Origin of the sequence: Mucilaginibacter lappiensis, from assembly GCF_050433765.1 — a bacterium.
Taxonomy (GTDB): Bacteria; Bacteroidota; Bacteroidia; order Sphingobacteriales; family Sphingobacteriaceae; genus Mucilaginibacter; species Mucilaginibacter lappiensis_A.
In genome coordinates this window covers 1211102-1326444 of sequence record NZ_JBNPWP010000001.1, presented here as the reverse complement: position 1 = coordinate 1326444, position 115343 = coordinate 1211102, and the positions used below count along the sequence as shown (strand labels likewise).

88 protein-coding genes, 1 tRNA gene, 1 other RNA gene and 2 pseudogenes (2 of these 92 running past the window's edge) are annotated in these 115343 nt (G+C 43.8%); 43 read left to right on the top strand and 49 right to left on the bottom strand.

Going from position 1 to position 115343, the window contains the following annotated elements:
- Positions 1-740, top strand: the 3' end of a protein-coding gene (locus M2273_RS05165) for an ATP-binding protein (protein ID WP_429393840.1). The gene continues 1048 nt to the left of window position 1, outside the view; the window shows 740 of its 1788 coding nt (coding positions 1049-1788); the start codon falls outside the window, past its left edge; its stop codon occupies positions 738-740.
- Between the two features lie 335 nt (positions 741-1075).
- Positions 1076-1465 carry a response regulator gene (locus tag M2273_RS05160; protein WP_429393838.1) on the top strand — a complete coding sequence of 130 codons (390 nt, stop codon included), beginning with the start codon at positions 1076-1078 and terminating at the stop codon, positions 1463-1465.
- Positions 1466-1581: 116 nt separating this feature from the next.
- Here the strand turns inward: M2273_RS05160 and M2273_RS05155 are convergent, their stop codons facing one another.
- A complete protein-coding gene (locus M2273_RS05155; protein ID WP_429393835.1) occupies positions 1582-2403 on the bottom strand; it encodes a universal stress protein in 822 nt (273 codons plus the stop codon).
- Positions 2404-2708: 305 nt separating this feature from the next.
- Here M2273_RS05155 and M2273_RS05150 point away from each other — a divergent pair, with 305 nt between their 5' ends.
- The 8 genes from M2273_RS05150 (at position 2709) to M2273_RS05115 (ending at position 15935) form a co-directional block, all read left to right on the top strand.
- Complete coding sequence (locus tag M2273_RS05150) at positions 2709-3521, top strand: SDR family oxidoreductase (protein WP_429393832.1); 813 nt, start codon at positions 2709-2711, stop codon at positions 3519-3521.
- A 64-nt stretch (positions 3522-3585) separates the two neighbouring features.
- A complete protein-coding gene (locus M2273_RS05145) occupies positions 3586-4488 on the top strand; it encodes a helix-turn-helix domain-containing protein (RefSeq protein ID WP_429393829.1) in 903 nt (300 codons plus the stop codon).
- A gap of 502 nt (positions 4489-4990) precedes the next feature.
- A complete protein-coding gene (locus M2273_RS05140) occupies positions 4991-5587 on the top strand; it encodes an RNA polymerase sigma factor (protein ID WP_429393826.1) in 597 nt (198 codons plus the stop codon).
- A 53-nt stretch (positions 5588-5640) separates the two neighbouring features.
- Positions 5641-6837 (top strand): FecR family protein, encoded by a 1197-nt coding sequence (locus tag M2273_RS05135; RefSeq protein WP_429393824.1) that lies wholly within the window; start codon positions 5641-5643, stop codon positions 6835-6837.
- A 195-nt stretch (positions 6838-7032) separates the two neighbouring features.
- Complete coding sequence (locus tag M2273_RS05130) at positions 7033-10398, top strand: TonB-dependent receptor (protein ID WP_429393822.1); 3366 nt, start codon at positions 7033-7035, stop codon at positions 10396-10398.
- A gap of 21 nt (positions 10399-10419) precedes the next feature.
- On the top strand, positions 10420-12228 hold the full coding sequence (locus tag M2273_RS05125) for a RagB/SusD family nutrient uptake outer membrane protein (RefSeq protein WP_429393820.1): 1809 nt from the start codon (positions 10420-10422) through the stop codon (positions 12226-12228).
- 165 nt (positions 12229-12393) lie between these two features.
- Positions 12394-14706, top strand: coding sequence for a glycoside hydrolase family 3 N-terminal domain-containing protein (locus tag M2273_RS05120; protein ID WP_429393817.1), 2313 nt, complete (start codon positions 12394-12396; stop codon positions 14704-14706).
- A 587-nt stretch (positions 14707-15293) separates the two neighbouring features.
- Positions 15294-15935, top strand: a complete 642-nt coding sequence (locus tag M2273_RS05115; protein WP_429393815.1) for an RNA polymerase sigma factor — start codon at positions 15294-15296, stop codon at positions 15933-15935.
- A gap of 119 nt (positions 15936-16054) precedes the next feature.
- On the opposite strand, the gene M2273_RS05110 is transcribed toward M2273_RS05115, so the two are convergent.
- The 11 genes from M2273_RS05110 to serC all read right to left on the bottom strand — a co-directional run bounded on the left by M2273_RS05110 (position 16055) and on the right by serC (position 32612).
- Positions 16055-18850 (bottom strand): M16 family metallopeptidase, encoded by a 2796-nt coding sequence (locus tag M2273_RS05110; RefSeq protein WP_429393814.1) that lies wholly within the window; start codon positions 18848-18850, stop codon positions 16055-16057.
- Positions 18851-18863: 13 nt separating this feature from the next.
- Entirely contained in the window at positions 18864-20012 is a 1149-nt protein-coding gene (locus M2273_RS05105; RefSeq protein WP_429393811.1) for a redoxin domain-containing protein, read from the bottom strand.
- A gap of 39 nt (positions 20013-20051) precedes the next feature.
- The gene (locus M2273_RS05100; protein WP_429393808.1) at positions 20052-20573 is read right to left on the bottom strand and encodes a hypothetical protein; all 522 of its coding nucleotides are present in this window, start codon (positions 20571-20573) and stop codon (positions 20052-20054) included.
- Between the two features lie 8 nt (positions 20574-20581).
- Complete coding sequence (locus M2273_RS05095; protein ID WP_429393805.1) at positions 20582-21760, bottom strand: redoxin domain-containing protein; 1179 nt, start codon at positions 21758-21760, stop codon at positions 20582-20584.
- A 95-nt stretch (positions 21761-21855) separates the two neighbouring features.
- A complete protein-coding gene (locus tag M2273_RS05090; protein WP_429393803.1) occupies positions 21856-23298 on the bottom strand; it encodes a RagB/SusD family nutrient uptake outer membrane protein in 1443 nt (480 codons plus the stop codon).
- A gap of 12 nt (positions 23299-23310) precedes the next feature.
- Positions 23311-26583 (bottom strand): SusC/RagA family TonB-linked outer membrane protein, encoded by a 3273-nt coding sequence (locus tag M2273_RS05085; RefSeq protein WP_429393801.1) that lies wholly within the window; start codon positions 26581-26583, stop codon positions 23311-23313.
- A gap of 227 nt (positions 26584-26810) precedes the next feature.
- Positions 26811-27926 carry a FecR family protein gene (locus M2273_RS05080; RefSeq protein WP_429393798.1) on the bottom strand — a complete coding sequence of 372 codons (1116 nt, stop codon included), beginning with the start codon at positions 27924-27926 and terminating at the stop codon, positions 26811-26813.
- A 442-nt stretch (positions 27927-28368) separates the two neighbouring features.
- Positions 28369-29220, bottom strand: coding sequence for a sigma-70 family RNA polymerase sigma factor (locus tag M2273_RS05075; protein ID WP_429393796.1), 852 nt, complete (start codon positions 29218-29220; stop codon positions 28369-28371).
- A gap of 2 nt (positions 29221-29222) precedes the next feature.
- Positions 29223-30248: an NAD-dependent epimerase/dehydratase family protein gene (locus tag M2273_RS05070; RefSeq protein WP_429393794.1), complete on the bottom strand. Its 1026-nt coding sequence runs from the start codon at positions 30246-30248 to the stop codon at positions 29223-29225.
- Between the two features lie 9 nt (positions 30249-30257).
- Positions 30258-31508 (bottom strand): DUF1015 family protein, encoded by a 1251-nt coding sequence (locus M2273_RS05065; RefSeq protein ID WP_429393792.1) that lies wholly within the window; start codon positions 31506-31508, stop codon positions 30258-30260.
- Between the two features lie 9 nt (positions 31509-31517).
- Positions 31518-32612: a 3-phosphoserine/phosphohydroxythreonine transaminase gene (gene serC / locus M2273_RS05060; RefSeq protein ID WP_429393789.1), complete on the bottom strand. Its 1095-nt coding sequence runs from the start codon at positions 32610-32612 to the stop codon at positions 31518-31520.
- A gap of 349 nt (positions 32613-32961) precedes the next feature.
- On the opposite strand from serC, the pseudogene M2273_RS05055 reads away from it, so the two are divergent.
- From M2273_RS05055 to M2273_RS05030, 6 genes and pseudogenes are all read left to right on the top strand, one after another.
- A pseudogene (locus tag M2273_RS05055) lies at positions 32962-33165 on the top strand (class 1 fructose-bisphosphatase); the annotation flags it as partial.
- A 94-nt stretch (positions 33166-33259) separates the two neighbouring features.
- A complete protein-coding gene (locus tag M2273_RS05050; protein ID WP_429393787.1) occupies positions 33260-33733 on the top strand; it encodes an Lrp/AsnC family transcriptional regulator in 474 nt (157 codons plus the stop codon).
- 602 nt (positions 33734-34335) lie between these two features.
- A complete protein-coding gene (locus tag M2273_RS05045) occupies positions 34336-37422 on the top strand; it encodes an amidohydrolase family protein (RefSeq protein ID WP_429393785.1) in 3087 nt (1028 codons plus the stop codon).
- A gap of 19 nt (positions 37423-37441) precedes the next feature.
- Positions 37442-38755 carry an amidohydrolase family protein gene (locus M2273_RS05040; protein ID WP_429393783.1) on the top strand — a complete coding sequence of 438 codons (1314 nt, stop codon included), beginning with the start codon at positions 37442-37444 and terminating at the stop codon, positions 38753-38755.
- Positions 38756-38843: 88 nt separating this feature from the next.
- Positions 38844-42023: a SusC/RagA family TonB-linked outer membrane protein gene (locus M2273_RS05035; RefSeq protein ID WP_429393781.1), complete on the top strand. Its 3180-nt coding sequence runs from the start codon at positions 38844-38846 to the stop codon at positions 42021-42023.
- Between the two features lie 17 nt (positions 42024-42040).
- On the top strand, positions 42041-43486 hold the full coding sequence (locus M2273_RS05030) for a RagB/SusD family nutrient uptake outer membrane protein (RefSeq protein WP_429393778.1): 1446 nt from the start codon (positions 42041-42043) through the stop codon (positions 43484-43486).
- 268 nt (positions 43487-43754) lie between these two features.
- On the opposite strand, the gene ssrA is transcribed toward M2273_RS05030, so the two are convergent.
- The 3 genes from ssrA to M2273_RS05015 form a co-directional block, all read right to left on the bottom strand.
- Positions 43755-44123, bottom strand: a transfer-messenger RNA (tmRNA) gene (ssrA, locus tag M2273_RS05025).
- A 75-nt stretch (positions 44124-44198) separates the two neighbouring features.
- A complete protein-coding gene (locus M2273_RS05020; RefSeq protein WP_429393777.1) occupies positions 44199-45431 on the bottom strand; it encodes a pyridoxal phosphate-dependent aminotransferase in 1233 nt (410 codons plus the stop codon).
- A 139-nt stretch (positions 45432-45570) separates the two neighbouring features.
- On the bottom strand, positions 45571-45969 hold the full coding sequence (locus M2273_RS05015) for a DUF1573 domain-containing protein (protein ID WP_429393775.1): 399 nt from the start codon (positions 45967-45969) through the stop codon (positions 45571-45573).
- Between the two features lie 134 nt (positions 45970-46103).
- Here M2273_RS05015 and M2273_RS05010 point away from each other — a divergent pair, with 134 nt between their 5' ends.
- The 3 genes from M2273_RS05010 to M2273_RS05000 all read left to right on the top strand — a co-directional run bounded on the left by M2273_RS05010 (position 46104) and on the right by M2273_RS05000 (position 50254).
- Positions 46104-48536 carry an alpha-ketoacid dehydrogenase subunit alpha/beta gene (locus M2273_RS05010; RefSeq protein WP_429393773.1) on the top strand — a complete coding sequence of 811 codons (2433 nt, stop codon included), beginning with the start codon at positions 46104-46106 and terminating at the stop codon, positions 48534-48536.
- Positions 48537-48668: 132 nt separating this feature from the next.
- Positions 48669-49250: a nitroreductase family protein gene (locus M2273_RS05005; RefSeq protein WP_429393770.1), complete on the top strand. Its 582-nt coding sequence runs from the start codon at positions 48669-48671 to the stop codon at positions 49248-49250.
- A 218-nt stretch (positions 49251-49468) separates the two neighbouring features.
- A complete protein-coding gene (locus M2273_RS05000) occupies positions 49469-50254 on the top strand; it encodes a murein L,D-transpeptidase catalytic domain family protein (RefSeq protein ID WP_429393768.1) in 786 nt (261 codons plus the stop codon).
- Between the two features lie 16 nt (positions 50255-50270).
- On the opposite strand, the gene M2273_RS04995 is transcribed toward M2273_RS05000, so the two are convergent.
- Positions 50271-51860 carry a L,D-transpeptidase family protein gene (locus tag M2273_RS04995; protein WP_429393765.1) on the bottom strand — a complete coding sequence of 530 codons (1590 nt, stop codon included), beginning with the start codon at positions 51858-51860 and terminating at the stop codon, positions 50271-50273.
- A gap of 203 nt (positions 51861-52063) precedes the next feature.
- Here M2273_RS04995 and M2273_RS04990 point away from each other — a divergent pair, with 203 nt between their 5' ends.
- Entirely contained in the window at positions 52064-52585 is a 522-nt protein-coding gene (locus M2273_RS04990; RefSeq protein WP_429393762.1) for a DinB family protein, read from the top strand.
- Here the strand turns inward: M2273_RS04990 and M2273_RS04985 are convergent.
- From M2273_RS04985 to M2273_RS04935, 11 genes are all read right to left on the bottom strand, one after another.
- A complete protein-coding gene (locus M2273_RS04985; RefSeq protein WP_429393760.1) occupies positions 52582-53208 on the bottom strand; it encodes an HAD family hydrolase in 627 nt (208 codons plus the stop codon). The two genes, M2273_RS04990 and M2273_RS04985, sit on opposite strands and share 4 nt — an antisense overlap.
- Before the next feature lies 1 nt (position 53209).
- Positions 53210-54448: an MFS transporter gene (locus M2273_RS04980; protein ID WP_429393757.1), complete on the bottom strand. Its 1239-nt coding sequence runs from the start codon at positions 54446-54448 to the stop codon at positions 53210-53212.
- 131 nt (positions 54449-54579) lie between these two features.
- Positions 54580-55674, bottom strand: coding sequence for a chorismate synthase (gene aroC / locus M2273_RS04975; RefSeq protein ID WP_429393754.1), 1095 nt, complete (start codon positions 55672-55674; stop codon positions 54580-54582).
- Between the two features lie 139 nt (positions 55675-55813).
- Positions 55814-57127, bottom strand: a complete 1314-nt coding sequence (aroA, locus tag M2273_RS04970; protein ID WP_429393751.1) for a 3-phosphoshikimate 1-carboxyvinyltransferase — start codon at positions 57125-57127, stop codon at positions 55814-55816.
- 7 nt (positions 57128-57134) lie between these two features.
- Entirely contained in the window at positions 57135-58262 is a 1128-nt protein-coding gene (locus tag M2273_RS04965; protein ID WP_429393749.1) for a chorismate mutase, read from the bottom strand.
- 92 nt (positions 58263-58354) lie between these two features.
- Positions 58355-59254, bottom strand: a complete 900-nt coding sequence (locus M2273_RS04960; RefSeq protein WP_429393746.1) for a prephenate dehydratase — start codon at positions 59252-59254, stop codon at positions 58355-58357.
- Positions 59255-59927: 673 nt separating this feature from the next.
- Positions 59928-60371: a hypothetical protein gene (locus M2273_RS04955; RefSeq protein WP_429393743.1), complete on the bottom strand. Its 444-nt coding sequence runs from the start codon at positions 60369-60371 to the stop codon at positions 59928-59930.
- A gap of 439 nt (positions 60372-60810) precedes the next feature.
- The gene (locus M2273_RS04950; RefSeq protein ID WP_429393741.1) at positions 60811-61485 is read right to left on the bottom strand and encodes a hypothetical protein; all 675 of its coding nucleotides are present in this window, start codon (positions 61483-61485) and stop codon (positions 60811-60813) included.
- A 525-nt stretch (positions 61486-62010) separates the two neighbouring features.
- Positions 62011-62934 (bottom strand): sterol desaturase family protein, encoded by a 924-nt coding sequence (locus tag M2273_RS04945; RefSeq protein WP_429393738.1) that lies wholly within the window; start codon positions 62932-62934, stop codon positions 62011-62013.
- 1 nt (position 62935) lies between these two features.
- Positions 62936-63994 (bottom strand): 3-dehydroquinate synthase, encoded by a 1059-nt coding sequence (gene aroB, locus M2273_RS04940; RefSeq protein ID WP_429393735.1) that lies wholly within the window; start codon positions 63992-63994, stop codon positions 62936-62938.
- A 2-nt stretch (positions 63995-63996) separates the two neighbouring features.
- The gene (locus M2273_RS04935) at positions 63997-64203 is read right to left on the bottom strand and encodes an RNA-binding S4 domain-containing protein (protein WP_429393732.1); all 207 of its coding nucleotides are present in this window, start codon (positions 64201-64203) and stop codon (positions 63997-63999) included.
- 58 nt (positions 64204-64261) lie between these two features.
- Between M2273_RS04935 and M2273_RS04930 the strand changes: the two genes are divergently transcribed.
- The gene (locus tag M2273_RS04930; protein WP_429393729.1) at positions 64262-65461 is read left to right on the top strand and encodes a proline dehydrogenase family protein; all 1200 of its coding nucleotides are present in this window, start codon (positions 64262-64264) and stop codon (positions 65459-65461) included.
- Positions 65462-65507: 46 nt separating this feature from the next.
- Here M2273_RS04930 and M2273_RS04925 read toward each other — a convergent pair whose 3' ends face one another.
- A complete protein-coding gene (locus tag M2273_RS04925; RefSeq protein WP_429393726.1) occupies positions 65508-66137 on the bottom strand; it encodes an HAD family hydrolase in 630 nt (209 codons plus the stop codon).
- A gap of 66 nt (positions 66138-66203) precedes the next feature.
- On the opposite strand from M2273_RS04925, the gene M2273_RS04920 reads away from it, so the two are divergent.
- Positions 66204-66277: transfer RNA gene (locus M2273_RS04920), tRNA-Ile, on the top strand.
- A gap of 759 nt (positions 66278-67036) precedes the next feature.
- On the opposite strand, the gene M2273_RS04915 is transcribed toward M2273_RS04920, so the two are convergent.
- The 3 genes from M2273_RS04915 to M2273_RS04905 form a co-directional block, all read right to left on the bottom strand.
- The gene (locus M2273_RS04915; protein ID WP_429393723.1) at positions 67037-67795 is read right to left on the bottom strand and encodes an SDR family NAD(P)-dependent oxidoreductase; all 759 of its coding nucleotides are present in this window, start codon (positions 67793-67795) and stop codon (positions 67037-67039) included.
- A gap of 33 nt (positions 67796-67828) precedes the next feature.
- Positions 67829-68452: an NADPH-dependent F420 reductase gene (locus M2273_RS04910; protein WP_429393721.1), complete on the bottom strand. Its 624-nt coding sequence runs from the start codon at positions 68450-68452 to the stop codon at positions 67829-67831.
- A 61-nt stretch (positions 68453-68513) separates the two neighbouring features.
- A complete protein-coding gene (locus M2273_RS04905) occupies positions 68514-69266 on the bottom strand; it encodes an SDR family NAD(P)-dependent oxidoreductase (RefSeq protein WP_429393718.1) in 753 nt (250 codons plus the stop codon).
- 110 nt (positions 69267-69376) lie between these two features.
- Here M2273_RS04905 and M2273_RS04900 point away from each other — a divergent pair, with 110 nt between their 5' ends.
- Entirely contained in the window at positions 69377-69739 is a 363-nt protein-coding gene (locus tag M2273_RS04900) for a winged helix-turn-helix transcriptional regulator (RefSeq protein WP_429393715.1), read from the top strand.
- Positions 69740-69795: 56 nt separating this feature from the next.
- Here the strand turns inward: M2273_RS04900 and M2273_RS04895 are convergent, their stop codons facing one another.
- The 5 genes from M2273_RS04895 to M2273_RS04875 form a co-directional block, all read right to left on the bottom strand.
- Positions 69796-70563 (bottom strand): LytR/AlgR family response regulator transcription factor, encoded by a 768-nt coding sequence (locus M2273_RS04895; RefSeq protein ID WP_429393712.1) that lies wholly within the window; start codon positions 70561-70563, stop codon positions 69796-69798.
- Positions 70547-71710 carry a sensor histidine kinase gene (locus tag M2273_RS04890; protein WP_429393709.1) on the bottom strand — a complete coding sequence of 388 codons (1164 nt, stop codon included), beginning with the start codon at positions 71708-71710 and terminating at the stop codon, positions 70547-70549. The genes M2273_RS04895 and M2273_RS04890 overlap by 17 nt, the downstream gene beginning before the upstream one ends.
- A 47-nt stretch (positions 71711-71757) precedes the next feature.
- Positions 71758-72129 carry a TSUP family transporter gene (locus tag M2273_RS04885; RefSeq protein ID WP_429393706.1) on the bottom strand — a complete coding sequence of 124 codons (372 nt, stop codon included), beginning with the start codon at positions 72127-72129 and terminating at the stop codon, positions 71758-71760.
- Positions 72130-72136: 7 nt separating this feature from the next.
- Positions 72137-73387 carry a rhodanese-like domain-containing protein gene (locus M2273_RS04880; protein WP_429393703.1) on the bottom strand — a complete coding sequence of 417 codons (1251 nt, stop codon included), beginning with the start codon at positions 73385-73387 and terminating at the stop codon, positions 72137-72139.
- A 430-nt stretch (positions 73388-73817) separates the two neighbouring features.
- Positions 73818-77237: an FtsX-like permease family protein gene (locus tag M2273_RS04875; protein WP_429393700.1), complete on the bottom strand. Its 3420-nt coding sequence runs from the start codon at positions 77235-77237 to the stop codon at positions 73818-73820.
- Positions 77238-78083: 846 nt separating this feature from the next.
- On the opposite strand from M2273_RS04875, the gene M2273_RS04870 reads away from it, so the two are divergent.
- Positions 78084-81647 carry an ABC transporter permease gene (locus M2273_RS04870; RefSeq protein ID WP_429393698.1) on the top strand — a complete coding sequence of 1188 codons (3564 nt, stop codon included), beginning with the start codon at positions 78084-78086 and terminating at the stop codon, positions 81645-81647.
- A gap of 558 nt (positions 81648-82205) precedes the next feature.
- Here M2273_RS04870 and M2273_RS04865 read toward each other — a convergent pair.
- From M2273_RS04865 to M2273_RS04825, 9 genes are all read right to left on the bottom strand, one after another.
- Positions 82206-83693, bottom strand: a complete 1488-nt coding sequence (locus tag M2273_RS04865; protein WP_429393695.1) for an alpha/beta hydrolase-fold protein — start codon at positions 83691-83693, stop codon at positions 82206-82208.
- 153 nt (positions 83694-83846) lie between these two features.
- Positions 83847-87482 (bottom strand): ABC transporter permease, encoded by a 3636-nt coding sequence (locus tag M2273_RS04860; protein WP_429393692.1) that lies wholly within the window; start codon positions 87480-87482, stop codon positions 83847-83849.
- A gap of 421 nt (positions 87483-87903) precedes the next feature.
- The gene (locus tag M2273_RS04855; RefSeq protein WP_429393690.1) at positions 87904-88314 is read right to left on the bottom strand and encodes a hypothetical protein; all 411 of its coding nucleotides are present in this window, start codon (positions 88312-88314) and stop codon (positions 87904-87906) included.
- A gap of 29 nt (positions 88315-88343) precedes the next feature.
- Positions 88344-90737 carry an ABC transporter permease gene (locus tag M2273_RS04850; protein ID WP_429393687.1) on the bottom strand — a complete coding sequence of 798 codons (2394 nt, stop codon included), beginning with the start codon at positions 90735-90737 and terminating at the stop codon, positions 88344-88346.
- Between the two features lie 95 nt (positions 90738-90832).
- Positions 90833-91966 carry a M56 family metallopeptidase gene (locus M2273_RS04845; RefSeq protein WP_429393684.1) on the bottom strand — a complete coding sequence of 378 codons (1134 nt, stop codon included), beginning with the start codon at positions 91964-91966 and terminating at the stop codon, positions 90833-90835.
- The gene (locus tag M2273_RS04840) at positions 91967-92383 is read right to left on the bottom strand and encodes a BlaI/MecI/CopY family transcriptional regulator (RefSeq protein ID WP_429393682.1); all 417 of its coding nucleotides are present in this window, start codon (positions 92381-92383) and stop codon (positions 91967-91969) included. It lies immediately after the preceding gene.
- 72 nt (positions 92384-92455) lie between these two features.
- The gene (locus tag M2273_RS04835) at positions 92456-92716 is read right to left on the bottom strand and encodes an alpha/beta fold hydrolase (protein ID WP_429393680.1); all 261 of its coding nucleotides are present in this window, start codon (positions 92714-92716) and stop codon (positions 92456-92458) included.
- Positions 92717-92882: 166 nt separating this feature from the next.
- A complete protein-coding gene (locus M2273_RS04830; protein ID WP_429393678.1) occupies positions 92883-93134 on the bottom strand; it encodes an alpha/beta fold hydrolase in 252 nt (83 codons plus the stop codon).
- 110 nt (positions 93135-93244) lie between these two features.
- Positions 93245-94207, bottom strand: a complete 963-nt coding sequence (locus M2273_RS04825; RefSeq protein ID WP_429393675.1) for a GlxA family transcriptional regulator — start codon at positions 94205-94207, stop codon at positions 93245-93247.
- 94 nt (positions 94208-94301) lie between these two features.
- Between M2273_RS04825 and M2273_RS04820 the strand changes: the two genes are divergently transcribed.
- The 6 genes and pseudogenes from M2273_RS04820 (at position 94302) to M2273_RS04795 (ending at position 97332) form a co-directional block, all read left to right on the top strand.
- Entirely contained in the window at positions 94302-95045 is a 744-nt protein-coding gene (locus M2273_RS04820; RefSeq protein ID WP_429393673.1) for an isocitrate lyase/PEP mutase family protein, read from the top strand.
- A gap of 1 nt (position 95046) precedes the next feature.
- On the top strand, positions 95047-95652 hold the full coding sequence (locus tag M2273_RS04815) for a DinB family protein (protein ID WP_429393671.1): 606 nt from the start codon (positions 95047-95049) through the stop codon (positions 95650-95652).
- Positions 95653-95751: 99 nt separating this feature from the next.
- Complete coding sequence (locus M2273_RS04810; protein ID WP_429393669.1) at positions 95752-96195, top strand: Crp/Fnr family transcriptional regulator; 444 nt, start codon at positions 95752-95754, stop codon at positions 96193-96195.
- Between the two features lie 193 nt (positions 96196-96388).
- Positions 96389-96622 (top strand): annotated as a pseudogene (locus M2273_RS04805) ((4Fe-4S)-binding protein).
- Between the two features lie 60 nt (positions 96623-96682).
- The gene (locus M2273_RS04800; RefSeq protein WP_429393666.1) at positions 96683-96856 is read left to right on the top strand and encodes a hypothetical protein; all 174 of its coding nucleotides are present in this window, start codon (positions 96683-96685) and stop codon (positions 96854-96856) included.
- Between the two features lie 251 nt (positions 96857-97107).
- On the top strand, positions 97108-97332 hold the full coding sequence (locus M2273_RS04795) for an alpha/beta fold hydrolase (protein WP_429393663.1): 225 nt from the start codon (positions 97108-97110) through the stop codon (positions 97330-97332).
- 424 nt (positions 97333-97756) lie between these two features.
- Here the strand turns inward: M2273_RS04795 and M2273_RS04790 are convergent, their stop codons facing one another.
- Entirely contained in the window at positions 97757-98500 is a 744-nt protein-coding gene (locus tag M2273_RS04790; protein WP_429393660.1) for an SDR family NAD(P)-dependent oxidoreductase, read from the bottom strand.
- A 103-nt stretch (positions 98501-98603) separates the two neighbouring features.
- On the opposite strand from M2273_RS04790, the gene M2273_RS04785 reads away from it, so the two are divergent.
- Entirely contained in the window at positions 98604-98987 is a 384-nt protein-coding gene (locus M2273_RS04785; RefSeq protein WP_429393658.1) for a winged helix-turn-helix transcriptional regulator, read from the top strand.
- Positions 98988-99454: 467 nt separating this feature from the next.
- On the top strand, positions 99455-102925 hold the full coding sequence (locus M2273_RS04780; protein ID WP_429393655.1) for an ABC transporter permease: 3471 nt from the start codon (positions 99455-99457) through the stop codon (positions 102923-102925).
- A 556-nt stretch (positions 102926-103481) separates the two neighbouring features.
- Here M2273_RS04780 and M2273_RS04775 read toward each other — a convergent pair.
- On the bottom strand, positions 103482-104714 hold the full coding sequence (locus M2273_RS04775; RefSeq protein WP_429393653.1) for a phospholipase D-like domain-containing protein: 1233 nt from the start codon (positions 104712-104714) through the stop codon (positions 103482-103484).
- Positions 104715-104998: 284 nt separating this feature from the next.
- Here M2273_RS04775 and M2273_RS04770 point away from each other — a divergent pair, with 284 nt between their 5' ends.
- From M2273_RS04770 to M2273_RS04755, 4 genes are all read left to right on the top strand, one after another.
- Positions 104999-105253, top strand: a complete 255-nt coding sequence (locus tag M2273_RS04770) for a hypothetical protein (protein ID WP_429393650.1) — start codon at positions 104999-105001, stop codon at positions 105251-105253.
- A 29-nt stretch (positions 105254-105282) separates the two neighbouring features.
- Positions 105283-106140 carry a helix-turn-helix domain-containing protein gene (locus M2273_RS04765; RefSeq protein ID WP_429393647.1) on the top strand — a complete coding sequence of 286 codons (858 nt, stop codon included), beginning with the start codon at positions 105283-105285 and terminating at the stop codon, positions 106138-106140.
- A 76-nt stretch (positions 106141-106216) separates the two neighbouring features.
- On the top strand, positions 106217-106915 hold the full coding sequence (locus M2273_RS04760; protein WP_429393645.1) for a hypothetical protein: 699 nt from the start codon (positions 106217-106219) through the stop codon (positions 106913-106915).
- Between the two features lie 150 nt (positions 106916-107065).
- The gene (locus M2273_RS04755) at positions 107066-107674 is read left to right on the top strand and encodes an FMN-dependent NADH-azoreductase (protein WP_429393642.1); all 609 of its coding nucleotides are present in this window, start codon (positions 107066-107068) and stop codon (positions 107672-107674) included.
- A gap of 127 nt (positions 107675-107801) precedes the next feature.
- On the opposite strand, the gene M2273_RS04750 is transcribed toward M2273_RS04755, so the two are convergent.
- Entirely contained in the window at positions 107802-108029 is a 228-nt protein-coding gene (locus M2273_RS04750; protein WP_429393640.1) for an FAD-dependent monooxygenase, read from the bottom strand.
- Positions 108030-108649: 620 nt separating this feature from the next.
- On the opposite strand from M2273_RS04750, the gene M2273_RS04745 reads away from it, so the two are divergent.
- The 7 genes from M2273_RS04745 (at position 108650) to M2273_RS04715 (ending at position 114963) form a co-directional block, all read left to right on the top strand.
- On the top strand, positions 108650-109552 hold the full coding sequence (locus M2273_RS04745; RefSeq protein WP_429393637.1) for a helix-turn-helix domain-containing protein: 903 nt from the start codon (positions 108650-108652) through the stop codon (positions 109550-109552).
- Between the two features lie 12 nt (positions 109553-109564).
- Complete coding sequence (locus tag M2273_RS04740) at positions 109565-110332, top strand: ABC transporter ATP-binding protein (protein ID WP_429393634.1); 768 nt, start codon at positions 109565-109567, stop codon at positions 110330-110332.
- Between the two features lies 1 nt (position 110333).
- Entirely contained in the window at positions 110334-111113 is a 780-nt protein-coding gene (locus tag M2273_RS04735; RefSeq protein ID WP_429393632.1) for an ABC transporter permease, read from the top strand.
- Between the two features lie 122 nt (positions 111114-111235).
- On the top strand, positions 111236-112039 hold the full coding sequence (locus M2273_RS04730; protein ID WP_429393629.1) for a helix-turn-helix domain-containing protein: 804 nt from the start codon (positions 111236-111238) through the stop codon (positions 112037-112039).
- Positions 112040-112116: 77 nt separating this feature from the next.
- Positions 112117-112602: a GNAT family N-acetyltransferase gene (locus M2273_RS04725; RefSeq protein WP_429393627.1), complete on the top strand. Its 486-nt coding sequence runs from the start codon at positions 112117-112119 to the stop codon at positions 112600-112602.
- A gap of 107 nt (positions 112603-112709) precedes the next feature.
- Complete coding sequence (locus M2273_RS04720) at positions 112710-114272, top strand: M20/M25/M40 family metallo-hydrolase (RefSeq protein WP_429393624.1); 1563 nt, start codon at positions 112710-112712, stop codon at positions 114270-114272.
- Positions 114273-114357: 85 nt separating this feature from the next.
- Positions 114358-114963 (top strand): hypothetical protein, encoded by a 606-nt coding sequence (locus M2273_RS04715; RefSeq protein WP_429393621.1) that lies wholly within the window; start codon positions 114358-114360, stop codon positions 114961-114963.
- 371 nt (positions 114964-115334) lie between these two features.
- On the opposite strand, the gene M2273_RS04710 is transcribed toward M2273_RS04715, so the two are convergent.
- Positions 115335-115343: the 3' end of an alpha/beta fold hydrolase gene (locus M2273_RS04710; protein ID WP_429393619.1), read on the bottom strand. The gene runs 708 nt beyond the window's last position; the window shows 9 of its 717 coding nt (coding positions 709-717); its start codon lies off the right edge, out of view; its stop codon occupies positions 115335-115337.

The window sequence follows — 115343 nt, the reverse complement described above, 5'->3', positions numbered from 1 at the left end:
CCGAGTTTAAAGAACTGGATGAAGCCAAAACCAATTTTATAGCAACCATCTCGCACGAACTGAAGACGCCAATTTCTTCCATAAAAATGAGCCTTAAACTGCTTAAGGATGCGCGCATTGGTACTGTTAATCCGCAACAACTTGAACTGGTGGAACACATCAGCGATGATAGTGACCGATTGTTAAAAATAACCAGTGAACTGCTTGATCTTTCGCAGGTAGAAACAGGTAATATCCAGTTGAACTTTGTATTGTCCGATCCGTTGGAAATTGTAAACTATTCATTAAACACCGTTAAGTTCCAGGCTGAACAAAAGGGGATCAGCCTTCAAGTCAGCACGCCGGGCAATCTTCCCAAAGTGTTGGTGGATGTAGAAAAGACGGCCTGGGTATTGGTTAATTTTGTTTCTAATGCCCTTCGGTACAGCGCCGAAAAATCAAAAGTGATCATTGGGGTGTTAGAAAAAAATAAGGAGGTAATTTTTCATGTTCAGGATTTTGGTAAAGGGATAGATGAACAATATCAAAAACGTTTGTTTGAGCGCTATTTCCAGGTACCAACAGATGGGCAGAATAAATCAGGTTCAGGGTTGGGCCTGGCCATTTCTAAAAATTTTATCGAAGCCCAGCAAGGAAAAATTTGGGTGGAAAGCGCCATTGGCGAAGGTAGTAGCTTTTATTTTTCGCTGCCATCGTACCAGGAAAATAAAGGGATCCCGGATAAGGGAAAAAAGGCTTGAGTGGTTTACCAAAGGCCATGGAAATTAGGTATCTGCGAACAGGCCTGCATACTGTTTATTAAAATGATTTTTTGAGTCTCTCATTTTGAAATTGATTTAATTGCCTTTATGAGACGCGATATTCTGAAAAGGCAGTTCCTACAGTTTAAACCCGCGTTTTCTGTTCAATCATGACTTTTGGCATTACAATAGCTAATTCCCCTTAACCGGAACGGATAACCGCGGTTCGCAGCTGCTGCGATACTGACTTTAGTCATTCCGGGCATTGAAACCGTATTATTCACCGGCTGTTATCGACCTGGCTTTAGGAAAATAGCAGCCTTAATTTTATATATATGAATATACAACCCACCGTGTTACTGATAGATGACGAAAGAAGATCAGGGGGCTGGTTAGGACGGATTGTGCGTTTGGCCGGTTATATTTGTTACCAGGTTGAAAGCGGATTAGAAGCGCTTATTTTACTTGAAAAAGAAAAAATACAAGTAGTTATGAGTGATGTAGACCTACCTGACATGGACTTCGCAGATTTTGTCAAAACGGTCAAGATAAAAAAGCCCTATGTGGAAGTAATCCTCCTGACCAATCATGGCAATATCCATGACGCCATCAGAGCCATTAAAAGTGGAGCGTCTGATTCTCTTATTAAGGGAAAGGATAATGTGGATATTCCGGGACCCTTGACCACGCTATTCTGTACTCCAGGTTCATTCGTTTGTGTATGACGACTCAATAAACAGCCAGTGAATGTAAGATTATTACCATGGTCAAAGTGTTCCAGACCCCTTGGTTTGCAATTCCGGAACGGGCTGGTCAACGGTCCCGGAATGTCCAATTCTGCTTATGCAGGAATTGAAAATAAGGGAATATTCAGGCCAGAGGCCATGATGCGTGTTTTGCTGCGATGTACCATGGATCCCCAAAATCCGTGCTGTTCGGGCACCATAATTAACAGGTCAGCTCCTACGCTCTTGATCTCATTGGCAATTCCCTCGATGATCGAATCTGACTTGACATTTTTATAGTAATAATCAATACCTTCAAGACCATCGTCAATGCGATTTAATGCCGCTGTATCAGCCCCCATTTCTTTCAATTCCTCTACGGTTTCGTTAATTAAAAGCACTTCTACTTCGGCATGAGTAATTAAAGCCACATTTTTGACCTGTGCCAATATTTGTTCAGATACTCCATTTAGTACATCACACGCAAAAAGTACCTTTTTGGGAACATTGAATTTTACATTCGCAGGAACAGCCAACACCGGATATTTTAGCTTTTTGATAATAGATGTCGTGGTATTTCCTAAAAGTTCCTGTTCAAGCGACTTTTCTTCCATTCCCATCACGATCATCTCCGGTTGGTATTCAGCAACTACTTCCTTAATGGCGTTATCGATAAAGGAAAAAGTGGCCCTGGCGAGTACTTCAATTCCATATTCATCAGCGAGTAATAAAGCCTTTGATTCCAGGAGTACTCTGTTTTCATCTATTAATTGCTCAACCAGGTCAGCCGCAAGACGCGCATTTTCGACATGCACAGAAATGGTAAAGTCGTTTAACAGGATTAATTTATAATTATTTTGACGGGCTATACCTGCGGCATAATTAACTGCGTTTTCTGCCAGCTCTGTATAATTGGTAGCGGCCAATATGGTTTTCATAATATAAAAATTGAATTATCAGGGTTGAAAATATAAAGGTTAAAATTACCGGCAATTACTAAAACAATTGTTGGTACAGCGTAATAATAAGCTTAGGTTGAAAAGTCCCGGCAGCCGCGTTGGGGACTTTTCTATTTATTCAGACTTCCAAAATGAAACAAAAGGGGTAAGACTTTTTTCTTGAAACGATTATTCTTCGGTAGTTGGGATGATGATCCCCGAAATGTATAAGTGATCAGTAGAAAAGTATAAATCAGCCATCTCTCTTAGCCTGACCTTTGTTTCAGCAATTAAATATAAAATAAATGAAAAAGACAGTATTAATAACCGGCGCTTCATCAGGTTTTGGAAAAGAGGCCGTTAAATTATTTCATAAAAACAACTGGAACGTGATAGCTACCATGCGTTCACCAGAAAAAGAAACAGAGTTATCGGCACTTGACCAGGTTTTGGTAACCAAATTAGATGTAACCGACAAAGCCAGCATACAAAACGCCGTGAAAGCCGGAATCGAAAAGTTTGGCCAGATTGATGTATTGGTGAACAACGCGGGTTATGGTGCATTTGGTGCCTTAGAAGCCGCTACCGAAGCGGAGATCAAACAACAGTTCGATGTTAATTTCTTTGGGCTCATCGAGGTAACAAAAGCCTTATTACCGGTTATGCGTGAACAAAGATCGGGCGTTATTATCAATGTTTCTTCTATAGGCGGTAAGGTTACCTTCCCATTCTCGTCACTTTACCATGCTACTAAATTCGCGGTAGAAGGTTTAACAGAATCTATACAATACGAACTCAACCCTTTGGGTATCCGGTTAAAAATTGTTGAACCAGGCGGCTATAAAACCGAGTTCGCAGGTCGTTCGATAGCCATTTTCGGCGTTGGCGAATCAGGCGATTACCAGGCTCCGTTTGATAAATTTATTAGCGCGATAGAGCACTGGCCGATGTCTGAAAACATTGGCGAGGTGGCCGAAGCTATTTACGAGGCCGCTACCGACGGTACCGAAAAATTGCGTTACCCCGTAGGTCATGACGCTGGGCCAATAATTGAGGCAAGGCATCAAATGGACGATGTGGGTTTCAAAAAAATGATAGTGGGCCAAATGGGCATTTAAATATCATTGGCTGCCCACATTGGGCAGCCTTTCTTTTTTTTACAGTAACTTTATCAATAAAAACATGGCCGATAAATACATTGAAGTCAAATCAATCAGCGATCTGCACAGGATGGTACAATACATCCCACCCAGGCATCCCCTGGTGAGTGTGATAGATCATTGCGACTTTTATGCCAAACGGCCCAAAGAGGATGCACTTTACCGGTTCGGGTTTTATATCATTTCGTGTAAAAAGTTTGACGGATTGTTAAAGTACGGCAAGGGACATTATGATTTTAATGAGGGTTCCCTGATGTTTACCGCTCCCGACCAGGTTCTCGGCCCCGGACCCGATGTTCAAGTGGAAGAAGGCTGGGCGCTGTTCATCCATCCCGACCTGATCCATGGTACCGACCTGGGCAAAAAGATACACCAGTATTCGTTTTTTAATTATGAGATAAACGAGGCGTTGCACATTTCGGAAGAGGAAAAACTGATCATTAAAGATTGTGTGGCCAAAATCGAAAAAGAGTATGCGCAAAACATCGATAAGCATTCACAGGGCCTTATCGTTAGCAATATTGAATTGCTGTTGAATTATTGCAACCGATTTTATGACCGGCAGTTTTATACCAGGGCAAAGGTTAATTCGGATGTGGTACAGCAGTTTGAAAAATTATTAAAAGATTATTTTTCTCAAAACAACCTCATAGAAACCGGCCTGCCCAACGTGGGTTATTTTGCCTCCAGGCTCAACCTGTCGCCTAACTATCTGTCTGACCTGTTGGGTAAATTCACGGGTAAAACCACACAGGAACATATCCACCTGGAACTGATAGATAAAGCGAAAACCATGCTGTGGGGTACCAATCAGTCCATCAGCGAAATTGCTTACGGACTTGGGTTTGAGCACCCATCGCACTTTACGAAAATATTTAAAACAAAAACAGGGAAATCGCCGAGTGAGTACAGGTTATTAAACTAAAATTATGTTTGTTGAGGCTTATGGAAAGGACTGTTAGAAAAACCGATAGCATTGAACACTCTTCGCCAATTTAACCAGAGGTTCTTGATACTCCTTTTCTTTCTTTGGTCCCTGACTGTCTTAATAGGCTTATGTATCTTCCTGTTGTTGGTTTCGACTTGCCAATACTATGTGTAATATCACTTGCATTTACTCCAGGCTTACTAACCATCACTTAAGCACTCCTTCTAATTCCAGCTTTACTATAGAATTCAAAGCCATAGAGAATATTGAGCCTGACAAGGATTTTATTTACAACAAAATGTAGGGTGCTTGACAATACTAAAAATGTACTATTTTTAGTATTGCAAGTAATTTTCTATGTTTGTATCATTGCTTTGTGCCAATTTAACCATTAAATAGTTTATTATATTAAGATTTATTTAAACAATTGAGTGACTTAGAATTAAATCGCAATCGATTGCGAAGCGGCGCTTAGTATAGATACCCCTGTTTTAATTTAATGAAAGTGCTTCTTAATGAACCCGAATTGATTAATCGCATCGCCATTGGCGACAGGGAAGCATTTGCGCAATTTTACACAGCATATCTGAAAAATATTTACAAGTATGTTTATAGTATTTGCTATGTAAAGGAAACCAGCGAGGAAATTGTACAGGAGCTTTTTTTAAAGGTTTGGGAAAACCGCGAAAGCCTCGTTAAAGTAAAATCTACAAAAGCTTATTTATACCAGTCGGCAAAGAATCTTTTGTTTGACTATATCCGCCGTTTGCAGCTGGAAAGCAAGATACTGGACGTAGTAGAATTAAAAGCTTTGATAGGAGAAAATTACACAGACAATCATTTTTCCTATAAAGAGTATTATCAAATGGCCCAACATGCGATTGATTTGCTGCCCGAAAAAAGGAAACAGATATTTAAACTGCGTTTAAATGATGACCTTACCCTTGACGAGATTGCTTTAAAACTTCATATCTCCAAATCGGTTGTAAAAAAGCAATTATATGCCGGCGTTAGCTTTGTGCGCAAATACCTTTATAAACACGGCGAAATTATAGCTGTGTTCCTGTACCTTACCATTTCTTCACGGGTAAATTAAAAATATTTTCACACAGAGGGGGTTTTCCGGAGTTGGCATTCGTCTTAATAGATATGAGCCAATCGATACCTGATCAATTTTTCGAGAACCTTAAAAATCGCCAGCAGAATGAAAACGATCATCTGCGGCTTACAGAGTGGTTTAAAACCGCTTCAGAAGCCGAGATCGAAGAAGTTTTAAACAAGTATAGCTGGTATTTCCAGGATGAGCCGGATGAACGTTATCCCGAAAACGGGCATCTGGTTAAGCTGATCGAGAACAAGATCAATGAAGCCGGGTATTCACCGGCATCGGATAAAATATTTCCCAGGGGAAAAAACTTCCGGCTTTTTGCAAGAAGAGCAACTGCAGCCGCGGCTATGCTGTGCGCGGTAGGCTTACTTTATTTCCTTTTTAAAGGCAGGAAGCAGCCACAATTTTCGGCTCAAATCACTTATACATCCAAAATAGTTCCTGGTGGTAATAAAGCTACACTTACGCTGGGCAATGGCAATACCATTGTGCTTGATTCGGCCCATAATGGTATGCTGGCCAGCCAGGGTGGCGTACATATTTACAAATCAAAAAATGGTCAGCTTGTTTATGATGTTTCAAAATACAAGGCTCAGGCAACTGATGAACTGGCCTACAATACCATAAGCACACCACGTGGGGGGCAATACCAGGTTGTGCTGCCCGATGGCAGTAAAGTATGGCTTAATGCAGCTTCATCTTTAAAATTTCCAGCCCGTTTTATCGGTAAGCAACGTACGGTAATGCTGGAAGGTGAGGCGTATTTTGAAGTTGCTAAAGATAAAACGCATCCATTTAAAGTAAGTGTAAATACCATGGAGGTAGAGGTGCTGGGTACCCATTTTAACATCATGGGATACAAGGATGAGGACGCTACTGCAACTACGCTGCTTGAAGGTTCAGTAAAAATAACCAAAGGTAATGCTGCACAAACGATAGTTCCGGGGCAGCAAGCCATGGTAAAACAAAGTATCACTGTAAAAAATGTAGATGTTAATGAAGCTGTTGAATGGAAAAACGGCAACTTCAATTTTGCTCATGAAAAGCTGCCAGGAATTATGCGCAAAATAGCTCGCTGGTATGATGTGGACATTGATTATGAGGCCAAAACTACAACGGCGACCTTTGTAGGTACCATACCCCGTTCGCAAAACATCACCGAAGTTTTAAAATACCTCGAATTAACCGGATTAGTACACTTTAAGATAACAGAAAGGAGAATTACCGCCATGCCTTAACATTTACTTTAAGGTGGTTTTTCTATAGAAACCAGGAAGCGCAACGAACGCTTTCCTGGCTGAGCCTGGGATAAACCGCTAACAATTGTACGACCAATCTTTAACCAAAATTTAACCCAAACATTCAAATGTATGAAATTTTATTTTCAAACGGGATGCATGCGCCCTGTCCGCATTCCTAAACTTTTGCTGGTAATGAAACTTACCCTTGTTTTATTGATCACCATTTTTTTACAAGTTTCGCAGGCCAGTTATGGTCAGCGCATCACCTATAAAGGCACCAATGTTCCTGTGGAAAAGCTTTTTCAGGTTATACAAGCACAAACTTTTTTCAAGGTGTTGTATGCCGATGAAATGATCAATGGTTTAGGCAATACCGATCTGAACCTTAAAAATGCCAGTATTGATGACGCCCTCAAGGCCTGCTTTAAGGATAAGCCATTAACTTATACTATTACCAACAATGTCATTGTTATTAAATACAAACCGGCTCCGCCTGTTGAAAAGGAGCAGTTGAAACCTGTTACAATTACGGGTAATGTAACCGACGATAAGAAACTACCGCTACCCGGTGTAACTGTCTTATTGAAAGGAACAAATACGACTGCTGTTACCGATATTAATGGTAATTATAAAATCACGGTACCTGATAATAAAGGAACCCTGGTATTTAGTTTTATCGGTTTTGAAAGCAGCGAGGTGGTGCTGGGTGAAAACAACGTGATTAATGTTCAGTTAAATGGAAGTAATCAAAACTTAAATGAGGTTGTAGTAGTAGGTTACGGAACCCAGCGTAAAACATCATTAACCTCATCTGTTTCAACTGTTAAAGGTGCCGAGTTAGTTAAAGCGCCTGTTCCTAATATTACTTCGTCTTTAGCAGGCCGGGTTGCGGGTATATCTGCCCGTCCAAATGGTGGTGTACCCGGACAGGATAACCCGGATATACACGTTAGAGGCATCGGAACAATTGGTAATAATAGCGGTGCGCTTATCGTAATTGATGGAATTGTTCGCCCTAATATTAGCGAGATTGATCAAAACCAGATAGAGTCTGTATCGGTGTTAAAAGATGCTGCTGCTGTCGCGCCTTATGGTTTGGGGGGAGCTAATGGTGTTATATTGATCACTACCAAACATGGTAAAACAGGAGCTCCAACACTTTCTTTGGGGGCCTATTATGGTTTTTTACGCCCTACGTTTCCGCCTAATATGTTAAATGCAAAAGATTATATGACGCTTAAAAATGAGGCGGATATAAACTCAGGGTTGGCGCCGGAGTTTGCAACAGACCTGATCAGTAATTATAATAACCTTCACGCGCAAAATCCGGATAAATATCCGAACAGCAATGCCGAACGCGAACTCATTAAATTAAACAAACCACAACAAAGCTACAATTTACAGTTATCTGGCGGGACCGACAGGGTACAGTATTATTTGGGATTGAATTTCTTAAGGCAAGATGGTATTTATGATCCCTTGTCTTATAATCGCTATAACTATAACGCCATGGTTGATATTAATGCGACATCTACTACTAAAATTAGTGTTTCATTAAACAACTCTATCGAGCAAAATCAAACCGGGCCAAATCCACAGGGAATTTCTTATATACCTACCGCACCTATTTATTATAGCAATGGCCTTTGGGGGCAATCGGGAGGTTACTCACCAGCCGCGGATCTGGCGAGTGGGAGTTACAATAAGATAAACAAAAACACAGCCTTAAACTCCATATCCATTGAACAGCAATTACCCTTTATAAAGGGTTTAAGTATTAAGGGTGTATTCAGCTATGATCCATCTACAGAGGAGCATAAAGACTGGACACGACCCGATTATTATTACATATATGATGGCTCTACCACGCCTGTTACCTATACCAAAAACCTGCTGGGCGATGGAGTTACCACGCTTTCACAATATTTTGGCAAAAGCCAGAATTTTACTTACCAGGGATATTTGAACTATCACCGCACATTTGGTGATCATGAGATAACCGGTTTAATAGTTGCTGAAGCTCGCAGAGGTATCGGTAGCAACTTTCAAGCGTCAAGAAGAGGTTTTAGTGTCGATGTGGATGAATTGAATCTGGGTACATCAGATAAATCGAACTTTGATAATGGAGGTTCATCGAGTACCAGTAGTCAGTTAGGATACGTTTACCGCTTAAATTATGCTTATAAACAAAAGTATTTAATTGAAGCAACCGGCAGGTATGATGGGTTTTATGATTTTGCACCCGGACATAGATGGGCATTTTTTCCTGCATTTTCAGCTGCCTGGCGTTTGTCTGAAGAATCGTTCATTAAAGACAATTTATCTTTTATAGATAACCTGAAGCTGAGAGGTTCATTCGGGAAGTCTGGAAATCTTCCCGATAGGGATTCTCATTATCAATATCTTACAAAGTATAATTTGTATGGCAATGCCTATGCTTTTGGTGCAGGAAACCTTGTGCAGGGGGCTTATATACCGTTAGAGTCTAATCCTCAAATTACATGGGAAAAAGCTAACAAATCTGATATTGGCCTTGATGGATCCTTATGGCATGGAAAGTTAACTTTTGAGGCAGATTACTTTTATGAAAAAAGATCAGATATGTTGGTTAACCCTATAACCACTGTTCCTGTGGAGTATGGGTTAGCCTTGCCGCAAACAAACGCCGGTATTATGAGCAATCATGGTATTGAGTTTGTGCTTGGTACAAACAACAAATTCAGGAATGGTTTGCAGTTGGGCGTATCGGGTAATTTTAGTTTCGCCAGGAATAAGCTTTTACAGGTTTTTGAGTCTGATGCCACAAAGAATAATCCCAATCGCAGTCGAACCGGCAGGGAATTTGGTACTCCATTTGGCTATAAAGCGCTGGGCTTATTTAAAACATCAGATGATAAAAACGGCGACGGGGTGATTGACAATAAAGATGGTTATAACATTACCCAGTTTGGCGCTATTCATCCCGGCGATGTGAAATATGCTGATATAAACGGAGATGGAAAAATTGATGATAATGATGAAACCGTTGTTGGTTATCCTACCACGCCTGAAATAACTTACGGCTTAAACCTGAATGCTTCATGGAAAGGTTTTGATGTAACCTTATTTTTTCAGGGTGCTGCCAACGCAAGCCTGAATATACAGGGATATCAAAATGTTCCTTTCAGGATCAATAATACCAACACATCTTATGAGTATTTTGATAACCGCTGGACCCCCGATCATCAGGATGCTAAATATCCAAAAGCATATGCTTCAAAAAACACCAATAATACTACCAATCCAATTAATGGCGATGGTTTTGGTGCATTTTCATCCTCTATATGGATGGCTAATACCAGCTTTTTGCGGTTAAAAACTGCTGTTATCGGTTACACCATTCCTGCCGCTATTACCAAAAAGTTCAGTATCCAAAATTTGCGTTTTTATGTTACGGGGCAAAACATATTCACCGTAAGCCCACTCAAGTTTATGGATCCTGAAACAGGCTATACCAATCGTGAAGAAGCTTATCCGCTTCAAAAAACTTTCATTTTTGGACTAAACGTAACTTTTTAACAAAACACTGGAATCAAAGTCATGAAAAATTTTAATAAATATAGTATTTACTACAGCTGGCTTTTATTGGCTGTATTGGTGCTGCCAATGGCGGCCTGTAAAAAGTACCTTGATAATGTACCAAAAGACTCTGTAGCCGGCGATGTGCAATGGAGCAATGAAACCACCGCCGATCTGTTTTTAAACGATATATACGGCCAGATAAATAATCAGGGCGATACTCCAGACCCCCTGGACAGTTATACTGATGATAATGACGGTGGCCCATATTGGAAATCGTGGCGTTGGAGACAAGGTATTATTGGCCCCGGTGTTGAAGACGGAACCCCGCAAGAAAATGATGGCAATGCATCTAATTATGAGGAGTGGAACAAGGTTTATTCCAAGATCAGGAAGTGTAATACTTTTATTCAGCAGGTTAATGCTCACCCGTCTAACTTATCAGAAGCTTATCGGAACAAAAGGATAGATGAGGTACGTTTCCTGCGAGCGTTTTTTTACAGCTATTTATGGATGCATGTTGGGGGGCTACCTATTATAACAGTACCACAAGACAGAAACACAGATAGTCAGGCCGAACTATTTAAAGCCCGAAGCACTTTTGGCGACACATTTAACTTTATTGATGCCCAGTTAGATTCTGTAGTTACCAACAATTACCTTGCAAAAAAATATAATGCAGGTGAGGCGGACGCAGGACGTGTTACAATAGGTGCGGCGCTGGCTCTAAAAGGCTGGATAGAATTATATGCTGCGAGTCCTGCCTTTAATACGGCAACGCCGGTTACGGGTTCCGATCCTAACAAGTTTTTCAGCTTTGGCAACACTGATGCAGCCCGTTATACCAAAGCTGCAGCAACCAACAAAAAATTTATTGACGAGCTTGGCGGTACCTATACACTATACCCGGATATGACTACTTTCTGGAAAGAAACCAACGAGTACAACACCGAAGTGATCTTTGACAAGCAGTCTGTGGCCAATACCACAGGTAGCGCATTTAATCTTTTTGGTGGTCCGGTATATATACAAGGGCAGTATTTTACCTGGGGTAACTACGATCCGACTCAAGAATTGGTTGATCAGTTCAGGATGGATAATGGTTTACCTATAACCGATCCAAAATCAGGTTACGATCCACAGCATCCATACCTGCACCGTGAAAAGCGTTTTTACGATTGGATTGTGTACGATGGTGCTCCTTATAAGCAAAACTGGATGACCAGTACCGATACCATTTTTACCAGGATTAATAAAGTTCATCCATCTCTAAATGAGATCGATTTTGGCTCATCGGATGTTTCTAATACTGCTTATTATTTCAAAAAGCGTCTTAATCCTGATATAAGGCCGGCCGGGGGAAGTACCGATGGTATAAATTATGTATACTTTCGGTATGCCGAGGTGCTTTTGAACTATGCCGAGGCACAGAACGAAGCAGGCGGCCCCAATGCAGATGTTTACGCTGCTATTGATAAGATCAGAACAAGAAGCCAGCTGCCTACGCTTGAAGCTACTTATGGTGGCCAAATTTTAAGCCAGGAGCAAATGCGTGCCGTTATCCGTAATGAAAGAAGGGTAGAACTTTGTTTTGAGAACAAAAGGTATTATGATATCATCCGCTGGCGTATAGCCGAAAGTGTAATGAATGTTGATAGGCACGGTATGAAAATTACCAACACGTCACCGGCTGATAATAAAGGTATTTGGAAATATGAGCCGGTATTACTTGGGCACCCCCACGTATTTACACCCAAAATGTATTTGAATCCTATACCTCAACAGGTAATTGACAGGAATTCCAATATCAAACAAAACCCTAATTATTAGGACAAACAAGATATTCATGAGGTTTGACTTTTGACGTTTTATTTATTGAAATAATTGTTCTGAAAGGTCAGGGTGCCAAATTGAAACGACCGGTACGGATAGAAGTCTGTACCGGTCATATCGTAAAACATGGATAATAAATCCGTAATATTTAATTTAAATCGAATGCACTACAAAAAATCTTTCTTCCTGTTAATCTATGCTGTAGTATTAGGCCTTAATGCTCAGGCACAAGTTTATAAAGACCCCAAGGTACCGGTACAGAAACGGGTAGCAGACCTCTTAAAGCGAATGACACTGGAAGAAAAAGTAGGCCAGATGAGCATGTCGTCACTCTCAGGTGCAAAAAACAGTAAAATTGCCTACGGTGTTTTGGAAAGCCCCTTTACTAATGTAAAGGATGTTGCCATAAAATCTGCCGCTGCAAAAAAATATAGCCGTGAACAAACCCGGTTGGGTATTCCGCCCATACAAATTGGCGAATGTTTACACGGGCAATTAGCAGCAGGGGCAACCACTTTTCCGCAAGCTATAGCGCAGGGCAGCACCTGGAACCCGGCACTTATAGAGCAAATGGGGCAGGCTATTGCTACCGAGGCATCCACATCAGGGGTTGATGAAGCACTTTCTCCCTTGTTTGACCTCATCAGGGACGCCAGATACGGCAGGGTGGAAGAGTGTTTTTCGGAAGACCCATACCTGGTTGGTCAGCTTGGTTCTGCCTTTGTAAGGGGCATGCAGGGCGATCCGGTGCAAACCCGTAACAGTTTTGCCTTTGATAAAGTGATGTGTACCGGAAAGCACTTCGCAGCCTACAGCAAGCCCATAGCAGGCATTAATTTGGCACCGGCCGAAATTGGTGAACGCGAGCTGCGTTCTATGTTCCTGGCACCTTTCCGTGATGTTGTGCAGGATGCAAACATTGCAGCCATTATGCCGTCATACAATGAAATAGATGGTATTCCTGCTCACAGTAATGAGTTTTTATTAAAGCAAGTGTTGAGACAAGAGTGGGGATTTAAGGGGTACGTATTCTCTGACTATGGAGGTCTTAGTCAGCTGTACGATTTTCATAAAATAGCCAAAGACGCATCAGAAGCCGCCTTGCTGGGAATAAAAGCAGGTGTTGACCTGGAGGCGGCACGCCCCGACGTGTATACCCATTTGGTTGAGTTGGTTAAAGCCGGTAAGATCAAAGAATCGCAGATTGATACCGCGGTAGCCCGTATCCTTACCCTTAAATTTAAGGCCGGCTTATTTGAAAAACCCCTGGCTGATACCGCACGCATAAAAGACAGGGTACATACCCCGGAGCATATTAAACTATCTCAGCAAATAGCGGAAGAATCAATAGTTTTATTGAAAAACAATGATAACCTTTTGCCGCTTAATATCAGTAAGCTAAAATCCATAGCCGTGATAGGCCCCAATGCCAATAAGGTACAATACGGTGATTATAGCTTTACCAGGGATAACTTATCGGGAGTAAACGTATTGGAAGGTATAAAACAATTTGCCGGGAACAACATTAAAGTAAACTACGCCAAAGGGTGCGAACTTACCGGCCTTGACAAGAGCGGGTTTGACGAAGCCGTAAAAACTGCTGAGGAAAGCGATGCCGTGGTAGTGGTATTAGGAACAACCAGTGTTGTGTTCTCTGGCGTTGGTTGGAATGGCCAGGCACCAGGTAACGAACCCAATGATCCGTTCACCTGTGGCGAGGGGTATGATGTTACTGATATTAACCCACAGGGTGTTCAACGCGAATTGTTGCAGGCCATATATAAAACTGGTAAACCCGTTATACTGGTATTGGAAAATGGCCGTCCGTGGAGCATAAGCTGGGAAAAGGAAAACATTCCGGCCATTTTAGAAGCCTGGTACCCGGGCGAAAAAGGCGGTACAGCTGTTGCCAATATCCTGTTTGGTAAAGTAAATCCATCGGGCAGGCTTAATATGAGTGTACCGCAGTCTACAGGGCATATTCCGGTATTTTACAATTATGTAAACTCATCAAGAGGCAATAACCGTGAGCCAGGAACCATTGAAAAACCAGGACGTGATTACGTGTTTTCGTCAACAGATCCATTGTTTGCGTTTGGTTTCGGGTTAAGTTATACTTCGTTTGATTATAGTAATCTTAAGGTATCAAAAACGGAGTTCAGCAAAAATGAGCAGATAACGGTTTCTGTAGATGTAAAAAACACAGGTAACATGCCTGGTAAAGAAGTAGTACAATTATACCTGGGTAACAAGGTAAATTCTGTAAGTACCCCGGTAATGGCATTAAAGCGTTTCAGCAAAATAGCCATTGAACCCGGACAGGTTAAAACAGTAAGTTTTACTATCAATGCTAAAGATATAGCAATATGGAACCGCCAAATGAAACAGGTTACTGAACCAGGCACATTTGATGTAATGATTGCCAAAGCCGCCAATAATGTGGTGTTGAAAAAACAATTGGAATATAAGGAGTGAGGTCTCAGCATATTCAACAATGGTGTTTGGCCTTTTCATTGAAGGGGATAATTCCTATATCCGGGGTTTAATTCATCAAGCCACATAAAATTTGATTCACACTTTTCAAAATACGCTTAATCATGCTGTTTGATCAATTAATAGCTGCAAATACTTAATAGAAATAGTTTGAGACTGGAGGTTTTGCGATAACTTTTAACTTATAAAATTTACCCGTTGACTTGGGCTTATTTAAAACCTTTTAACGGATCTTCCCCAATATTTGCAATTCGCCTCAAATCTTCTACCAAATGTTTCAAAATGTACACAGGTTCAGGAGCCATAATGGACAAGCACGAAGAATCGGTCGCTTGTCCTTCTTTTTTGCCGTTTAACTTGTTGTTAACCAAGGTAAATATAACCGAAAAACTCACTCATTTTAGCAGTTCGATGTTCAATTCTTCAAAAAACGCTGCTGATAGTAAATTATGCTCTCCAATACGACTTTGACATTAAAAGTGAGTATAAAATGGCAGAATGTTCCATTTTATATGTTTAGGAATGCTGAATAAACGGACCCGTTTGAAAAAAATATCAAAAGCCATCATTTGTTGATAATTAACAATGGTTTAACAAAATATTTAGCTATTTTTAGCATTGTTGATTATGCCATGGATGATATAAGTGCTTTTCCTGATCATTCTTTGTCCGAATTGCTGAAATCGGGTAGTCATGAAGCTTATAATGAAATTTACAAACGTTATTTCGGCTTAATGTTTATTGACGCGTGCAAACGGACGGCCAGCACGGAAGATGCCCAGGACATCATTCAGGAAACATTCATTAATCTCTGGAATCGGCGGGAATACCTTGATCCGGAGAAAAGTATCGCCGGTTACCTTTATGCTGCCATGCGTAACAAAGTCATCGACTGGTTTACGCATCAGGAAGTAAACTCCAGGCATATTAATTCCTTCAAATCATTCTATGAAACCGGCACTTGCCTTACGGATCATGCTATTCGTGAAAAACAGCTGGCCTCCATCATTGAGCGAGAAATTGATGCCTTGCCTCCGCGAATGAGAGAGATATTTATTTTAAGCCGTAGGGCTAATCTCAGCCATAAACAAATTGCCCAGCAGCTTGATCTTTCTGAGCTTACCGTTAAAACCCAGGTAAAGCATGCGCTTAAAATACTGCGTACGCGCCTTGGTTTGGTGATGTTTATAGTAATGCTCATAGGCCGCTGACCAGCAACAGCAAAAGAACAGTACTTTTAATTTTTTGATGGACCAGATTTGTCTGCAAATAAAAATAGCGCTGTTTGCACAGCGCTATCCGGTTAAAGCAGGTGGTATGAAAGTATCTTTTATTCTGCGGTTTTTTCAGGCAGCAGTTGGAAGGTGATCATGTTATTGCCTGACAGAAATACCTGTGCGGCTTGCTTTAATGATACCGCATCTATTTTTTGCAGGAGTTTATCCGTATCCAGCGCCTGCAGCACATTTTCGTTATTTTCATACTGACCCAGCAGGTAGTTCATCCAGAAACCGTTGTCCTTTAAAGCCAGCTCTACATTTTTTTCATACTGGGCTTTAAATTTTTGCACGTCGTCCGCATCCGGACCTTTCTCCTTTAAGGTTTTCATTTCCTGCTCTACCATGGTTACCAGGTGATCTGCATTTTGTGGCGCGCAGCCAAAGGCCACGGTAAGGGCAAAGCGGTTATGCGGATATTTGTTGTAGCTGGTTTGTACCTGCGGGCTGTACACCTCGCCTTCGGCTTCACGTAGCTGCTGCAATACTTTGATCTGCAATACGTCGCCCAGGGCTTTTAACTGCAGGTTGGCAAGCGGGCTGTACGTATAATCTCCGCTGAACACCAACTGTACAGTAGCCTTATTCTCAGTGCCTTTGTATACCCTTTTTACTATATGTCCGGCAGGGATGTGAATACCGGTATCCCGGGGTTTTATATGCTGATGGGTAGCAGGCAATGAGCCTAAATAACGCTCCAGCAATGGGGTAATGGTTTCTGGTTTAAAGTTGCCAACAAAAACAAATGTGAATCCTGAGGCATCAGCAAAACGTTCCTTATAAATAGCATAGGCTCGTTGCACTGTGATCTTACCAATACGGTCTGTAGTTGGAGGAGCCGAGCGATAATTGTAGTTACCCATTATATAGCTAACGGTATCTGCAAATACATTAGCCGGACTGGCATAACGATTTGTTAAACCGGCAATGGCATTATTGATGGTGTTTTTAAACATCAGCGTATCCTTACGCGGTGCGGTAAACTGCAAATAGGTGAGTTGCAGGGCAGCTTCTAAATCCTGAGGTGCTGCGCCAGCCCTGATGGTTGATGCGCGACCTATAATGTTAGCCGACGATGATGCCACCTTGCCGGTAAAAAGGTTGTTGAGTTGCACCATACTAAAATTACCCAGGCCCATCCTGTTCATGATACCGCCGGCGTTTGACGCGACATCGTAATCGGTACCCTCATATAACGATGTACCACCGGGGGCAAATGCGCCGTAGATGATCTGGTCATTTTTAAAATCGGTGGGCTTGAGGATCACTGTTACACCGTTACTGAAGGTTAGTTTAGTGATATTAAGCTGCGCGATCTCCTGTTTGCTGACCACTTTACCAGCTTTTGGTTTTACAGAGAGCAGTGGTTTGTTTATCTCATCTTCTTTAAAGGGCTGGATATCTTCCTTGCTTACATTGGCTATCCAGCTTTGCACCATTGCTGAATCAGGCAGGGAGGCTCTGTCTTTTTCAGGGGCAGATACCAGTACATCCACATCTTTGGATGATAAATATTCGTTCATCAGGGTATTGATATCAGCCAGGGTAATGGCATTGATATGGTTGTTGGTAAACCGATATTCCCAGGCAATACCCGGCGATGCCTCATTATTTAAAAATAAACGCTGATATTCCTTTACATAACTGGTTGAAGGGGTTTTACCTTGTTCATTTACGCTGTTTTGAAGGCCACGCAAATAACTTTGTTTGATGCGGTCAAACTCGCTTTGTGTAAAGCCGTAACGTTTAATTCGCTCCATAACGCGCCAGGTTTGTGCAAAGCTTTGCTCCAACCTGCCTTCTTTAGCTGATACGCTGAAGCTCAGCATGTCCACATTTTTTAATACCCCGCCAATGCCCGCACTCATACCGGTAAAGGCCGGGTTGCTTTCGCGGCTTAATTCAGCCAGCTTGCGATTACCGAGCAACTGATTAAACAGATTTTGTTTGATGGAGGTGATATAATCCTGCTCGGTTTTCAATTCAGGAGCCTGATGTTTCATCATGATCTCCAGATCGGTTGATGTTTCTTCTTTGTCAGTGACGATCATGAACTGGCTTTTGCCGGTCAGTGGTACATGATATGGTGTGCGCACCCTTTCGTTTGGAGGATTTTTGAGGTCGGCAAATCTTTCTTTAACGAGTTTTTCGGCTTCATTTACATCCACATCACCTACAATGATCAACGCCTGCAGGTCAGGGCGATACCAGTCATGATGAAAACGTTTAATCACTTCAGGTTTAAATTTGGTTAACACTTCGTCGGTACCTATGGGCAGCCTGTCGGCATAGCGGGCATGGTTCAGCAGCATGGGCAGGTATTGCCTTGACATACGGTCTTTGGCACCTTTGCCCAGCCTTTCTTCCTCTAATACTACGCCTCGTTCCTTTTCAATTTCGGTGGGATCTAAAGTGGCTTCCTGCGCCCAGTCGCGCATAATGCGGATGCCGTTACCAAACATAGCATGGTTATCGGTAGGGATGGGTAACTGGTAAACAGTTTCGTCAAAACTGGTATAGGCATTCAGGTCGGCACCAAAGCGAACACCGGCTTTCTGCAGGTAATCAACCAGGTCATTCTTTGGAAAGTTTTTGGTGCCATTAAAGTTCATGTGCTCCATAAAGTGAGCCAGGCCCTGCTGATCATCATCTTCCAGCACAGAGCCTACCTTATTAACAAGGTATAATTCTACACGTTTCCTGGGTTCATTATTATGACGAATGTAATAAGTAAAGCCATTGGCCAATTTCCCGGTGCGCACAGCCAGATCTAAGGGGATGGATTGCGCTAAGGCAGCGTATCCGGCAAAGCCGATTGCGGTGGTTAGTATCAGTTTTTTAATATCCATGGGGAGGGGTAGTTTAATTATTTAATATTTTGCCGAGTTGCTTTTCCAGATCTCCCTCGCGCAGGCTCCGGGCGATGATCTTACCATCGGGAGCTATCAGGAAGTTTTGCGGGATACCGCTTACACCATATAAGGCTACTACGCTGTTGGTTTCATGATCAAGATCAGCAACGTGTGCCCATGCGGTTAAGTGGTCATGGCTGATGGCATTATGCCAGGCTTTCTCGCGTGAACGGGTATCCAGCGAAACACTCAGTATCTCAAATCCATTTTGGTGGTATTGTTTGTATGCTGCCACTAAATGCGGGTTATCGGCACGGCAGGGGCTGCACCAACTGGCCCACAGATCAAGCAATACGTATTTGCCTTTATAGTCAGATAGTTTTACGGCATGCCCGGCGGTGTCCAGCAGGGTAAAATCTGTGGCCTGGCTGCCGACCGCTCCCTTGGTATTAAAGGTGATGGCATCTGTTATTCTTTTGTTAAACTGCCGTCCATCTTCACTTTCTTTAATATTGGAGGGCAGCATATCAAAATAAGGTTTCAACTTCTGGCCGTCAATACTATGACCGGTTCCTGCTAATTTCTGAAGCGCAAAAAATGCCGCCGGAGATTTAGCATGTTGTTTGATAAAACCACCGTATACTTTATCCGTAAAATCCTGCTCAAAAGCATATTGCCGGGCGTAGGCATCGTTGGCTGCAACGGTATCCTTTTGTTTCAGCAACTGGTAAGCCTTAGTTTTGAGTGCCTGGTTTTTATCTTCGTAAGGTTTGGCTGTTGAGGTTAATGTCTTATAGTCGTTATACCCGGCAGAGCCGCTTATGATGATGTCATGAAATTTTTTGATATGCGTTACTGTTGATATCCCCGGTGAAAGGAACAATAACGCTATGCCATCCGGTTGTATTTGCTTAACCGTCCTCATGTTGTAAGTCATCAACACGGTTTGCTGGCCTACTTCTAAATACCCTTTCAGGTTGTAGGAATGGTTGGTTACTTTGGCGCTGTCAATAACTTGTTTGAAGCCCAGCATATGCACAACATAAACCATTGGTACGTCAATACTATCCAGCTTTCCCCTGATCTCAAAGTTGGTTTTGTTTTGGGCCAGGCCCATAAAAGGGGCCGCCATAAGCAGCACCCCCAATAGTTTTTTCATGATAGTTTCCGATTATTTATTATGCATCAATGAGTAATGTTAATTGCTCTTTTGTTTATCATAAACCAGTTTTCCAGATATTTCCGATTCGCCGAATTTGAGTTTATAATCAATCGTAAAGGTTTGCAGATCTGGCGAAATGGTATAAGTTTTTACGCTCGGCGGCATTATACCTTTGGGGTTGTCCAAAGTTATAGTAACAGCATGGTCATTGACCCATTGAGTGGATAACTCACTCCTGGAAATAGTGGGGATCTCATTGATAACCGTGTTATTGGTTAATTGAGAAGGTTTTCCGTCAAGCCTGATAGTAGCCTTAGTGCTTTCGGTTGAATCTCCACTCTTGATATCGATCTCATCAGCTGTTTGATCAATGGTGAGTACCTGAACTTTTTTAGCACTGGCCGCGGTTAGGCGACCAAAGTCACTTTTACTTTCGTTTAAATGCCATGCACCTGCAAAATTCGCTTTTTTGGTTTGTGCCGTAGCGCCGTGGTTTATCAGGAAAAGGCTGGTCGCTAATATTATGGCTGTTAAGCTATGTTTCATGAGGGTTTTCATTATGGATGTTATTTAAAGATGGAAGCTAATTTGGTATGCAGATCTTCGCCGCGCAGGTTGGTAGCAATAACAACACCGTTAGGGTCGATCAGGAAGTTTTGCGGAATAGAACCTACGCCGTACAGTTGTGCCGCCTGGTTTTTCCAGCCCCTGAGGTCGGATATCTGTGTCCATGGCAGCGCATCGCTTGCGATAGCCTTGAGCCAGCTGGTTTTGGCCGATTCTGAATCAAGAGAAACACCTAATACGGTAAAGCCTTTGTCTTTGTACTTGTTGTAGGCCTTTAAAACGTTAGGGTTTTCCTGGCGGCATGGTAAGCACCAGCTGGCCCAAAAATCAACCAATACGTATTTACCTTTAAATGATGACAGGCTAACAGGTTTATCATGAATGTCATTTTCTGTAAACTCAGGCGCTTTACTGCCCACAGGTATCTTGCCTGCTTCTACTTTTTGTTTAGCCAGCGCGGCTTTCAGCATCGAGTCGCGCATTACCGGTATGTGCGCAATGGCTAAGCCTAATTTGTCGGTTTTAACATGGTTAGGCAGCTGTTGCATCAGCGTATCCTGGGCAGTGCCACCAACATAGCCAGATAACAGCAGCGCGTAGGTAGTAAAAGGGCTTACCCGGTTATTCGGGTTATTTCTAACAAACGTGTACATATCAATTAAACCCTTTGAGCCTAATAACCTGGATCTTTTCAGTACATCTGCTTGCAGTGCTTCGTTTGTTTTGTACGCTTCACTGGCTGCTATTTGTTTGAGCGCTTCTTTTTCCTTTACAACACCGCTGCTTATTTCAATTACCTGATTTTGAGCTGCTGCGGCCGAGCCAGACAGTGTGAACTTTTTAAGCGTACCATCAGAAACGATGTTGAGTTCGCCCTTGTCAAGATACAACGTGAGATCATTTGCCGGATTGGTTTTAGTTGCAGTGCTAATAGTTACTGCTATAGCTTCATCAACAGTGAGCTCCCCTTTAAACTGGTACTCATTATTTTTTACTTCGGTGCTATCGATATGCTTTTTTAATGTTCCGGATAAAAGTTCCGTCAGGTACAGTTTTGTGGGCACCGGAGATATGTTTTGTAGCTTACCATTAATAATAAATGGCTGGGTTTGTGCCATGCTTTGTAAACTTGCTATGCACAAGCTTGTGGTAAACAGAGCGATGATCTTTGTTTTCATGATGAGTTTTGTTATTAAAAAATGGATGGATTGATAAAATCAGCAGAACCTGATCCGATCCTGCTGAAGAGACATTATGATAATAGGGGTGTACGTTAATTATATCCCGGATTTTGTTTCAGGTTTGCATCAGCCCGGATGTCATCAGGGGGGATAGGCATCAATTGCTCGAAGCTGCTCCAGGTACCGCCTTTTTGTGGCGTTACCACGCTCATAACCGCATCAAGCTTGTTGGTGCGTTTCAGATCAAACCATCGGTGTCCCCATTCGCTAAAAAGTTCCACCTGGCGCTCATGTGCAACAGCATCAAGTATATCTGATTGTGAGGCTGCTGTAGTATTGGCCAGGCTTGCTCTTGCACGGACGATATTAATATCAGCAACGGCGCCAGACAAATTGTTCTGCTGAGCACGCGCTTCGGCCCGTATCAGGTACTGTTCGGCAAAGCGCATCACTATCGGATACTCGGTAACGGCAATGGTTGAACTCAATGACGCAACCTTGTATTTATTGGCATAATAATAAGTGGTTACCGGCGCGGTGGTGGTGGTGAATGTACCAACCCAGTTTGTTAAACGGGCATCTCCGGTCTCAAAAGCGTTTACCAGATTATTATTTAGCGGTAACTGGGTTGATAATGTATAACTTGCATTAACAATCAGGTAGTTGGCATCAATAGTGTTTAAGTAAAGTTGCGAAACCGGTTGCAATGCCCATAAGGTTTCCTTGCTGGCCCTTAAAAAAACCTGGTTCAGATTGCCTACCAGCGTGTAATTAGCATTGCCGATCACGGAGCTGGCCTGGGTTTCGGCATTTTTCCAATCTTTAAGATATAAATAAACCCTTGCCAGCATGGCGCTTGCCACCTGTTTGTTTGGCCTTATTCTATCTGTAACCGTATTGCCAGAGGCGTCTACGTACACATTATCGGCCAGTGCTCCCTGTGCGTCAGTCAAATCCTGTACTATCTGCTTGTAAATGGCATCGGGAGTACTATTAGGAAGAACATTATTAACGGTATAGTCATCACTGGTTGTTAATGGGGGGGTACCATAAAGATTTACCGCGTAAAAATAAATATAGGCACGTAAAAACTTCACCTCGCCTAAAAGCTGTTTTTTTACCCCATCGGTAATGGCCGAAGAGCCGGAAATGCCATTGATGGCCGTGTTACAGAAAAAAAGCTCTTTATAAAACTCACTCCAGAAAGGAGGTGGGCTGATGGGGGCATAGCTGTTTAAGTAAAATGTGCCTAATGAGGAGTTATTGGAGCTGATGTTTATCAATTCATCTGCTGCTAAACCCATAGTTAAACTTATACCGGCGCTGCCCTGGAAAAATGAGCCGGCAGACATTCTTGTATATATACCTGATACTACCGACTGTGCAGCACTGTTTGACGAGAATGCATTGCTGCTATTTGCCGCAACAAGCGAGGGGCCTACTTGTATGGCCTTTTTGCAGGAGCTGCCCAATAGGCCCAAAATGGCCAGCACGCTCATATATACTGCTATGGAATATATCTTTCTAATTTTCATGGTTTCTTATTTTTAAAGTGATGCTTGTATACCAAAAGTTATAGTCCGTAGCGGCGACATTTTTAGATAACTTTGAGTTTCAGGGTCCGAAAAATTGTAACCGCTGATGGTGGCCAGGTTTTCACCGAGTGCATAAACTCTCAGACTACGTAGGTGGCATTTCTTAGCTATCTCGTTATCGAACTGGTAACTGAGCGATGCGTTTTGTAACCTGATGTAAGAGGCGTCGCTGTAATATGCATCTAAAAACATGCTTCTGGCGTTCAATGCATTGAAGAGTGTTGTGCCAAAGGTGCTACCGAGTTTGCCAAACTTAGCCACATCACCCGGTTTTTGCCAATGATCTAAAATGGCTGTTGGATAGTTGGTATTAGGAAGTCCGGGCAGAAAACTGGTAGAAAGGATCTGTCCGAAAGGGCTTCGTCCGGTTTGTTTTATGCCGCGGAAAAGGAAACTGAGTGAAAAGCCCTTGAAGCTGATGGTGTTGGAAACGGAACCAAAGTAACCAGGATCGGTGTTTATCATTTTGGTTTGATCGGAACCTGAACTTGATGGTGCGGAAACAATTTTGCCGTCTTTATCATAAAACTGGTAAAGGCCGGTTTGCGGATCGACACCGGCATAGCGGTTAACAAAAAAAGTACCAACAGATTGGCTGATTTGTTGCTGAGCGAGCCCAGTGGCATTCGGGAAGGCCAATAATTTGTTACGCTGCCTGCTAATCATAAACGAGGTTGTCCATACAAAGCTCCCCGACTGGATATTAGTAGTGCTGAGCGTGATGTCGAACCCTTTATTTTGAACCTTAGCATCAATATTTTGATTTATCGCAGTAAAGCCAGTAGTTGAAGATAGTGGTACAGATGATAATACATCAGTTGTACGGTTTCTGAAGAAGTTACCCTGTAAGCCGATCCTTCCTTTCAAAAACTGGAGCTCAATACCGATATTTGCTTTAGCGGTACTTTCCCAACTCAGATACGGATTAGGCAGATTAGTTGGTATTATGCCTGGTACACCCTGGTAAGCGTTGGTTGACGATACAGCCGAAAAGTTTTCCAGATACAAATAAGTTCCTATCTGGTCGTTACCGGAAGTGCCGTAGCTTCCTTTTATCTTACCAAAACTGAGGAATGGTATGGCGTTTTTAATGAAGTTTTCTGAACTGAATACCCACCCGGCACCGGTTGCATAAAAGAAATGGAACTGACGATTCTGGCCAAATTTACTTGAGCCATCATACCTGCCAGAAAGATCAACTATATATTTGCCTTCCCAGTTATAATTGGCGCGGCCGTAAAGAGCGCTGTATTTGTAATTATAGGCGTTATAACCCTGCCCTAAAGCAACAATACTGCTGCCTGCAGCAATGTTGTTGATTAGCAGATCATTGCTATAACCTAATGCCTGCAATTGGGTAGCATCAACCATTTGCTTTTGTATACTTCCGCCAATCAAGACGTCAAGCGTACCTTTGCTTATACTGTGGTTATATTCAAGCTGCGGCTCTATACTCCAGAAGCTTTTATTGTTCCAGCTATAATTGGCTGAGCCCTTGACCCCCAGGGCTACGAGAGTTGGCAGAACAGAGGCCAGGGGAGTAGCCAGAAACTCATTAAGGGATTGTTTGTTGTAGCCTACAGTTGCCTGTACCTTTAAACCTTTAGCCAATAAATAACTGGCAACCATACTGCTGGTTAAATTTGATAAAGAAGTTCTTGCAAGGGCTTTGGCTGATAATAAAGGGTTACCAAATGTATTGTTTTGAAAGTTCAGTGATCCGTCAGCGTTATAAAGTGTCGGTGCATCCGGTGCAAGGTTGGCGTTACTGGTCAAGTCGACCGATGGAATGTTATTAAAGTCATAAGTATATCCACCGGTGAACTGCATATTAAATTTGTTATTATTGCTGGTAGAGTTCAAGCTGAAGTGCAATGAAGATGTTTGGTCTGATCCACCAATTAACTGTTGAACATTTGTTGAACGCCTGAAGTTACCGCTGACCAGATAGGAAACATTATTACCGCCTCCGGATATACTGGCCTGGGCATTGGTATTATAGCCGGTACCTTTTAAAAACATTTTTGACCAGTCGGTATAACGGGTGGTGTCCCAGGTGCCGTTTATGTCATAATCGGTAGGTAGTATAGCCGCATTATCATTTTTCTTGGCTTCATTGCGCATTTGCAGATATTGCTGTGTGTTTAGCAGTTGAGGGGTGGCAATCGCCTGGCTTATACCGCTGAAAACATTTACATCAATTCTTGTATTGCCTGCTTTACCTTTTTTTGTAGTGATCAATATAACGCCATTGGCACCTCTTGAACCATAAATGGATGTAGCATCAGCATCTTTTAAAACGTTAATACTTTCTATATCCAAAGGATTAATTAAACTTAATGCATCATAAGCCTGGTTATTTGATCCTAAAAAGTTAGACTTCTGAGATGAATAGCCGCCGCCATTATAAGGGATACCATCTATAACATAAAGCGGGGCCGAACTTGTGGTTAAACCATTTTGTCCTCTGATAACCACATTGTAGGTGCTTCCGGCCTGTCCCGTAGATTGACTGATGACCATGCCGGGAACAGTACCCTGTAGTACAGACAAGACGTTGCCTACCGGGTATTTCTCAATTTCCTTGGCTGTAACGGTGGTTTGGTCGCCCACGTTAAGCCTTTTGGTTGTTTGGCCGTAGGCTATCACCTGTATTTCATCCAATTTGCTGATATCTTCTTTAAGCTGTATCGTAAATGGCGATTTAAGGTCTTCAATACGCATCTCCTGTGTTTGATAGCCTACATAAGAAAATACCAGAACCACATTTTTGGAATTAACTAAAGCGTTGAACCGGCCTTCGGCATTTGTCACCCAGCCGGTTATAACGGTTGACCCTTTTACTTTTACCGTAACGCCCGGTAATGCAAAGCCGTTTTGGCCGGTGACCTTTCCTGATATGAAAATAAGTTCACTACGTTGTGCCGTAGTTTCTTTAAGGCGTACCACTATGGTATTGTCAATAACTTTATAATTAAGCGGTTTATTGGCCAATAATTTCTCCATTACTTCTGTAATGTTGGCGTCGTTAATCTCGATATTGAAACTTGGAAAAGTACGCAGCACGTCAGGATCATACACGAAAGTGTAGCCACTCTGTTGTTCAATAGTTTTGAAAAGCTTCTCGTACGATATGTTTTTTGCCTTGAGGGTGATGCGCTGCGCAAAAGTGGCAGCGCTTACCTGCATGATACAAAGCAGAATTCCTAAAGTGGTCAATCTCATAACCAGGAAAAATTTGTGAAGTCCTTTCTTATCATATAAGAAAGGACTTAAAGTAAAATTTTGCATACTTTTGTATGGTTTGGGTTTGTAAGTACCTTGTTTAGTTCAAAATAAATTATGGTTAACCCAAACTATCAGCCGGGAAGTGTGTCACCACTCTCCGGTTTTTTTTGGGCCAACAAAAGGGGACGGAAGCCTGGCAACCGCTTTGATTTAAGAGGTGGTAATTATTTTACGATAATCCTCCTTCCTTCAATTTTAAAGTCGATACCTGCGTATTCTAATATGGATAAAGCCTTTGACGCGTCGGTGTATTTAGAGAATGAACCGGAAAGCCGTTTGGCGGGTATTTTTCCCTGGTACACCACGTCTACGTCATACCAGCGCGCAATCTGGCGCATAACGGTATGTATATCGGAATAGTCAAAATAAAACTTGCCGTTTTTCCAGGCAATAACTTCTGCGCTGTTAAAATTATTGGTTACGTTGATAGTTGAGCTGTTTGTATTATCAACCGCTTGTTCTCCCGGTTTTAGCATGGCTGATTTTGCATCTCTTCTGACTTTTACAGCGCCTTCAAACAATGTTGTTTTTATAACGGGCTCATCATCATAAGCATTGATATTAAAGTGGGTACCCAGCACCTCAACCGTTTGGCCGCGGGTAATTACTTTAAAAGGTTTGTGCTGATCATGTGATACCTCAAAGTAAACCTCGCCGGTTACCTGAACCGTTCTGTCATGACCGGTAAACGCTGTTGGATAGGTTATGGATGATGCCGCGTTTAACCAAACATTGGTACCATCGGCCAGTATCAGGTGATATTCGCCCCCACGTGGGGTGGCTGTAGTATTGTACACCGGGACAGATGGTTCGTTATCGTTTCTGTTATAAACAATTTGTCCCTCGGCTGTTTTGCTGACGGCCACATTACCTTGTTGTGCTATTTTGCCGTTTGAGGCGCCCGTTAAAATAATGCGCTGGCCGTTACCCAAAGTTAGTATGGCTTTATTACTACCCGGAGGAAGATCATTTTGTTTAGCTGTTGAAACCGTGTTTTCTGAATTTGGTGATGACTGATGGAAAGCTAAATACGCCGCGACAGAAACACATAAAAGAATGGTGGCCGCAATAGAAAGATAAAACCTTCTGCCCGCAATGCGTGCGGGTTTAGGAAGATTCGCTCTAACTGCGGTATAAGCAGCTTCAATTTCTTCCGGGGATGGTACTGTATTGTTATTAAGGCTATTAAGATACCAGCTTTCAACCCAGGCAGTTTCTTCCTGATCACATTTTCCTTCGATATACTTTTTTAGCAGATCTTTACTTTCCTGGTTAGTCATGGTGGCTTATTACTTGCTTATATTAGGTATTACGGTTTAAAATACCAGAGGGGGTATGCTGATGTAAAAAAAATTAAACTTTTTTAAACATTAGCTTAATGATTGTGAAGCTCCGGGGCAAAAAGCGACTGTTTATTGACGCTCAAAGCTAAATTGAAGTTAACAAAAAAGCTGCAGGAAATTACCCCGCGACTTTTTGATGGTTGACGTGTGTAATGATCCGTATCGTTTCAATTAGCACAGGTGATGCTATGGACAGCTGAAGCTGCTTTTCACAACTGCGACATAACGTATACTAAGCCCCAATTAATAATTGTGTATTCCATTGAAGAAGATTGCCGCAATCCAGGTTTGACCATTGATCAGATCAAAGTGGTCAGGCAGGAGCAGTCAGAGCCAATTCTTGATGAATTGGGATCGTAGTTTGATCAACAAGGACAAATCATTCGTTCTCGACCAGGCTGGTTTTGACCCTGTTTTGCAGCTTAATAAGCGCGGCGTTGCGCAACTGCCTGATCCGTTCCGGGCTCATGTCGATATATTTCGCGATCTCCGTTGGATTCATTGCGTGACCGCCATCCATGCCGTAAGTCATTTCGATAATTTGTCTTTCCCGATTAGTCAATGCAGATAACAGTTGATTCATCTCGGTGTGCTGCGATTCCACGATCAGGTCATGGTCGGGCGAAATGGCATCCTGCGGGGTGCTGTCCAGCAGTGAAAACCCTTCCTCGTTTAGAGGTGCATCATAGGAGGCGGTCCAGGGCGCACAATCCATCGCATCCCTGACATGCTCCTTTGATCGCTGCAAATGTTCAGCCAGTTGTTCAAGTGTAGGATGTCTTAGGGTTTCTTGTTCGATCTCGGCGATGGCCTTATTGATCCGGGTAATATCATGGATCTTATTCATGGGAAGGCGGATCACCCGGGCATGTTCAATGATGGCTGAGCTGATGCTTTGCCTGATCCACCATACGGCAAATGAAATAAACTTGAAACCTCTTGTTTCATCAAAACGTTCAGCAGCTTTGATCAGCCCGAGATTCCCCTCGCTGATCAGATCACTTAAGGGCAGGCCCTGGTACTGGTATTTTTTGGCTACGGAAACGACAAAGCGGAGGTTGCTGCGAATCAGTCTTTCACGCGCGGTTCTGTCACCCTGCCTGATCTTTGCCGCCAGGCTTACTTCTTCCTGCCCTGTAATGAGCTTTTCTCTTCCGATCTCGTTGAAATATTTCTCTACGGAAGGGTTGTCCTTGTTGGCGATCGTTGGTGTGAGCTGTATATTGCGCATCACTATACTATTTTAGTAAATTCATAGTTGTCTACCGGGAAGTCCGGATAAGCCGTTTTTAAGGGGAAGGTTTCATCAAGGACAAGCCCTTTTTGAATGCATAGCTGCTCCAGCATATCAATTGTCATTGTTTTTAGGTCATATTCGGGCTTCCATGACCAATCCTTCCTGGCCTGATCGTCTTTGATGCTGACTGGCCAGCTATTGGCAATTGTATTCCTGTAATCAGGTGCGTAGCTGACGTTAAATCCGGGAACGTACGCTCTGATCGCTGCAGCAAGGTCGCATGGTGCAAAGCTCATACCTGCAAGATTATAGGATGTCCTGATCGTTATGGATTCCCTGGGCGCGTTCATGAGTTCCAACACTGCGCGGACGGCATCAGGCATATACATCATAGGCAGACAGTTATCCTCTTCCAGAAAGCAGGTGTAATGGCCCTTTTCCAGCGCCTGGTGAAATATATCCACTGCATAATCCGTTGTCCCGCCGCCCGGGGGCGCTGTATAGGAGATCAGTCCGGGGAAGCGGATGCTCCGCACATCCACCCCGTGTTTTTCAAAATAATAATTGCACCAGTACTCGCCGGCCCTTTTACTGATGCCGTAAACGGTATTGGGCTCGATACGCGTTTGTTGAGGGCAGTTGTATTTGGGAGACCCGGGTCCGAATACGGCGATACTGCTTGGCCAAAATACCTTATCAAGAGCCAGGTTCTTGGCTATCTTCAAAACGGAAAGCAGGCTTTGGATATTCAGGTGCCAGGCCGCATCGATGTCCTGTTCGCCCCTGGCCGAAAGCATTGCCGCTAACAGGTAGATCTGTGTTACACCTAATTCCCTGACAATGTTTTCCAGGGCGGCATGATCCAGGACATCGAGGGTAATGTAATTCGCCTGTCCGGCTATAGGAGGGTGGATATCCGCTGCGATAATATTTTCCGGACCGTATTGCCTGTTTAAGGCAACTGTTAATTCGGTACCGATCTGCCCGCGGGCACCAATAATGAGGATCTTGTCTTTTTTCATGCTGATATATTATTTATGGCCGTTGCTGTTGTACTGTTCTGATTTTTGCGTTTCCGGAAGGCCATAGCCAACAGTAGCGTGCTGGTACATTAAGAGCCCGTAGGGGACTTTAGGGTCGATCCAGGTTGATTTCGGCGGCAGGATCTGCCCTGCGTCTGCCGCGCTGATCAACTGCTTTACCGACATTGGAAAGAGCGTAAACGCTATGGACGACGGTTCAGCCTTAAGTAGTGCAAGTGTCTCTTCCATAGCATTTTCGCCGCCTATGCATTTCAGACGGGTATCATTCCGGGGATCATTGATCTGGAAAACTTTTGCCAGAATCTCATCCTGTAAGAGAACGACATCCAGGGTTGCGGGCGATTTCGCATGTAGTTCATGCCATTTGCCGTGAATGCAGATTCCCAGGATATTTGCCGAAGCTGGCTTGACAGGTAAGTTCCCTTCACTTGGAACAATCGTAAACAGCTCGCCTAACCGGGAGAACAGGTCAGCATCGTTTACAGCAGTATCAGGAATGACCACACGGTAAAATTCAATGATCCGTAGCTGGTCGGTGGCAATATAAAGGGAAGAGATATACTCATCGGAGCCAGACTCAAGCGCGAGCCTGGCCGTTGAAGCAAGTCTGTGGTGCCCGTCAGCCATATATACGGTTTCGACCTGGGTGAAAGCAGCCGTTATTTTACGGAGCGTTTCGCTGTCCTCGATCTTCCAGATGCGGTGCAGGCTCTTCCTGTTACCTACGGTTGACTTCCTGGTGTTGGCACAAGTTTCCGCAATGATCCTGTTGATCGTCATATCCGGCTGATATGTCAGTAAAACCGGGCTACCCTCCAGGCCGGTTTGTTTAAGGTAATTAGAAATCCTGCGTTCACTGTCGGCGATGGTATGTTCGTGCAGTTTGATCTTGCCGTCGAAGAAATCCCGGATGGATGTCATGGCCCAGATACCGGTTTGCCGGTAATTGCGGTGAACGATCTCATAGATATAAATTCCAGGCTGCTCATCCTTTCTTATCCGTTCCAGCTTCAATAAGCATTCCAGCGACTCCCGGATCTCGCGGTATGCCTGTTCCTGTCCTTCAGCTGTTTCAGGGCGTATGCGTGCAGGGGCTTCCAATTGAGTTTTCAGGGGCATTAAGGGATGTTCCTTTTCGCCGATGCCAAAATAAAATACTTGCTCGTCGCCGGGAAATATCAACCCGTCGGCATAGAATGAATTAGGGCGCAGCGCGCGAAAGGGTTGGATAGTGGCCATCTTTATATTTTATACCTGAACCAGGTTTTGTTGTGTTTCGAATGTGTAAGTTTTCATACAGTCCACCAGGGCCCGCACGCTTTCAAGGGGGAGCGCGTTGTAAAGGGAGGCCCTGAACCCACCGATGGTGCGGTAGCCTTTGATGCCTACCATGCCCTGCCTTGCGGCATAGCGTAGAAATTCTTCTTCCTTTTCCTCCTCGTGCATCCGGAAGGTTACATTCATCAGGGAACGGTCGGCCTTTTCAGCCAGCCCGTAAAACAATGGGTTACTGTCGATCTCCTCATAGAGCAATTGCGCTTTAGCCAGGTTTGCCATATGGATGAACTTCACACCGCCTTTGCTTTTTAACCATTGCAGGTTGAGCATCGCGGTATAGATCGCAAATACTGGTGGTGTATTATACATCGAGCCATTGGCCCGGTATACCCGGTAATCAAGGATGGCATGTACCGGGTTTTTAATGCTGTCTAAAAAGCTGTTCTTAGCGATAACCAGTGTCATACCTGCTGGCCCCATGTTCTTTTGTGCGCCCGCGTAGATCAGGTCGAAGTCGCTGATATTGATCACCCTGCTGAAAATATCAGATGACATGTCGCAAACAACAGGGACCGGCGATTTCGGGAAGTTGAACATTTCAGTTCCTTCTATGGTATTATTGGAGGTAACGTGGAAATATGCTGCGTCTGCCGGTATGTTGTAATCCTTGGGGATGGAATGGTATTGGGTGTCTTTAGAAGTTGCTACAACAGCAACATCGCCCGAGATCTTCGCTTCTTTGATGGCTTTCTCACCAAAGAAACCAGCCTCCAGGTATGCCGCTTTTTGCCCTTTACCCAAAAAGCACATGGGCACCATTGCAAACTGCATGCTGGCACCGCCCTGTAAAAAGAGGATGCTGTAGTTTTCGGGAACGTCGAGGAGCTCCCTCACCAAAAATTCGGTTTCGCGAACGACCAATTCAAATTCAGTAGAACGATGGGAGATCTCTAAAATGGAAAGGCCCGCCCTGTCCCAGTGTTTTACGGCTTCCGATGCCCGTGTCAATACGGAATCCGGCAGGATGCATGGCCCTGCCCCGAAGTTGTGTTTTTTATTCAGCATATCGGCATTTTATAATTGGTTGGGAAATGCGGGATTGGTTCCTGTATTTCTATACAAAGTTTTGATATTTTGGTCATTAAAACTATACTGTATTTGTACTTTGGAAAACATGACTAAAATCTATGGCTTTTTTGGTCAAAATTTCCAAACAGGATGCAATTGGTGACGGATTTCATTGGATTAGTCGCATCGAATGTTGGGTTAAATACACTTTCTACTTTGTTTGTTATGCCAATTTAAGCGTTTTGGAAAGTAAAATCATACTTGTATTTTGAATAATAGATGAATTTATCCTTACTTTGCCCATGCCAATTTATAAACTTATTTACGTATTCTTTACACTAAGTATATGACTAAAGTGACTACCTTAGGCCAGTTTATCATTGAAAAGCAGGCAGATTTTCCATATGCAAAAGGCGAGCTTTCGAGGCTGCTGCGCGATATAGGCATTGCCGCCAAAATCGTCAACCGCGAGGTAAATAAAGCTGGTCTGATGGATATCCTCGGCAACGCGGGTAGTACCAAGATTCAGGGCGAAAACCAGCAAAAGCTACATCAACGGTCCCCTATCTTTATCGGCTCTAAAGTAATGGTCGAAAATGCCGAAAGCTTATTACTGGCCACCAACGCTTTAATCTCCGCTTAAAATGGAACACGTATTAGATAAAACAGATTTGGGTATACTGAAACTTCTGGAACAGGATGCCCGCCTTACGCATAAGGAGATCGCCCATTTACTGCATAAAACGATTACTCCCATACATGCCAGGATCCGCCGCTTGCAGGAAGAGGGATATATTCAGCGTTATACCGCTATCATTGATCACAAAAAGGTAGGTAAGGGATTGATTGCCTATACCCAGGTACATGTAAGGGAACACTCACAGGAAAGCCTGATGGCTTTTATGGAGGAAGTTAAAAAGTTACCTGAAGTACTGGAGTGTTACCACATGACCGGCGCCTTTGACTTCCTGTTGCGCCTGGCCATCAAAGATATGGACGAGTACAACGACGTGCTGATCAAAAAGCTTTCGAAATTGCCGGATGTGGGTAATATGCAAAGTTTCTTCGTGATGTCAGAAGTCAAAAGGGAGACCGGGTACATGTTCGGGACGGAATGAGAAGCCAATTGTACCGGTATTTCCGGCGAGAAAATAAAAATTGAACTAACCGTGACCGCCCGGACGAGGGGCAGCATTTTTTGCTGGGAAGACCGGGAATAAGCAGCCCTTTTTCTTTATCTACTGATAGTAAATTGTTGTCGGAATGTACAATCCTTTCGTAAGTGGTAGTTTACTTTGGTAAATAATTATTGATGGATTAAATTTTATTTATTCTTTACTTTTTTTAATTGAAAGTATTTTTTTTATCTTTTTTTTGCTTTTATTTTGTTAATTTAAACTAAACTGTGCAATTTTTAAAGATAAAAATTCAAAAATTTCAGTTTTGTTTAATTTTATAATAATTATAAAAGATAAAATTTATCTAAATTAAATTTTATATAAAAAAACTAATTTTTTTTGTTTAAAAATGTATTTAATTAAAAGTTGTATAAATATTATTAAGTTTAATTATTATTTTTTTATTTAAAAATAAAAAAAGGTAAAAACAGTTTAAAATAATAGCTTATAAAATTAAAAATATTGTAACAAATCTATTATAAACTAAATATTATCTTTTTTTAGCGTGTTGAATTGATATTTTCGATGAAATTCAATACAAAATGAAAAAAATAATACTCTTTTGTTTTCTTTTGATGATGCTTAAGGTTTCCAGTGCTCAGGAAACATTCCCTGTTAACGGGGCCTGGGATATTCGGCCAGGGCTATATGCCTTCGTTAATGGCACTATAGTGGTTAGCGCCGATCAAACCATAAGCGGCGGTACATTACTTATTAAAGACAGGATAATTGAGGCGGTGGGTAAGGCTATTGCCGTTCCTAAAGGTTATACTACGATTGATCTGAAAGGAAAATTTATCTATCCGGGATTGGTTGATGCGTATACAACCTATGGGATGCCTGAACTACCAAGGCAGGCATTCGGTGCCGGAGGTTTTGGCGGACGAAGCTCCATATCGATATCAACCAAGCCGGGAGCCTATGGATGGAACGAAGCCATCAAACCCGAAATGAATGCCAAAACGGTATTTCACGTTGATACCAAAAATGAAGATCTGAAGAAGAATGGCTTTAGTACTGTACAATCATTAATACATGACGGTATTGCACGCGGTACCTCAGTAGTTGTTAGTTTGGGCGACGAGCGCGATAACTTAGTAATGCTTAAAGACGAGGCTGCCGCGCATTATTCTTTTAACAAAGGCACCGCGGCTACTAATTACCCATCGTCGTTAATGGGTAGTATTGCCTTGTTGCGTCAAACATATTATGATGCGCAGTGGTACAAGAGCCAGAAAGAAGAATACAATATTTCCCTTGATCAATTTAATCAAACCCAAAACCTGCCCCAGATATTTGAGGTGAACGATCCGCAAAGCATTCTGCGGGCTGACAAAATAGCCAAAGAATTTGGACGTCAGTATATCTACAAAACCGATGGTCAGGAATATCAGCGCATTACCGCGATTAAAGCTACAGGCAGCGCCTTCATTATTCCGCTAAATTTCCCGGCTCCTTATGATGTGGAAAATCCGCTGGATGCCCGGAGTATCAAATATGACCAGCTAAAAAATTGGGAACTTGCACCAACCAATCCGGCTGTGCTTGAAAAAGCGGGTGTAAAGTTTGCAATTACCTCCTTTGGGCTAACCAACGCGCATGATTTTTGGACTAACCTCAGAAGCGCCATAACCAATGGCTTAAGTGAAAAACAAGCTTTAAATTCATTAACAACCGTGCCGGCAGAAATGCTTGGTGTAGCCGATAAAGTGGGCACATTGGCAAAAGGAAAAATTGCCAGTTTCCTGATCACGTCTGATAACCTGTTTAAGCCCGATAATATCATTTACGAAAACTGGATAGAAGGCCGTCCATACGTGGTTAGTAAAATTGAGATTGCCGATCTTAGGGGTAATTATTTACTCAATGGCGATGGTTTTGCCAATACCACTTTAAAAATAAGCGGCACACCGGGCGAGTATGATGTAAACATGGAGCGCTCCGGCGCGGATAGCGCCCGCGTTCATGGCACTATTACCAGGACCGGCGATCAGATCAGTATTTATTTTGATTACAAGAAAGCACCGGCAGGTATTGTCCGTTTGGCTGGATATATTACTGCTGTATCACCGTTAACTTTTAGGGGCGACGCCGCGTTTCCCGATGGGTCACAGGGTAAATGGACAGCTACCTATACTGGCCATGCTTCCGAAACGCCAAAGCGCGACAGGCCTAAACCAAATTTAGCCGTTGGTCCTGTGGTTTATCCGTTCGCAGCATTTGGCAATGCCGAGTTGCCTGTAGCCGAAACTGTATTATTGAAAAATGGTACCGTTTGGACAAACGAAAAAGAAGGCGTTTTGAAAAATACCGACGTTTTAATTGAAAATGGAAAGATAAAGGCTATCGGCAAAAATTTATCCTCACCAACAGCTAAGGTAATTGATGCAACAGGCAAGCATATATCTGCAGGCATTGTTGATGAACATTCACATATCGCGGTTACAGGTGGTATCAACGAAGGTACGCAATCTGTCACCTCCGAAGTGCGCATTGCTGATGCGATTGATGCCCAGGATATTAACTTGTACAGGCAGCTGGCAGGTGGTGTTACTACATCACATATACTACATGGTTCGGCTAATGCCATTGGCGGACAAACTCAATTAATTAAACATCGCTGGGGTATGCTGCCCGAGGATATTAAGTATAAAGGAAGCGATGGGTTTATCAAATTTGCCCTGGGCGAAAACGTAAAGGGCAGTAACCGCAGCATATCTCCTACAGATAACGCCACACTGCGTTTTCCGCAAACACGTATGGGGGTTGAGGAAGTGTATATAGATGCCTTTACACGTGCTAAAGAATACAAGGCCGCCCGCGCTGTAAAAGGCAGTACTACCCGCAGAGATCTGGAGCTGGATGCCCTGGTAGAGATATTGGACAACAAACGCTTTATTACCTGCCACTCGTACGTGCAGTCAGAAATTAATATGCTGATGCATGTTTCTGATTCTTTGGGTTTTCATATCAACACGTTCACCCACATATTGGAAGGCTATAAAGTGGCCGATAAAATGAAAGCGCATAATATCGCGGGTTCCACATTTTCGGACTGGTGGGCTTATAAAAGCGAGGTTGCCGAAGCTATTCCATATAACGGCAAGCTGATGCATGAAGTTGGTTTGGTAACCGGTTTTAATTCAGACGATGCCGAAATGGCCCGCCGCCTTAACCAGGAAGCCGGGAAAGCGGTTACCTATGGTCACATGAGCGAAGAGGACGCTTTAAAACTGGTAACCCTGAATCCGGCTAAAATGCTGCATGTAGACGACCGGATAGGCAGTCTTAAACCGGGTAAAGACGCTGACGTAGTATTATGGTCGGCCGATCCTTTATCTATTTACGCCGTTGCCGAAAAAACCTATGTCGACGGTGTGCTTTATTGGGACATTGAAAAAGACGCAGCGAAACAAAAAGCTTTAGCCGCAGATGAAGCCCGCATTATTCAAAAAATGCTGGAAGCAAAAAGCAAAGGCTCAGCCACGCAAAGGCCGGCTCCTAACCGGAGGCGTTTGTACGAATGCGAAAGTGTGGAAACCGAAAATTTTGTAGTGGAAGACGACTACACAGATATGGAACGGGCCAGAGAAGCCGCGCACGAGCAAAAAAACAATAACATACAGTAATTCTATTTTGAAAATCAATATGAAAAGAACAATATTAAGTTTGGGCGTATTATTGCTGGCTACCACGCTTACTTACGCGCAGGCAAATATTTCACCCACAAAACCTCAATCCAAGCCTGTTGTCATTACCGGTGCTACCATACATGTAGGTAACGGGCAGGTAATTAACAACGGATACATCGCTTTTGATAAAGGTAAAATTACAGGTATTGGTGAGGGTACAGCACCTGTCACTGCCGGTAGTGAGGTAATTAACGCTGCAGGCAAACAAATATACCCGGGTTTTATAGCGCCCATGACCACTCTGGGGCTGATTGAAGTTGAAGAAGGCGCGCGCGGTACGGTTGATGATGCCGAAACGGGCGACCTTAACCCGCATGTACGGTCGTTAGTTGCCTATAACACCGATTCGAAAGTTATTCCTACAGTGCGTTCAAACGGTATTTTACTTGCCCAACCCACCCCTAATGGTGGCATAATTTCAGGCGAGTCATCGGTTGTGCAATTAGATGCCTGGAACTGGGAAGACGCAGCTTATAAAAAGGATATCGCTATTCATTTAAACTGGCCTGTTGCTGTTGAGAGCGGCCGGGGCAGAAGAGCGTTTGTAGCACCCGGTGTTGTGCAGGAAACACCCGCCCAACGTGCTCAAAAAACGGTTGACAATATTACCCGGCTGTTTGAGCAGGCTAAATCATACGCCGAAATTACTAAACCAGAAGTGAAGAATATACGGCTGGAGGCTATGAGGGGTTTATTCAACGGTACCAAAAAACTATTCATTATAGCAGATGGCGCCAAAGAAATTATACAGGCGGTAAATTTTGCTAAACGCTTTGGAGTTTCGGCTGTAATTGTGGGCGGTAAAGAATCATTCCTTGTAATGGATTTATTAAAAGAAAATAATGTACCGGTAATTATCCGCGAAACCCAGGCTTTGCCTGATAGGGATGAAGATGATGTTTACCTGCCGTATAAACTGCCTAAATTATTGCAGGATGGCGGCGTACTTTATGGTTTAACCGGTATTGGTTTCTGGCGGCAGCGCAACTTGCCATTTGAAGCAGGGGAAGCAGTGGGTTATGGCTTAACCAAAGAGCAGGCTCTGTCAATGATCACCATGAACAATGCTAAAATACTGGGTATCGACAAAACCACCGGCACATTGGAAACTGGTAAGGATGCCAACCTTTTTATATCAGCAGGTGATGCTTTGGATATGATTGGTATAGACGTGGAAATCGCTTTTATACAGGGGAGAAGCATTAATCTCGACAATTTACACAAGCAGCTTTATAAAAAATTCAGCGATAAATATGGCTTAAAGCCATAACCTCATTTTATCCCCGCAAGCTTAAGTATAGCCCGGGGCTAGTTCTTTCAGAACAAATTACTATTAACTGATCATATAATTTATTTCAATGAAAAAACTATTACTTAACTGTATGTGGGTTTTATTGTTGCTGGCATCCCATGCCTATGCGCAAGACCGAACAATCACCGGAACCGTAACCGGCAAAGACGACGGACGACCGATTCCCGGTGCCAGTGTTGCCTTAAAAGGTACCAGAAAAGGCACTCAAACCGATCCAAATGGTAAATTTTCCATCCAGGTAAGCAAAGGGCCGCAAACGTTGATATTTACCTTTATAGGGTATCAGGCAAAACCGGTTGAAATAACAGGCAGTGTTGTTAATGTTGCGTTAGATCCTGATCAAAGGCAGTTAAGCGAGGTTGTGGTTGTTGGCTATGGCACCCAATTAAAAAGAGACAACGTGGGCAGTATTGCACAGGTTAAAGGAAGTGCGCTTGTTGAACAACCGGTGCAGAATTTTGTACAGTCGCTGGGTGGCAGGGCGTCGGGTGTGCAGGTTACCGTTCCTAATGGCGTATTAAATACGGCTCCGATATTTCATATAAGGGGTACAAACTCCATATCACTGGGTTCGCAGCCGCTTATCGTGGTAGACGGTGTACCTGCTTTTAGTGAGAATTTGGTTGGTGGCGAAGCTGGTGGCAACCCGCTATCAAACATTAACCCGGAAGATATTGAAAGTATTGATGTTGCCAAGGATGCTTCCGCTACAGCTATTTATGGTAGCCGTGCAGCAAACGGGGTTGTTTTTGTAACTACCAAAAAAGGTAAAAAAGGCAATGCTGTAGTAAGTGTTGATAGCTGGATGGGGGTAACTAAAGTAAACCGCTTGCCAAAGGTTTTAAACGCGGCCCAATATGTGGCGCTAAAAAACGAGGCCATGACCAATGCGGGTTTATTTAATGAAAATAGCTATTATGCTACTTTAACGCCCGGTCCGGATGGTAAACCTATTGATACCGATTGGGAAAAGTTAATTTACAGAACTGGTAAGTCATACAATGGCTCGGTGAGTGTATCAGGAGGTACAGATAAAACCACTTATTACCTATCATCCAATTACAGCAAGCAGGAGGGTGTGATACAGAAAAACGACTTTACCAACAAGGGTATACTTTTTAATCTGAATCATAAAGCCAGCAAAATAATTTCAATGGGTGCCAAGTTGGGTTACTCCGATAATCAGAATTATGCTGCTACATCATCGGGCTCATTAGTGGGAGAGGCCTACAGCACAGCCGGGTTAGGGCGTCTTGCTTTATTGCTTCCATCCAACTTATCTCCTTATAATAATGATGGTAGCTATAACCTGAATCCGGCAAACGGATCAATAGGGGTGATGAACAATAAAGGGTACGCTATAAGTTATCCGAACCCGCAGCCTGCGCTTGACCTTGACCGTGCCAATAATGAAATTAATCATGCTACCGGTAATGTTTACCTGCAATTGAATCCCCTGCCATGGATTACGCTGAAAACTACCTATGGTATTGATTACTTATATTTCACCAGCGATACATTTTTTAATCCCATATCAAATTTTTCGGTTGCCAGCAATGGGGTTGTTACCAATAATGCAAGTGTTGCCGATACTTATGCGCAATATAAAAGAACAGTTTGGGATAATATAGCCCAGTTTGATCATTCATTCGGAGATCATAATTTTTCATTATTGTTAGGTAATGAGCAACAGCGCAGCCTAACGTATGGTTATGGTTTAACGCGCACCACACTTTCAGACCCGGCGTTTAACCAAATACAGGCCGGTTATGCGATCAATACCGTTCCCGCGTCATCCTTACTCAACAGCGAGAACTACCTGGTTTCTTTTTTCGGTCGTTTAAATTATGATTTTGATAAAAAGTACTTTTTAACCGCTACGCTTCGTAAAGATGGTTTTTCAGCTTTTGGCTCGGGCCGTAAATATGGTTATTTCCCGGGTGTTGGTTTAGGCTGGGAAATTGCAAAAGAGAAATTCTGGGAAAACCTGAAGCTTGATAAAGTATTCAGCAGCTTTAAATTGAAGGGGAGTTATGGTAAGGTTGGCAACAATAGCGGGTTAAATGATTATGGTTCTTACGGATTTTATGCCAATAGCCTTTTTAACGGTAATGCCACACTTGCTCCAAGCCAAACAGGTAATGACAACCTGGGCTGGGAAACAAGTACCAAAACAGACATCGGGTTTAATTTTGGTTTATTTGGCGACAGGATTACCGGCGACTTTGGTTATTATAAAAATGATATCACCGGTTTAATATTTAATGTTCCTACAGCCCCTTCCGGCGGTTTGGCCACTAACCCCCCGGTTAATATAGGCTCTATGTATAACAAAGGGTTTGAATTTAATATTGATGCTGATATCATCAGATCAACAGGTTTTAAATGGAGCGCTAATTTTAACATCAGCTTTAATACAAATAAAATCACCTCCTTAATACCCGGCACAAATTCCTTTACTTATTCTACATCAAGCCTGGAAATTGCCAATATTAATAAAGTAGGCGGCTCTGTGGGCGATTTGTACATTATTCGCTCTGCAGGTGTTGACCCGGCTACCGGCGACAGGATCTTTATCAATGGTAAAGGCCAAAAGGTTTTATATACATTCAACGGAACAACCCATTATTTTAATCCTGATGGTACACCATATTTAACTGCTGCTGGTGCTCCTAATCAAATTAACCAAACGGCCGATGCTGTTGATTATGGCAGGGCAACCCCTAAAGAAGTGGGCGGTATAAGCAACTCTTTTCATTATAAAAACTTTGATCTGAATGTTTTGTTAACGTACCAGCTTGGGTTTTATGTTTACTACGGAACCGCAGCCACACTAACCGACCAGCGTTTCTGGAACAACTCTACCGATATATTTGACCACTGGACAGCACCGGGGCAGGTAGCAAAATATCCTAAAGTGATTTTTGGTGATAACGTATCAAACGGCACTTCTTTCCCTACAGATTTTAACGTGTACAAAGGTGATTTCCTGAAGGTTAAAACTATAAATTTTGGTTATACCCTGCCCAAAAACCTGCTGAAAAAAGTAGGTATATCAAGCGTAAGGGTATATGTTAGCGGGCAAAACCTGTTTGTTTTCACAAAATATCCTGGTCCGGATCCGGAAGTTTCCTCAAACGGAACAACAAACAGTTCACCTGGTGTCGACAGAAATACCGCAGCTAACGGCCGCACTTTAACAGCAGGATTCTCGGTTAAGTTTTAACTATTAAATTAAAGGAAATGAAAAAGAAATTTATATATGCTATAGGCATTGCATTATTGAGCTGTTCTGCCTGTCAGAAAGATCATTTATATCCTGTGTCACAAACCTCTGTCTCTAACCAGGATGGTGCTCCGTTTTCTACCTCTGCCCGTATCTCAAGCCAGGTTTTAGGTTTATATACAAGCTTAAAAAGTGGACAGCTTTATGGCGGCAGGTACCAGATATACAATGATGTTAAAGCCGAAAACTGGATCAACTCTTCTGTGAATTCAGTAACCGCTTACCAAACCTGGACCGAATCCGTAACCAGTACAAGTTCTGAGGTTTTAAATTTGTGGTCGCAGGCCTATTTAACTATTAATAACTGCAATTTATTTATTGATGGCATGGCTGCGGGCGGAGTAAAGGTTGTTGGCCCGACAGTATCGGCAAATTATGTGGCCGAGGCTAAGTTTGTAAGGGCATTATCTTACTATGCTTTGCTACAAATGTATTGCCAGCCTTATGTTAATGGTGCAGGTTCCAAGCCTGGTTTGCCCCTGCGCTTAACAGGAAATTCGCAATATGCCAATTTTGATCTTGCTCCTGCAACAGTTGGCCAGGTTTACACGCAGGTAATAGCAGATTTGAATGCCGCCGAAACCGATCTGCCATCTACTTATCCCGATGCAACTTCCAATACCATCAGGGCACATAAAAACTCGGCCATCGCTTTTAAAACCCGCGTTTATTTAAGCATGCAGCAATATGGTAATGTAATTACCGAAGCTAACAAAATTGTAAACGCCACGGCACCGTTTACGGCAAAAAGCGGTGTGCCCAACGCGTTGCAAGCTTCTGTTGCCAATGTTTTTAAAAACCCCTATACCACAACCGAATCTGTATTTTCTGAGCCATTTACGCCTACTGAGGCGCCGGGTGGTCAGAATGCGCTTGCCGATTATTTTAATAGCGTGGGTACTGGTGAGTTTTATTTAAACCTAAGCGGGGTAATAGCCGATCCGAACTGGAAAGCTGCCGATGCCAGAAGGGGTTTTATCCTGGTTGGTAAAAGCCATACCTATCTTACTAAGTGGCCACTTGGTTCCCCGTATAATGATTGGGTGCCTGTAATAAGGTATGCCGAGGTTTTGTTGAATTTAGCCGAAGCCCGTGCACGCAGTACCAATTCATTAGATGGCCAGGCCATAGCGCTGCTGAACGCGGTAAGAGGACGATCTGATACCTCAACTGTTTATACAGAAGCCAGTTTCCCTAAAGGTGTTGCAGACCTCACCAGCGCTATTTTGCAGGAAAGAAATATTGAGTTTTTGGGTGAAGGCTTGAGATGGGCCGATCTTTTAAGGTTGGGACTTCCTATTCCTGCTAAATCAAATGTTCCGCAGATTAACCCGGCAGACCCGGCATATATTTGGCCAATGTCCGGAAATGAGCAGTTGTATAACAAGCTTATCGGCAGGTAAGAAAGTCATATAATTTTAATACCCCTATACAAAAACTAATAACTGTCTGTTTTTTTCAGTAAAAAGCCGTTTCAATTTATTTGAAACGGCTTTTTTTGTCGGTTTTTAACCGGGTCAGGTTGAGCAATGAGGCGGGCAAAATTGATTTTACGAAAGAAATTCCGGCACTCCAATGCACTTATCGCTCGATGGTTCTAGTCTGTTTGGAATAACAAAAGCCTGTAGATAAATAATTTACAGGCTTTTTGTTGTTTTTTGATAATCTTAATAGTGGAGCCGGAGGGATTCGAACCCTCGTCCAAACATGGTATAAGGTAAGCTTTCTACATGCTTAGCTTCTGTTTAATTGTAGGGAAGGGGAAGGTCAGTCGCTTACCTGTACCGTCTTCCTTAGGTGCTTTATCTCGCCTGCTATGCACACCATTAAGCTGGCCAGTTCCGTTTTTCGATGCCCCGATTGCCGATTCAACAGAACGGAAAACCGGCGGGACAAAAGCTATTTAATTCTAAATTAAGCAGCTAAGGCGTAGTTATTTTCGCCATTTGTAAGTTTGAGCGTTCAGATTTAAGCGCTAATTCACCCAACGCGCTGCATGCTTACCTACTTATCTCCATCCTGTCAATTCCGGTCGACCCCATTTTTTAGTGGCGAAAGCCGAAAGGCTAAAGCTAAGCTTACAAAAATACAGTTTTTGAGCGGTTTAGGCAAATATTATATGCTTTCAGCCTTAAGCTTTTTGCTTTCAGTATCTACACGGCCCGGATAAACCTTCAAAGCTTCTTCCAGGCAGATCATGGCACTTTGCAGGTCTTCATTTTTCAATACATAAGCCATACGTACTTCATTATGTCCGGCTCCTGGAGTGCTGTAAAAACCGGTCGCCGGTGCCATCATCACGGTTTGGTTATTATAGCTGAAAGTTTCCAGCATCCATTGGCAAAACTTGTCGGCATTATCTATGGGTAATTTAGCTACTACATAAAAAGCGCCACCCGGATTAGGGCAATAAACGCCATTCATTTTGTTCAATTTGCTAACCAGGGTATTTCTGCGACTTGTGTACTCTTTATTTACCGCTTCAAAATATGAATCAGGGGTATCAACGGCTGCCGTACCGGCAATTTGCTCAATCATACCTGCACTAAGTCGGGCTTGTGCAAACTTCAATCCCGCGTCTAAAACTGCTTTGTTTTTAGTGATCAGGCAACCAAGCCGGGCTCCACAGGCACTATAACGTTTGCTCACGGTATCCAGCACGATAACATTTTCATCCAGTCCATTTAAATGCATTGGCGATATAAATGCACGTCCATCGTAACAAAACTCCCTATAAGCCTCGTCCGAAAACAGATAAAGATCGTACTTTAAGGCCAGTTCTTTTAATGCTTCCAATTCCTCTTTTGAGTATAAATACCCGGTAGGATTGTTAGGATTGCAAATAATAATCGCTTTGGTTTTATCAGTGATGAGTTTTTCAAATTCGCCGATAGGGGGCAAGGCGAAACCGTTATCAATAAATGAAAGTATGGGTTTAACTACAATGTCGCTTTGACTGGCAAAACCATTGTAATTAGCATAAAATGGCTCAGGGATGATCACTTCATCGCCCGAATCCAGACAGGCCATCATAGCTATCGTAATAGCTTCTGACCCGCCTGTGGTCACAATGATATTTTCCGGATTGATATTGTAACCCAGTTTGTTATAGTATTCCGTAAGTTTTTTGCGATAGCTTAATGTACCTTCTGATGGGGTGTAGGCCCAAACCTTAAAATCAATATTTTTAATGGCATTTAACATGCCTTCGGGGGTTTCAATATCTGGCTGGCCAATGTTTAAATGGTAAACTTTTTTGCCCTCCAGCTTAGCTTTATCAGCATAAGGCGTTAGTTTTCGTATAGGTGATGCGGGCATTCGCTGCCCTTTTTGAGATATTTTTGGCATATGCAAAATTAGTAAAAAAGAAAGTATTGTTGTTTTATTATACTCCTGTAAACGAAAAAAGACCCTTTAAAGGGTCTTTAACAGTATTTTTAATCCCCTTTGTTTAGCAAGGGGCTTTTTTAATCAGGCTTGCCTTGTTTTATTTGCTCGATGCCGGTTTAGCTACAACTTCGCCAATAATATTCAAATACTTTTCGGGTGTAACCGCGTTTGATTTAACAACAATTGTTTTGTTAAAAGGTGCAGCAGCAGCTGCATTGTAAGTGATTTTGATGGAGCCCTTGTCGCCACTTTTTACAGGTGTTTTAGTATAATCAGCAATAGTACAGCCACAGGTTGGTCTTACTTCAGTTAAAATAAGTGGTTCTTTACCAACGTTTGTAAATTCAAAAACGGTGGTTACAGGTGTACCCTGAGGTATTTTGCCAAAGTCGTGTTTTTCTTCGTTAAATTTAAACTCGGCTTTCTGGCTATCCTGTGCTGATGCAGTAAAGGCAAAGCCTAAAATTACCGCGCAAATCATTAATATCTTTTTCATGTGTTTGTTTGATTAATACAAATATATAAGGTTTAACGTAATTTAAAAACTATTCGTAAAACTCTATGTTTTATTGTTAGTTTGCCAAATACAGAATAGAATTTTATAATTTTACCGTCTAAACGAAATTATATATGCCCGGAACTACCATACGTGCAACCAGTAAATTTAATACTGCTGAGTTAAGTTTTGATGATTTCAAAAAAATTGTGATCGATGATTACCGTATTGGCTTTGAAAGCAGACAAGCCAGTTTAATAGGTAGAAGAGAAGTATTGACTGGTAAAGCTAAGTTTGGAATATTTGGCGATGGTAAGGAAGTTGCCCAATTGGCTATGGCAAAGGCATTTCGTGCCGGCGATTGGCGTGCCGGGTATTATCGCGACCAAACTTTTATGTTTGCTACAGGTATGAGCAACCTGAAAGAGTTTTTTGCCCAGCTTTACGCCAATCCTGATATTGAAAAGGACCCTGCATCGGCAGGCCGCCAAATGAACTGTCATTATGCTACAAGATTTATTAATGCTGATGGCAGCTGGGTAAACCAAGCCGAAACCATGAATTGCTCATCTGATATATCAACCACGGGTGGCCATATGCCGCGGTTGCTTGGTTTAGCTTATGCATCAAAATTATATCGTCAAAATAAGGAACTTGAATACCTTGAGCAGTTTTCAGTTAATGGTAATGAAGTTGCCTTTGGTACAATAGGCAATGGCTCCACCTCCGAAGGTTTGTTTTTTGAGACATTTAATGCTGCCGGTGTACTGCAGGTACCTATGGCTATTTCGGTTTGGGATGATGCCTATGCTATTTCGGTACCGGCAAAGCTACAAACTACAAAAGAGGATATTTCTGAAATACTAAAAGGTTTTCAACGCGAAAAAGAAACTAATGGTTATGAAATATTTAAAGTAAGGGGTTGGGATTACATTGCCCTTTGCGAAACCTATGAACGTGCCATAGCGCTTTGCCGTGAGCAGCATGTACCGGTACTGATCCATGTTGTTGAAATGACGCAGCCACAAGGGCATTCAACATCAGGCTCGCATGAGCGTTATAAAACAAAGGACCGCCTGACCTGGGAGGATGATCATGACTGCTTGCTTAAAATGCGCGAGTGGATGATAGCTTCGGCCATTTCAACAGAAGCTGAACTGGATGAGCTGGAAACCGAGGCCAAAAAATATGTGCGCGAATGCCAGCGCGAAGCTGCCAGCGAACTGCTTGGTGTAATAAATACTGAATTGGATGAAGCAGCCAAATTGATAGATGAACTGGCATATAATGTTGCTGCAAAAGATGAATTATTAGATATTTCATCTGCTTTGCGTTCAAGCTATGATGCCGGTCGTAAAGATATAATAGCTGCTATACGTAAAACTTTACGGATTACCACACGTGAAAATTCAGCAGAAAGACAATCGTTATTAAATTGGTTTAATGCCGAAATGGTAAAAAATGATGAGCGTTTTAATTCAAAGCTATTTACTGATACGCCACAATCACCTTTAAATGTGCCTGTTGTGGCTGCCATATATAGTGATGATGCACGGCTTTTAGATGGTCGTGAGGTATTGAACGCTTGTTTTGATATCAATTTTGACCGGGATAAAAGTATTGTTGCTTTTGGTGAAGATGTTGGCGCAATTGGTGATGTGAATCAGGGTTTTGCCGGTTTGCAAAATAAATATGGCGATCTGCGTATTACGGATACTGGTATTCGCGAGGCAACTATTATTGGGCAGGGTATGGGTTTGGCTATGCGTGGTTTAAGACCTATAGCTGAGATACAATACCTTGACTACCTGATATACGCCATGACCGTTTTAAGCGATGATATAGCGAGTTTGAGCTATCGTACCCGTGGCGGACAAAAAGCGCCGCTTATTATCCGTACCCGTGGTCATCGGTTAGAGGGCATATGGCATTCAGGGTCGCCCATGGGCCTGATCTTAAATTCTATGCGGGGTTTCCATATTTGTGTGCCACGTAATATGACACAGGCCGCGGGGATGTACAATACCTTGTTAAGGGGTGATGAACCTGCATTGGTTATTGAGAGCCTTAACGGGTACCGCTTAAAAGAAAAGCTACCTGATAATGTTGGCGAATTTACTGTTCCGCTTGGTAAAGCTGAGATTTTAAGGAATGGCGCCGATGTTACCGTTGTTTCTTACGGCTCTACCTTGCGCATTGTATTAGAGGCCGCTGCCGAACTGGAGAAAATGGATATCCATATCGAGGTTATTGACCCGCAAACCTTATATCCGTTTGATACAGAGAATGTTTGTGGTGATTCTCTAAAGAAAACCAGCAAACTGCTGGTTATTGATGAGGATGTACCCGGTGCGGCTTCGGCATATATAACCCAAAAAATAGTAGAAACAGAGAATGGTTATTACTCGCTTGACGCGCAACCAAGAACATTAACTGCAAAAGAGCATCGCCCACCTTATGGTTCTGATGGTGATTATTTCAGCAAACCTTCTATAGATGATATCATTGAAGCTGTTTACGCTATGATGAACGAAGCTAACCCAGCTAAATATCCTGCAATTTTTTAATTGCAGGATATTTTAAATTTACTAAACCCTTTTCGTGGGCTTTAGTCTTTAATCGGTCACATCTCATTTTTAATATTTCCTTTTTTCTTTATTTTTTTAAGTTTGCGTTCTTCTGAACATATAGCTAATAACATGGATTCTGCAACTTTCACTACTATATCTAACATTATTAAAACCCGTCGGTCTGTTAAACCAGCTATGATGAATGGCCACAAGATACCAAACGGGCATGTAGCCGCATTATTGGAACTTGCTGATTGGGCGCCAACCCATGGATACACCGAACCCTGGCGATTTACTGTTTATGAAAATCCTGCTGAATTTTGCCTGCAACATGCTGAATTATACAAGCAAAGCGTAAGCTCTGAGAATTTTAATGAAACTGTTTATACTAATTTTCAGCATCAAGGCGATAAGGTATCGCATGTTATAATTACTACCATGAAGCGTGGCGATCTGCCTAAAATTCCAGCATTTGAAGAGCTTGCGGCAGTTTCGAGCGCTATTCAAAACATCCTGCTTGGTGCTACTGCCTTAAATATGGCATCGTTCTGGAGTACAGGTGGCGCAATTTTAAAACCCGCGATGAAAGAATTTCTACAGCTAAGAGAAGAAGACCATGTGATGGGTGTGCTGTACCTGGGTTATGCTGATCAGCATCCCGAAGGAAAAAGAAATACCCCGCTCGAAGAAAAAATTAAGTGGGTTAAATAGATATTTCCAACTTTTTACTACCCCTGTTCGTATAACCGTATAATAGCGCGGAAATTTTCTTTATTTTAAATTTATTTTCATTTTAGTAAAAAAATATATTAAAATGATTTTGGATTAAGTAAAAAAGTATACATTTGTAATTAACCGGTTTCCTAATCCGGTTAAATAAACCTATTGCTAATTTAACTTATTGATTTAACATTTAACTCAAAACAAGTATGAGGAAACATTTTTGGTGTGTCACATTAGCGGTTTTATTATTGTCAGGAACGGTTATTAGTTGGAGATCCGCAGGTGCGAACAAATCAGATGGAAAGGTAAATTCAACCCTAAATGCAAAGGAATTATTTAATCAGTACGTAAATAATCTGTATCTGGCAGCCAGTTTGCAACAGTCTGGTTTAGCCTTTGATGTATTTGAAAAAGCAGTTACAGGTTATACAAATTTAAAACTTGCTCATAAATTACCAGAGAACAGCGCTGTACTTACTGTTGTTGATTTCAATAAATCAAGCCGTGAAAAACGCATGTGGATAATTGATTTGCTAAGTAAACAATTATTGTTAAACACATGGGTTGCCCACGGACAGGGAAGTGGCGATGAAATGGCCAACCATTTTTCGGACAGGAACGACTCACACCAAAGCAGTCTGGGATTTTATCTGACCGATAATGTATATATGGGTAAGCATGGCCGTTCGTTGCGGTTAGATGGCTTGGATCCTGGTTTTAACAGCAATGCCCGGATGCGCGATATTGTAATTCATGCAGCCAGTTATGTTAGTCAGGCTGCTATTGACCATAAAGGATATGTAGGACGTAGTTTTGGTTGTCCGGCTGTATCACCCAAAGTTGTAAACAAGGTAATTAATACAATATCAGGTAAAACGGTTCTCTTTATCAGTGGTAATGATGATAGGTATACTTCAAAATACCTTGATGAAACAGCGCCATTGAATTTTATTGCCGCTGATACAACGGCTTTTGATCTGGCCAAACTTTAAATTTAATATTATCCAATTATAAACCTGAATCGCTATGCCTGGCTAATAACCGGGCATTTGTTTTTATATCGCCTATCAGCATTTTTAAATGTGCATAAAGTACCACATCTAACCCGTAAACATCATGCCTGTATTGTAATGTGCCGTTGTCATCGGCCCAGCAGGTAACATAGGTTATGTATATTGGTGTTTTTTTAGGTAATGCAATATTGGTTGGGTCAGGATTATCTTCGTCCATATCTTTAGTTATGGTATCATAATCTTCCCCCTCACCAAAAAGGTTCTTTGCCAGGCCCTGCGGATCGCCCAAACGCACGCAACCATGGCTCACAGCACGCATAGCATGCCCAAAGGCTTCTTTTGCAGGTGTATCATGCAGATAAACACTGCTTCTGTTTTTGAACAGGAATTTTATCTTACCCAATGAATTGTCAGCACCCGGGCGTTGTTTAAAATCATATTCCAGATTGTCTTTTGTTACTGTTGACCAATCTATTGTCTCCGGATCTTCAATTTTAACCCCGTCCTTGTAAACGTCAATGCTCTTATTGGATAAATAGTAAGGGTCATCTGCTGCTTCAATAATGATCTCTTTGGTAGCAATACTTCGCGGTATGTTCCACATGGGGTTTACCTCAACGCTATGGATCATGCTGCTTAGCTGCGGGGTTTCGCGCGGAAATGGCTTATCATACCTGTCACTGTCGGCATATGATATCAAGCTGCATCGCTGATCCATGTTACGGCCCTGGCCAACACACACCTTCATATTTAAAACAGATTTTCCATCTTCTATCACATTCAGCTTAAAATCAGGAATATTTACGATAACATATTTGGATTCAGTAGGTTTATTCTTCCAGCGCAGACGTTCCAGATTAACCAACAGATAGCGCCTGCTTTCTTCTTTTGATAAGCCATCAAGTGTAACACCATCTAAAAATGCTTTTTGTAAAACTTTATATTGTGGATCGGCGGGCTGGATACTGTCCAGGTAAGCTCTTAGATCAGTTGTCCGCAGTGCTTTTTTCATAGTTGCACTGTCTGGCCGCTTAGTGGCTGTAAAATATCTGGAATATATTTTTTTAGGATTGATAACGCCATATTGCAGCGCGTTTGAATATTTTAACAAGGAACTTGCGGTCAATAACTCAAGCTCTGCCAGGTCATGATAGGCTTCGGCAGTTGTTTTAATGCCGTTTTTATCCTGCAATTTAGCAACCAGTGCTTTGATAGCTTCGGCATGATATGGCTTTTTATCAAGACCGTGCTCGTTGATTTTGTTATAATAATCTGTTAAAACGTCCAGATCGCCATTAAACAAATGGTTCATTACTAAAACAGGCTGGTAATCGTTTGCCCTAAAATAAGATTCGATTACATGTTCATTAGCAATCTTTAATTTTTGGGCAGTAAGTTCATTTTTGAGTGTTGCAGCAAGGGTATCCGGGTCAATATCCTTGAAAGCTTTATTCTGAGTTACTTTGAAAAGTTGGTCAGCTATTTCCGAATGCTTTTTTTTACAGCTTTGAAAAGTAAGGAGAAGTACAAAAAGACCACATAGTAGAGCGGGGATAAAGGTCTTTTTTTGGCAAGTAGCAATCATGGATATAAGTATAGTTAATTTTTGCTTATGAATAGCAATACCCATACCATAAAGCCAAATGGTTTTTAATTAATTTTGAAAACGGACATTTTATCACATTAATATATAAACACATGTTCAAAATTCTTCGGATAATGAAAAAACGACTGTTTTTTATTTAATCATGATGAGGTAAAAACCATGCTTAATAACAATAAATAAAAATGGCAACAGCAAATAAACCCGAGGTTTGGCTCCGCGGGCCTTTAAACAGCATACCAGCATTGCTGCAACCTGTAGCACATGCACTTTTACAGGCCAGGGAGGAGCTGAATGATTTAATGTATGGTTTTCCTGACGCTTTATTATGGCATAAAGTAGCCGGCATGGCATCGCCGGGATTTCATTTACAACATTTAACAGGTGTGCTTAACCGGCTTTTTACTTATGCAAAAGGAGCGGGGCTTACTGAGGATCAGCTGAGTTATTTAGCTACCGAAGGTAAGACAACTGAAAATATACATACCGCCGATCTTGTCATGCAGTTTAATATCCAGGTTGATAGCGCAATAAACCAATTAGCCGAAACTGATGAACAGGTATTGACGCAAGTTCGTGGCGTTGGCAGGTCGCAACTGCCATCAACGGTGATTGGTTTGTATGTACATGCGGCAGAACATACTATGCGGCATTTAGGTCAGCTTTTGGTTACTGTTAAAGTATTAAAAAATGAAATTACACGTTAAGCAAACAATGGAACCGCATCTTTAAGGTTTTTTGACGAGTGATTTACCTGTGCGTTTGGATGTCTGTTTTCAGGGTCAAATAAAAACGTATCTATACCTAAAGTTATTGCTGCTTTTATTTCTGATTCAGGGTCATCACCAATGATCAGCAAATCTTCAGGTTTGAAGTCATTGGTATTCATGATGATTGCGAAAATGTCCTTTTTTGTTTCTGATGATACTTCAGGATCAACTATATAAATTGCTTTAAAATCGTGCTCTATACCCAATAATTTTATTTTGCTCCGTTGCAATTTGGTAAAACCAGTAGTAACTAAAAATTTAACTATTTTGGTGTCGCTAATGTACCTATACTCTTCATAAGGTTGCATTGGTAAATCATATTCAAGATTTTTAAGCAGGTCGAGGCCTTTGTTTTTAGCGGCTTCACTGAAATTATATTTATCCGCAACCCATTGATATGGCCTTTTTTTCATTTCTTCCTTTGCCTTATCTATTTCATCTATACTTAATTCATCCGCCAGGCTATCCAAAAATTCAAATACTTTATTAAACAAATATTCAGCAATTGAGCTTACGGGATATATGGTATTATCCAGATCTAATATTATAGCTTTTTTCATGTTAAATAACTTTTTCAACTATGATTGTCGCTTGTTTATAAGGATGTGTGAACTTTTTCAGGATAAAATATCCGGTTGACGAAAACAAGCACACAGCCCCTAACACCCACCACAGCAAATTAAATCCGCCGTATGCAATGATCTGGCTTCCCACTGCTGGAGCAATAATTTGAGCGGCCGACCATGACATGCTGTACAACGCGGCATATTCGCCCCGGTTGTTGTTGGTTGTTCTGCTTATCCAAAAAGAATTCATGAATGGCATACTCAATATTTCGCCTAAAGTGATCATGGCTACGATCAGTATAGCCACCCACGCCGTATGTGGCAATAGATTTAACAAAACAAAACTGGCACCGGCTACAATAATACCTGCACTGATATAGGTAAGCGGGTTTCTTTTACCTTCTAATTTATGGATGAGCACCATTTCAACCATCACTATTAAAATACCGTTTAAAGCCAGCAAAAAGCCAATAAAGCGTTCGTTAAAATGCCACTGTATCTTATAAAATACGGGCTGCATAATAAAGAACTGGAAAAAGCAGGTGGCAAAAAGTGTGCTCAATAAAATAAATATCAAATACACCCCGTCTTTATAAGCCGATGTTGATTTGACTATTTGGCCCGCTGCTTTAACGGTTTTAATGATCTTTGAGCGGGGCATCAGTTTTAATAACAGGAGCGCGGCAAAAATATTGGTACAACCATCAACCCAAAAAAGTAAATGGTAGTTGAACGATGCCAGGAATCCTCCCAAACCACCGCCAAAAGCCCAGCCCAGATTTGTAGCTAACCGGTTTAAAGAGTAGGAGCGTATTTTATTTTCATCGTTGCTATAATGCGCAATAGCAGTTGAATTAGCCGGACGAAAAGATTCATTGCAGATACTTAAGATGAACGTACCAATACTAACAGTTATGAAAGTATGCTGATAACCTAAAATAAGGAACAAGATGCCGCCAATAAGCAATGCGCCAACCTGGATATCATAAAAGCCTATCTTATCGGTTAGTTTACCGCCAATAAATGCGCCTGATATGGCCCCGGCGCCAAAAAATGCCATCACCCACCCAGATTGTACAATAGTAAAATGCAGTTGCTGAATGGTGTAAATGCTCATAAACGGTACCACCATAGTACCGCTCCGGTTAATAAACATAACCAGGCTTAAGTACCAGCTGTTTTTAGATAGTCCGCTATAGGCTTTTTTGTATAATTGGATGACAGGCGTTAGCATTACTCAGCAAAGATAGGGATTAAGCTTAAAGCCCAATGCAAAAAGCCCAAAGCTTTTATACGCTTTGGGCATCTAATTGTAAATTATTAAAGGCTTGCTTTAAGCTTTCTGCCTTACGCTTTTAGCATAAGTTAGCTTAAAATAGAGTTTCTGTTCCTCAGCCAATGATCGGCCAAAACCAACGCGGCCATAGCCTCAACAATGGGTACAGCACGTGGTACTACACAAGGATCATGACGGCCCTTGCCTGATATTTCGGCAGCATTGCCCTCGCTGTCGATAGTCGCCTGGTTTTTCATGATGGTGGCAACCGGTTTAAAAGCTACTTTAAACTCAATAGGCATACCATTGCTGATACCGCCCTGTATACCACCCGAAAAATTGGTTATGGTGCTCACAGTGCCTAAATGCGATTTAACAAAAATATCATTATGCTCTGAGCCCCGCATTTCGCTGCCGGAAAAGCCCGAACCATATTCAAAACCATGAACCGCGTTAATGCTCAGCATGGCTTTACCCAGATCGGCATGTAGTTTATCAAATACCGGATCGCCAAGACCAACCGGGCAATTTTTAATATAGCAGCTTACCTTACCGCCCACGGTGTCGCCGTCTTTGCGTACGCTATCAATAAAAGAGATCATTTCTTCGGCCGTTGCCGGGTCGGCACAGCGTACGATGTTCTTTTCGCGTTCGTCAATAAACTCCTGTATATTTTCAATACTTACATTAGGGGCATTTATAGTGCCAACGCTGCTTACATGAGCCGCAATTTCAATTCCCTGGCTTTTAAGCAATAGTTTGGCCAATGCGCCTGCTGCAACACGCGCGGCAGTTTCGCGGGCTGATGAACGGCCCCCGCCGCGGTGATCACGGATGCCATATTTTACCTGATAAGTATAATCGGCATGGGAAGGACGGAATACATCCACATTATGGCTGTAATCTTTTGAGCGTTGATCTTCGTTAGGGATCAGCATGGCGATAGGAGTGCCCGTGGTTTTACCCTCAAACACGCCAGATAATATTTTTACGGTATCGCTTTCTTTACGTTGCGTGGTTATTTTTGACTGACCGGGTTTGCGTTTATCCAGTTCGCCCTGGATATAATCCATATCAACTGTTAATTGTGCCGGACAACCGTCAATAATTACACCTATAGCTTCGCCATGCGATTCGCCAAAAGTGGTTATCCTGAATATTTGCCCGAATGAATTGCCTGCCATTGTCTTATTAGATATGAGATGTTTATTTTAATCGTCATTGCGAGGTACGAAGCAATCTCTAAACTATACAGATCATCTCTGTAATTTGGGGATTACTTCGTACCTCGCAATGACGTGGGTATTAATTTAATCTTTTGCCTTATCTTTCTATTTCCTGAACTCCAAATCCAAGCCCTGCCAGATCGGTCCAGAATGCAGGGTATGATTTATCAACTACCGGCCCGTTCTCAAATTCCAGTTGCGGGATGATGAGCGCCAGTGGAGCAAATGCCATAGCCATACGGTGATCATGATAAGTATTGATAAATATACGCTCGGGTATAAACTTTTCGCTACAGTCCAGTTTATAAACCTGACCTTTTTCGATCAATTTTACACCCATTTTTGCCAACTCGGTCTGCAGAGCCAAAATACGGTCGGTCTCTTTTATTTTTAAAGTTTCCAGGCCTGTAAAAGTAGCTTCATGGCCTAAAGCCGCGCATACTACAATGATGGTTTGTGCCAGATCAGGACATTCCTTAAGGTCGAATATTTTACGGGCAAGTGGTTTAATCTCTTTTGTTAAATGCACCCCGCCATCTTTAAATTGCGAAGTAATACCAAAATTGGCCATGATCTCGGTTATCACGCTATCACCTTGTAAACTATATTGGGTTAAGCCGGTTAACAATAACTCAGCTTCATCTGCCAGTGCTGCAATGGCATACCAGTATGATGCCGCGCTCCAATCGGGTTCAACATGTAATGAGGTTGTTGCAAACTCCTGATTTGATATTGTAATGACGTTACCTTCCCAACTGTGCTGTATCTTTGCGGTTTCTAACATCGCAAGTGTCATTTCAACATAAGGACGGGAAGTTAACTCACCTTCAATATGTAATTCCAAACCAAAAGGCAGTCGGGCAGCGATGAGTAACAACGCGGTAATATACTGACTGCTAATGTTACCTTTAATACTGATCTTACTAGTTTGCTGCTCGAAACTGCCTTTTAGTTTTATAGGAGGGAAGCCCTCTTTTTCTTCATAGTCAATATGGGCACCCAACTCTCTCAGCGCATCAACCAATATACCTATTGGTCTTTCTTTCATCCTCTGACTGCCGGTTAGTATTACTTCATTATCCTGTATTGCAAAATAAGCTGTTAAAAAACGCATGGCTGTACCTGCGGGGCCAATGTCTACAAGTCTTAAGTCTTGAGTTCTGAGTTCTAAGTCTTTTGATCTTTGACTTAAGACTTCAGGCTCAAGACTCAGAACTTCAGACTTCGTACCTCTCAAAATACCAGCAAGCAACACCGCGTCGGCCGCGTCCGAAACATTCTCAACCTTTACTTTACCATCGCTTAATGCCTCGATGATCAGTGCACGGTTACACTCACTTTTTGACCCGGTAAGGTGTACCGTGCCATTTATTTGCTTATTACTTTTTGTCAGGATGATGTTTTGCATCATTATATAGTTATGCGTGGGTTAGTTTTTCTGCTGCTTGTCCGGCTTCACTTTTATTCATGACAGCTGTTTGCCTGCTGATAGATTCGGCGTGTAAAAGCTCCAATAATTTCTCAGTAAACTCCTCGCCTAATTTTAAAGCTTTTGCATAGTTGGTGCGTTTTTGCAGAATCTCGTCCCAACGGCCAACTTGTAAAATGGTAATGTTATTGTCTTTTTTGTATTGACCGATCTTATCAGCAATTTGCATACGCTCGGCAATTTTCTGAATAACTAAATCGTCAATTTTGTCGATCTGGTTACGTAACTCGGCCAGTTTATCGTTTACTTCTGCATTACGGATCTCTGGTTTACGTAAAGCCAGGTGATCGATAATGTCAGCAAGGGCAGCAGGGGTAACCTGTTGTTTAGCATCTGTCCAGGCTACACTTGGGTCAATGTGCGATTCGATCATCAAGCCTTGCATATCAAGATCTAAAGCTTTTTGTGATATGTAACCGATAAGGTCACGGTTACCAGAGATGTGGCTTGGATCGTTGATGATAGGCAACTCAGGAGCTAAAGTTTTTAAGGCAATAGCGATATCCCACATTGGCTCATTACGGAAAGCAGATTTCTCGTAAGATGAGAACCCACGGTGAATAGCGGCCAGTTTAGTGATACCGGCGTTGTTGATACGCTCCAATGCGCCAACCCATAAAGAAAGATCAGGATTTACCGGGTTTTTAACCATTACAGGAATATCAACACCCTTTAAGGCATCAGCAATTTCCTGTACAGTAAAAGGATTAACGGTTGAACGGGCACCTACCCATAATATATCAACGCCAGCTTTTAATGCCTCTTCAACATGTTTGCCAGTTGCAACTTCAATGGCAGTAGGTAAGCCGGTTTCAGCTTTAGCACGTTTAAGCCATTCTAAACCAATGCTGCCAATACCTTCAAATTCACCCGGACGTGTACGTGGTTTCCAGATACCTGCACGTAATGCAGATACGCGGCCCGTTTGGGCTAATAAGTGAGCCGTAGCTACCAGTTGATCTTCCGTTTCGGCGCTACATGGGCCTGCTATTACCAATGGTTCTTTTCCGGTCTTGATCCAGGTATGAAGCGGCTGTATGTTTAAATTTAATTTCATTGTTTTGTTATTAGTCCGGCAGATTATTTATACCGGTGTTTTTATATTTTATGTTAATTTTTCTTTTACTTTTTGATTGCTGTAATGCAGGCTCAGATGTTCCTTCTTATATTGATATATCTCCGGACCCTGTCGTTTTTTAGTGGTTTTGGAGTTAATTCATCGTCATGTCTTTCATATTCACCAAGTATGTTAAAATTGTGCGTGTATTTAAGTATTTGTCGTATGGAGGCATCATATTGTTTTTGTTCTTCCCATTCAATGTCTACATAAAAATTGTACTCATTGCGTTTACCCAAAATAGGCATTGACTGAATCTTGCTCATATTTACGCCTTCATCGGCAAAAATATTCAACACTTTGGCTAAAGCCCCAACCTTGTTACTCACCTGAAAGCAAAGAGAAGCTTTGTTGGCATTCTTTTTTTCTACATTATCATGATGGGTAAGGATCAGGAAACGGGTAAAATTCTTTTTGTTTGATTCAATTCTGCGTTCCAATACATCAAGCCCATAAAGTTTCGCAGCCAGTGCATTGGCTATGGCAACAGTATCAGTTAATTGTTCGTCCCTAATGCGTTTAGCACAGGCCGCCGTATCATTACTTTCCACAATTTTAAGATGCGGGTATTCATCAAAAAAATCAACACACTGACGTAAAGCTATAGGGTGCGAGGTCACGTACTTTATATCTTCAAATTTTACACCTGGCAATGCCATTAAGTGTAACTGAATAGGTAAATAAATTTCGCCCACAACCGGGAAACCATAGTCAAGCAATAAAGTATAGTTTGGCAATATGCTTCCTGCAATGCTGTTTTCAATTGCCATTACTACATAATCGGCCTCTTTATTTTTTAGGGCCTCAAATGTTTGCTTAAAAGAGTTACACTCAATGGTTTGCGCATTTTCGCCAAAGTACCTTATGGCTGCTTCTTCGTGAAAGGAAGCGCGTATTCCCTGTATTGCAACCCGTGGTTTTTCTATTTTCATAAACCCTGTTAAAGCAAAAAATCCCGGCATTTTGTGCCGGGACTTTTTAGTTTCTTTATGTGTGTGTTAAGTACATATTAGTCCCGGCTCTCACTGTTAAAGTAAAAGTAGTAACCGAAATAGTATGCGCTTGTAAATTTCATTTGTTTTTTATTACGTTGTAAATGTACGGCTAAAAATGTATTTGTCAATAGAAAATTTTAATTTTTGTAAAATAGTTTGGGTGAAACGAATTTTATTCTGTTTAAATTGATTTTACAGCGATTTGAATATATTTTATGTTTTAAAATTAACAGGTACAGTATAATTATCTGCATGGTGTTTGAATTTAATTATATTGTTAATGGTATCCCGTAGTCATACTGAACTTGTTTCAGCATCCCATCAGCAGGTTTATAACCTGGTGTATCCACTCTTTTTAGTGTACGTTTTGTGCGGATATTTGGTGAATAGACGACTTGTGTTTGTTGAAGTGCAATAATAACTATAACTTGTTTAAATAAATTTAGGTATGAAACATAGTTTAAGGCTAGGCCAATGAAGGTATTACTTGTTATTGAAATAATATAGGCCCAAGAAACTGCCTGAAAACGATTCAACATAATTCTTATAGCGAATAAATGCACCATAACTACACTTGTATTATCAAGTAGCTCATAATTTCTTTCACGGATTAATGACCCGTAATTACAACTGTATATGCCGAGGGACCAGAACAAAAAGTTCCATTAGTAATAGTATAGCGTAAATCTAATCCAGAATCATCCTGAAATACCCTTGTGGAAAATGTTCCTTTTATAGAAGTCGAAGTAACTTCGGTAAGTGTAACAGAGCCAATCGGATTATTTACTGACGATGAATAACCATATACGCCATTGGCCGAGCTATTGGGTACATAAGTAAATCTTGCATAACTATCTGTTACAAGGCTTTTGATGGTTTGTGCCTCATACACCTGCCCTGTTTTTAAATTCTCTGGAGCCTGATTTAGTGTAATGTCGAAATGCCCGGTTCCTCCCTGAGAGGTAATGCTAGTTTGAGGCTGCCCGCCGCGTATTATTTCTATTGTAGAGCATGAGTTATAACTAAGAGCTTTACTATTGGTATCGAGTTTCATAAAAGTAACAAGTTCAGGTGTTGTTGAACTCTTTTTGCACGAAAGCAAAAAAGTGCTTATTAAAAATATTAAACTTACATGCTTATAAAGATATTTCATAAATCATAGTCTATTAAATATTGTTCAACTTCTGTTGTTTGTAAAACTGTCACAATGTTGATCAATTTACAAACACAACTATTCCTAATAAGATTGCCCCTCTTTAGCGCAAGTCTTGTGCGAATGTTAAGTCTATAGGTGGTGTTATCACCGCACCACAATTTAATACAATTTAAATTAGAAAAGCTTCAAATATTTCGACTTGAGGCTTTTTACCCGCTATCCGTAGAGTCCCGCTATCCGATTTCTCCGACTTCGGACGGTTATGTAGCCGAGTGATGGGATACTACAAGCCTATTTGCATAAATTCCACACTTACCAAATGATACGGGAGAGGTGGTTATTCAATCATTTTCGGTTCGGGTAAAACCTTAGCAACGATATGCTCAATCTGGTTGAGTTGTTCGGCACTTAGGCGCTTTAAATTTTCCTGGCTCAATATGGTATTGTTAATTTGAATATAGTTGTTTTGGCTTTTAACAACCGTATTGCTTTGCTGTTTATGGGTAGCGCCAACTGTTTCCAGATAAAGCCTGGCAGCCCTGATATCGCCCTTAGCTGCATATTGGAATACTTTTGCCATTAACTTTGGGGCCATCATTTTATACTGTTCCATTTGCTCAGTATATCCAGGATGTGTTTGATATTCTTTTAAATGTTTGCTGATGGTTTGCCGGCTTAAACCGGTCTCTTCGGCCAGGTGATTTTTAGTGGGCATGCTGCCATGCAGTTCAGTCAACTTTGAAATGGCATCAGTGATTGCCCGGTGGTTATATTCCCAAATCTGCTGTTTATTGCTTGCCGGCATGATGGGTTCAATTTTGTTTAAAAAATCATCCCTTTCTTTATCCTTTAAGCCTTGCAGCATTTGGGTGCAAACCACCGCTAAATATTGCCGTTCGCCGGTATCGAAATTATCCAGATCGCTTAGCGTTATTTTTTTCAGCTCCAGCAACGCGATAGTTTTTTTCTCACTGCCTGTTAATTTGGTTGAAACCAATTCCTGTGTTTCCATTTTGCTTACTTTCCTTTTTTATAAAGATAAGCAATTAAATTTAAAATTGCTAAAAATATTAGTAATTTATTAATACTAAAAAGCAGTTTAGATTGAGCTTAAAAATATTTTTACGTAGAGACACATCATTGCGGCTCCCAAAACAAAAGCCGTTTTGCAAGCCGCTTAACTACTTTAATTTGCAAGTGGAAGATGCAATGATGCGTCTCTATATTTAAAAAGCAATCAACTTCAAACAGCATAAAAGCTGATCAATGTAAACCATTATGTTTTGATAGAAATAAATATAATTAATTGAAAATCAAATAATTATATTGATGTTAACCATGAAGTGTGTAAACCATGTAAACCCACTATTAAGCCTATGGTGATAACACCGGCCACAGGCTTAATAGCCTTATGTCTGAACCAGGATTAAGCAGATTTGGGATTTATTGGATTTTGTTTAATCGCGGTAATACTTGAATCCTAAGAATCCCGGTTCAGACAAATATAGTATCCAAAAATTAGAAATATATACCTGAATTAAGCAGAATGTTTATGTTCATCGAGCGGGGTGATGTGTTGTATTTCATACTCCCGTTGCATAACCCGTGCAGTTTGTGTACTGCCGTCATGACTCCATCCTGGCGGGTTTAACAAATACCCGATCTTGTTTTTAACGCCCGGTGCATGTTTAACATCATGGAGCAAGGCTTTCCACTCATGAAAAAGTACATTTACCGGACCCATGTCTTCGGGTTGTTTGGTTAAACCATATTTAACGGGTTCCTCCAAATCTTCATCTCTGAAAGTCCCGAACATCCTGTCCCAAATGATAAGCATCATACCCATATTTTTATCAAGATATGGAATGTTTGATGCATGGTGTACCCGGTGATGTGAAGGGGTTACAAATAACCAGCCATACCATTTTGGCAACGGTATTTTATATTGTGTATGTACCAGGTTACCATAAAGCTGGGTAATTAAATAAGCATACAATATATCTAATGCTGTAAAACCCATCAATGCGAGCGGTAGGTAAAAAAATACACGGTAAAATGGCTCAAATACGGTTGAACGGAATCCTGTGGTAAAGTTAAAGTGTTCTGATGAGTGATGGGTTACATGCATGGCCCAAAAAAGCCGGCAGTAATGGCCCGTATAATGCAAAACCCAATATAAAAAATCCTGCACCACAACCAGTAAAAACCAATACAGATAAACGTTATGTATTTGAAAAAGCCGGTATTGATAAGTAAGGGTAAGGATAACAAATGTGCTTACTTTAACTATCAAATTAGTAATAACCGCAAGTGAAGTAAGATAGATATTAGTCAGCGTATCGCGCGTTTCATAATATTTACGATTTTCCCAGTAGCTTAAACCCATTTCAACAAGGGTTAGTACTACCAGTAAACCCATCAGCACAAGTGCTGCTTTATCCCTGGAATCTAAGCTGGACATTTTACAAATTAATGTAATACATTAAACTTTCACAAAGTTCGGCTTCTGTACAGATATTATCAATATTGCATTGACCAATATGCGTCAGTAATGTGCAATTTATTTTACCATCCTGATTTTTCTTATCCTTTTGCATAATGGCAAACAGGGTATCAAAACTCGATTCGGCAATTGTATATTTTGGATAAAGATCGCTAAATACATTTGTTATTTCGCTCAATTCGGCAGCGCTTAACCCTGTTTTTTTGTGTGAGAGATACGACTCGCAGATCATGCCTATTGCTATAGCTTCACCATGAGATAAAGAGTCTTTATCATTTATTAATGAATTAGTTTCGATTGCATGGCCAATGGTATGACCAAAATTCAAAGCTTTGCGGATGCCTTTTTCAGTTGGATCTTCAATAGTTATTACATTCTTTATCTCTACAGAGCGGTAAACCAATTGTGCCGAAGGGTTTTTCAGGTCGCTTGATTTAAGCTGATCCCAATAGTTAGCATCGGCAATTAAACCATGTTTAAGCATCTCTGCAATGCCCGAAAGGATTTGGCGGGCGGGAAGTGTTTTTAAAAAATCGTACTCAATAAATACAGCTTTGGGCTGGGTAAAAGTACCTACGATATTTTTTATACTATCAATATCAATCCCCGTTTTACCGCCTACTGATGCATCTACCTGAGATAAAAGGGTGGTAGGTACATGCACAAAATCAAATCCCCTTTTAAAAGTTGAAGCTGCAAAGCCCCCCAGATCCGTTACAACGCCACCACCAAGATTTATTAACAGGCTTTTACGGTCGGCACCAAAGTCGATCAGCATTTTCCATACACCAATGCAAAAATCAATATCCTTGCTTTCTTCGCCGGCATTTATTTCGATAAGGTCATAGTCGCCCAGGCCATCAATCTTGCTTTTTATGATGGGTAAGCAGTGAACACCCGTGTTCTCATCGGTTAAAATAAAAAAGCGCGAATAGTTACCTTTTTTAATAAAGTTAACCAGTTCGTCAATGCTATTATTAAAATAAATAGGGTAATTATTGCTTTGAATAGTATCCATAATTATATCACCATGATTTTATTACCTCTGAATTCAACCAGGTCACCGCGCTTAACTTTAAGCCGTTTACGGTAGTCAACCTGGCCATTATAAGTCACTTCGCCCTCACTTACAACTATTTGCGCCTCACCGCCTGTTGACACCAGATTGGCGGCTTTTAGTAATTGTATCATGGGGATATAGTCGCCCGTTAATTTAAATTCTATCATGGAGGGGCAAAAATAAACTATTCATGGAATAATGAGATATCATTTTATAATTTTGCAAATGCTTTCTAACGAAACGAACAATAACATCAAACACGCTAAGCTCTCTTTTGAAAATACAGAAATCGCTTTCCGTCATTCATCTAATGCTGATCTTAACCGGGCCTACTGGTTGTTCAGAATAATTAACATTAACTTTTTGGTAAAGATAGGTCCGCCGGTAACCAACCTGGCTATGAAAATAGGCTTACCCATTAAAAGCCTTATAAAGGCAACCATATTTAAACACTTTTGCGGTGGCGAAACTATTGAGGAATGTAATAATACGATTAAAAATCTACACAGCGGTGGGGTAGGTACCATATTAGATTACTCTATAGAAGGTGAGGATGATGAAGCTGTATTTGACGATACCCGCGACGAGATCATACGAACCATAGTACGTGCTGCAACAGACAAAGCTGTCCCTATCACTGTTTTTAAAATAACAGGTGTTGGCCGTTTTGCACTATTAGAAAAACTTGATGCCCGGCTGCCGCTTACTGCTGACGAAGAAAAAGAATGGCAAAGAGTTCAAAACAGGGTGCTGGCCATTTGTGATAAGGCTCATACCAGTAACGTGCCGGTAATGATTGATGCTGAAGAAAGCTGGATACAGGAAACCATTGACCTGTTAGCATTGACCATGATGAGCCGCTTTAACACTAAAAGGGCAATTGTATACAACACGTATCAAATGTACAGGCATGATAAGCTGGCATCGATATTAAATGACCATGAAATTGCCATTAGTGAGGGGTTTATTTTAGGTGCAAAAATTGTGCGCGGAGCCTATATGGAAAAGGAACGTAAGCGCGCTGAAGAAAATGGTTATCCATCGCCCATTCAACCTGACAAAAAAGCTACCGATCTTGATTATGATTCTGCACTCGATTATTGCACTACTCATATTAATAAGATAGCTTTTATAGCTGGAACCCATAACGAAGAAAGCTGCCGTTTACTTGCCGAACTTTTAGATGCTAAACAAATAGACCATAAGAACCCTCATGTTTATTTTTCGCAGCTATTGGGCATGAGCGATAACCTGAGCTTTAACCTTGCTGATGCCCAATATAATGTAGCTAAATATGTTCCGTACGGCCCCATTAAGGCTGTATTACCCTATTTATTTAGACGTGCGCAGGAAAATACAGCCATAGCCGGGCAAATGAGCCGGGAGCTAAGTTTAATTGTAAAAGAAAAAAGAAGAAGAGGGTAACAATTATTGAATTTACTCGAGTTAAAAGCTATAGAATTTGCACATTCTATAGCTTTTCTCTTTTAAAGAACTGTTGCAGCGTATCGGGAGCTGTCATTAAAAAGGTTTGGATACCTAATTTTTGAGCGGCGGCTAAATGCTGCGGACTATCGTCAATAAATAATGTCTCGGAAGGATCAAGGCTGTTTTCCTTTAATACTAAATCAAAAATTTCAGGTTCGGGTTTGCGTTTGCCGGTTAGGTGCGAATAATATGTTTTTTCGAAAATGTGATCATTCCCATCAAAGCCAAATTCAGATTTCAGATAAGCCATAATATGGTCGTAATGGATAGCATTGATATTACTCAGTAAAAAAGTACGGTATTTATCCTTCAAGTTTAACAGCAATTCGTTGTTGCCAGCCTCAATTCCGAGTAACATACTATTCCATGCAGTGTTAATTTGATCATTTGTCAACGCTTGATTGCCTGTTTTTTGCCTGATATAAGTCCTGAATTCGTCGGATGTAACCTCGCCGCGATCAAATTTGTCAAAAATTTCGTCCTGTTGTTTATGACCAAAAAATTCCGCTGCATTATTGATTCCCAGTTGCTTCCATGCTTGCTGCGCCCTTAAAAAGTCGATACTAAATATAACGTTACCGTAGTCAAAGATGATGTTTTTGATATTTTGCATAAAAAGGGTTTTGTAATTTGACGACAAATATGTAAAATTGCACCCGTTAAACAAACACAAATAGCTGCGCCTATAGCTCAGTTGGTTAGAGTAGAAGACTCATAATCTTTTGGTCCCTGGTTCGAGCCCAGGTGGGCGCACGAAAAATAAAGCATTTTTTTGCCTTTATTTCACGATCTAAAATAGCCCTTTTCTGCACGGAAAGGGCTATTTTTGTTAAAAATAGTGGCTTTCTCTGCCGCGCAGCTTAACCAGGTGATCACCCATGTTAAAGTCAGGTCTTACATAATTTTTTGTTGAACTTGACGAAAAATCGTCTGGAATACGTCTGGATGATTTTCGTCGCTAAAGAAACTTAATTATGGCGACAGTTAGCGCAGTGGTTTACGAGGGTCAGAAAAAGGCCGACGGAACCTACAATGTGAAAATTAGAGTATTTGACAGAACTTTGAGTAAAAGTTTCGTTATTCCAGTTTCGTGGGTATTCAAGACAAGCGGCAGAAGTTAATAGCAGACCCGGAAAATTTGTTGATGAATGAAATTTATGTCAAATAATTATATAAAGGAGTGACAAGACTTTGTGTTTGAAGTTCATTGGGATTGCTGAAAAAAAATCAAAGATAACTGTAATTTTACTGTCGGAGTTGCGATGCACCGAGCGGCCGACTGGTTGATAGCCATGGTCGGGCTAGCCAAGCGCCTTTCCCGAATATAACCTTAAACAAAACAGCTTCCCTGTTACCAAAGAAGCTGCTTTTAAAATAAGGGAACTCCATTAATTTCCGAGGCTTGCCATATCTATAACAAAGCGATATTTTACATCAACTTTTTCCAAGTGTTCAAATGCCTTGTTTACATATTCGATGTCAATGATTTGTGACTATCAGTAATATGATGATTTAAAAACCATACATACCACCCGAAACGGAAATTTGCTCTCCTGTAATCCAGGCTGCATCATCGGAAGCAAGAAATACGGCAGCTTTTGCAATATCTTGGGGCTGACCTCTGCGACCAAGCGGGGTATTGGCAACAAACATTTTTTCATACTCACTGCCAGGGGTAACGCCCGCACTGGTTGCTCCTTCTGTTTCCGTAGCGCCAGGCAAAATAGAATTGATACGAACGTTTTTTGCACCCAGTTCTTTCGACAAAGAAATCGTTATGGCATCTAATGCTGCTTTAGTTGCAGAGTACAAAGAGACTCCCGCCATCGGCGATTTGCTTGCACCCGAACTGATATTGATGATATTGCCACCCTTATCGCCAAACAGTTTTAAAGATGCCTGGATAGTAAGTACAGGACCCAAAACATTGACGTTGAAATGCTGATGAAAAGCTTCTACCGATGCATGTTCAATAGGTAAAAATTGCTGAAAGACCGCGTTGTTTACCAAAATATCCAATGAGCCAAAAGCCGTATTGGTTTCTTCAAACAGCCTGGTTACATCGGCTTCTTTCGATACATCGGCCTGTACCGCAATGGCAATTCCTCCATTGTCCGTGATCTCCTTCACTACGCTATCTGCGCTTTCTTTACTTGAGGCATAATTCACAACTACCTTTGCGCCTTCTGCCGCAAAGTATTTGGCAATAGAGGCGCCTATTCCTTTTGAAGAGCCGGTAACTACCGCCACTTTGTTTTTTAATTTATTCATTGTTTTATTATTAAAGATTTGAATCACGATTCATCAGTCGAACTTGACCAGGTCCTTAAAAATCAGTTGCCCCCAGCTATTTCCGTGCGCCTGTACAAGCAGTCCGCCTTCTGAAAGCCCGCCAAGTTGGATTGGTGCAAAACCGAGATCTTCCGCAAGCGCACCGATCTTTGCTGCTGCGCCGTCATCATCGCTTGCCAGGAAAATGACTCTCCTACCACCATGTACGGCCGGAGCCTGGTCAAGAATGGCGGCGATCAGATGGTTGAAGCCCTTAACCAATTTTCCACCGGTGAAGGCCTGCGCGACGAACTCGGCAGAAGGCATTCCTCCCAACTTCGCGGGGGGCACGCCGTAGGCATTGGTCACATCGACGATGGTCTTTCCCTGCCAAGTGGGCAGTGCCTTTGCCACATCTGGGTGCGATTCAAAACGCACAGCCAGAAAGATGACGTCTGCCTTGACGGCTTCTGCCAGTGTTGTGGGAATGATCCCGGGTCCGATTGCGGCCGCATCGGATGCAAAACTTTCCGGATTGCGTGTAGTTGCAACGGATACTTCGATTCCGTTGCGGGCAAACGCCCTGGCCAGGGCCTTGCCGATATTGCCGAAGCCTATTATGGCGTAGCTCGCTGCTTTATTTTCTGATTTGCTCATTTTGAAAATTATTTTAATTATTTAATGGCGCGAGTTTATAACTCGCGCCGACCTGGGTTAATTACTTAGCCAAATAGGTCATGCCGCCATCAACAAGGATTTCAGCACCCAGCAAAAACGAAGAATCATCAGAGGCCAGGAAAACTGCTGTTTTACCAATGTCAGCTGGTTGCCCGATTCTGCCTATCGGCATTTCACCTGCAAAGTGTTTTTTTATAGCTTCAATTTGTTCTAAGGGAACAAACTTTTCAAATGCCGGTGTATCTGTTGTACCTGGTGTTATTACATTTGCTCTGATTTTTCTGCCTAAAAGGTCGCTTGAAAATGCTTTTGCAAAAAAGATCACGGCCGCTTTTGCAGCACCATAAAGCGTAAAATTCGGATAAGCCCGATGTGCTGCATTTGACCCGATCAAAATAATAGAACCGGCATCATTCATATAGGGCAATGCTTTATGAACCGTGAAGTAAACACTTTTCAGGTTTAAATCTATTGTCTTGTCAAAGTCGGCTTCGCCAAGAGTTGTCACAGTTCCTACAGCTCCACCCCCCGCGTTGGCTACGATCACATCTATTTTACCAAACTTTTCAGCTGTTGCTTTAAATACTCTTTCCAGATCGGCAAGGTTGGTTACATCGGCATTTATGGCTATAAAATTATCGCCAAGCTGAGCCACAGCATTATCTAAAGTTTTCTGGTTTCTGCCGACAATAACTCCTTTAGCACCTTCATTTTTAAATTCCAGGGCAATGCCAAAACCAATGCCGCTATTACCACCTGTGATAACTGCTACTTTGTTTATTAATCTACTCATTATTTGATATATTTTTAAAATCTGTTTCGCAAAGGTATTATCAATAGTTTATATTTGTAACTATTACAGTATATTCTGGTTACCATTGGGTAACTACAATTTAAAATCATATGAGAGACGAAAGATTTTGTAATTCGCATTGTCCATTTACGAGAGCTATTGGCACCATTGGTAATAAATGGAAACCAATTTTATTAGATGTTATTGGCACCCGTACCATTCGTTTTGGTCAGCTCGATTCCATAGTACCACTCATTTCAAGGAAGGTACTAACCGAACAACTAAAAGAGTTGGAAGAAGATGGACTATTGGAAAGATTGGCCTATAAGGAATTACCGCCAAGGGTAGAATATAAGTTGTCTGAAAAAGGCTTAGCTTTTTTGCCAATTTTAGAAAACATAAAAGAATGGAATTTAAAATATGAAGTAGCTTTAATACCCAAACAAACTGATAGGGTAAATTATGCCAGATAGTGTAAATTCTTGCGAGCAACAACTTTTCTAAGATGGGCCTAGTAGTACACCGTAATTTAAACCCCAAACGCCTCCTTAACGATTCCGAAATACGAGGGTCCGGTAATAATGCGCGTAAAATCCTGATTGTTTAAAACCAGGGAGTACCGGTTATTGGAGTATTTATGTATTTCAACAACTTTTTGCTTGTTGACGATGTAGGACTTCTGCACGCGGATGAAATCGGCAGACAGCTTTTCTTCCAGCACAGCCAGCATGTGATCGCAAAAAAGCCTTTGCCCGTTCTGTGTATGCACGTAAGTGTATTTATCATAGGCTTCAAAATAGACGATATCCGATAATTGCACCAGGGTGAATTTGGTGCCTTTTTTTACCGAAAGCGTTTTGATCTCTTTTCGCGGCCTGAACCCATTAAATATTGACTCGATATTATTCCAAACCGGGTTGGCATCGTTACCGCCCGCAAAATGCTGTAATTTATTAATTGAACGTGCTATCCGGTCTTCCTTTAAAGGTTTCAGCAGGTAATCTACCGAGAGCGCGTCAAATGCTTTGATGGCATATTCATCATAAGCGGTAGTGAAAATAACAAAAGGCTTGTAGTTTAATTCCTTCAGCACATCAAAGCCGAGCATATCGGTTAATTGAATGTCAAGGAAGATGACATCAGGTCTCAGCCCATTGATCAGCTCAATCGCGGCGCTTCCGTTACTGGCTTCGCCCGCAATATGGATCGTTTGCCTGTGTTCGCCCAAAAGCTCGGCAAGCAGCCGCCTTGCCGGCGGTTCATCGTCTACAATAACGGCTTTAAACGGGTTGCGCATTTTTTACAGTGTCAGTAATAGCAATGGTAACTTGTTTTACCGGCTCGTTCTCAAAATAGATGGTATGTTTATCAGGATAAAACAGGTTCAGCTTATCCATCACGCTTTTTAAACCGTAACCAATTTGTATATCGTCCGGAAATGGTTCGCCATTGTCAAATATTATAAGGTCAATATGATTCGCCTCACACGTAATCGTTATTTTGATGATCCCTTTTTTATTAGCTTCTTTTAATCCATGTTTCACCGCGTTCTCAACCAGCGGCTGCAAGATAAACTTAGGAACTTTTACCTGCTTTACAGCGTTATCCATTTCAATCGATATTTCCAGTTTATCTTCAAATCGTATCTTTTCTATCATCAGGTAATTTTCAACCATTTCAACTTCATCCTCCAAAGCGATCATGGTTTCGTTTTTTTTGTTTAGGCTGTACCGAAACAAGTCAGCAAGGGCAATCGTCATTTGCCTGGCTTTTGCGCCTTGGTGCAAAGATAATTCGGCAATAGAATTAAGCGTATTATATAAAAAATGCGGGTTCACTTTGGCTTGCAACGCGTCCAGCTCGGCTTTCGTTTTTAGCTCGTTCAATTTTGATATTTCCAGCTCCCTTTCAAAACGAAGTCGTTTTTCGGCGAGATTGGCGTAAGTGATATTAAGGTATAGTGCCGAAACGATCCCGCTAAACAGCAGCGACATCAGGAAGGTATAAGTAATGGTATTGATGCGGTGACTGGGGTCTATAAGCATAGCCATCCAGATATTGGTAGACGTGAGAAAAAAAAATATACAGGCCACGATAATCAAATGCTGCTTAAAGAGCGACATGCCCCGGTTTTCAAGCCATCGTTGTATATAGGATATGACCAATACGGGCAGGAAAACGAAAAAAGCCGACCGCAATAAATGAAAGAAGGAAACAAGACAAAATTGCTCAAACGTATCGAACCCGTTATAACACGGGTAAAACGACATGATGGCCATGTAAAAACACAGGAATATGAGGCACAACGCCAGTCTGCGCCGGTTAAAGCTACTGATATTAAACCCGCTGAACAGGATTTCAGACCGGTAATACAGATAGATCCCAATGCTCGAGAAGAAGAAAATATTGCTCAGCACTACGGCTGTTCCAAAAGGGATATGCATAATTTCAATTTACATAATTGTGCCGCTTTTTATTATATCATGGGCATTTATTTGGTAAAGATCATTTTAGCGGCGATAACTACCAACAATACCGCAAACATTTTCTTTAATAACGGGACTGGGAGGTTTAACGCCAGCTTTGAACCCAGATAACCACCCAACATAAATACGATAGCGATAACCAAAGCATATTTGATGTTTACATAACCCGCCTTGTAATAATTAAAGGCGGCGAAAAAACCGATCGGCGGCAGCATGATTGCAATAGTTGTTCCCTGCGCCATACGCTGATCCATGGACAGGAACAACACCAGCGCCGGTATCAGGATAATGCCCCCGCCAAGCCCGACCATGCCGCCAAGGAAACCCGCTGCCAGGCCTATCAATATAAGAATTAAAAACGTTGACCCGCTCATCATGATATAATTAGTAAAGGTTTTGATGATCGGTTAAAATGGCCTTTGCGTCGCGGCAGCTTTCAACATTGCCTGACGCCCATACTACCGAATACAGGCCATTGTACAGCAGGTATACATGAGTATAGCCTTCCGATGTGAGTTTTTTACAAAGTGAGCTCACATCTACCCCGGTCATGCCCCGCATTTTCATACTTGCGGTAAAGGCTCCGTAAATCAGAACAGGGGTCGATTTGGGTTTATCTCTGAGGTAGGTTTCCAGGCCCTCTTCAGAAAAATTAACAGCATTTTTGATGTGCCCTAAATTTGAATAATTATTGGATGACATATTTTTAAACTCCATCGCCGGCCGGATGTCCGCTACTATTAAGCCGGGGGTTTTATTCACCAGATCCACGGTCTCCCTGACGCCGATTATTTTATAGGCAGGGGCGCCAATAATTAATTCCTTTCGCAAATCTGATGTCGATACCGTGTTAGTCAAAAAGGAATTATATCCTTCGAAAAGTACTGATACGTTCCGGAACCCTGCTTTAATTAATTTCGAGGCGGCTTTCATCGCATCATCGGTATGCAGTTCGTATACTAAAACAGGGCGTTCTTTATATTTCTCAAGTTTTGGTATTTCCTGGTCAAAATTACTTAGTGGTACATTAATAGCAACTTTTAACCGGCCTACATTAGCATAGTCCATACTATCTGTGCCGTTGAATGCCGCAACAGGCCTGACATCGATCACGACGTTATTTTTATCTTTGACAAATGCGAAAGCATCTTTCGGCCCCATTAATTTATAAGGCATCGCGGTGGTGAATAATGATGTTTTACAAGGGAAATCAGCATCCGCCGCCCTGTCAACCTCGGTCATTCCGCCGTTTAAACTGTAAACTTTGGTGAATCCGTTATCAGCCAGCGCTTTACTCACTACGCGGCTACGCTGACTATGCGAACAATAAACCAATATTGTTTTATCCTTATAAGTCTCCAGGTCCTTAGCATGATTGTCAATGGAGTCAATGGAGATATTGATGGCCCCTTTGAACCTTCCTATATTGGAACTAATATACTTGCTGGTATCAGCATATTCACCCGGCGACCGTACGTCCAGCAAAACGATATCCGGATTTTTAGCGATCAGGTCGCAAGCTTCCTTAAAGTAAATTGCTTTGTAATTACTATTGTCAAAACGCTGGTTTATTTGTGCATTTGCCGTGAGGCAAGCGATGCAACAAATTGAAAAGGCAAGGATTTTAAATTTCATAGGATTAGCATTCATATTTTATTGCTTAAAGATATTAAGCGCGCAACAGCCCGCCTAATAAAATGGAGTGAAAGCGGGGATACCTGGAGTGAAGTAAGATTAATGAAGCCCAGAAGGGAAATTCTTTGAACACTTAATGGAGTTTTTAGAGGCAGTTGAGCCGATTTTGAAAGATGAAAACAAGATTGCAGTACCTGAAATTTTTAAATGTAGATTATCGATGTTTTGTGGTTCGATCCTAGTCTGAGGAACAATGGCCTTGTGAACCCTACGGGATTCGAACAATCATAAATGCCGGATATGGTTCTTTGCTTTTCTTACTGAATAAGAAGTCCGCGTTACAACATGGTAAATCTTTATCATGTTGGTCATGACTTTAATAAAAGGCTTGCTTCAGGAGGTAAATAAAAAAGTCGGCATACATAGCTTGTTATTCTGTCTTCAAACTTTTTATCGGGTTTGCCAATGCGGCTTTTATGGACTGGACGCTTACCGTTATTAATGTGATTAGTATAGCGCCAATAGCTGTAACGATAAATATCCACCAGGCGACATCGGTGTGATACTGATAATTACGCAGCCAGTTGTGCATGAAATAATAAGCTACAGGCGAGGCTATAATTATTGAAATAAACACCAGTATGGCAAAATCTTTCGATAACAATTGCCACAGGGCGAACACTGAAGCGCCAAGCACCTTACGTATACCTATTTCCTTAACACGCTGTTCGGCCATGAATGATGCCATGCCAAAAAGCCCGAGACAACTGATGAATATAGCCAGGCCGGCGAAGACAGTAGCCAGCTTACCTATGCGTTCTTCATTACCGAATTCTTTGGCGTATTCCTGGTCAACGAAGTGATACTCAAATGGCTGTTGGGGATTCTCGGTTTTTAACACCGAAGCGATGTTGCTAATAGCTTTAACTGCACTCATTTTCGGGTTTATCTTTAGCAGTAAACAGCCTCCTGGCCATTTCGTCAAAAAATAAACCATAGGTTGCACCTGTTCATAAGGTGAACGGTTAATGATGTCTTTAGTCACCCCTATGATCCTAAACTTTTGACTATAAAAGGTTATGTAATTTTCTGTCGGTTTTTTCATAGTCATAAAGTCAGCTGCTGCCTGGTTGATGATCACCGCTGCTGAATCAGAAAGGAATGAACGTGAGAAGTCGCGGCCTGCGCTGAATTCCCAACCAATGGTTTTACCATAATCGTATGAAATATCCTCCTGGCTGAAACCGACATCCAGGTTAGGGTCTTTTCCGGGCCATCCGACGCCGCCAGTAGTACCGGCAACTTTGTTAGGCGGAGCATCTGCTTCGGCCATTTCAGTTATCGTACCATTGCTCGCAAGGGCCTGTTTTATCGCATCAAAATGTTGGTGGAGTTCAAAAGTTCGTACGGGTATGGCAACCAATCTGTCCTGGCTGTAGCCTACAGGGCGGTCTTTGGCAAAAATTATCTGCCGGATAACCACAATGGTACCGATAATAAGCACAATAGAAACTGTAAACTGAAGCACCACCAGTACTTTACGCGGGGCCGAAGTCAGCCGTCCGACCCGGAACGCCCCCTTTAATACCTTCACAGGCTTAAATGACGACAGGTAGAGGGCCGGATAGCTGCCGGTGATAATAGCAGTGATAAAACTGAGGCCAATTCCCGCGAGCCAAAACGCCGGACTGTTCCAGGGAATGACTATTTGTTTACCAGCCAGCTGATCGAAGGCTGAAAGGCTTAACTCCACCAATAGTATCGAGAACAAAAAAGCCATCAATACACAAAGTAATGATTCACCGTAAAACTGTTTTATTAATTGGCCGCGGGATGAACCAATTGCCTTGCGGATACCTACTTCGCGCGCGCGTTTCTCTGATCTGGCTGTACTTAAGTTCATGAAGTTGATACAGGCCAGCAGCAGTACAAACACACCTACAATACCAAAAAGCCACACATATTGTATTTCGCCACCAATGTTTTTTCCGTCCTTAAACTCGCTGTACAAATGCCATTTACTCATTGGCTGCAGAAACAGCGCCTGTTTTGCTGAAGCTGCAACTGGTTTTAAATGCCGGAGCATTTCATCTCTGATCTTTAAAGATACTTTGTCAAGGTCGGCATTGTGAGCCAGTTGAACATATAAGTTAACAATGCCTGGGCCCCATGGCTCCCTCATTCCGCTCAAGCCTGCCTCAAAGTGGCCCCATGAACCAATAAAAGCCATGCCGCCAAGCGTGGTATTTTCGGGCAGATCTGCATAAACGCCAGCTATTTTTAGATTATCTAAACCGTTCCACCTCAAATTTAACTTCAAAACTTTACCCATGGGGTCCTCATTGCCGAAAAATGCCTTCGCTGTAGCCGCCGATATTAATATCGACGATGGGTCCTTTATAGCATCGCCTCTGCCTTCGAGCATATTTAGTGTAAACAGGGCTGGCCCACCGGCTTCCATGAAGGTACCTTGCTCAGTCAGTTTTTTGTCGCCTAATGCCAATATATAATCTCTCGGGAGTGTCGACATTGCTATAGACTTAAAATCGCTGCCATAGTTTTTGCGTAGCTCGGCTGCCAAAGGATACGGTACATGGAACGAGGTTTTCACTTCGCCATTATTGGTCACATTTTGTATTACCTGGGCTATACGGTGATAATTACCGTGGTACTTATTAAATGATACTTCATCCAAAATCCACAAACTGATTAGCATTACCACTGCCATACCCACTGCAAGGCCACCTATATTAATAAGCGATAATACTTTATTATTAATAAGGTTGCGCCAGGCAATTTTGAAATAATTTTTAAACATATAATTGCGATTTAATTTTACAGGAGCCCAACCTGGCGGGCTTTCTGAACGCAATATTACCGACGGTAAGTGTGATGGGGTGGCCAACTTATCATTTGGCAACTCTTTTTTCAGGCCGTTCTTGTATTCCATTGGCGTTTTTCCGGTCATTTCTTTAAAAACGCGGTTGAAAGTTCTTTGGGAATTAAACCCCGACTCGTAGGCGATCCCCAGCAGTGTGAGCCGGTCGTGGGTCGGGTCCTGCATCTTCCGGGTAGTTTCACGAACCCTGAACTCATTAATAAAGTCGCTGAAGTTCTTCTCCATCCCCACATTAATAATCCGCGATAAATCGTGCGGGTGGATATTCAGCTTTATTGCCAGGGAGGTCAATGTCAATTCGGCATCCTCGTAAAGACGGTTTGCAGCTACGGCTTCCTTTAGCCTTCGGCTTTTTTCTTTTGCATCATATCTATCTGTTATCGGCCTGGCCAGTTGTGTGCTGCTATCCAATTTTAGCATCACTTCAGCGGCCACGCCCATCAGCACAAAAGCAATGGTAAAACTCAAGACATCATTAAACAGCCATAACATGCAAAGCAAGCCGAGCAGGTGCAAGGCCTTATCTAACCGGCGGAAAGCAAAGCGCGGCCTATCCATTAGCACCGGCTGCAAGCGGTTATAAAAATGCTGTATCAGCCGGTGCGACAGATATAAATAAATGACAACCGAAATTAGCACCAGCCAGCCCGGCATCCAATACGCAACCAGCAAAGGGCAAAAATGCAGAACATCCTTTCGGCCAAGTTGCAGGTTTGGTGCCGTCATCCGCCGCACATAAAAATACAACAGCGGCCCCAGCGCCGGTAAAAAAATCGACGAAAGCCCACCAGTCTTCAGTACAATTACAGCTAAAGCGGCACTTAAAAACAGGTTGGCTGCTTGGCCTTCTCTTTTTGCGAATGCTACAAGCACCGCAAGTGTAAACCCCGAAAACAGGGTTGCCATGGCGGCCAGTTGGTACAGGTTAATATGAAATATATCAGGATTCAAGTTATTCAAATAGCCCAAAGGCTGTTTCAAATTTACAACATATTGGCATATAGAAAATTATACGGCGATTGAAATATTTGCTGTAACAAAAGCGAACATAGGGCGTTCGTTTCGGGGTGGGTGATAAAGATTTAGAGTCTGAAGTTTAAAGAATATTCAAAACAAACCTCCAAAAGGGATTAGAACACCATTAAGTCAGTTTAAATTCTGATTATTAGATGATTGTATTATTCGGCAAAAGTACGATCGAGAAAACACCTTAGCTTAAAAACAAGTAAACCTCTAACAATCAAATTTTTAGAGGTTTAAACTTATTGTAGTAGCTCAAAGGGAAATTCTTAGAACACTTAATGGAGTTTTTAGAGGCTTTTTAAGGACTAGACTGACGTAATGTTATCAGGTTACAATCACGGTAACAATAGCCTCTTTTCACAAATCTATATAGACAAAGCGCGCTTAGAGGAAAATTTGTGGGGCTTTATTAAAGATATCGACCAGGCGATTTCTTTTTTCTATTTTATCAAGTGATTTTTGATGAGGTATCACTAATAAGGAGGATAGGGACGTTGTTTTGGCATGTAATGATAAACCCAAAACCGTTCACTCTTTCAGGTAAGGTTAGGGTTCAATATTTATTAAATGATATTAACAGTGATCTTGTTAAAGAATTTAAAGATGATAGCGTAAATTCCAATGGTATCTGGAGTATTAGCTGAGTCAATAGATAAGCGGAACCGAACATCTCCCCGTTCGCTTATATTACACTATTCGCTCTGAAGTATTCGTAAATGTCCTAATCCCTAGTGTGTTATATATTTGGAACGACGATTGATGCGATTAAACTACTTGAATTTAGATACACTCCATATTACGCTGTATGACTTGCTGCTCTGCGGAATGCTATTCGTTGGTTTGGCTTTTGCCGCCTTATTAGCGTTGTTCAAAAACAACCGCCTCTCCGCTAACCGATTGCTTGCGCTTGCGTTGCTCACCATGATCTGGTGGATCTTCCGCTTGTTAATCATTGATATCCGGCTGCCGGTGTATCTTCCCGTTTACTGCACGGTTCCTGCGCTGTTTCTGGCAGGGCCGCTCATTTATTTTTATGTTCGAAAAACGATCAGTCAGGAATACCGGTTCAGGCGGAAAGACCTGCTGCACTTTAGCCCGCTTTTAATCGGAGGGTTGGCCGGCTGCATCCCGGCCTTACAGCAATGCAGCCTGCTAATAGTTTTGCTGGTAGGGGGGGCAGCCATCAGCTATTTGTACCGGTCATATGAGCTCTTACAAAATTACTCCCGGCGGCTGCCGCCGGTAATGATGGACAGGTCCCGCCTGGAATACCGCTGGCTGCGGCGTTTACTAGACGCCATTGCACTGTGGTGGTGCTTGTGGCTGGCTTGCACAGTTGCCGGTTATTTTGACCTGTCCGTTGATGTGTCTTTATATCTGCTTTCAGCGATTATGATCATAGCGATCGCCGTTGCAGTGCATTTACGGCCGGAAGTCCGGGTGGCCGGGCGGCTGGCTTTAAGACCGTTGCCTGGAACGGAATTGAGGCAAAAAGCGAGCTGGCTGAAGCAGGTGATGAAAAGCGGCCGCTATTACCAGGACCCGGAACTTACTTTAACATCCCTGGCTGAAAAGCTTGACCTCAGCGCGCATGAGCTGTCCCGCATCATTAATACCGGGCTAAAAAAGAGTTTTCCCGATTTCATCAATGCCTACCGGGTGGCAGCAGTGATCCGGAAAATGCAAGACCCGACGTATGATCGGTTGAACCTTGCCGGCATTGGCTATGATTCCGGTTTCAATTCTAAAAGTACCTTTTTCCGCATTTTCAAAGACATGACCGGCAAAAGCCCGGCCGACTATAAAGGCGGCCTGGAAAAAGAACTCCCAATTTATAAATTGAGACCCGCAGCTTTGTCCGGAGCGTTAATTTTACGTCAGGAAGCCATTCCGCAATGGTCTTCTGACAAATTAAACCGCACTTGTATGTTCAAAAATTACTTCAAAGTTTCGCTGCGCTTTTTATTAAAAAACCGCTTTTTCAGCCTGCTTAATATTACCGGCCTGGCGGCAGGTACGTTATGCTGTATGTATATTCTGCTGTATGTGCAAGATCAATATAGTTATGACAAACACCATAAGGATGCCAATGCTATTTACCGGGTGACCACTTCGATCGCGCATACCGGCGATGTCAGCAACATGGCCACCGCTTCGCCTCCGATCGCGCCGGCTATGAAAAGTGATTTCCCGGAGGTGTTACAATATACCCGCGTCATACCTACGCTGGGCATCAGCGAACACCTGGTCAGCTATAAAGACAAAGCGTTTTATGAAGAGGGTGCGATTATGGTCGATTCTACCTTTTTCAACGTTTTTACCTATCATTTTACCAATGGGTCACCGGTAAATGCCTTCACAGATGTCAACAGTATCGTTTTGTTAAAACCGGTAGCAGACAAGCTTTTCGGAAGCGCTGACCCGGTGGGTAAGGTCATTACGATCGACGACCAGGATGGTAAGAACATTTTTAAAGTAACCGGTGTGGTGGATCAAAGTGCCGGGAAATCACAAATTGCGGCCAACCTTTTTATACGCCTGAATAAAAATGGTTATGGCGGCGGCATCCTGACGAACAATTCCTGGGCGGGAAATAACTTTACAGAGTCGTATGTGAAATTTCGAGCGGACGCTAACGTTACTGCTTTTGAAAAAAAGCTGCCTGCCTTCCTCAACAAATATGGAGCGGACCAGTTGAAAAGTTCCGGAATGAGTAAATCCCTGCACCTGCAGCCGCTGGCCTCCATTCATACGACATCAGGTTATGATGCCGAAAGTGGGAAGATCGTGAGTGCGTCTTTTTTGTATGTACTGATCCTGATAGCCGTGTTGATTCAGCTCATTGCCTGTATCAACTTTATGAACCTGTCCACGGCCAAGGCCTCCGGGCGGGCAAAAGAAGTGGGCGTCAGAAAAGTGATCGGCGCCGGAAAATATGACCTGATCACCCAGTTTTTAGGCGAATCTTTTTTGTTGTCTTTTATCGGCGTAATTATCGCTTTGCCGCTGTTGTGGCTGGCGTTGCCTTATCTGAACCAGATCACCCGGGCGAACATTCAATTGTTGTTTTTTAGCGATCCGCGCTTATGGCTGATGCTGGGCGGGTTGATAGTGGTCACCGGCTTGGCCGCCGGCAGTTACCCGGCATTTTATATGTCGGCCTTCAAAGCCATTAAGGTGATAAAAGGGAATTTTACCAGCCAGTTTTCCACGCAGGTACTGAGGCGCTCGCTGGTAGTCTTCCAGTTCGTCATCTCGATCATCCTGATTACCGGCGTGGTCATCATTTACAGCCAGTTAAATTATATCAAAAACCGCGACCTGGGTTTTGACAAAGACCAGCAGATCATTCTCACGTTTCACACCAACGATACCAAAAGCAAAATGAACGCCCTGGCAGCCGGCCTGCAGCAATTGGCCGGCGTAAGATCGATCTCACGGGTCAGCAATACTTTTGGCGCAGAACATTATTTTGACTGGGGTGTGTATTTATCCGGAATGAACCCGGCTGACGCTGTCGACCAGCAAAACCTATATACCGATGAGCATTTTGTCAAAACGATGGGGCTCAAGCTGGCTGCAGGCCGCGACCTGATGGCGGGTGATTCGGGAAAAGTGCTGATCAACGAGACGCTGGCCAAACGATTGAGCCTTGACCCCGACAAGACCATTGGAACCACGCTGTTCTCAGACGGCGACCGAAAATTCCAAATAGCCGGCGTGGTAAAGGACTTTAATTACAAATCTTTGCATGATAATATTGCCCCGTTCATGATCATGTATGCGCCGAAAGCTGCTGAGGTTGATAAACTGATCGTGAATACGAATACCAGGGATTATGCTAAATGCTTAGCGGACGTCGGGCGGGTGTGGCATGAAAATTTGCCGCAGACGCCCTTTGTCTATACCTTTATGAATGACCGGATGCAAAGCGCTTATGAAAGCGATACCGTGTTGTCGCAGATCATCAATTCGTTCACGCTGATCGCTATTTTAATTTCCTGCCTGGGCTTGTTCGGCTTAACGGCCTTCAGCGCGGAACAGCGCAACAAGGAAATCGGCATCCGCAAGGTCCTGGGTGCAAGTGTTTCCGGTATCGTGCGGCTATTGTCCAAAGATTTTCTGAGGCTGGTGGTCATTGCCTTCGTGATCGCCGCACCGCTTGCCTGGTGGGCTATGAGTCGGTGGTTGCAGGGCTTTGTTTACCGGATCGGTATCAGCTGGTGGATGTTTGCCCTGGCTGCAGCGGCTGCCTTGGTTATTGCCTTGCTTACCGTGAGCGTGCAGGCCGTCAAAGCGGCACTGGCCAACCCGGTTAAAAGTCTGCGCTCCGAATGAGCCGTCAATGCGATCAAAACACTTGCGCTATAAGAAGGGATCAGTATCACCTATTATTCTTAAAATGAATACCAAACGACTGTGATGTTTGCATAAAATTTAATTTTTAAGTTTTAAATGTTTCATACTTCATCCCGGGTTTAGGTAACACAAACTCAATAAAAATCGCCTTAAAAAACAACTTTTAACGATGTAATAAACTGTATTTCAATTTATTAATTCGGTTTGCGTTGCCTAAGTTAAAAACAAAAAACAGGTAGTAGGATAGTTAACGAGAACTTTGGCTTTACAAAGGGTTGATAAGGGGATAATTAATGAAAAAACCACTTAAATCGCTGATTTAAGTGGTTTTCGACTTCGCACGGAGTGCGGTTAGTGCGCCTGGTAGGAACCAATTTATTGGAGACTTAAAAAAAATGCCGGAGATTGACTGAGCTCCAAAAGGAGACTTATTGAGATGATGCTCACTGCTACGCTGCGATCTATGTGGGCAGGCGCTAAAAAAACAAAGATTGCAAAGTCAACTGTTGATATGTCATCTCCTGCGACTGCCTATGCTTACCTTTTGTTATATTGTAGGTTAACCGGAATGAGTATCGTGTTTTGGGTGTCCATGATGCTTGGCGTCAAATATTGTTGCCAGTCTAATTTATACTCCTCTTCTTGATGAAGGTATTCTATCCGGAACGGGTAAAATCCTTTTGATAAGGGTACTATGTATGTCTTGTAATCGCCACCGCAGGTAATGACCAACTTATTACCAATATATAGCTTGCCTTTATCACCACCTACTCCAAAAATGTAATATCCTTCTTCCTTCGTTTCGAGTAAGCCGTCGATCACCAGCGCGTAATGATTCTTCCGCGGTAGCTTATCAGGATCAAAATTATTGTCGGTCATTCCGGTTTTTACAGGTTTCAGTTTGGTAAGATCTGGCCATTTATCCCAGGTTCCTTCGTAATAAGCGTAGTTAAATCCACCATGCTGCCAATGCTTAGCGTTCGAGAGCGGCTTCGGCATTTCCTCGTCAGTAAAAAGACCCGTCGTAATTCTATCGTACCTGCTTCGGTTAGTCAGGGCCTTATAGGTGACCGTAGCCGGGTCGTTAATTGTGGTCGCCTGCTGAATTTTTGGAGCGTTGGGTGTTGGGACCGTTCCGTCAACCGTGTAGTGTATACGGGTTGTATCCTCATAATAGGAAAGCTTAAAAGATTTATCTTTTATTACAATGCCGTTCATTGGAGAAAAAAGCATGTTCTTGATATACCCCTCATAGATAAACTTCAGGCCGTCATAGGTGCCTTTGAATTTTACGGAACCGTGTGTTTCGCCTGAATAAACATCAAGCTTCCATTTCAGACTTGCAGGCGCGTTATTTTTCAAGATAGTTTCCAGCGTATCTGTTTTCATACTGCCCAGCGTACTTTCCCGGCCTGCGATAAAGAACGTTGTATTTTGAAATGGCAGGGTTGGCAGTTTAGCTACAGCCATTTTTAATACATAACTATTATCCCACCAGGCACTCGGGTCGATCGCGATAAAAGATTTGAAGAGCGTTGGCTCAGTGAGCAGTGCGTAAAGTACAAACATACCACTCAAAGAATGCCCCCAAAGGGTGTTGTCTCCGTTGGAGGGATACTGCTTATTAATATATGGGATCAATTCATTCCTGAAAAACGCGCGGAACTTGTCGGCTCCGCCCGAATTTTTCCAGGTGTCCAAATGCGTAGGTGCGAGATCGGCGTTCCGGTCGGGTTCAACGATGCTGACAATAATGGTTGGCGGCATGAAGCCCTGATCCTCGACAAAATGCTGCACCTGTGCGATCGTTCCTGTGTTCCAATCACTTCCATCCAATACATACATTACATCATATTTTTCAGCACTTCCGGGCTTATAGCCGGGCGGCAGGATCACCTTAAACCGACGCTCCTGGTCGAGTATGGACGAATGGAGAGAGTCTGGCAGACCGTGATCGCGGATATTGACGTCTGTACCCTGTGCCGTAGCAGGATCATTCAAACTGCCAATCGTTATGAACGACATTAAAAAAAACAAGACCAATGTTATCTTATTCTTAATAAGATAAAGTCTTGAATGATTTTTGAACATTATTTGTTTTTATTAGCTGTTTTTTACTTTTATAAATCTCAGATGGTATTTCTTATTTTACCTTACAATTTATTATTAGGCTTAAAACTATTCTGCTCTCAGGCTCTTTACAGGGTTGCTCGTTGCCGCCCTTATCGTCAGGAAGCTCACGGTCGCCAGTGCTATCAGCAGCGCAGCTATCCCTGCCAGCACGAACACCCACCAACTGAAAGGAACCCGGTACGCGTACCCTTGTATCCATCGATGAAGTGCCAGCCAGGCCAGCGGCCAGGCAATCAAATTCCCGATCATCACCAGCCCGATAAAATGTTTGGACAGCAGGAAGACGACATCTTTTACAGAGGCCCCCATGACCTTACGGATGCCGATCTCCTTGGCCCGCTTCTCCGTGGAAAAAGAGGCCAACCCGTAAAGTCCTAAACAGGAGATGAAGATCGCCAGGCCGGTCATGATCGCCACCATCCGGGAGACCTGGGTATCTGTTCTGTATATTTCCTTAAAATGATCGTCCAGGAACTGGTATTCAAAAGGATACTCCGGCAGAACTTTTTTCCAGGTAGACTCGATAAACGCGATGGCCTGGCTGGCCTGCTGACCGTTTATTTTCACCGACATTGTACTGAATCCTCCGCCTACCGGTTGGTTTAGATCGCCCAGGAACATGGGTTCGATCTTATGATGGAGGGAATTGAAATTGAAGTCTCTGGAAATACCTACAATGCTTGACAAAGTATCACCCCCGAAATGTTTTCCGATCAGCGATGACAACGGCATTCCTGGCTGATCTTTGAGCAGTTCCCTGCCCAGGGTCTCGTTGATGATGAATTCTTTCGCGAGCGCGGACTTTTCGCTGGAGAAGTTCCTGCCCGCTACCAGGTGTATCTTATAAAGGCTCAGATAATCGTGATCTACGAACAGCCCGGGGGTGATCACTACCCGCATCGGGCCATTGCCCGGCCAGAATCCGAAACCCAGCTGTCCCACATCGCTTCCCAACTGGTCCTGCGCCCCGGTTACACCTACCACGAGCAAACCGGCTGACAATTCTTCCTTCAGCAAAGCATATTTACCGGAGGTGATTCCATGCAGTCGTATGGTGACAACCTGGTCGCGGTCAAAGCCCGGATCCCGCTTTTCCATATAATTTAACTGACGAAACACGAGAATGGTAGCTACAGTCAGAAAGATGGCGCTGGCAAACTGTCCCACAACCAAGGCATTCCTAAAAGTGCTTTTTTTTCTGCCTAACTCACCTACACCTTTTAACACCTTTACCGGCTGAAAGGAGGATAGGTAAATGGCCGGATACAAACCCGATAACACGCCAAGCAGGATCGTTCCGAGGAATAAAGCCACCAGCAGTCCGGGGTGCACAAAGAAAATTGCGCTCAGATCGCGCCCGCTTAGTTTATTGATATATGGCAACGCCAGGCTCACCAGCACCAGTGCAATGACCAATGCGAACAAGGATAACAGGACTGCCTCGCCAAGGAACTGGAGGCCCAATTGTGAGCGTAAGGCGCCGATCGTTTTACGGATGCCCACCTCTTTGCTCCGTTCCGCCGACTGGGCAGTGGACAGGTTCATGAAATTAATGCAGGCGATGAGCAAAACGAGCAGCCCGATGCCCATAAAAATATTGGTATAACGCTCATCGAATTTCTGGAAATTGATATCGTCATAGATGATATCGACGGCACCTGCATGAACGTCCCTTAACGGTAGCAGGAACATCCCGTAATGTATATCTTTGCCCGACAGATGATATTTTTTCAGGTAGGAAGGGAATTTTTTTTCCAGTGCAGCCACATCGGTATGAGGTGCGAGTTCAACGTAAGTGTTTACCCAATGATCACTCCATTTGTCCATCCACTTCGGTTTGTAGATGGTATTAAAAGATTGCAGAGCGTCGAATTGGAATTGGGAGTTGGCGGGCACATCTTTCAATATGCCCGTTACTGTATAAACAAGGGTATCCTCCCCAAAATGCTGAACCGTCCTGCCTATGGGATCCTCAGCGCCGAATAATTTCCGGGCCGCCGATTCCGTCAGCACAATACTATTTGGTTTTTGCAGGGCAGTTTTCCGGTCTCCTTTCAGCAGCGGAAAATCGAACATCCGAAGAAAGGAGGTATCCACAAAGAAGGCCTGCGGAAAGAACACTCTTTTCTTTCCATAGGTCATCTCGTATTGACTTTTACCATCCACGCGGCTGTAGTTCAGGATTTCAGGGAATTCTTCTTTCAGCGTCGGCCCCATCGGGAACATGGTTATGGCTGTCTTTTGAGAAGTTGCCGTGCTGGTAAATGTCTCCACATCATTAAGCCGGTAGATGTTACGGTGGTGCATGCTATCGAAACTCTTTTCGTAAAATACGAATAGCAGGATCACGATGCACGCAGCCATGCCGGTGGCAAGCCCGATGATATTGATCGCCGCATACACCTTGTTCCTGGTCAGGTGGCGCCAGGTGAGTTTTAAATAATTTTTGATCATGAAATTGCGGTTTAATTTCTCAGAAGACCATATTTGGATCACTTCATGAGATGAATTTACCGCCGCAAAATGGGGATAGCGCCTCAAGTTATAAAATGGGCGCTCTTTTTTCAGCTCTTGTTTATACTCCGCCGGGCTCTTCCCGGTCATTTGCCGGAAAGCGCGGTTAAAAGTGGATTTGGAATTGAATCCCGATTCAAATGCAATGCCCAGCAGGGTAATGTGATCATAAGTGGGGTCCTGCATTTTGCTGGCTACATCTGCAACGCGAAATTCATTGATAAAATCATTGAAGCTTTTTTTAAGCACCGTATTGATGATCCGGGACAGCTCATGGGTAGTCAGGTCAAGCTTTTCAGCCAGCGAGCTTAAATTGAGTTCCGGATCCTGATAATACAGGCCGATTTTCATGGCCTTTTTCAGCCAGGCACCTTTTTGCTTCAACTCCATCGGTGGCATTGGTTTTTGAAGCGAAGGTGCTCCGACCGTTACGCCAACTTCCGGCCTTAAGTATGCCACAATTGCCACCCGGGTGAAGATTACCGCTAAAAGGAAATACAAAGGATAATAAGCGTGTATGCTTAATTGACTATGGTAATAAAAATAATCCACGGCAGCATAGGGTATCCACAATAGCCACAACAAGCCAAACCCCCTCAGTAAGCGATGCAGCCACCGCAGTTCGTATCGGTACCGATCTCCCCCGTTAAATTTCAGGCCCCGGTAAAAGCGTTCTATCAGCCTATGAGATGCGTACAGGTAGGTGCTGACCGAAATAAACGCCAGCAATTGCAATACCGGCTTTAGTTGCTGAAAGGTCAGCGTATGATAAGTGGCCGCACCCGTCCTGATGCTCTCCTTAATCTCCAATACCAAAACGCCCTGTTCGAGCAACAGCGGGCCGAAATGCAGGAGATCTTTCCAACGGAATTGGTATTTTGGCCGCGTTATTTTAAGCACATAAAAAAAGATCAGGGGGCCAATTGCAAGCGTAAACCGCAGTGGCAGCCAGCTCCAATGTGAAAAATAGGCTTCAAGACCGATATCCTTACCCAGTACCCAAAGCAGCCACAGCGCCATCGTAATCAGGGCTAAACTCAAAAAGCGGTTTGCAGCCCGGTTGATCTTTTTGGTGAATCCCAGCTGCATCGCAAAAGAAAATCCGATAAATATCACTCCCTGGAAGGCCAGGTCATAAGGGGTGATATGAAAAATATATGCATTCAAGTTTTTCTGTACTTCAATCCCCGTTCCAAACCGTTAACATGCTAATATAAAGTAAATTATATTTTATTTATATCCATTAATGTAACGATAGCGGACATGGGATTGTACGGTTTTGAATTGCTTTAAAAATTTCCTTTCATTAGGCTTTCCAAACGCACTAAATTGTTTCGGGCGTTCTTCAACAATGATCGGCGTACAAAATCAAAAACTCAATATGCTCGGCCAAGGAACACCATAATGCACAGTTAGTAGACGGATATAGGAAAAACAGCTGCCAGGCAGTCAGAAAGCGCTGCGGCGATCTGAATGCAAAGCTGTTTCGCCGCGACTTGTATGAATGTTTGCGGATGACGGCCAAGCTAATTTAATGCAAAAGCCGATCAGCCCATGATCATAACACCTAAGGCGCGCGGTTGAGCTTTTAGGTCATCAGCCTATTTTTGTGCCAATGACTTCCCGTTTTTTTCGATTTAATATATTGCGCAAACCCTCCCGGCGACAGAATACTCTTCAGCGTTTGATCAAACTCCGCCTGGTTAGCTACCAGGGCAGCTTTCTTTTCGCTTTCAGAACCTTGCCCCATGCGGATCTCGTCTACCGGTTTGGTATTTCCCAGGTAGGCGTTAAATACTTTTTTGGTAACCGCGTCATCCAGTCCTAAGGATTTTTGCAGGCTTTCCGAAAAATTTTTGGCGCGCAGGAGCACATCTTTAGGCATCTGCCATTCGTCGCCGATTTTAACTGGTTTTGTAGCCTGGTCGCCGGTTTGGGCCGTGGCTTTCATGCTGATCAGCGCCAGCATGATCAAACTGCATAAGATTACTTTTTTCATGATCTGTTGTTTTTAATAGTAAGTATTGATTATTCGTTTCGAAGTGATTTGACCGGATTGGCCAGCGCCGCCCGGATGGCTTGGTAACTCACTGTCAGCATGGCTATGACAAATGTAATGATGCCGGCAATCACGAAGCGCCACCATGACAACTCTACCCGGTAAGCGAAGCTCTGCAGCCAGCGATGCATGACCAGCCAGCCAGCCGGAATCGCGATCACAAAAGCGACCAGCACCAGCCGCGCAAAATCCATACTGAGCATACCGGCGAGTTCCGTTACCGATGCGCCCAGTACTTTCCGAACACCGATCTCCTTTTCGCGCCGTTTGGCCGACAGCATGGCCAGACCAAATAAACCGATTCCGGAAATGAAAATGGTAATGACGGCGCCGAACGTGATGATCCGCTTCCACTTGCTTTCCGCTTCATAACTACGCAGGTTGGTGTCTTCCCGGAATTCATACGGGAAGGGATGATCCGGGCTTAACCGGTGCCAGGTTTTTTCCAGGGAAAGCAAAGTGACGGCCGTATGCTCCGGTCTGATGCGCACGATCATTTGCCCCAGCGGCATCGAAGATTCACCGGTAAAGATTAGCGGCTTTATCTTTTCTTTCAGCGATTCATTGTGATAATCTTTTACCACGCCGACTACCGTTACCTTCCGGTTGCCCCAGGCGGGAAAATTCATATCGTCGATGGTTTTGCCTATTGGATTCTTCCAGCTAAGCTGGTCAGCCAGCGTTTGATTGATCAGCACAGCATTCGTGGAATCGGACGGGAATTCCGGGGAGAAATTACGGCCGGCGGCCATTTTGACCCCTAATGCCGGTAAATACGCCACATCGATGCGTTCATAAGTCGCGGTAAATTCCTTATTCCCAGCCTGCGTCTTACCGCCAAAATGCCCGACGTTCTTATAACCCGCAGCGAGCACGCCGGGTATTTTGGAAAATTCGTTTTGGTAAAGGTCCATTACCGCTTTACTCCGGATTCCCTGTCCCACCGTGAAGCTAAGCAGCTCCTTATCCGGGTAGCCAACGGAGGTCTGGGTCAGCAAGTCAAACTGGGCGTAAATAAACAGGGTGGAAATGACCAGGAGGGTGGCCAGCGCAAACTGGATAACGACCAGGCTTTTTGCCAGTGTATTTTTACCGCCTAAACCCGCTTTGCCCGCAAGTGCATCGGAAGGATTGAAACCGGATAAGACCAGCGCCGGGTAAAAGCCGGCGGCAAAGCTCGTCAACAGGAACAGTCCAATAAAGCCCGCGATTAGTTTCCAGTCTAACAGGTAGAAAAAGCTCAGTTGCTTATTCGCCAGCTCATTGAAAAGCGGCAGTAACAGCGCCGCCAAAACCACCGATAGGATAAAGGCGATCAGGCAGATGCCGGCCGATTCGCTTAAGAATTGCAGCGTCAGCTGGCTGCGCCTACTACCGATCACTTTGCGGATGCCGATCTCTTTGCTTCTTCTTAGCGATTGCGCCACGGTTAGGTTGACAAAATTGATGCAGGCGATCAGCAGGATAAACACCGCGATGCCGCTCAGGATATAAGAATAGATGGGATCGCTGACCCCCGGCGTTCCTTCGTAATCCGTGTTGAGGTGCATGGCCGTCAATGGCTGCAGCCCCCAGCTGAAATGGTTGCCGTAACCCGCCAGATTATTCAAATCGATCTCGTCTTTGGCTCGGGTACGGTATACCTGGTCCATTTTACGGGCGATGTTTTGGGGGTTGGCGCCCGGCGAAAGCAAAAAATAAGTAGGAAAGGATACCCACATCCAGCCGTTATCCGGACTGGCTTTTTCGAAATAGGAAAACGGCAGGACGATATTAAACCGGATACTGGAATTCTGCGGTGCTTTTTTTGCAACACCGGTAACCGTAAAAGGCTGGAATTTTCCGTTGATCTCCAGCTGCAGGGTTTTGCCCATCGCGGCAGGCACGCTGCCGAAATATTTAATTGCGCTTTGTTCGCTCAATACCATGGCGTGCTGATCTGACAAAACTGTGGCGGGGTTTCCCGAGCGCAGCTGGAAAGAAAAAACGCTGAAGAAATTGGCATCCGCCCAGGTGACCTGCTCATTAAAGATATCGTTCCCGTTTTTGACCACGATATCCTTGGGGTTGACGCGGGTATAAGCCTGTATCTCCGGGATCTCCTGTTGAAAGGCCGGCCCTTGCACCAGCGCGGCAATGGAGAATTTTTTCACACTGCCGTCCTGTTCACTGCGCAGGCAGGTGAGCTGGTAGAGATGGCCCTGCTGTACATGGAAGCGGTCAAAGCTGAGCTCATCTTTGATATATAATAAAATCAGGGTGCAGCAGGCCAGGCCGATGCTGAGGCCTGCAATATTGATCACCGAAAAAGCGATGTTTTTCCGGAGGGTCCGGGCGGTAATTTGAAAATAATTCCTGAACATGCGATTGATTTTTATAAATGTTGCTGCAATAACCGGCCAGGGACACCGGCTGGTGTGCAAAAAATGGTTAAGAAATAAGGTAGTTGTGCCTTGGCTTAAGGACCGGCTTGCCTGTGACGCGTTCGCTCGGCGGCTTCCGCCTTCTTCTTCGCTTCCAGGCTGTTGCTGTTGGAGCCGCTGACCACCGGGACGGGTGTTTTGAGCAAGGAACGGACGGTATTTCGGGGGCTGGCAGCAATGAAGACTATACTCAATATCAGGATGAACCCAAGAACGGTCAGCTCCAGCTTGCCCAATGAACGGTTCTTCCCGGCTAATATCCGTTCCAGGCGGTCCAGCATATTGCCCCTTGTACCGGTCAAGGCGATAGCATGCAGCGGCAAATTATTCCGGTATTCCTCGAAACGAACCAGCGCACGCATATAACCGACCTCGTTGTGGGTATGGGCTATGACCACATCGTCGCAGCAGTTTTCTCTTTCCGTACGGATCAGCCAGGAGAGCCAAAGCACCGCTGGGTTAAAAAAGAAAAGTGTTTCCAAAACGGTTTGCAGGATATTGACGATATAATCTTTCCGGTGGATGTGCGCCAGCTCATGCAGCAGGATAGCTTCCACCTGCTCCGGTTCCAGCGAGTTAATCAAACCTACCGGAACCAGCACCACCGATTTCAGATAGCCGATTACCAGCGGTACTTTAATAATGGCCGACTCCAGCAGGGAAACCGCCTGCCTAATCCCCAGAGCCCGGCACAGGCGGTCCGTTTTTTCCTGCCAGTGTCGTCCGGCAGGTTTTACCCTCACCCTTTTTAGTCGTTCTTGGGTATATAGACCAAAGAATAGCCTGGCATTCTGCAGGCCGACCAGCAGCAGCCAGATGCCCGTTACTACGCCCGCATGCTCATGGGTACGCTTCAGCAGGTCGTTAAATCGTGCTACTAATACAGCAATGAAATCAGGCCCATCATTAGGATTTAAGCCTAATTCCAAACCTTTGCCACTGTTATTATTCAACTCCAAAACCAGTGTGAGGCTGACTACGGCCGTATGCAGCAGCAGTACCGCAGTCAGCAATTGATAACGCAGTGCAGCTTTAGATTTCCTGGTCAGCAGGATCACCAGGCCGGTCAGTATGGCCAGCAACAAACCTTCCCAAAGGGAATGTATCAGCGTCCGGCACAAGGCCTGTGCAATACTTTGCGGTAAGATATGTTGGACGAACTGCTGCATTTATTTTTTCTTATTATCAGCTTTTTTTTCCAATTCATCCAGCAGTGCTTTCATTTTCTGCAAGTCTTCCCTGGAGGTTTTCTTATTCCCGGCCAGTTGCATGAGCAGGTTAGCCGGCGAACCCTTATATAAGGTATCCAGGAATTTATCCAGTAAATGTTCCTTTGTTTGCTGCTCATCTTCCACCACATGATAGATATGCTGCATCTTGTTTTCATCCCTTTTCAGGATACCTTTATCCACCATCAGCTGCATAAGCTTGAGCGTTGCCGTATAGTTCAGCTCCCGGATTTTATTGATCTCCTGCATCACAAAACGTACAGGTGAAGGACCGTGCTCCCATAATACCTGCAGGATCTCGAGTTCAGACTTGGTCGGTTCTATTTTCTTATTTTCACCCGGTTCGTTCACTTTCATAATACAAACCTACAAATAATTTTGTACCTACAAAATTATTTGTAGGTTATTTGAAAATAATTTTATACCCAGTTACACCCGCGCAATTCCCGGTAAAAGCCTGGACACGAATTCTTTCAGGTCAGTGGCGAAAAGCTCCGGTTGCTCCAGGGCGGCAAAATGGCCGCCAAGCGGCATATCTTTCCAGTAGCGGATGTTAAAGCCCCGCTCCACGTATTTCCTGGCGGGAAAACTGGTCGGGTAGGGGTAATGCGCGATCCCGGTGGGCGTCCGGACGAAGTCACCCGGGCCGAAGTCCGGCGGTTCCCTGGTGGTCTCCCGGTATAACTGCATCGAGGAATAGATCGTCCCAGTTACCCAGTACAGGGTGACATTGGGGAGCAACTCATCCCGGCTGAAAAGCTCCTCCGGGTTCAGTCCCGGATTGGAAAAACTTTTGAAGATTTGCAGTATCCAGGCACATAAGCCGACCGGCGAATCATCAATCCGTAAGAAAGCGTTAATGGTTAAGTTGCCTGTATTGCGCGTAAGTGCCTTCCGCCAGGAAAAACTGTCCGGTTTTTCGTTGCGCTTCTATTTCGTCGCCCGTCAGTTTTTCGCCATCGGAAAGATAGGGCCGGTAATTGAACGGGATATAATTCAAATGCAGGCCGATCAAACTATCTGGGTAATTCAAAGCGATACGCATGGAAACGATCGCACCGAAGTCGCCGCCCTGTGCGACAAACCGCGGGTAGCCCAGCCAGTTCATTAACTTTACCCAGAGCCCTCTTCAGGTCGGCCTGGCGCAGCCGCTTTAGTTCGTTTGTCTAATCGCAAACAGGCAACCGGTAACCGTCATTTTTGTGATGGCTAAAGTATTTAAGCGGCATCTTTATTATAGCGGTTACGGTATTCAAGCGGTGAGAGTCCAGTAATCTTCCGGAATACTTCCCGGAATGCTTTTTGATCAGAATAGCCGACTTCGTACATCACCTCATTGATGGATTTGCGGCTGTTTTCAAAAGCCTTTTTGGCCGCTTCGATCTTTACGCGCTGGGCGTATTCGGTTGGGGTATTGCCGGTCGCTTTGATAAAGCGGCGGTCAAAGTTTCGCCGGCCGATAGCCAGACTGGCGGCCAGGTCTTCGGTAGCGATCTTTTCATCGAGGCGGTGCTCAATATAGTCCTGCGCTTTTTTGATCAGCTCATCACTGTGTGCTTTTTGACCCTGGAAGATGATAAAATCCGACTGGTTGTGCCGGTCGATCTCTATCTGGAACACCTTGGCGCAATAGATCGCCGTTTCCCGGTCGTAATATTTCTCCACCAGATAAAGGACAAGGTTTAAAAAGGAATAGGCACCCCCGTTGGTGTAAATGCCCTGTTCATCCGTGATGAGTTTGTCGGTTTGCAGGTTGACCTTTGGGTAGCGTTTCCGGAAATCTTCTTCCGCCGACCAATGGGTCGAACAGCTTTTGCCATCCAGTAAACCTGCTTCCGCTAACAAAAAAGCGCCGGTACAGATGCTGGCCAGTGCTGCGCCTTCGCGGTATTGCTTGCTTATCCAGTCGACAAGTTCAGTGTTCACGGCCGTGCTTTGGTGATAGTTATGGTTGAGTGAAGGAATGATAACCAGGTCGGTTCTTTTGATCTCCGAGATTTGTTTATGCGGGTGCGCGCTGAATAGACCGCCATGAAAGTCCACCGTTTTGGAAACGCCGACCAGTTCGATCTTAAACACCTCCTTGCGGTAAGCATTGGCCCGGCTGAATATTTTATAGGCGCCGACAATACTGCTGAGGTTATTCTCTCCATCGGGCACCAGGATAGTCAAATGTTTCATAGACTAAAGATAAATGTATTTATTGTCCATATCAACCCGTAAAGATGTCTAAATTACACCCTATCAACGCTTGACAATTGCGGTAGCTTTGATCATGGATCATTACGAAACGTTTTACGAACTGCATCATCAACCTGCGCCGTTCTTATTAGCGAACGCATGGAACGCTAAAAGTGCTAAACTGATTGAAGCTGGCGGCTTTCCTGCTGTCGCCACTTCAAGCGGCGCCATCGCTGATTCCCTTGGCTATGCCGATGGCGAGCAGATTCCTTTTACAGAGTTGCTTTATGTCATTCAACGAATAAAATCTGCTATAAATATACCGCTGTCCGTAGACTTTGAAAGAGGTTACAGCCATGACCTGGCGGTTATCAACGACCATATCCAGCAACTGCTCGATACCGGAATTGCAGGGGTCAACATAGAAGATGCCGAAGGAGAGGCGGTTTATTTAAGGAAATTAGAAAGTATAAAAAATTACCTGGTGAAAACCGGTCAGCAGCTTTTTATTAATGCCCGCACCGATGCTTTTCTACAAAAACTGCCGGAACCTATGGAAACCGTTATCCGCAGGGCGAAACTTTACCAGGAGGCTGGCGCGGACGGGCTTTTTGTTACCGGCGTCGGCGATCCGTCGATAATAAAAACGATCACTTCAACGGTTTCCTTACCGGTTAATATCGTGGGTAATCCCAACCTCGCTTCGGTTGAAGCTTTGGGAAATGCCGGTGTGAAAAGGATCAGCACGGCGGTTCTGATTTACCGCTCGGCTTACCGGCACCTGGAGCAAACCCTTGCAGCCATCAACACATCTCAAACTTTAACCCCTTTATTTTAAAATGAAAAGTATCCTAATCGGCGCAATTTTAAGTTTGGCAATATATCAGGGCCAGGCACAACAGCTTACACCGCAAAAACGCACAATAGCGATTGAATTATTACAACAAACTGAAGCCGGTGTTTTTGCTGCAGCGAAAGGTTTAAGCGAAGCAGAACTGAACTTTAAACCAGCGGCAGATAAATGGAGTGTGGCAGAATGTATCAAACATATCGCCGCGGCCGAAAAGGAACTTTGGGCGATGGCGGAACCGGCGTTATCCCAACCGGCTAACCCCGAAAAAAGAGCGGAGCTAAAGTTCAGCGATGATGACCTGGTCAAGGCCGTGGAAGACCGCACTCATAAATCCAAAACCTTTGCGGCGCTGGAACCGGCCAATTCACCTTACCAGACCGTGCCCGAAGCTTTGGCCGCCTTCAAAGTCGGCCGTGAGAAACTGATCACCCTGGTTAAAAATACAGAGGTCGACCTACGCAACCATGTGGTGGTATTACCTGTGGGGACTTATGACAGCTATCAGTTTATCCTCCTGATAGCCGCGCACAGCAACCGGCACACCCAACAGATCGACGAAGTGAAAGCCAGTCCGGATTTTCCAAAGCGCTGATCTGCCGCCAATTCGGTGCCGGGACAACGAGCTCCGGGATCCCTGACAACATGTTGGCATTGTAGTCAGCTAAGTCTGCGAGGAGATGTGTTCAAAAAAGTGAAGGAAATATATGATAATTATTATAAGAACGAACCTCATGGCAAAGCTTTTCCAATCAACAAATGGAGTCACATTCCGGAAGTTGAAGACTGGTGGATGGGTGACCGCGAAAGTTTTGTGGATCTCACGCCAAGCCGGTACCATATCGATGCCTGGGAGCATTGCGAACTGCTTTATATTACCAAGGAAGGTGTTAATGAGTTGCAGGAAAAAGTACCTGCATATCGAGAAATGAGGCTTAAGCTCGACGAGCGCAATATAATGGCCAACAACCGTCGTCTTACCTCTGCTATAAGTTCTCTGGCAGATAAGCGTTATACCGATCTTTTAGAATGCTATCCTGAACTTATTGAACGTTTTCTGCAGCATATTATCGCATCCTATCTCGGCATCAATAAGGATACGCTAAGCCGTGTCAAACGTCAGCATAACCTGAAATAACTGCTTTTTTTCTTTTTGTCAGATCAGAAAGTAGACTTTTATCTACTACTTTTTGCGATAAATATCATCTTTCTTTTATAGCCCGGTTGCAGAGATTTGCGTGTCAACTTATATCAATTGTCACGGAAGGCGACACACGGTCGCTATCTGTGCCTTTTTATAAGTTTCAACATTGATCTATAAAAAGCACGCTATGGAAACACTCAAATATCCAAACGGAGAAATAACGATCCTCTGGAACCCGAAAGCATGTATTCATTCCGGCGTCTGTGTCAGGACACTGCCTCAGGTCTATAACCCTAAGGCCCGCCCCTGAATACGACCGCAAAATGCGACGACCAAGGAACTGATCGGTCAAGTCGCCCAATGCCCCTCCGGCGCATTGACCATTCAGAATGAAGTTGCCGAAAACGAAACTACAGCATAATGGAAAGCACAACAGTAGTTTTTAAAGGCCTTGCTTACGGCGAGGTGCAGCTTTTCACAGATGAGATCAAAGCCGGAAAAGGCTTATGCCGAAAAGCTTAAACATGAGATAGAGGGGCACCAGCAATACCTGAACTCGGTTGATGTATGCACTAACAGGGCCTCTGAACGGGAAGAATTCCAGCAGGTATGGCCGATATCCATGACCATCAGCGCAAAGAATTATTCAAAATGAAGAACGAAAGAACGTTCACGGACGAAGCGATACGAAAAGCGGAACATTTGCTGGACATTAATGATCTGCGCGTATCGGAAAGTACGATGTGATTCACCCTAATCAATTTAAAACTTAACCCTATATCTGAAATTTATGAAAGATCAAGCTAACACAAACAACAAAACTTTGGCAGCAGGAAAAGAATTCATTACTGTGGCGGAGAATGTGAACCTGTATGTGACCGACATCGGGGTGGCAAACCACTTGTTTTGATCCATAGCTTGCCGCTGAACAACGCCATGTATGAGTACCAGTACCAGTATTTTGTGGAGCGCGGCATCCGTGTGATCGGCATCACGCTGCGTGGCTTCGACAGGTCCGATAAACCTTATGGTAGCTACAATTACGAGGTTTTTGCCGCGGACATCAAAGCGGTGCTCGACGAACTGGAGATCAGGGGTGCCGTCTTGGCAGCTTCTCTATGGGCGGGGTGATATCCGTGTATTATACATTGACATCAATTCAAAATCATTAAATCCTAATTATTCCCGGCCCGCAAAACAGCATTACCCCTTGCATATTTATTCAAGATAAGTTCGGTCATTGGCTTCAGCCTTCTTTTTGTATGAACAGGGTGAAATCCATCTGTCGTATAAAACTCCACCGCACCGATCTTTCTTTTGAAGATGACGGGAACCAGTAAAAGATCAGCGGAGGAGAGGCGCTGATCGCAGCGGCCAGGCAAGTGCAGCCTGGCCTGAAAGTCCTGGTGTTTTCCGCAGAACAGCGGTTACAATGATGCCATCAGCCATGCGGTTTCCATCGACGTGGGTAACGGGCTCAGTAACTAACAAAAAGCCGTCTCATCAGTTAGTTTGAGGCGGCTTTTTGTTGTTTGAGATCAGTCAGTTTTGCTGATCAGGCGTTCATTCCACCATCGATGGTTACCCACGATCCGGTGATCTGCCGGCCTTCCTGACTGGCCAGAAATGCGACCAGACCGGCAATATCCTCAACCGTGCCATAATTGGCAAGTGCCATCCGGCTGCGCGCAAAGTCAGCGAAAGGTGTATCAGCCGGGTTCATATCCGTGTCCGTCGGGCCGGGTTGTACTAGTGTTACCGCGATCCCCTTCGGACCCAGGTCGCGGGCGAGTCCGCGCGTAAAGCCTTGCAGCGCTGATTTGCTCATGGTATATAAGGTGGTTTGCGGCCCGATGGCATTGTCACCCATATTGCTGCCGATCGTGATGATGCGTCCGCCTGGCTGGAGGTGTTTCACGGCTTCCAACGCGGCTACGTATACCGCCTTTACATTCACCGACATCACCTGGTCATATTCTTCGATCGTGTGCTCCTGAAAATCTTTACCAATGTAGATCCCGGCATTGTTCACCAGAATATCAAGGCCACCGAACTCGGTGACGGTTTTGTTCACGGCGCCTATAATATCAACTGCCTGGGCGCTGTCAGCTGCAATGGCGATAGCACGGCCGCCGCCGGCTGCGTTGACCTCTGCGGCTAAAGCCTCAGCTTTTTCGGCAGAGCGGGCATAGGTAAACGCTACGTTTGCGCCTTCGGCAGCTAAACGGCGTACGATCGCGGCACCGATGCCACGGCTGCCACCGGTTACCAGAGCTGTTTTATTTGCTAGTTTTTTCATCTTGATTTTTATTTGTGTTTCAGATTATCATACAAACCTACAGCCAGCTTTGTATCTTTGCAAGCAAGCAACAAATTGTTAGGTACTAACAAAAAAGTAAGTAATGAGAAAAGAGAATTCCACCAACGCTTTGAATAAAAAACACATCATTGATACCTGTGGCATGGCAGTAGCATTACGCGTAATTGGTGGCAGATGGAAACCTGCCATTTTGTGCCGCCTGGTCTATGGGACAATGCGTTATAATGAACTAAAAAAGTCCATTGAAGGCATTTCCGAAAGGATGCTGGTCGCCCAGTTGCGTGAACTGGAGCAGGATGGCATCGTACGCCGGATTGTCTATGCAGAAGTACCACCACGGGTAGAATATGAGATTACCGAATTGGGCCATACGATGCAGCCCATGCTCAACGCGATGGCAGACTGGGGTAGCATGCACCGCGATCTGAACGAGCAGAAATTGACCGGCGCAGTGACAGAAGTTTAAGCACGCTCTCGTGCATAAAAACCCCTCATGGTTATGGTGAGGCGTTTTGCTTTGAATATTTAAGCTTTTTATAATAGTATAACTGAGCACCCTGTTGCTTCTGATATTATCACTAATAGCAGTTGCTTTTATTAAAGTATTAGCCAATGGATTTTGTCATGTTCCATTTTCCCAATTCAAATTGCCGTTTGCATCATATAAAGCAGGCGCGTCCGGTGCTAAAGATTTTGATAAGCCTGCAAAATCTGTTTGTGGCAATGCATTGGTATCTTCAGAATAATCGGCGGTAAAAAGTGCATGGAATTTTTGATTCGGTGCAGTACACTTCTCACACAAGAAGATTTTATAATCCAAAACCGCACATACCCATGTTCGTATCTGTTACAGTCGATTCAATCAAGATTATATATGTAACTGTTTATCAATTTTTTATAATTTTGGAACAATGATTGATTTGAGTAAATACCTTGAAAGCGCATACCTTCCATATCAATCTTTATGACCTGGCTTTCCTGGGAACGATATCCGTTGGGCTCGCGTTCGGCCTGATGTTGTTACTTACCCCAAAGGGCAACAAGGCTGCAAACAGGATACTTGGCCTGATCCTTATGATTACCGCTAGTGAGATGATCCGGGCTTTGAACACTGACATTCGTCTGGAAGTACCGCAATTCTCGCTGGCCTTAGGCCCGCTCCTCTATTTTTATGTATGGAGCATAACAAAGCCAGACTATAAATTTCGTTCCCGCGACCTGCTGCATTTCTGCCCTTTGCTGGTAGAAGCCGGCGTTGGTATTTTCTATACGCCACGCTTTCCGGGGCTGAACACGGTGTTCCCATCCCTGGTATTTATTTCGGTTTGCGGCTATTGGTATGCCGCTCACAAGCTGATCAAAGACTTTTCCCTGGCGTTGAAATTTAAAGGCGGCGACCGTTACCGGCTGAAATTGCGGTGGCTGAATAATTTGGTGACAGGTTTCGCCTTTTTATGGCTATGGTGGATAACGCTTTCTATCATCGCATGTTTATACCACAATGGTCAATCACACCTGTTATTTTACCCTTTATGGCTCCTTTTGGCAGCCCCGGCGATAGGAACGGCCGGAATGGTGATCTTAAAGCCCGAAATTAATTCACCAGCAGATGAACCCTATTTTTTGAAACTACCATCTCCGGATGAATTTAAGCGTAAAGCCAGCTGGCTTAAACAAATGGTGAAGAATGGTGCTTATTACAAAGACCCGGAACTCAGTTTGACCACACTGGCCGAAAAGCTTGGGCTGACGACCCACGAATTGTCCGCGATCATCAATACCGTGCTTAAAAAAAGCTTCAATGACTTTGTCAATGAGTACCGCGTAGCCGATGTAGCCCGCAAGATGCAGGACCCGGCTTTTGATCACCTCACCTTGCAGGGTATAGCTTATGATTCCGGTTTTAACTCGCTCAGCACTTTTCACCGCGCATTCAAACAGCTGACGGGGAAAACGCCTGCAGCATACAAAAAACAACTACCATCTTATAATTTGACATATGGTTACCGGCCCGCAGCGTTAATTTCGAACCGGATAAACCGCAATCATATGTTTAAGAATTATTTAAAGATCGCCTGGCGAAATACGACCAGGAACAAAGCCTCTTCGTTCATCAATATTGCCGGCCTTGCCGTTGGTATGGCTGTGGCTATGCTGATCGGTTTATGGATATGGGACGAAGTCTCCTACGATAAGTCCAATATGAATTATGACCGCATTGTACAGGTTTTAGCCAATGTCAATGCCGGAGGTGGCCAGTTCACGCAGTCCTCGCTGCCTTTGCCATTATCAGCGGAACTCCGGGATCAATACGGCAGCGACTTTAAGCAAGTGGCCTCGACCGTTACTACCGAGCAGAACATCAGCTATAACAACCATGCTTTTTCCAGGACCGGCTGTTATGCTGAACCTGCCATGACAGATATTATCACCCTGAATATGATCAGAGGATCGGAAACGTCCTTTAAAACACCCGGAACAGTATTGATCAACGAATCAATGGCCCGGGCCATATTTGGCGGGGCCGACCCGATCAATAAAACGATCAAGCTTAACGATGCTTACCTGGTGCAGGTAACCGGGGTATACCGGGACCTGCCCCAGAATACGCAGTTCAGCAACGTGAATTTTATAGCACCTGTAGGTCTGCTGTATCAAAATGGCGGAGATATGCATAACTGGTATGACAGTTCATTCCAGGTATATGCCTTGCTAAATCAGGGTAGCGACCTGCACCAGGTTTCACGTAAAATTCAAAATATCCTGTATGCGCATTCTAAAGATGCTGCCAGGCCCGCCCTCTTCCTATTCCCGATGCCCGAGTGGCACCTGTATGAATTCAAAAACGGCGTTGCCATTGCAGGGCGGCTACAGTTCGTATGGCTTTTCGGCATCATCGGCCTGTTCGTGCTTTTGCTGGCCTGCATCAACTTTATGAACCTGAGCACGGCCCGGAGTGAAAAACGCGCCAAAGAAGTGGGGATACGCAAAGCTATCGGCTCATTGCGCGGTCAGTTGGTTGCCCAATTCCTCAGTGAATCCTTTTTGATCGTTGCTGTGTCATTCCTGATCGCTGTACTGCTGGCCTGGCTGGCTTTGCCGTTTTTTAACGATGTTTCGGGCAAGCAACTGCACCTGATCTGGACTGACCCGCTCGTCTGGCTGATATGCTTGTGTTTTTGCCTTTTCACCGCGCTGACCGCAGGCAGTTACCCGGCGATCTATTTGTCATCCTTTAATGCGGTGAAAGTATTAAAGGGCACGTTCAAAGCAGGCCCTGCGGCTGCCATCCCCCGTAAAATATTGGTGGTCATTCAATTCGCTGTTTCAGTTACCATAATCATCGGGACTATCGTAGTTTTCAAGCAAATTGAATTTGCAAAGGACAGGCCGGTTGGTTATACCCGGGACAACCTGTTATCTATCCCCTATAACGCTATAAAGGGATACAGCGCTTTCCGTGAGGAACTGTTAAGGACCGGCGCGGTATCCGGCGTATCGGCATCCTCCAATCCCGCAACCGGCGTCTGGTCATCGGCAGATAACCTGAGCTGGAAGGGTAAAGACCCTAACCGCCAGGAGGTATTCGGCACGGTGCTGGTCGACCCTGATTTCGGCAGCGTTGTGGGCTGGAAAATGAAAGAAGGCCGGAGTTTTTCCAGGCAGTTTCTGAGCGATTCATCAGGCTTTTTATTCAATGAAGCGGCCATCAAACAGATGGGATTGAAAGAACCATTGAACGAAACCATTAAATGGCACGGAAAAGACTGGAAAGTATTGGGTGTCGTCAAAGATATGGTGATGACCTCACCTTTTGACCCCATTACGCCAGTGGTGTTTTTAATGGATGACCGGGAGCGGTCATTCAATGTGGTCAATTTAAAACTCAATTCCGGTATGCCTGCCTCCGGAGCATTAGCCAGGATCGAAGCGGTCTTTAAAAAATTCGCACCGGATGCTCCGTTTAATTACAAGTTCGCGGATAGTGAATATGCGCAAAAGTTCATAGCGGAAGAACGTACCGGAAAGCTGGCCTCCGTGTTCGCCGTACTCGCTATCTTCATATCCTGCCTTGGATTATTCGGCGTGGCATCTTTTGTAGCAGAACAGCGTATCAAAGAGATCGGGATACGGAAAGTGCTGGGCGCATCGGTGATGAGCATCTGGGGTTCGTTATCCAGGGACTTTGTTATCCTGGTGGGTATCGCATTGCTCATCGCCGTCCCTGTTTCCTGGTATTTCATGCACCAGTGGCTGCAGCATTATACCTATCGTACAGGACTGTCCTGGTGGGTATTTGCGCTGACTGGAGCAGGCGCTATCTTCATTACGCTACTCACCGTTAGTTATCACAGCATCAAGGCGGCATTGACCAACCCGGTGAAAAGCCTTCGATCGGAATGATGCTCTAAAGAACTTAGATACATGATCTGGGATTTAGTTGAACACGATGTGGTGCGTTCCCGGGGGTGAGATACGGAACGCATTTATTTTACTTTAATCTTAAAAAAAGAAACCGTATTCCGGTAGAGGCCAGGCTAATGAAATGAATGGATGTGGCCTTGGCCTAACCGATAAGCAACGTCTGCATAGGATATCCATATATCAATTGACCCGGCGTCAAGCCCCACCGCATATCATTAAGTTATTTCCAGCAATGAATACTGGCCGTTGATATCTTCATAACCTGATTACCCGGCTTGATTTCCTCGTAAGCTTTAATAACAGGAAATAGTTAGAAATAGGTATCGCAAAATTGCTTTTGAGTAGTAAGACTCGTACTGACTATTTTTTCGTAAACTCTTCTTGTGTGAAAATTGTAAACTTACCTTGTATGATTTACAGTAAATGTAATTATTCACAGGTCATCATACACTTTATTCATAGATAATCATCCTGATAGTTAGAAAAACTTGCGTTGGTATTTGTCTCTAAGTGGCTTTGATCAGCATGAAATGATTTAATGCTGATCATAAGCAATGCCCTGCCATTGGTAATCATGGACGTCAGACCGGACGCGGTTTTCCTTCGCGATCCTGCGGAATAGTTGCAGCGCAGTCCTGTCATCCATATCTGAAGTATCCAGACCAAGGTGTTCCAGGAACAAGTTCGAACGAAAAGCCCTGACGGTAGCAGGATCGTAGAAGGCAGCATTCAATTCACTGTTCCCGAATAGCGAGAAATGATGTAAATTACACGAACCGGCCGTACCCCACTCATCGTCAATCAGCATCACCTTAGCGTGTACATGGACCGGCTGACGCCTGCCGTCGGCTGACAGACCGGCGATGCCGGCTAATATAAAGTTGCCGAATTTCCGAAGCGGCCTGAGGGCATTGTTAGGTGCGGCAGGCATCAGTAATACGATGGTGACACCACGCTGAAGCGCCCGATGCAGGCTATCGATGATCTCCGGCACGTCCACGTGCTGGTTTTCCATATAGACCGTTCTGCCCGCGGCATTGATCGCCGCCACGTACTGCTCAAAATTAGCGCGCTCGCCGCCCGGCATTGTTCGTTGCAGCTGTATGGTCACCTGGCCGCATGCTCCCGGAACGCGATCAGGGAAGCTGAGGTCGGTTTCGCTTCCCTTTCCCCAGCAGCCGTCCCGTTCCAGGCGTTCACTCGCTCCATTCCAGCGTTGTACAAAATTGTGCTGAACGTCGATCACCGCAGGGCCCTGAATTTCAACGTAAACATCATGATTTTGCCCTGCACCCAAATGGCCGGGCATTACGACGGAATGCGGGTTAAGGTTGATACCGCCGACAAAGGCAGTTCCATCCACAAGCCAGCTTTTCTGGTGCTGGCAAAAGCCGGGCTGCGCACGGTCCCAGCGGATCTTGACACCGGACAGCCGTCCGTTCAACAACTCAAAATGTTCCGCTGCTCCCCAGAACGCGTTATCCCGTAGCCAGGATGTCTCGTCATCCGGCCGCCAACAGATGAGCCGCACATCAACACCCCGGACGGCTGCCAGGTCTAAAACGTCAAAGACACTGCCGCGTCCATCCGGCATTTCAAAGCTGGCCCACAGAAAAGTGATCGTAACCCAGACACTGTTTTCGGCCGCTTCGATGGCTTCACATATCCGGCGGAATGCGGGTTCGCCGTCGATTAGTGGCAACAGCCGGTTGCCTTCACGAACAGGATAGGGGCCATTAGTGCTAAAAGGAATGGAATAGTTTTTCATGATCTACTGACAAGACCGCACAAAATAATAAATGCGTGATCAATAAGAAACAAAGTGTATGACCATATTTGAATAAAGTGTATGATGACCTGTGAATAATGACAGTAAATGTAAAAAAGCGACATCAAAAGATGTTATTTACAGCTGTCCGTTTGCGAAGATAATGTTAGACATTTAGCGAAAATGACGTTACATCAGAAGGTGTTTGGCTGGAGGAGTTTGCATGGAGGCGACCACTTCGATGTCCTAGTTACTAAGTCACCCGTTATATCCATATCGGCGAAATGGCAGGATCGACGATACAATTGCCGGGAGTGGTATTACGGAGCACCGGCCTGGAACTTTACGGCTCGGGCGGTGGTAGTATGAGTAAGGATGCGATGGCCTCCCTTTTTACGGAAATAGTTCCGGCAATATTCCGGCTGGCGGTTGAAGGTAAACTGATTATCGATACCGAGGTAGTACCCTTATCGGCTATTGCAACGGCCTGGGAACGGGCAGGCGGTGATGGCAAAAGGATGGTTGTGCAATGCAGCTGAGCAGGTAAACGCAAATTGACTACTTTTGGATGATGAAGGACATTCCGGTACATTTATTACAGGACAGAACCAGCCTGGGGTTACAGCTCCAGTACTTTAAAAAAGGTGATCCGTCGGCCGATAAAGCCGAAACATTGGGCGCCCACCGGGATGATCATTATATTTTTTTTGTGCTGGAGAACGGTTCGGGTTCGCTGATGATCGATTTCCATGAGATCGTGTTATCAGGAAATATGCTCTATTATATCCTGCCTACGCAGGTGCACCACCGTATCCGCAACGAGGCAGCCGAAGGCTGGTTCATTGCGGTTGATACGGCGCTGATACCACCGGAATGTCGCAAAGTTTTTGAAAGCAGGCTGCAGTTGCAGCAACCTTGTATGCTTACCGCAGACGAGCTGCAGCAATACCATCATTTATTGGCATTGCTACATAAAAAATGCGATGGGGACGATACCGACCCGTTTTATATACCGGTGATCCATGCTTTACTGCAATCATTCCTTGCCATAGCGGCAGGCTCTTACCATGGGCTTTCGGGTGCCAGTTTAAAAGTATCGCGGCCCGCAGAATTGACCAGCCGGTTCAAAAACCTGCTGGTGGCGGAAGTGCGGACGGTAAAAAGCCCGGCTGCCTATGCGGCCAAACTCAACGTGTCGGAATCGTACCTGAACGAAGCCCTTAAAAAAACAACAGGGTTCCCGGTGAGCTACTGGATACAGCAGGAAGTAATGATGGAGGCTAAACGCTTATTATATTATAGTCAGCTCAATGTAAAGGAGATCGCCCACACGCTGGGTTATGCCGATCATTCTTATTTTTCCCGTTTCTTTCGTAAAGTAACGGGTGGCTCTGCTATCGCTTTCCGGGAGCAATACCGCAAATAGTCCTATCATTACCCCGAAGCCGCTATTTTATCGCGCTTAAAAAGCGGGTTTCTTTGTACTGTTAAAAACAGACCACATGGAAACATCCATTTTACATCATATTAAGAAAAAGGCCGGCAGGTTCATTGAACCGCAACTACTGAAGACCGGCCGTGTCCTCGACGTGCGGCCCTGGGAGCCGGCGACCCTCATCGAGGTCGACCTGCACCTGCCCTTTGCCGATATGCAGGCCTGGAACGAAGTGCCTTATATCAAGCTGCGGGTAGCCGATCTTTGCTACCGGGATTATACTCCGTTTGGCTGGGACGCCGAAACGCATACTTGCAGCATTTTGGTGGATGTAGCCCACGAAGGGCCGGGAAGCAGGTGGGCCAGGGGATTGGAACGAAACGATACCATTCAGTACTTCAAGACCGACACGACCCGTCAGGCGCCCGACCCCACGCATTTGGTGGTGGGTTTGGGCGATGAGAGCAGCCTTGGTCACCTCCTGGCCCTGCAGCAAATGACTTTACCGCGCAGCCGTTTCTGCGCTGCGGTGCTGCTATCCGAAGTGAAACATCATGGTTTGCTGCGTGCCTATTTCGGTTCCGGCCTGCAGGTCGTCGGCAGCCGCGGAGCGTTGTCGGATTGGGTCGGGGCACAAGGCTATTGCGCGGAACATACCAGTTTTTACCTGGCGGGTAACGACACGCTGGTCAGTCAGCTGCGCACTTTACTGAAAACGCTGGGCTATTTATCCAGGCAGATCAGGGTTAAAGGTTTCTGGTCATGAGGGCAGGTTTCACCGCTTTAGCCTACTGGGATTTCCTGCCGTCTTGTTCGGCGGCGGGCTCACCCTGGTGATCGTGGGGCTGACCTGCCTGAAAACCAAGAAGCTGCTGCCCCTGGAATTAACCGAAATAACCACCTTAAAAGATAACTTATGAAAAACATTCTGCACATTATTTCCAGCCCGCGCGGCGAAGCCTCCTTCAGTACCCGATTAGGCCGGGCCATTATTGAAAAACTACAAACAGCAACGCCCGATCGTACGGTAAAAGTACACGACCTCACCCAACTGCCCTTCGCGCATTTAGATCAGGCCCATCTGGATGCCTTCTTTAAGCGCCCGGAAAACCGGACCGCCGGACAGACCACCGACATCCGGCCATCGGAGGAAGCCATCAGCGAAATCATGGAGACCGATATTATCGTGATCAGCGTCCCGGTTTATAATTTCCATATCCATTCCACTTTAAAAGCCTGGATCGATCAAATTGTCCGCGGCGGCCGCACCATCCGGTTTGGCGAACACGGACCTGAAGGACTGGTCCATCATAAAAAAGTCTACTTGGCCATCAGTTCGAAAGGGGTTTACTTCGGGGGCGAAATGAAAGCTTTTGACTTTGTAGAGCCTTATTTAAGGCATATTCTGAAGTTCCTGGGGATGACCGACGTCACCGTACTCCGGGTAGAAGGGTCTTCGGTACCGGCAGCGCAGCAGGTAGCTTTGGGAAAGACGATGGCTAACTGGCGTATTCCGGCAAGCTGATGGAATTGGCTGCTTTCAGCGGCATTTCGATCATCATATTTTTCCAGGGCGTATACGGCAATAGCTTCCAGATCTGCTGGCTCATCCAAAGTTTGAACCGGGTTTGCGGCACAAACCATTCGGCTCCTTAGGCCAGCTTCTGGCAGGCGGAAACCAACGGGCGCATGGCTGTTTCGTATTTAGGAAAAGCGATGGCATGATTGCCATTTGCCTGTTTCAATTCCCCTGCCAAAATATAGGCCCCGATTACGGCCATGCTGGTGCCCATGCCTGACATTGGGGAGGCGCAAAAGACCGCGTCACCCAGCAAGATGACCCTGCCTTTTGACCAGCGGTCCATCCGGATCTGGCTCACCGAATCGAAATAAAAGTCCGGCGCGGTGTCCCAGTGAACCGTAATACAGGCCGGCCATATCCTTTAAAACTTAAAGCAGCATGAGCCCAAGGGTAATACAAAATAAAATCTACAAAAGTCCCTTATTTTGAAAGAGCATATCAAAATTAAACAGTTATGGAAAGTAGATTATCTTTAGATTATAGTTTTAAAGGCTAAGATGATGGAAACAAAAACAGAGAAGATCAATAGTAATCATCCGCAGCAATTTTTCCTGGAAAAGAAATATTATTTACCGAACGGGGAATTTAATAGATTGTACGGTTATCAATCTACAATTGTTGTTAGCGGATAAAAACTGATAATAATTGATACCAAAGCTTGGTATGCTTCGGAAGTGAACGATGCCCTTAGCTCGCTGGGTGAAACGGGCATAATGTACACACAATGCTTTTTCGCCAAGGCGCTGTTCCGTCGATCAATCGATCGTATTTGAATTCCGGCAAACACAACTATTGGTTGTTCAATAACAAACAACTATAAGTAGCGTAAATACAACTAATCGTGTCCCCATTTTTAGGGTTTCTGGAAATGAGTCCGTATATCTTTGCTTGTCGAAAAAATAAATAAAAGATAGCAATATGTTAAATACAAAAATAATCGGCAATAAAATTGCTGAAGCGCGAAAGAAACTCAATATGTCTCAGGCGCAACTTGCCGGGTTTCTATTTATCAGCCCACAGGCCGTTGGGAAATGGGAACGGGGAGAATCAAGTCCGGACATTACTACATTTAACCGGCTTGCGGAAATTCTGGGTGTTGACCTGAACTATTTTTCAGAAAACTTCCCATCCGCGGATGATGAAGTTATATTGATTGAGCCTTTGACAAAACAATCAACGGAATTGCCATCCGGAGCGCAAAAGAAAAAGCTTAGCTGGGATATGTCACGTGAGAACCTCGTGGACACTGACTTTTCCGGGTTGAAAAACCTGCATGAAAAATTTATATACTCTAATATGCAGCGATGCCTGTTTGTCGGTTCAGATCTGTCGGGATTGCTGCTAAAAAGTAATCATGTGGAAAGCTGTGACTTCTCCAATTCTGATATCAGCAGCAGCCACTTTCAGAACTCCCACTTAGCCAAAAATATATTTAAGAACTGTTCATTGAAAGAAACTGAATTTTCAAGGAGCTATATCGAAAGCGGCGATTTCTCCGGCGTCGATTTTACCGGAATGGTATTTAAATCCGGAGGCTTCGGGAATAATACCATTGCAAATGCGGTGTGGAATCGCAGCTCCTTTATTGATTCACAGCTGGCCGATATCGTTTTCGAAGGTACATTGGAGGACTGCTACTTTGAAAACTGCGTATTTACCCGGGTGACATTCCAAAATTCAACCCTTATTAACACTTTCTTTAAAAACAACAGGAGATTAAAACGGATCCAGTTTATGGACTGCAAAGCGGATAATTTGAGCTATGCTTTTTTGAAAAACGGAAAAGCGAATTTAACGGGTATCACATTGTTAACAGCATAAGGAGGTAAAAATATGTCACCAAATGAAATAGCCATTTCGGTAAAAGGATTAAAGAAATCCTATAAAAATGTCCCTGTGCTTACTGGAGTGGATTTTGAAGTAAAAACAGGCAGCATTTTCGCCCTGCTCGGCCCCAACGGCGCGGGCAAAACAACGATTGTCAAAATCCTCACCACACTGCTCAAACAGGATAGCGGAACCGCTAATGTAAACGGCTTTGATGTAATATCAAAACCCGACCATGTGCGGGCTTCGATCAGCCTGACCGGGCAATTTGCCGCCGTAGACGAGATATTGACCGGGCGGGAAAACCTGATCATAATCGCCAGGCTGCGGCACCTCAAAAATCCGCGCCAGGTGGCGGATGATCTGCTGAACCGCTTTGGCCTGACCGGTGCCGCCGACCGCGGGGTTTCCACCTATTCGGGCGGTATGCGCCGCAGATTGGACATCGCCATGAGCCTTGTTGGAGAATCGCAGGTTATTTTTCTCGACGAGCCGACCACGGGACTTGACCCCGAGGCACGTCTGGAAGTTTGGAAGATCGTCAAAGAATTGGCCGGCAACGGCACAACGGTATTCCTGACCACGCAGTATTTGGACGAGGCTGAACAGCTGGCCGATCGGATCGCCATTTTACATGGGGGCAGGATTATCGTTAGCGGCACACTCGCGGAGTTAAAAAAGCTGTTCCCACCGGCAAAAGTGGAATACATTGAAAAACAGCCGACATTGGAAGAGATATTTCTTACAATTATTGGCAAAAAGGAGGAAAATTAAAATGGAAACAATAAAGATAAAGAACTATTTTTTCATGGATATGAGTGTTATGCTCGGGCGTTCCATGCGCCATATTCTTCGCAGCCTGGACACCATCATCACCGTTACGATCATGCCGATAGCGATGATGTTATTGTTTGTTTATGTGTTAGGCGGCGCCATAAAAACCGGCACAGCAAACTATGTGAATTACCTGTTGCCCGGCATATTGCTCATTGCCATTGCAAATGGTGTTGGCTATGTGTCTTACCGGCTGTTTTTAGATAAACAACGGGGCATATTCGAGCGTTTCCATTCCATGCCGATCGCGCGTTCGGCCGCGATATGGGGACATGTGCTGACCTCGCTGTTATCCAACGTCATCTCGCTTGTCGTCATTATTCTCGTAGCGCTTTTAATGGGCTTCCGCTCACCGGCAGGAGTATTGTCATGGCTTGCCGTGGCCGGTATACTCGCGCTGTTCACACTGGCCCTGACATGGATCGCCGCGATTGCCGGATTGTCTGCAAATTCGGTGGATGGCGCAGGTGTGATTGCCTACCCGATCCACTTCCTGCCGTTAATCAGCTCGGCGTTTGTGCCTACCGGATCGATGCCGGCGGGTGTTCGCGCCTTTGCCGAAAATCAGCCGGTAACCCCAGTCGTGGAGACCATCCGCGCCTTGCTTTCCAACCAGCCGGTAGGCCATACCATATGGGTTGCCCTCGCCTGGTGGTTCGGAATTATGCTCGTAGCTTATGTCTTTGCGATGCGGGTGTATAAAAACGGGGGTAAGAGATAGTTTTTGCTGAGGTGGTCAAAATGTCTGAAATGTATAGTAACAGGCGTGTTAATATTGTTTTATTCTGCAATAAGCGATAATTTTATGGGTTTTAATTTTGAAATATATTTGCGGAATCAAGAATGAAAGAGCCGGTTGAATTTGAAAAAGGTTGTTATGTGGGTACTAAAATAAGGGAACAGTCTTTTGGCGGGATCCTGACTACTGAAACGGTTTTCCCCGAAGGCTTTGGCTCCGACTGGCATTATCACCAGAACCCGCATTATTCGCATATCTTATCCGGCGGTAGCAAAGAGATCAGAGGAGGTGTTTCCCGATGGCAACAGCCAGGCGACGGCCTTTATTATTACCCGGGCATTTCCCATCAGAACCTGCAATACCGGCCAGGCACCCGGATATTTAACATTGAACTGGAGGGCGGTTTCTTCAAAGAACACGGGCTGGACATGCCGGCGGAAGAGCAGATGTTCTCTGACAGGTTAAAGGTAAACGCTATGGGATTGTTAAGAATTCTTAAAGAGCATTACTGGCAGGATCAGCACAGCAGGATTTCGGTGGAACAGCTCTGTGTCGAACTGATCACGGCAAGCCCCGTTACTACCCGGAATAACTATCCGGACTGGACGCGTAAGATCATAGAGGTCTTAAATGACCAATGGAATCATCCCTGGTCGCTGGTGGAATTCGCCGGGTTGTTAGATATCCATCCGGTTACGCTTTCTAAATACTTTTCAAAATATTTTGGTTGTACGCTGGGTGATTACATCCGCCGGATCAAAGTTGACAGCGCATTAAAACTGATCAGGTCAAACCGGTATTCTTTAACTGAGGTTGCCTACCAGTGCGGATTTACAGATCAGGCTCATTTTATTAAAACTTTTACCCTGGTTACCGGAATGCGGCCCAAACAATACCGCCGTATATAACCGCTCCGCCATACGCTAATCCCATACTATTTTCTGAAGGTGCCTTTTCCGGATTTTTGCTGAAAATACAGCACACCATGGATACTATAACCATCAGGCCTATTGAGCCCCGTAATAACAAAACTATAGCTGGTCTGATCAGGCAGGTATTAACCGAATTTGACGCCAATAAACCAGGAACCGCTTTTTTTGACAAAGAACTGGATTCACTTTCAGAGGTTTTCACGGCGGAAGGTTCCAGTTACTGGGTAGCGGAAGAAAACAATATACTGATCGGCGGTGCCGGTATTTATCCCACCGAGGGCCTTCCTGATGGCTATTGTGAACTGGTTAAACTTTACCTGCATGCCGGTGCACGCGGAAAAGGGATCGGGAAAAAATTATTGACCATTTGCTTTTCGTCAGCTCAGCTGGCGGGTTATACGCATATGTACCTGGAAACCATGCCCGAGCTAAATGCGGCTATTTTCGTTTATGAGCAAACGGGCTTCACCTATCTCACACACCCACTGGGGAACTCGGGTCATCACTACTGCTCCGTCCGCATGGTAAAGAAACTTTGATCAGCATCCGGTGCCAAAAAGATCAGGGAACGCTAATCCGGTACAATTTTCAGTTTGTCCGGATCTTTTAATTTGCAGTCGCAGCTTATTGCACTAAAATTTGAAACATGAAATCACTTTTTTATAAACTAACCGCAACCATAGTCATGCTTTCCTGCCTGAAAACATACGCTCAGCAGGAAGATGTTGATACTGCAGTGTTTAACAGGATTAGAAAAGCCGAACTTTCCAGTTCGCAAATTCCGCAGATCGCCTATTATTTAACAGATATTTCCGGACCACGGCTTACCGCTTCGCCTGGTTATCAAAGGGCAAGCCGCTGGGCGGTCGCCACGATGAAAAAATGGGGCCTTGTGAACGCCGGACTGGAACCATGGGGAGAGTTCGGCAAACAATGGGAGATCCGGGATTTCAGTATCAGCATGAGAGCGCCTTACAACCAGCTGATCGCCGGCTACCCCGAGCCCTGGGGCGCCAATACTGACGGCTCGCTAAGGGGTGACGTGATCATACTGACTCGGAAGCAGTCCAGAGATACAGTGTACCTTAAAACACACGCGGCGTTACTTAAAGGGAAGTTTCTCCTGAACCCAGGCGCCCCATTGAGTGAAAAAGATATCTCCGGCCCGGTAACAAGCAGGCTTTCGGATACCGAACTGGCCAATATGGGGGACACCTTTATGGTACCCGATTCGCTGACCAGGTCATTCCCTGCCCTTTTTAAAACATTGGCAAGGATCAGCCAGATCAAAAAGGATGTAGGGATATTAGGCGCAATTTATACCACCAGTTTTAGTGCCAACGGCCATATCATGGCGCAATCTAATGATGGCTTTAAGCTAATATCTCATAACACGCTTCCCGAAGTCAGCATAGGTATTGAGGATGCGCAAAAGATGAAGCGGCTGATCGAATCCGGGGTCCGGGTTTCTCTGGAGGTCAACATCAAAGGCGAATTTTCAACAGCGGATACTAAAGGGTATAACGTGATTGCCGAGATTTCCGGCACAGATCCCAAACTGAAATTACAGGTAGTTATGTTGGGTGCACATCTGGATTCCTGGGAGGCGGCTACCGGCGCTACGGATAATGCGGCGGGCTGCGTGGTGATGATGGAGGCCATGCGCTTGCTGGACTCGCTGCACCTGAAACCCAAACGCACCATACGTATCGCCTTATGGGGAGGTGAAGAACAAGGTGTATTGGGATCATATGGCTATGTTAAAAATCATTTCAGGGATGGAACGACGCTCCAGATAAAGCCGGAGCAGTCCGGCGTTTCGGCTTACTTCAATCTGGACAATGGAACTGGCAAGATCCGTGGGATTTATACGCAGAATAATGCAGCGGTCAAGCCGATTTTTGAGCAATGGTTTAAACCTTTTTATGATATTGGGGCCACCACGGTAACGATGAAGAATACCGGTTCGACGGATCATATCGCTTTTGACTGGGCGGGGATCCCCGGCTTCCAGTTTATACAGGACCCGCTGGATTATGAAACACGTACGCACCATACCAACCTGGATACTTATGATCACCTGGCAATGGATGATCTCAAACAAGCTGCGATCATTGTCGCGTCTTTCGTATACCAGGCCAGCATCAGGCCGGAGCTATTGCCCAGGAAACCTTTGGTTCCCTATTCGTTTCCCTATGAGGATTTCTGAACATAATCAGGAAGGTGGTATGATTTCGTACATGCGCCATTATTTTTAATGAAAAACAATTTTTAAATTATAAAATCCCAAAGCTATGACAACGAATTCAGCTACCATCCCCCGTATCACCCTTCAGTCCATCGGCGGCAGTCTGCTGCTGATGGCATTATTCACCATGATGTGGACAGGCATTGCCCAGGGAGGCCTGGCCGGCCGGGACCACTACCTGATGTTGGTCTTCTTCGCATCCCTAAGTGCCACATTTGTTTGCTACGGGATAAAACTGTTCATTACTGCCCGGAGGTTTCCGAAGTTTACCAAGGCAGCAGATAAAGCAATGGCAAAGGCTATGTTAAGACGTTATGGCATCATTTTCGGTGCCGAGTTTACGGCGATACCCGTAATCGCTGGTCTGTTATTTATGACGGGCTACCAGCAATTTATACTACCCGCGATGGCCCTGATCATCGGCCTGCATTTTTACCCCATGGCTAAAATATTTAACCGCACGATCGACTATTATATTGCGACGTGGACCATCCTTTGTGCGCTGATCAGCATCTGGCTGATGAACAACCCACGTTACGCCCCCGGCTTTTTTCTGGGCTTTTTAGGAATTGGCGTGGCTATAGCTACAGCCACTTATGGTTTATATATGCTGTTTGACGGGAACCGGATTACGCGCAAGTATCAGCAATAACTTATTTCTTCAATTCTGCCGACACCCGTCCGGATTTTTTCCTAAAATAGCCTTTATTGCCAATGATAACATCACGGTAGCGTATAAGCTTAAAAAAGGTTGCAGTGGCGCACCTGTTTTCGATTTCGAAGGTCGGCTGGTAGCATTATTGACCCCTGGCAGTAACGATATTAAGGTGCCATACATTTATGGTTTTCGGATCGGCAAACTTTTAGAATCCATCAATCTAACCTATTTTAACGATAAGCCTGCTTCTTCGCCGGAAATTAACCAGCAGTCACTTGTGAGCTAATAATGCCGACTTTTGTAGATACAGGTGACCATCTTCTGATTTTTCAAATGATGATGCTGGTTCCGATTTTCGCGATGTCCTATTGTAA

Bases quoted from the DNA above. Each gene is read 5' to 3' on its own strand.
- M2273_RS05160 (WP_429393838.1), top strand. From the start codon at position 1,076: ATGAATATACAACCCACCGTGTTACTGATAGATGACGAAAGAAGATCA.
- M2273_RS05155 (WP_429393835.1), bottom strand. From the start codon at position 2,403: ATGAAAACCATATTGGCCGCTACCAATTATACAGAGCTGGCAGAAAAC.
- M2273_RS05150 (WP_429393832.1), top strand. From the start codon at position 2,709: ATGAAAAAGACAGTATTAATAACCGGCGCTTCATCAGGTTTTGGAAAA.
- M2273_RS05145 (WP_429393829.1), top strand. From the start codon at position 3,586: ATGGCCGATAAATACATTGAAGTCAAATCAATCAGCGATCTGCACAGG.
- M2273_RS05140 (WP_429393826.1), top strand. From the start codon at position 4,991: ATGAAAGTGCTTCTTAATGAACCCGAATTGATTAATCGCATCGCCATT.
- M2273_RS05135 (WP_429393824.1), top strand. From the start codon at position 5,641: ATGAGCCAATCGATACCTGATCAATTTTTCGAGAACCTTAAAAATCGC.
- M2273_RS05130 (WP_429393822.1), top strand. From the start codon at position 7,033: ATGAAACTTACCCTTGTTTTATTGATCACCATTTTTTTACAAGTTTCG.
- M2273_RS05125 (WP_429393820.1), top strand. From the start codon at position 10,420: ATGAAAAATTTTAATAAATATAGTATTTACTACAGCTGGCTTTTATTG.
- M2273_RS05120 (WP_429393817.1), top strand. From the start codon at position 12,394: ATGCACTACAAAAAATCTTTCTTCCTGTTAATCTATGCTGTAGTATTA.
- M2273_RS05110 (WP_429393814.1), bottom strand. From the start codon at position 18,850: ATGGATATTAAAAAACTGATACTAACCACCGCAATCGGCTTTGCCGGA.
- M2273_RS05105 (WP_429393811.1), bottom strand. From the start codon at position 20,012: ATGAAAAAACTATTGGGGGTGCTGCTTATGGCGGCCCCTTTTATGGGC.
- M2273_RS05100 (WP_429393808.1), bottom strand. From the start codon at position 20,573: ATGAAAACCCTCATGAAACATAGCTTAACAGCCATAATATTAGCGACC.
- M2273_RS05095 (WP_429393805.1), bottom strand. From the start codon at position 21,760: ATGAAAACAAAGATCATCGCTCTGTTTACCACAAGCTTGTGCATAGCA.
- M2273_RS05090 (WP_429393803.1), bottom strand. From the start codon at position 23,298: ATGAAAATTAGAAAGATATATTCCATAGCAGTATATATGAGCGTGCTG.
- M2273_RS05085 (WP_429393801.1), bottom strand. From the start codon at position 26,583: ATGAGATTGACCACTTTAGGAATTCTGCTTTGTATCATGCAGGTAAGC.
- M2273_RS05080 (WP_429393798.1), bottom strand. From the start codon at position 27,926: ATGACTAACCAGGAAAGTAAAGATCTGCTAAAAAAGTATATCGAAGGA.
- M2273_RS05075 (WP_429393796.1), bottom strand. From the start codon at position 29,220: ATGCGCAATATACAGCTCACACCAACGATCGCCAACAAGGACAACCCT.
- M2273_RS05070 (WP_429393794.1), bottom strand. From the start codon at position 30,248: ATGAAAAAAGACAAGATCCTCATTATTGGTGCCCGCGGGCAGATCGGT.
- M2273_RS05065 (WP_429393792.1), bottom strand. From the start codon at position 31,508: ATGGCCACTATCCAACCCTTTCGCGCGCTGCGCCCTAATTCATTCTAT.
- serC (WP_429393789.1), bottom strand. From the start codon at position 32,612: ATGCTGAATAAAAAACACAACTTCGGGGCAGGGCCATGCATCCTGCCG.
- M2273_RS05050 (WP_429393787.1), top strand. From the start codon at position 33,260: ATGGAACACGTATTAGATAAAACAGATTTGGGTATACTGAAACTTCTG.
- M2273_RS05045 (WP_429393785.1), top strand. From the start codon at position 34,336: ATGAAAAAAATAATACTCTTTTGTTTTCTTTTGATGATGCTTAAGGTT.
- M2273_RS05040 (WP_429393783.1), top strand. From the start codon at position 37,442: ATGAAAAGAACAATATTAAGTTTGGGCGTATTATTGCTGGCTACCACG.
- M2273_RS05035 (WP_429393781.1), top strand. From the start codon at position 38,844: ATGAAAAAACTATTACTTAACTGTATGTGGGTTTTATTGTTGCTGGCA.
- M2273_RS05030 (WP_429393778.1), top strand. From the start codon at position 42,041: ATGAAAAAGAAATTTATATATGCTATAGGCATTGCATTATTGAGCTGT.
- M2273_RS05020 (WP_429393777.1), bottom strand. From the start codon at position 45,431: ATGCCAAAAATATCTCAAAAAGGGCAGCGAATGCCCGCATCACCTATA.
- M2273_RS05015 (WP_429393775.1), bottom strand. From the start codon at position 45,969: ATGAAAAAGATATTAATGATTTGCGCGGTAATTTTAGGCTTTGCCTTT.
- M2273_RS05010 (WP_429393773.1), top strand. From the start codon at position 46,104: ATGCCCGGAACTACCATACGTGCAACCAGTAAATTTAATACTGCTGAG.
- M2273_RS05005 (WP_429393770.1), top strand. From the start codon at position 48,669: ATGGATTCTGCAACTTTCACTACTATATCTAACATTATTAAAACCCGT.
- M2273_RS05000 (WP_429393768.1), top strand. From the start codon at position 49,469: ATGAGGAAACATTTTTGGTGTGTCACATTAGCGGTTTTATTATTGTCA.
- M2273_RS04995 (WP_429393765.1), bottom strand. From the start codon at position 51,860: ATGATTGCTACTTGCCAAAAAAAGACCTTTATCCCCGCTCTACTATGT.
- M2273_RS04990 (WP_429393762.1), top strand. From the start codon at position 52,064: ATGGCAACAGCAAATAAACCCGAGGTTTGGCTCCGCGGGCCTTTAAAC.
- M2273_RS04985 (WP_429393760.1), bottom strand. From the start codon at position 53,208: ATGAAAAAAGCTATAATATTAGATCTGGATAATACCATATATCCCGTA.
- M2273_RS04980 (WP_429393757.1), bottom strand. From the start codon at position 54,448: ATGCTAACGCCTGTCATCCAATTATACAAAAAAGCCTATAGCGGACTA.
- aroC (WP_429393754.1), bottom strand. From the start codon at position 55,674: ATGGCAGGCAATTCATTCGGGCAAATATTCAGGATAACCACTTTTGGC.
- aroA (WP_429393751.1), bottom strand. From the start codon at position 57,127: ATGATGCAAAACATCATCCTGACAAAAAGTAATAAGCAAATAAATGGC.
- M2273_RS04965 (WP_429393749.1), bottom strand. From the start codon at position 58,262: ATGAAATTAAATTTAAACATACAGCCGCTTCATACCTGGATCAAGACC.
- M2273_RS04960 (WP_429393746.1), bottom strand. From the start codon at position 59,254: ATGAAAATAGAAAAACCACGGGTTGCAATACAGGGAATACGCGCTTCC.
- M2273_RS04955 (WP_429393743.1), bottom strand. From the start codon at position 60,371: ATGAAACTCGATACCAATAGTAAAGCTCTTAGTTATAACTCATGCTCT.
- M2273_RS04950 (WP_429393741.1), bottom strand. From the start codon at position 61,485: ATGGAAACACAGGAATTGGTTTCAACCAAATTAACAGGCAGTGAGAAA.
- M2273_RS04945 (WP_429393738.1), bottom strand. From the start codon at position 62,934: ATGTCCAGCTTAGATTCCAGGGATAAAGCAGCACTTGTGCTGATGGGT.
- aroB (WP_429393735.1), bottom strand. From the start codon at position 63,994: ATGGATACTATTCAAAGCAATAATTACCCTATTTATTTTAATAATAGC.
- M2273_RS04935 (WP_429393732.1), bottom strand. From the start codon at position 64,203: ATGATAGAATTTAAATTAACGGGCGACTATATCCCCATGATACAATTA.
- M2273_RS04930 (WP_429393729.1), top strand. From the start codon at position 64,262: ATGCTTTCTAACGAAACGAACAATAACATCAAACACGCTAAGCTCTCT.
- M2273_RS04925 (WP_429393726.1), bottom strand. From the start codon at position 66,137: ATGCAAAATATCAAAAACATCATCTTTGACTACGGTAACGTTATATTT.
- M2273_RS04915 (WP_429393723.1), bottom strand. From the start codon at position 67,795: ATGAATAAATTAAAAAACAAAGTGGCGGTAGTTACCGGCTCTTCAAAA.
- M2273_RS04910 (WP_429393721.1), bottom strand. From the start codon at position 68,452: ATGAGCAAATCAGAAAATAAAGCAGCGAGCTACGCCATAATAGGCTTC.
- M2273_RS04905 (WP_429393718.1), bottom strand. From the start codon at position 69,266: ATGAGTAGATTAATAAACAAAGTAGCAGTTATCACAGGTGGTAATAGC.
- M2273_RS04900 (WP_429393715.1), top strand. From the start codon at position 69,377: ATGAGAGACGAAAGATTTTGTAATTCGCATTGTCCATTTACGAGAGCT.
- M2273_RS04895 (WP_429393712.1), bottom strand. From the start codon at position 70,563: ATGCGCAACCCGTTTAAAGCCGTTATTGTAGACGATGAACCGCCGGCA.
- M2273_RS04890 (WP_429393709.1), bottom strand. From the start codon at position 71,710: ATGCATATCCCTTTTGGAACAGCCGTAGTGCTGAGCAATATTTTCTTC.
- M2273_RS04885 (WP_429393706.1), bottom strand. From the start codon at position 72,129: ATGATGAGCGGGTCAACGTTTTTAATTCTTATATTGATAGGCCTGGCA.
- M2273_RS04880 (WP_429393703.1), bottom strand. From the start codon at position 73,387: ATGAAATTTAAAATCCTTGCCTTTTCAATTTGTTGCATCGCTTGCCTC.
- M2273_RS04865 (WP_429393695.1), bottom strand. From the start codon at position 83,693: ATGTCGTTCATAACGATTGGCAGTTTGAATGATCCTGCTACGGCACAG.
- M2273_RS04855 (WP_429393690.1), bottom strand. From the start codon at position 88,314: ATGAAAAAAGTAATCTTATGCAGTTTGATCATGCTGGCGCTGATCAGC.
- M2273_RS04850 (WP_429393687.1), bottom strand. From the start codon at position 90,737: ATGTTCAGGAATTATTTTCAAATTACCGCCCGGACCCTCCGGAAAAAC.
- M2273_RS04845 (WP_429393684.1), bottom strand. From the start codon at position 91,966: ATGCAGCAGTTCGTCCAACATATCTTACCGCAAAGTATTGCACAGGCC.
- M2273_RS04840 (WP_429393682.1), bottom strand. From the start codon at position 92,383: ATGAAAGTGAACGAACCGGGTGAAAATAAGAAAATAGAACCGACCAAG.
- M2273_RS04835 (WP_429393680.1), bottom strand. From the start codon at position 92,716: ATGCAGTTATACCGGGAGACCACCAGGGAACCGCCGGACTTCGGCCCG.
- M2273_RS04830 (WP_429393678.1), bottom strand. From the start codon at position 93,134: ATGAACTGGCTGGGCTACCCGCGGTTTGTCGCACAGGGCGGCGACTTC.
- M2273_RS04825 (WP_429393675.1), bottom strand. From the start codon at position 94,207: ATGAAACATTTGACTATCCTGGTGCCCGATGGAGAGAATAACCTCAGC.
- M2273_RS04820 (WP_429393673.1), top strand. From the start codon at position 94,302: ATGGATCATTACGAAACGTTTTACGAACTGCATCATCAACCTGCGCCG.
- M2273_RS04815 (WP_429393671.1), top strand. From the start codon at position 95,047: ATGAAAAGTATCCTAATCGGCGCAATTTTAAGTTTGGCAATATATCAG.
- M2273_RS04800 (WP_429393666.1), top strand. From the start codon at position 96,683: ATGAGATCAAAGCCGGAAAAGGCTTATGCCGAAAAGCTTAAACATGAG.
- M2273_RS04790 (WP_429393660.1), bottom strand. From the start codon at position 98,500: ATGAAAAAACTAGCAAATAAAACAGCTCTGGTAACCGGTGGCAGCCGT.
- M2273_RS04785 (WP_429393658.1), top strand. From the start codon at position 98,604: ATGAGAAAAGAGAATTCCACCAACGCTTTGAATAAAAAACACATCATT.
- M2273_RS04775 (WP_429393653.1), bottom strand. From the start codon at position 104,714: ATGAAAAACTATTCCATTCCTTTTAGCACTAATGGCCCCTATCCTGTT.
- M2273_RS04770 (WP_429393650.1), top strand. From the start codon at position 104,999: ATGGCAGGATCGACGATACAATTGCCGGGAGTGGTATTACGGAGCACC.
- M2273_RS04765 (WP_429393647.1), top strand. From the start codon at position 105,283: ATGATGAAGGACATTCCGGTACATTTATTACAGGACAGAACCAGCCTG.
- M2273_RS04760 (WP_429393645.1), top strand. From the start codon at position 106,217: ATGGAAACATCCATTTTACATCATATTAAGAAAAAGGCCGGCAGGTTC.
- M2273_RS04755 (WP_429393642.1), top strand. From the start codon at position 107,066: ATGAAAAACATTCTGCACATTATTTCCAGCCCGCGCGGCGAAGCCTCC.
- M2273_RS04745 (WP_429393637.1), top strand. From the start codon at position 108,650: ATGTTAAATACAAAAATAATCGGCAATAAAATTGCTGAAGCGCGAAAG.
- M2273_RS04740 (WP_429393634.1), top strand. From the start codon at position 109,565: ATGTCACCAAATGAAATAGCCATTTCGGTAAAAGGATTAAAGAAATCC.
- M2273_RS04735 (WP_429393632.1), top strand. From the start codon at position 110,334: ATGGAAACAATAAAGATAAAGAACTATTTTTTCATGGATATGAGTGTT.
- M2273_RS04730 (WP_429393629.1), top strand. From the start codon at position 111,236: ATGAAAGAGCCGGTTGAATTTGAAAAAGGTTGTTATGTGGGTACTAAA.
- M2273_RS04725 (WP_429393627.1), top strand. From the start codon at position 112,117: ATGGATACTATAACCATCAGGCCTATTGAGCCCCGTAATAACAAAACT.
- M2273_RS04720 (WP_429393624.1), top strand. From the start codon at position 112,710: ATGAAATCACTTTTTTATAAACTAACCGCAACCATAGTCATGCTTTCC.
- M2273_RS04715 (WP_429393621.1), top strand. From the start codon at position 114,358: ATGACAACGAATTCAGCTACCATCCCCCGTATCACCCTTCAGTCCATC.